The organism is Streptomyces sp. NPDC019937 (genome assembly GCF_040631655.1).
GTDB lineage: Bacteria > Actinomycetota > Actinomycetes > Streptomycetales > Streptomycetaceae > Streptomyces.
On record NZ_JBEYAL010000014.1, the window covers coordinates 114686 to 209337 of the forward strand.

General features: G+C 71.8%; 84 protein-coding genes and 2 pseudogenes (1 of these 86 cut by a window edge). 49 read left to right on the forward strand and 37 right to left on the reverse strand.

From position 1 onward, the window contains the following. Window positions 1-273, forward strand: the 3' portion of a protein-coding gene (gene mycP / locus ABZ562_RS16340; protein ID WP_361479133.1) for a type VII secretion-associated serine protease mycosin. 933 nt of this gene lie to the left of the window's left edge; 273 of the gene's 1206 nt are visible here — the last part of the coding sequence; its start codon lies beyond the left edge, outside the window; its stop codon occupies window positions 271-273. Window positions 274-292: 19 nt separating this feature from the next. On the opposite strand, the gene ABZ562_RS16345 is transcribed toward mycP, so the two are convergent. Then, the gene (locus ABZ562_RS16345) at window positions 293-1288 is read right to left on the reverse strand and encodes a serine hydrolase (protein WP_361479136.1); all 996 of its coding nucleotides are present in this window, start codon (window positions 1286-1288) and stop codon (window positions 293-295) included. A 96-nt stretch (window positions 1289-1384) separates the two neighbouring features. Here ABZ562_RS16345 and ABZ562_RS16350 point away from each other — a divergent pair, with 96 nt between their 5' ends. Both ABZ562_RS16350 and ABZ562_RS16355 read left to right on the forward strand, forming a co-directional pair. Continuing rightward, on the forward strand, window positions 1385-2167 hold the full coding sequence (locus ABZ562_RS16350; RefSeq protein ID WP_361479139.1) for an SseB family protein: 783 nt from the start codon (window positions 1385-1387) through the stop codon (window positions 2165-2167). Window positions 2168-2307: 140 nt separating this feature from the next. Continuing rightward, complete coding sequence (locus ABZ562_RS16355) at window positions 2308-3105, forward strand: aquaporin (protein ID WP_361479142.1); 798 nt, start codon at window positions 2308-2310, stop codon at window positions 3103-3105. Window positions 3106-3132: 27 nt separating this feature from the next. Here the strand turns inward: ABZ562_RS16355 and ABZ562_RS16360 are convergent, their stop codons facing one another. Further along, window positions 3133-3504 carry a DUF1844 domain-containing protein gene (locus ABZ562_RS16360; protein WP_361479145.1) on the reverse strand — a complete coding sequence of 124 codons (372 nt, stop codon included), beginning with the start codon at window positions 3502-3504 and terminating at the stop codon, window positions 3133-3135. 432 nt (window positions 3505-3936) lie between these two features. Here ABZ562_RS16360 and infC point away from each other — a divergent pair, with 432 nt between their 5' ends. The 10 genes from infC (at window position 3937) to ABZ562_RS16410 (ending at window position 14886) form a co-directional block, all read left to right on the forward strand. Next, on the forward strand, window positions 3937-4566 hold the full coding sequence (gene infC / locus ABZ562_RS16365) for a translation initiation factor IF-3 (RefSeq protein WP_361479362.1): 630 nt from the start codon (window positions 3937-3939) through the stop codon (window positions 4564-4566). A 153-nt stretch (window positions 4567-4719) separates the two neighbouring features. Then, on the forward strand, window positions 4720-4914 hold the full coding sequence (gene rpmI, locus ABZ562_RS16370) for a 50S ribosomal protein L35 (RefSeq protein ID WP_361479148.1): 195 nt from the start codon (window positions 4720-4722) through the stop codon (window positions 4912-4914). Between the two features lie 105 nt (window positions 4915-5019). Further along, entirely contained in the window at window positions 5020-5403 is a 384-nt protein-coding gene (rplT, locus tag ABZ562_RS16375) for a 50S ribosomal protein L20 (protein WP_009713826.1), read from the forward strand. Window positions 5404-5835: 432 nt separating this feature from the next. After that, window positions 5836-6669: an RNA methyltransferase gene (locus tag ABZ562_RS16380; RefSeq protein ID WP_361479151.1), complete on the forward strand. Its 834-nt coding sequence runs from the start codon at window positions 5836-5838 to the stop codon at window positions 6667-6669. Between the two features lie 41 nt (window positions 6670-6710). Next, the gene (locus ABZ562_RS16385) at window positions 6711-7919 is read left to right on the forward strand and encodes an ATP-binding protein (protein WP_361479154.1); all 1209 of its coding nucleotides are present in this window, start codon (window positions 6711-6713) and stop codon (window positions 7917-7919) included. A 185-nt stretch (window positions 7920-8104) separates the two neighbouring features. Next, the gene (gene pheS, locus ABZ562_RS16390; protein ID WP_361479157.1) at window positions 8105-9226 is read left to right on the forward strand and encodes a phenylalanine--tRNA ligase subunit alpha; all 1122 of its coding nucleotides are present in this window, start codon (window positions 8105-8107) and stop codon (window positions 9224-9226) included. Beyond that, complete coding sequence (gene pheT, locus ABZ562_RS16395) at window positions 9226-11751, forward strand: phenylalanine--tRNA ligase subunit beta (protein ID WP_361479160.1); 2526 nt, start codon at window positions 9226-9228, stop codon at window positions 11749-11751. Before pheS ends, pheT begins: the two co-directional genes overlap by 1 nt. A gap of 160 nt (window positions 11752-11911) precedes the next feature. Beyond that, on the forward strand, window positions 11912-12895 hold the full coding sequence (locus ABZ562_RS16400) for a PP2C family protein-serine/threonine phosphatase (protein ID WP_361479162.1): 984 nt from the start codon (window positions 11912-11914) through the stop codon (window positions 12893-12895). A 28-nt stretch (window positions 12896-12923) separates the two neighbouring features. Then, window positions 12924-14261, forward strand: coding sequence for a transcriptional regulator (locus ABZ562_RS16405; RefSeq protein ID WP_361479164.1), 1338 nt, complete (start codon window positions 12924-12926; stop codon window positions 14259-14261). Between the two features lie 94 nt (window positions 14262-14355). Continuing rightward, window positions 14356-14886: an NUDIX hydrolase gene (locus tag ABZ562_RS16410; protein WP_055557464.1), complete on the forward strand. Its 531-nt coding sequence runs from the start codon at window positions 14356-14358 to the stop codon at window positions 14884-14886. A 49-nt stretch (window positions 14887-14935) separates the two neighbouring features. Here the strand turns inward: ABZ562_RS16410 and ABZ562_RS16415 are convergent, their stop codons facing one another. The 3 genes from ABZ562_RS16415 to ABZ562_RS16425 all read right to left on the reverse strand — a co-directional run bounded on the left by ABZ562_RS16415 (window position 14936) and on the right by ABZ562_RS16425 (window position 18683). Then, window positions 14936-15193 carry a hypothetical protein gene (locus ABZ562_RS16415; RefSeq protein WP_361479167.1) on the reverse strand — a complete coding sequence of 86 codons (258 nt, stop codon included), beginning with the start codon at window positions 15191-15193 and terminating at the stop codon, window positions 14936-14938. A 166-nt stretch (window positions 15194-15359) separates the two neighbouring features. Beyond that, complete coding sequence (locus tag ABZ562_RS16420) at window positions 15360-16220, reverse strand: 3-hydroxybutyryl-CoA dehydrogenase (RefSeq protein ID WP_055557466.1); 861 nt, start codon at window positions 16218-16220, stop codon at window positions 15360-15362. 141 nt (window positions 16221-16361) lie between these two features. Beyond that, window positions 16362-18683, reverse strand: a complete 2322-nt coding sequence (locus ABZ562_RS16425; RefSeq protein WP_361479169.1) for a xyloglucanase — start codon at window positions 18681-18683, stop codon at window positions 16362-16364. 182 nt (window positions 18684-18865) lie between these two features. Between ABZ562_RS16425 and ABZ562_RS16430 the strand changes: the two genes are divergently transcribed. Further along, on the forward strand, window positions 18866-20101 hold the full coding sequence (locus ABZ562_RS16430; RefSeq protein ID WP_361479171.1) for a family 10 glycosylhydrolase: 1236 nt from the start codon (window positions 18866-18868) through the stop codon (window positions 20099-20101). 27 nt (window positions 20102-20128) lie between these two features. On the opposite strand, the gene ABZ562_RS16435 is transcribed toward ABZ562_RS16430, so the two are convergent. After that, window positions 20129-20329, reverse strand: a complete 201-nt coding sequence (locus tag ABZ562_RS16435) for a DUF1918 domain-containing protein (RefSeq protein WP_361479173.1) — start codon at window positions 20327-20329, stop codon at window positions 20129-20131. Between the two features lie 102 nt (window positions 20330-20431). Continuing rightward, window positions 20432-21361, reverse strand: a complete 930-nt coding sequence (locus tag ABZ562_RS16440) for a DMT family transporter (RefSeq protein WP_361479176.1) — start codon at window positions 21359-21361, stop codon at window positions 20432-20434. On the opposite strand from ABZ562_RS16440, the gene ABZ562_RS16445 reads away from it, so the two are divergent. The 3 genes from ABZ562_RS16445 (at window position 21360) to ABZ562_RS16455 (ending at window position 24109) form a co-directional block, all read left to right on the forward strand. After that, entirely contained in the window at window positions 21360-22805 is a 1446-nt protein-coding gene (locus ABZ562_RS16445; protein WP_361479179.1) for a PLP-dependent aminotransferase family protein, read from the forward strand. The genes ABZ562_RS16440 and ABZ562_RS16445 overlap by 2 nt on opposite strands. An 88-nt stretch (window positions 22806-22893) precedes the next feature. After that, window positions 22894-23475: a histidine phosphatase family protein gene (locus ABZ562_RS16450; protein ID WP_361479182.1), complete on the forward strand. Its 582-nt coding sequence runs from the start codon at window positions 22894-22896 to the stop codon at window positions 23473-23475. A 100-nt stretch (window positions 23476-23575) separates the two neighbouring features. Next, on the forward strand, window positions 23576-24109 hold the full coding sequence (locus ABZ562_RS16455) for a hypothetical protein (RefSeq protein ID WP_361479185.1): 534 nt from the start codon (window positions 23576-23578) through the stop codon (window positions 24107-24109). Window positions 24110-24125: 16 nt separating this feature from the next. On the opposite strand, the gene ABZ562_RS16460 is transcribed toward ABZ562_RS16455, so the two are convergent. The 4 genes from ABZ562_RS16460 to ABZ562_RS16475 all read right to left on the reverse strand — a co-directional run bounded on the left by ABZ562_RS16460 (window position 24126) and on the right by ABZ562_RS16475 (window position 26876). Continuing rightward, entirely contained in the window at window positions 24126-24614 is a 489-nt protein-coding gene (locus ABZ562_RS16460; protein ID WP_361479188.1) for a nucleoside deaminase, read from the reverse strand. 35 nt (window positions 24615-24649) lie between these two features. Then, a complete protein-coding gene (locus ABZ562_RS16465; RefSeq protein WP_361479191.1) occupies window positions 24650-25165 on the reverse strand; it encodes a GNAT family protein in 516 nt (171 codons plus the stop codon). Window positions 25166-25218: 53 nt separating this feature from the next. Then, a complete protein-coding gene (locus ABZ562_RS16470; RefSeq protein WP_361479194.1) occupies window positions 25219-26454 on the reverse strand; it encodes a DUF6596 domain-containing protein in 1236 nt (411 codons plus the stop codon). Between the two features lie 65 nt (window positions 26455-26519). After that, a complete protein-coding gene (locus tag ABZ562_RS16475; protein ID WP_055557472.1) occupies window positions 26520-26876 on the reverse strand; it encodes a YciI family protein in 357 nt (118 codons plus the stop codon). Between the two features lie 174 nt (window positions 26877-27050). On the opposite strand from ABZ562_RS16475, the gene ABZ562_RS16480 reads away from it, so the two are divergent. From ABZ562_RS16480 to ABZ562_RS16510, 7 genes are all read left to right on the forward strand, one after another. Next, window positions 27051-27488, forward strand: a complete 438-nt coding sequence (locus ABZ562_RS16480; RefSeq protein WP_361479197.1) for a hypothetical protein — start codon at window positions 27051-27053, stop codon at window positions 27486-27488. A gap of 98 nt (window positions 27489-27586) precedes the next feature. Next, on the forward strand, window positions 27587-28684 hold the full coding sequence (locus ABZ562_RS16485) for a hypothetical protein (RefSeq protein ID WP_361479200.1): 1098 nt from the start codon (window positions 27587-27589) through the stop codon (window positions 28682-28684). Window positions 28685-28787: 103 nt separating this feature from the next. Further along, a complete protein-coding gene (argC, locus tag ABZ562_RS16490) occupies window positions 28788-29816 on the forward strand; it encodes an N-acetyl-gamma-glutamyl-phosphate reductase (RefSeq protein WP_361479203.1) in 1029 nt (342 codons plus the stop codon). Then, window positions 29813-30970, forward strand: coding sequence for a bifunctional glutamate N-acetyltransferase/amino-acid acetyltransferase ArgJ (argJ, locus tag ABZ562_RS16495; RefSeq protein WP_361479206.1), 1158 nt, complete (start codon window positions 29813-29815; stop codon window positions 30968-30970). Before argC ends, argJ begins: the two co-directional genes overlap by 4 nt. After that, window positions 30967-31911 (forward strand): acetylglutamate kinase, encoded by a 945-nt coding sequence (gene argB, locus ABZ562_RS16500; protein ID WP_361479209.1) that lies wholly within the window; start codon window positions 30967-30969, stop codon window positions 31909-31911. Before argJ ends, argB begins: the two co-directional genes overlap by 4 nt. Further along, window positions 31908-33098, forward strand: a complete 1191-nt coding sequence (locus ABZ562_RS16505) for an acetylornithine transaminase (RefSeq protein ID WP_361479212.1) — start codon at window positions 31908-31910, stop codon at window positions 33096-33098. The genes argB and ABZ562_RS16505 overlap by 4 nt, the downstream gene beginning before the upstream one ends. Window positions 33099-33117: 19 nt before the next feature. Then, entirely contained in the window at window positions 33118-33678 is a 561-nt protein-coding gene (locus ABZ562_RS16510; RefSeq protein ID WP_361479214.1) for an arginine repressor, read from the forward strand. Window positions 33679-33929: 251 nt separating this feature from the next. Here the strand turns inward: ABZ562_RS16510 and ABZ562_RS16515 are convergent, their stop codons facing one another. After that, window positions 33930-34931: a bile acid:sodium symporter family protein gene (locus ABZ562_RS16515; RefSeq protein ID WP_361479217.1), complete on the reverse strand. Its 1002-nt coding sequence runs from the start codon at window positions 34929-34931 to the stop codon at window positions 33930-33932. 72 nt (window positions 34932-35003) lie between these two features. Further along, window positions 35004-35594, reverse strand: a complete 591-nt coding sequence (locus tag ABZ562_RS16520; RefSeq protein ID WP_361479220.1) for a pyridoxamine 5'-phosphate oxidase family protein — start codon at window positions 35592-35594, stop codon at window positions 35004-35006. 51 nt (window positions 35595-35645) lie between these two features. Between ABZ562_RS16520 and ABZ562_RS16525 the strand changes: the two genes are divergently transcribed. After that, window positions 35646-36029, forward strand: coding sequence for a DUF488 family protein (locus tag ABZ562_RS16525; protein ID WP_361479223.1), 384 nt, complete (start codon window positions 35646-35648; stop codon window positions 36027-36029). Window positions 36030-36050: 21 nt separating this feature from the next. Here ABZ562_RS16525 and ABZ562_RS16530 read toward each other — a convergent pair whose 3' ends face one another. The 4 genes from ABZ562_RS16530 to ABZ562_RS16545 form a co-directional block, all read right to left on the reverse strand. Next, complete coding sequence (locus ABZ562_RS16530; RefSeq protein WP_361479226.1) at window positions 36051-36839, reverse strand: FAD:protein FMN transferase; 789 nt, start codon at window positions 36837-36839, stop codon at window positions 36051-36053. Further along, window positions 36836-37291 carry an FMN-binding protein gene (locus tag ABZ562_RS16535; RefSeq protein ID WP_361479229.1) on the reverse strand — a complete coding sequence of 152 codons (456 nt, stop codon included), beginning with the start codon at window positions 37289-37291 and terminating at the stop codon, window positions 36836-36838. Before ABZ562_RS16535 ends, ABZ562_RS16530 begins: the two co-directional genes overlap by 4 nt. Before the next feature lie 14 nt (window positions 37292-37305). Then, window positions 37306-38676, reverse strand: a complete 1371-nt coding sequence (locus ABZ562_RS16540; protein ID WP_361479232.1) for a ferredoxin reductase family protein — start codon at window positions 38674-38676, stop codon at window positions 37306-37308. A 76-nt stretch (window positions 38677-38752) separates the two neighbouring features. Then, window positions 38753-39694, reverse strand: a complete 942-nt coding sequence (locus ABZ562_RS16545; RefSeq protein WP_361479235.1) for a MarR family transcriptional regulator — start codon at window positions 39692-39694, stop codon at window positions 38753-38755. Between the two features lie 194 nt (window positions 39695-39888). Here ABZ562_RS16545 and ABZ562_RS16550 point away from each other — a divergent pair, with 194 nt between their 5' ends. Both ABZ562_RS16550 and ABZ562_RS16555 read left to right on the forward strand, forming a co-directional pair. Beyond that, window positions 39889-40137, forward strand: coding sequence for a hypothetical protein (locus ABZ562_RS16550; protein ID WP_361479238.1), 249 nt, complete (start codon window positions 39889-39891; stop codon window positions 40135-40137). After that, complete coding sequence (locus ABZ562_RS16555; RefSeq protein WP_361479241.1) at window positions 40134-41513, forward strand: serine hydrolase domain-containing protein; 1380 nt, start codon at window positions 40134-40136, stop codon at window positions 41511-41513. Before ABZ562_RS16550 ends, ABZ562_RS16555 begins: the two co-directional genes overlap by 4 nt. Here the strand turns inward: ABZ562_RS16555 and ABZ562_RS16560 are convergent, their stop codons facing one another. Further along, window positions 41514-41819 carry a hypothetical protein gene (locus tag ABZ562_RS16560; protein WP_361479244.1) on the reverse strand — a complete coding sequence of 102 codons (306 nt, stop codon included), beginning with the start codon at window positions 41817-41819 and terminating at the stop codon, window positions 41514-41516. It abuts the gene before it with no gap. A gap of 291 nt (window positions 41820-42110) precedes the next feature. Between ABZ562_RS16560 and ABZ562_RS16565 the strand changes: the two genes are divergently transcribed. Then, a complete protein-coding gene (locus tag ABZ562_RS16565; RefSeq protein ID WP_361479247.1) occupies window positions 42111-43334 on the forward strand; it encodes an MFS transporter in 1224 nt (407 codons plus the stop codon). Window positions 43335-43349: 15 nt separating this feature from the next. Here the strand turns inward: ABZ562_RS16565 and ABZ562_RS16570 are convergent, their stop codons facing one another. From ABZ562_RS16570 to ABZ562_RS16580, 3 genes are all read right to left on the reverse strand, one after another. Next, window positions 43350-44468, reverse strand: a complete 1119-nt coding sequence (locus ABZ562_RS16570; RefSeq protein WP_361479250.1) for a hypothetical protein — start codon at window positions 44466-44468, stop codon at window positions 43350-43352. Window positions 44469-44470: 2 nt separating this feature from the next. Then, a complete protein-coding gene (locus tag ABZ562_RS16575; protein ID WP_361479253.1) occupies window positions 44471-45529 on the reverse strand; it encodes a hypothetical protein in 1059 nt (352 codons plus the stop codon). Window positions 45530-45650: 121 nt separating this feature from the next. Continuing rightward, the gene (locus ABZ562_RS16580; protein ID WP_361479256.1) at window positions 45651-46688 is read right to left on the reverse strand and encodes a hypothetical protein; all 1038 of its coding nucleotides are present in this window, start codon (window positions 46686-46688) and stop codon (window positions 45651-45653) included. Window positions 46689-46873: 185 nt separating this feature from the next. Between ABZ562_RS16580 and ABZ562_RS16585 the strand changes: the two genes are divergently transcribed. Beyond that, a complete protein-coding gene (locus ABZ562_RS16585; protein ID WP_361479259.1) occupies window positions 46874-47458 on the forward strand; it encodes a hypothetical protein in 585 nt (194 codons plus the stop codon). On the opposite strand, the gene ABZ562_RS16590 is transcribed toward ABZ562_RS16585, so the two are convergent. The 5 genes and pseudogenes from ABZ562_RS16590 to ABZ562_RS16610 form a co-directional block, all read right to left on the reverse strand. Continuing rightward, window positions 47439-48596 carry a Cmx/CmrA family chloramphenicol efflux MFS transporter gene (locus ABZ562_RS16590; protein ID WP_361479262.1) on the reverse strand — a complete coding sequence of 386 codons (1158 nt, stop codon included), beginning with the start codon at window positions 48594-48596 and terminating at the stop codon, window positions 47439-47441. The genes ABZ562_RS16585 and ABZ562_RS16590 overlap by 20 nt on opposite strands. Window positions 48597-48759: 163 nt before the next feature. After that, entirely contained in the window at window positions 48760-49677 is a 918-nt protein-coding gene (locus ABZ562_RS16595) for a hypothetical protein (protein WP_361479265.1), read from the reverse strand. Between the two features lie 226 nt (window positions 49678-49903). Further along, window positions 49904-50143, reverse strand: coding sequence for a hypothetical protein (locus tag ABZ562_RS16600; protein ID WP_361479268.1), 240 nt, complete (start codon window positions 50141-50143; stop codon window positions 49904-49906). 275 nt (window positions 50144-50418) lie between these two features. After that, window positions 50419-50613 (reverse strand): DUF397 domain-containing protein, encoded by a 195-nt coding sequence (locus tag ABZ562_RS16605; protein WP_361479271.1) that lies wholly within the window; start codon window positions 50611-50613, stop codon window positions 50419-50421. Beyond that, window positions 50610-51238, reverse strand: a pseudogene (locus ABZ562_RS16610) (helix-turn-helix transcriptional regulator). The gene ABZ562_RS16605 and the pseudogene ABZ562_RS16610 overlap by 4 nt, the downstream one beginning before the upstream one ends. A gap of 169 nt (window positions 51239-51407) precedes the next feature. On the opposite strand from ABZ562_RS16610, the gene ABZ562_RS16615 reads away from it, so the two are divergent. Then, complete coding sequence (locus ABZ562_RS16615) at window positions 51408-51863, forward strand: ATP-binding protein (protein ID WP_361479274.1); 456 nt, start codon at window positions 51408-51410, stop codon at window positions 51861-51863. Here the strand turns inward: ABZ562_RS16615 and ABZ562_RS16620 are convergent. Both ABZ562_RS16620 and ABZ562_RS16625 read right to left on the reverse strand, forming a co-directional pair. Beyond that, a complete protein-coding gene (locus tag ABZ562_RS16620) occupies window positions 51838-52131 on the reverse strand; it encodes a hypothetical protein (RefSeq protein WP_361479277.1) in 294 nt (97 codons plus the stop codon). The two genes, ABZ562_RS16615 and ABZ562_RS16620, sit on opposite strands and share 26 nt — an antisense overlap. 13 nt (window positions 52132-52144) lie before the next feature. Continuing rightward, entirely contained in the window at window positions 52145-54940 is a 2796-nt protein-coding gene (locus tag ABZ562_RS16625; protein WP_361479280.1) for an NPCBM/NEW2 domain-containing protein, read from the reverse strand. A 458-nt stretch (window positions 54941-55398) separates the two neighbouring features. Here ABZ562_RS16625 and ABZ562_RS16630 point away from each other — a divergent pair, with 458 nt between their 5' ends. The 3 genes from ABZ562_RS16630 to ABZ562_RS16640 all read left to right on the forward strand — a co-directional run bounded on the left by ABZ562_RS16630 (window position 55399) and on the right by ABZ562_RS16640 (window position 66462). Continuing rightward, complete coding sequence (locus ABZ562_RS16630) at window positions 55399-58974, forward strand: LamG domain-containing protein (RefSeq protein ID WP_361479364.1); 3576 nt, start codon at window positions 55399-55401, stop codon at window positions 58972-58974. 527 nt (window positions 58975-59501) lie between these two features. Then, window positions 59502-65999 carry a polymorphic toxin-type HINT domain-containing protein gene (locus ABZ562_RS16635; protein ID WP_361479367.1) on the forward strand — a complete coding sequence of 2166 codons (6498 nt, stop codon included), beginning with the start codon at window positions 59502-59504 and terminating at the stop codon, window positions 65997-65999. Between the two features lie 22 nt (window positions 66000-66021). Beyond that, a complete protein-coding gene (locus tag ABZ562_RS16640; RefSeq protein WP_361479283.1) occupies window positions 66022-66462 on the forward strand; it encodes a hypothetical protein in 441 nt (146 codons plus the stop codon). Window positions 66463-66541: 79 nt separating this feature from the next. Here the strand turns inward: ABZ562_RS16640 and ABZ562_RS16645 are convergent. After that, window positions 66542-67848, reverse strand: a pseudogene (locus ABZ562_RS16645) (tyrosine-type recombinase/integrase). Further along, window positions 67848-68072, reverse strand: coding sequence for a helix-turn-helix domain-containing protein (locus ABZ562_RS16650; RefSeq protein WP_361479286.1), 225 nt, complete (start codon window positions 68070-68072; stop codon window positions 67848-67850). The pseudogene ABZ562_RS16645 and the gene ABZ562_RS16650 overlap by 1 nt, the downstream one beginning before the upstream one ends. Before the next feature lie 203 nt (window positions 68073-68275). On the opposite strand from ABZ562_RS16650, the gene ABZ562_RS16655 reads away from it, so the two are divergent. The 3 genes from ABZ562_RS16655 (at window position 68276) to ABZ562_RS16665 (ending at window position 71981) form a co-directional block, all read left to right on the forward strand. Beyond that, entirely contained in the window at window positions 68276-69472 is a 1197-nt protein-coding gene (locus ABZ562_RS16655; protein WP_361479289.1) for an argininosuccinate synthase, read from the forward strand. A 104-nt stretch (window positions 69473-69576) separates the two neighbouring features. Continuing rightward, entirely contained in the window at window positions 69577-71007 is a 1431-nt protein-coding gene (gene argH, locus ABZ562_RS16660; protein WP_361479292.1) for an argininosuccinate lyase, read from the forward strand. Next, window positions 71007-71981: an aldo/keto reductase gene (locus ABZ562_RS16665; RefSeq protein ID WP_361479370.1), complete on the forward strand. Its 975-nt coding sequence runs from the start codon at window positions 71007-71009 to the stop codon at window positions 71979-71981. The genes argH and ABZ562_RS16665 overlap by 1 nt, the downstream gene beginning before the upstream one ends. 66 nt (window positions 71982-72047) lie before the next feature. On the opposite strand, the gene ABZ562_RS16670 is transcribed toward ABZ562_RS16665, so the two are convergent. From ABZ562_RS16670 to ABZ562_RS16680, 3 genes are all read right to left on the reverse strand, one after another. Then, window positions 72048-73232: a DUF6596 domain-containing protein gene (locus tag ABZ562_RS16670; protein ID WP_361479373.1), complete on the reverse strand. Its 1185-nt coding sequence runs from the start codon at window positions 73230-73232 to the stop codon at window positions 72048-72050. 8 nt (window positions 73233-73240) lie between these two features. After that, complete coding sequence (locus ABZ562_RS16675) at window positions 73241-73648, reverse strand: YciI family protein (RefSeq protein WP_361479295.1); 408 nt, start codon at window positions 73646-73648, stop codon at window positions 73241-73243. A 160-nt stretch (window positions 73649-73808) separates the two neighbouring features. After that, window positions 73809-74045, reverse strand: coding sequence for a hypothetical protein (locus tag ABZ562_RS16680; protein ID WP_361479298.1), 237 nt, complete (start codon window positions 74043-74045; stop codon window positions 73809-73811). 217 nt (window positions 74046-74262) lie between these two features. On the opposite strand from ABZ562_RS16680, the gene ABZ562_RS16685 reads away from it, so the two are divergent. Next, window positions 74263-75423: a histidine kinase gene (locus ABZ562_RS16685; protein ID WP_361479301.1), complete on the forward strand. Its 1161-nt coding sequence runs from the start codon at window positions 74263-74265 to the stop codon at window positions 75421-75423. Between the two features lie 66 nt (window positions 75424-75489). Here ABZ562_RS16685 and ABZ562_RS16690 read toward each other — a convergent pair whose 3' ends face one another. Both ABZ562_RS16690 and ABZ562_RS16695 read right to left on the reverse strand, forming a co-directional pair. Next, window positions 75490-76335 carry an alpha/beta hydrolase gene (locus ABZ562_RS16690; protein ID WP_361479376.1) on the reverse strand — a complete coding sequence of 282 codons (846 nt, stop codon included), beginning with the start codon at window positions 76333-76335 and terminating at the stop codon, window positions 75490-75492. A 181-nt stretch (window positions 76336-76516) separates the two neighbouring features. Continuing rightward, window positions 76517-77164 carry a lysophospholipid acyltransferase family protein gene (locus ABZ562_RS16695; protein WP_361479378.1) on the reverse strand — a complete coding sequence of 216 codons (648 nt, stop codon included), beginning with the start codon at window positions 77162-77164 and terminating at the stop codon, window positions 76517-76519. Window positions 77165-77466: 302 nt separating this feature from the next. Between ABZ562_RS16695 and ABZ562_RS16700 the strand changes: the two genes are divergently transcribed. The 3 genes from ABZ562_RS16700 (at window position 77467) to ABZ562_RS16710 (ending at window position 79883) form a co-directional block, all read left to right on the forward strand. Then, the gene (locus ABZ562_RS16700) at window positions 77467-78627 is read left to right on the forward strand and encodes a glycerophosphodiester phosphodiesterase (RefSeq protein ID WP_361479303.1); all 1161 of its coding nucleotides are present in this window, start codon (window positions 77467-77469) and stop codon (window positions 78625-78627) included. Between the two features lie 112 nt (window positions 78628-78739). After that, window positions 78740-79261 carry a sigma-70 family RNA polymerase sigma factor gene (locus ABZ562_RS16705; RefSeq protein WP_361479306.1) on the forward strand — a complete coding sequence of 174 codons (522 nt, stop codon included), beginning with the start codon at window positions 78740-78742 and terminating at the stop codon, window positions 79259-79261. A gap of 118 nt (window positions 79262-79379) precedes the next feature. After that, entirely contained in the window at window positions 79380-79883 is a 504-nt protein-coding gene (locus ABZ562_RS16710; RefSeq protein ID WP_055557875.1) for a GNAT family N-acetyltransferase, read from the forward strand. A gap of 176 nt (window positions 79884-80059) precedes the next feature. On the opposite strand, the gene ABZ562_RS16715 is transcribed toward ABZ562_RS16710, so the two are convergent. Next, window positions 80060-80407 (reverse strand): hypothetical protein, encoded by a 348-nt coding sequence (locus ABZ562_RS16715; protein WP_361479381.1) that lies wholly within the window; start codon window positions 80405-80407, stop codon window positions 80060-80062. A 46-nt stretch (window positions 80408-80453) separates the two neighbouring features. Further along, on the reverse strand, window positions 80454-80822 hold the full coding sequence (locus tag ABZ562_RS16720) for a hypothetical protein (protein ID WP_361479309.1): 369 nt from the start codon (window positions 80820-80822) through the stop codon (window positions 80454-80456). A 130-nt stretch (window positions 80823-80952) separates the two neighbouring features. Between ABZ562_RS16720 and ABZ562_RS16725 the strand changes: the two genes are divergently transcribed. From ABZ562_RS16725 to ABZ562_RS16765, 9 genes are all read left to right on the forward strand, one after another. Then, window positions 80953-81597, forward strand: coding sequence for an HAD-IA family hydrolase (locus ABZ562_RS16725; RefSeq protein WP_361479312.1), 645 nt, complete (start codon window positions 80953-80955; stop codon window positions 81595-81597). A 440-nt stretch (window positions 81598-82037) separates the two neighbouring features. Then, window positions 82038-83138, forward strand: coding sequence for an ATP-binding cassette domain-containing protein (locus tag ABZ562_RS16730; RefSeq protein WP_361479314.1), 1101 nt, complete (start codon window positions 82038-82040; stop codon window positions 83136-83138). Beyond that, window positions 83135-83926: a methionine ABC transporter permease gene (locus tag ABZ562_RS16735; RefSeq protein ID WP_361479317.1), complete on the forward strand. Its 792-nt coding sequence runs from the start codon at window positions 83135-83137 to the stop codon at window positions 83924-83926. Before ABZ562_RS16730 ends, ABZ562_RS16735 begins: the two co-directional genes overlap by 4 nt. Before the next feature lie 27 nt (window positions 83927-83953). Then, a complete protein-coding gene (locus tag ABZ562_RS16740) occupies window positions 83954-84781 on the forward strand; it encodes a MetQ/NlpA family ABC transporter substrate-binding protein (protein WP_361479320.1) in 828 nt (275 codons plus the stop codon). A 169-nt stretch (window positions 84782-84950) separates the two neighbouring features. Then, window positions 84951-85616: a GNAT family N-acetyltransferase gene (locus tag ABZ562_RS16745; protein ID WP_361479323.1), complete on the forward strand. Its 666-nt coding sequence runs from the start codon at window positions 84951-84953 to the stop codon at window positions 85614-85616. A 303-nt stretch (window positions 85617-85919) separates the two neighbouring features. Then, a complete protein-coding gene (gene cbiE / locus ABZ562_RS16750) occupies window positions 85920-87173 on the forward strand; it encodes a precorrin-6y C5,15-methyltransferase (decarboxylating) subunit CbiE (protein ID WP_361479325.1) in 1254 nt (417 codons plus the stop codon). A gap of 278 nt (window positions 87174-87451) precedes the next feature. Next, window positions 87452-91963: a nicotinate-nucleotide--dimethylbenzimidazole phosphoribosyltransferase gene (gene cobT, locus ABZ562_RS16755; RefSeq protein WP_361479328.1), complete on the forward strand. Its 4512-nt coding sequence runs from the start codon at window positions 87452-87454 to the stop codon at window positions 91961-91963. Between the two features lie 108 nt (window positions 91964-92071). Continuing rightward, entirely contained in the window at window positions 92072-93289 is a 1218-nt protein-coding gene (gene cobA / locus ABZ562_RS16760; protein WP_361479331.1) for a uroporphyrinogen-III C-methyltransferase, read from the forward strand. A gap of 64 nt (window positions 93290-93353) precedes the next feature. Further along, complete coding sequence (locus ABZ562_RS16765) at window positions 93354-94172, forward strand: RNA methyltransferase (RefSeq protein ID WP_361479334.1); 819 nt, start codon at window positions 93354-93356, stop codon at window positions 94170-94172. Window positions 94173-94652: the final 480 nt, after the last annotated feature.

Genomic DNA, 94652 nt, shown 5'->3' on the forward strand with positions numbered 1-94652 from the left:
GCGGGCGTGGTGGACGCGGCGGCCGCCCTCAAGGCGGCGGCGACGATGAAACCCGAGCCCCAGCAGCCCGCCGCCGCGGCGTCGCCGCGGCGCTACTTCGGCAGCGGACCCGGCCGGACCCGGGCCTCCGGCGGCGAGGGCGGGGTCAACGAGACGGCACTGATCGCCGCCGTCGCCGGGGCGGGCCTGGTGGCCGCCGCGATCGTCCTGTGGCGCGGCTCGGGACCGCTGCGCGCCCCGCGCGCCCTGCGGCGCCTGAGCCCTCCACGCTGAGCGCCGCGAAGAGCCGCGCTCACGCCCGCAGCGCGGTGGCCGCCCCCACGGCAGCCCGCGCGGCCTGCTCCACCAGGGCCACCCCGGTGTTCATGTTCTTGCTGCCGTCGGACAGCACCGCCACCAGATAGGTGCGCCCGCTCGCGGTGACCTGGCCGATGCTGTTGACGTCCCACAGCCCGGTGGTGCTGCGCGGCAGCCAGCCGTTCTTCAGCCGCGTGCCCGCGCCCGCGTCGGCGGCGGCCGAGACACCCCAGTCCTGGCCGGTGGTGATCCGCCCCATCAGGTTCCGGATGTACGCCCGGGAGTCCGCGTTCAGCGCCGAGCCGTCCCCGAACACCGCGCGCAGCAGCTTCAGCTGGTCGGCGGCGGTGGTCCTGGTCAGCCCCCACAGCCCGGCCCGGCCGCCCCGGGTACGCGTGAGACCCAGCCGGTGCTGCGCCGCGTCGAACCCGTCCGCGCCGCCGACCGCCTTCCACAGCGCGGTCGCCGCGTCGTTGTCGCTGTGCTCGATCATCACGGTGGCGGCGTCGCGCTCCTTCGCGGTCAGCCCGCGCCGCTCGTCCTGCGCCTTGAGCAGCAGCGCCGCCAGGATGCCGACCTTGACGATGCTCGCCGTGTCGTACAGCCGGTTGCCGTACGTCGCGCTCGCCCCCGACCGGGTGTCCAGGAGCGCCACCGCGAACTCCCCGTCGCACGCGCGCGTCACCGGGGCCAGCGCGTTCGTCAGCGCCGTGCGCAGCGTACGGGCCGATGTGGCGGGCGGTGCCGCCGATGCCGTCGAGGACGCCCCGACCCCGGTCACCCGTCCCACGCCGCCTCCCTGGATGTCGCCCGCCGCGCACCGCGGGCCGGCGCTCGGCCGCAGCCGGGCGTTCGTCGGTGCACTGGTGGCCGCCCCGCACCCCAGCAGGGTCAGCGCGAGCGCCGCCACGGTCGCGATCACGGCCGGGCGGCGCGTTCTGTGACCGGGGCCGCGGCCCCGGTCCATCCCCCCTGACGTGTCGGTGCTCATGGAGGGGGAGGCTAGACGGCCCCGCCGCGCGACGGGGCACAAGGTGATGAACAACCCATGAGAGAGACCTCACGGCGGCCCCGATACCCTCGTGGAGTGGCGCTCAAGAACATTCCCGACCCCGGCTTCTCCGACGACGACGGCACCGCCGACGCCCGCCTGACCGCGGCGCTCGCCGCCTGGTCCGACGACCGCACCGCCGAACCCGAGGTGCTGGCCGCGCTGACCGGGGCGCGCCTGCTCGTCCCGGTGGTGGCTCTGCTCGGCGAGGTGGAAGAGGGGCCGCCCCATGGGCTGCGCGAAGCGTCCGCTGAGGGTGGTGGTGGGCGGCGGGCGGGCCTGCGCCGCGAGAAGACGAGCGACATGGCCGTGCCCACGCTGGAGGCGCCCGGCGGTCGGCGCGCCCTGCCCGCCTTCACCTCGCTGGAGACCCTGGCCCGCTGGCGCCCGGACGCCCGGCCCGTCGCCGTACCGCTGCGGCAGGCGCTGGAGGCGGCCGCGCACGAGAAGGCGGACACCCTGGTGCTGGACCTCGCCGGGCCCGTGCCGTACCAGCTCACCGGGCCCGCCCTGCTCGCCCTCGCCGAGGGCCGGACGAGCGCCGATCCGCTGGCCGACCCCGCGGTCGCCGAGGCGGTACGTACCGTGCTGGCCGCCGAACCGGGGGTGGTGCGCGCCCATCTGGCCCCGGCCGCGGACGCCGACGGCATGCTGGCGCTCGCCCTGGACCCGCACGCCCCGGCGCGCGAGACGGCGCGGCGGGTGGCGGGCGCGCTGGCGGCCGATGAGACCCTGCGGGCCAGGCTGGTGCGCGGGCTGACGCTGGCGCTGCTGCCGCCGGACGCGACCGTGCCCGGGGAGCCCCTCTTCAGTCGCTGACCCCGGCCCGCGCCGCTGCCACCGACCCCTGGAAACCGCCGCTGACCTGCGGCGGAACGGCCACCGGCAGGCGGAATCCCCCGATACGTCCCACAATGCATAAGGACAACTGGCGGTCCGAGCTGTGCGAGGAGAACGCCATGGAGACGAGAACGGTCGTATCGGAGTTCACCGGAACCGCGCTGCTGGTCCTCTTCGGAGTCGGTTCCCTGGTCCTGGCGGGCGACTACATCAACGCCGTCGGCATCTCACTCGCCTTCGGCTTCCTCTTCATCGCGATCGCCTACGCGTTCGGCCGCATCTCGGGCTGCCACATCAACCCCGCGGTCACCCTGGGGATGCTGCTGGCCGGGCGGATCGACGTCCGCAGGGCCGTCGAGTACTGGATCGCGCAGCTGGTCGGCGGGATCGTCGGCGCCGCGGTGCTCTATCTGCTGGCCAAGCAGGTGCCGAGACTGCGCACGGACGACGCGTTCGGCAGCAACGGCTACGGCGGCCGGTCACCGGTGGGCATCGGCGCGGGCGGGGCCTTCCTCGCCGAGGTCCTGCTGACGTTCCTGCTGGTCTTCGTCTTCCTCACGGTGACGCGGAAACTGGTGATGGCCGGTGTCGAACCGGTGCCGGTGGGGCTCGCGCTCGCCGCCGTCAACCTGGTCGGCATCCCGCTGACCTGGACCTCCGTGAACCCGGCGCGCAGCCTCGGCCCGGCGCTGTTCGCGGGCGGCGGGGCGCTCTCCCAGCTGTGGCTGTTCCTGGTCGCGCCCATGGTCGGCGGGGTGCTCGCGGCCGTCGCCCACCGGTTCACCCACCTCCACCCGGCGGGTCAGGCCGAGGAGGAGCAGGCCACGCAGCCGCGGCCCGGCCCGTGGGGGCGGATGCGCGGCGGGCGCCGCCCCGAGACGGGCGGCCCCGAGACGCGGGGACCGGAGGCGGCGTGACCCGGTTCGCCGGTCGGAGGACCGGGGTCACGCCCCCGGTCGGAAGACCGGGCCGGTGAACTTCTCGCCGGGCCCCTGGCCCGGCTCGTCCGGGACGGCCGACGCCTCACGGAAGGCGAGCTGCAGCGACTTGAGGCCGTCCCGCAGCGGGGCCGCGTGGAAGGAGCTGATCTCGGTGGCGCTCGCCGTGATGAGACCGGCGAGCGCGTTGATCAGCTTCCGCGCCTCGTCCAGGTCCTTGTGCTGCGGGCCCTCCTCGGCCAGCCCCAGGTTCACCGCCGCGGCGCTCATCAGGTGCACCGCGACCGTCGTGATCACCTCGACCGCGGGAACGTCCGCGATGTCACGGGTCATACGGTCGAAGTCGGGGGCGGGCTGCCCGCTGTTGGCGTCGCTCATGGTGGTCGAAGGCTCGCTTCCTGGTGGATGATGGGCTCCACCCTAGGACGCCGCCCGGCGGCCGCTCGTACCGGCCGGGGGAACCGGCCGTGTGACATGGGCGACGGCCCCGGCGGCCCTCGTCCGGCCCACCCGCGCGACCGCCCGGTGAGCATCCCGCGCGGGTCCTGGTATCGTAGGTAAACGACCGGCCGGTCACTCGCGTGTCCGGCCCACAAGTGGAGGCTCCGCACTCCCACCTCTCGGCTCACGGCCGACAGGTCATCGGTCAGGCTGCGCCCCGCGGTGACATCGCGGCGGTGCTCCCGGTCAGTGAGGAGCCCCGCCTGTGTACCGTCCCGGGGCGTTTTGTGCTTCTCGGCTCGGTGGTCTCAAAACAGACGTTACGCGGCAGTCCGCCAGACGGTCGCGTGGTGCAACCGAGGAGGATCCATCAGCGCCGAGCCCCGCATCAACGACCGGATTCGCGTCCCCGAGGTGCGACTCGTCGGTCCCAGTGGCGAGCAGGTCGGCATTGTGCCGCTTGCCAAGGCCCTGGAGCTTGCGCAGGAGTACGACCTCGACCTCGTCGAGGTGGCGGCGAACGCTCGCCCGCCGGTCTGCAAGCTCATGGACTACGGAAAGTTCAAATACGAGTCGGCCATGAAGGCCCGTGAAGCGCGCAAGAACCAGGCGCACACGGTCATCAAGGAGATGAAGCTCCGGCCGAAGATCGACCCGCACGACTATGACACCAAGAAGGGTCACGTCGTCCGGTTCCTCAAGCAGGGCGACAAGGTCAAGATCACGATCATGTTCCGCGGCCGTGAGCAGTCCCGGCCGGAGCTCGGCTTCCGGCTGTTGCAGCGGCTCGCCGAGGACGTCCAGGACCTGGGCTTCGTGGAGTCCAACCCCAAGCAGGACGGCCGAAACATGATCATGGTTCTCGGTCCGCACAAGAAGAAGACCGAGGCGATGGCCGAAGCCCGTGAGGCGCAGGCCGCGCGCAAGGCCGAGCGCCAGGGCGGTGGCCACGCGGAGGAGCCCGCCGAGGTGCCCACCGAGGAACCCGCCGAGGCGTGACCGCGAGGCGCGAGCCTCGACCGCCCACCCCGCCCGGGACCTCCGCCGGTTCCGGACACCAACCGAAACACATGACGCTTCCGAACGCCGGATCGCGGTACCCGCCGCGCCCGGGCCGCCCGGACAGCGCCCCGACGAGGAGTGAACGGCGACATGCCGAAGAACAAGACGCACAGCGGTGCCAGCAAGCGTTTCAAGGTCACCGGCTCCGGCAAGGTCATGCGCCAGCGCGCCGGTCGCCGCCACCTTCTCGAGCACAAGCCGTCCACGCTGACGCGCCGCCTGGAGGGCAAGGTCGAGATGGCCCCGGCCGACGCCAAGAAGATCAAGAAGCTTCTCGGCAAGTGACGCACCCGCCCCGCCGAACCGGCGGGGCGCGCGTCAGGCCGACCGGGACCTATTCGTTTCCGGGCCGTGTGAGTCACCCGCGGCCCCGTACAAGGAGTTAAACAAGTGGCACGCGTCAAGCGGGCAGTCAACGCCCACAAGAAGCGCCGGGCGATCCTCGAGCAGGCCAGCGGCTACCGGGGCCAGCGCTCCCGCCTGTACCGCAAGGCCAAGGAGCAGGTCACCCACTCTCTGGTCTACAACTACAACGACCGCAAGAAGCGCAAGGGCGACTTCCGGCAGCTGTGGATCCAGCGCATCAACGCCGCTGCCCGCGCCAACGGCATGACGTACAACCGCTTCATCCAGGGTCTGAAGGCCGCCAACATCGAGGTGGACCGCAAGATCCTCGCCGACCTCGCGGTCAACGACGCCAACGCGTTCGCCGCGCTGGTCGAGGCGGCGCAGAAGGCGCTGCCGAGCGACGTCAACGCGCCGAAGGCCGCCTGACCCTCGCGCCACCGGGCCCGCAGGTGATTCCTCACCTGCGGGCCCGCCCACGTCGGCGCCCCGCCGCCGGTTCCGTAACCGGGCGGCCCGGTGGCCGGTTCGGCGTCCCGCCGGTGCCCCCTGGGGTCTCGTCGCCGGGCGCGGCCCGGTGGCCGGGTTGTGCCCACCCGTTCCTCCCCCAGCTACCGCTGGGAGGTGCCCCCTGGCGGAACGCCTGCCCACAACCAGGGCATCACGGCGCCCGCCGCCCGGGGGCGCCGCTCCGACCCGGCTGGCGCCGGTCCGGGCGGTGCTGCTGCCCGGCGGCGGCCGGTTGACTGTTGTTCCCGGGGCCCGGGAGACCGGGGGCTTGCCCCCGGGTTCGGGAAGGGGCGGGGTGGGGGACGACCCACGCCGCGCCACCACCACACCGCACGAGAAAGCGCGCAGCCCATGGCGACCCCCGAGCTGACGTCCCTGCGATCGCCGCGCGTGACCGCGGCCAGACGGCTCGCCAAGCGCAGCTTCCGCGGCAAGGAGCGCCGGTTCATCGTGGAGGGCCCGCAGGCCGTCCGCGAGGCGATCGCGCACCTGGTCGAGGTGTACGCGACGCCCGACGCCGCCGCCCGGCACACCGGCATCGTCGAGGCCGCCCGCGCCGCCCGCGTCCCGGTCCTCACCGCGTCCGACGACGTGATCGCGGAGATGTCCGACACGGTCACCCCCCAGGGCATCGTGGGCCTCTGCCGCTTCCTGGACTCGCCGTTCGAGGAGATCCTGCGGGCCCGCCCCCGGCTGGTCGCGGTCCTGGCGAACGTACGCGACCCCGGCAACGCCGGGACCGTGCTGCGGTGCGCGGACGCCGCAGGGGCGGACGCGGTCGTGTTCACGGACGCCTCCGTGGACCCGTACAACCCCAAGGCGGTGCGCGCCTCCGTGGGCTCGCTCTTCCACCTCCCGGTGGCCACCGGCGTACCCGTCGAGGAGGCCGTCGGCGGCCTGAAGGAGGCCGGGGCGCGGGTGCTGGCCGCGGACGGGGCGGGGGAGCGCGACCTGGACGCGGAGCTGGACGACGACAGCCTCGGCGCGCCCACCGCCTGGATCTTCGGCAACGAGGCCTGGGGGCTGCCGGAGGCTACCCGCGCACTCGCGGACGAGGTGGTGCGCGTTCCGATCCACGGCAGAGCCGAGAGCCTCAACCTCGCGACGGCCGCCGCCGTGTGCCTCTACGCCTCCGCTCGTGCGCAGCGCGCTCCCACAGGGTGCCGTTCCGTGACCGGGACCTAGTAGGGTTTGCCCCCACACGAGGCCCAGGAGGGGGTGTGGGGATGGACGTCAGGACCTCCGGCGCCAGGGCGGCTGCGGCCGATGCCCACGCGCCCGGACGGACGCTGCCGGGCCCCGGCGGACACGACCGCCGGGAGCCCGGGACGGGGCACGGCGCGCACGACCCGTACGAGGCGCTGGGCGCGCTCGGCCTGCACCCGGACGATCTGCCCGACGGCTTGGTGGTGGCCGACGAGACGGGCCGGGTCACCTGCTTCAACGCGGCGGCGGGCCGCATCACCGCCATCCGCCCCGCGGACGCGATCGGCCAGCGGCTGGAGCGCGCGCTCCCGTTAGAGGACCTGGACGGCCGGCGCTGGTGGGCGCTGACCGATCCGTACGGAGGGCTGGCCACCCGCGTCGGCCAGCCCGAGCGCAATCTGCTGTTGCCCGGCGGCCACGAGGTCCTGGTCTCGGCCCGCTACGTGCGCGAGCGGCCGACCGGACCCGTGCGCCGCCTCGTCGTTTCGCTGCGCGGCACCGAGGCCCGGCGGCGCACCGAGCGCAGCCACGCCGAGCTGATCGCGACCGTGGCGCACGAGCTGCGCTCCCCGCTGACCTCCGTCAAAGGCTTCACGGCGACCCTGCTGGCCAAGTGGGAGCGGTTCACCGACGACCAGAAGCGGCTGATGCTGGAGACGGTCGACTCCGACGCCAACCGGGTCACCCGCCTGATCGCCGAGCTGCTGGACATCTCCCGGATCGACTCCGGCCGGCTGGAGGTGCGCCGCCAGCCGGTGGACGTCGCGGCCGCCGTGCGCCGCCATGTGCAGGCGCTCACCACGGCCGGGCACACCGCCGAACGCTTCATGATCAAGGTGCGGGGCCCGCTGCCCGGTCTGTGGGCCGACCCGGACAAGATCGACCAGGTGCTGGGCAACCTGCTGGAAAACGCGGTGCGCCACGGCGAGGGAACCGTCACCATCGAGGTGGCCCCCGCACCGCACCGGCCCGCGGCGGACGGCCCCGTCGTCGAAAGGACCGCCATCACCGTGAGCGACGAAGGCTCGGGCATCCCGGAGGAGTCGATGAGCCGCGTCTTCACCCGCTTCTGGCGGGGCAGCAAGCGCGGCGGCACCGGCCTGGGGCTGTACATCGTCAAGGGCATCGTCGAGGCGCACGGTGGGACGATCACCGTAGGCCGGGCCGCCGGGGGCGGCGCCGAGTTCCGATTTACGCTGCCCGTGGGCACCCCGGCCTACCTGGCCTGAGCGTTCCCACGGGCTTCCCGGGGCACAGCGGACCCGCCGCGCCCCTTAGACTCGGGCCCTGGCACCTTTGGCGTCCCTCTGTGGTCGCTCATGTGGTCGCAAGCGTCGCAGCCGTCGAGCGGGGCCGCGCAGCCTCAGGGCCCCTCCCAGCGGTAGCTGGGGGACAATCGGAAGCACAGGAAGAGATGTCGGCACCGAATAAGTCGTACGACCCTGTCGAGGTCGAGGCACTGAAACCGGAAGAGATCGCCCGGATGCGGGACGAGGCGCTGGACGCCATCGCCGCCGCGGGGGATCTCGAAGCGCTGCGCGAGGTGAAGGTCGCCCACACCGGTGACCGCTCGCCGCTCGCCCTCGCCAACCGCGAGATCGGCGCCCTGCCGCCGCACGCCAAGGCGGACGCGGGCAAGCGCGTCGGCCAGGCCCGCGGCCAGGTCACCCAGGCCCTGAAGGCCCGGCAGGCGGAGCTGGAGGCGGAGCGCGACGCCCGGGTGCTGGTCGAGGAGGCGGTGGACGTCACCCTGCCGTACGACCGCACCCCGGCCGGCGCCCGCCACCCCATCACCACGCTCTCCGAGCGCATCGAGGACGTCTTCGTGGCCATGGGCTACGAGGTGGCCGAGGGCCCGGAGGTCGAGGCCGAGTGGTTCAACTTCGACGCCCTCAACTTCCCGCCGGACCACCCCGCCCGGGAGATGCAGGACACCTTCTTCGTGCGGGGCGCCGAGGAGGGGGAGCCCTCCGGGGTGGTGCTGCGCACCCACACCTCGCCGGTGCAGATCCGGTCGATGATCGAGCGCACGCCGCCGATCTACGTGATCTGCCCGGGGCGCACCTTCCGCACCGACGAGCTGGACGCCACCCACACCCCCGTCTTCAGCCAGGTCGAGCTGCTGGCCATCGACGAGGGCCTGACCATGGCCGACCTCAAGGGCACCCTCGACCACATGGTGCGGGCGCTGTTCGGCGAGGGCATGACCACCCGGCTGCGGCCGAACTTCTTCCCGTTCACCGAGCCGTCCGCCGAGATGGACATGCGGTGCTACGTGTGCCGCGGCGAGTCCGTCGGCAACCCGGACCGCCCGTGCCGCACCTGCTCCAGCGAGGGCTGGATCGAGCTGGGCGGCTGCGGCATGGTCAACCCGCGGGTGCTCATCGCCTGCGGCGTCGACCCGGAGAAGTACAGCGGGTTCGCCTTCGGCTTCGGCATCGAGCGGATGCTGATGTTCCGGCACAACGTGGAAGACATGCGAGACATGGTCGAGGGTGACGTGCGCTTCACCCGGCCCTTCGGGATGGAGATCTGATGCGGGTCCCGCTTTCGTGGCTGCGGGAATACGTCGACCTGCCGGCCGGTGAGACCGGCCGCGACGTGCAGGCCAAACTCGTCGCCGCCGGCCTGGAGGTCGAGACGGTCGAGCAGCTCGGCGCCGGTCTCAAGGGCCCCCTGGTGGTCGGCCAGGTGCTGGCCATCGAGGAACTGGAGGGGTTCAAGAAGCCCATCCGCTACTGCCAGGTCGACGTCGGCCAGGCCAACGGCACCGGCGAGCCGCAGAACATCGTCTGCGGCGCCCGGAACTTCGCGGTCGGCGACAAGGTCGTCGTCGTGCTGCCCGGCGCCGAACTGCCCGGCGGCTTCGCGATCTCCGCGCGCAAGACCTACGGCAAGACCTCCGAGGGCATGATCTGCTCCGCCGCCGAGCTGGGCATGTCCGACGACCATGACGGCATCATCGTGCTGCCGCCGGAGCACGAGGCCGGCACCGACGCGATCGAGCTGCTGCAGCTCGTCGACGAGGTCCTGGACATCGCGGTCACCCCCGACCGCAGCTACTGCCTGTCCATGCGCGGCATCGCCCGGGAGACCGGCATCGCCTACGAGCTGCCGCTGCGCGACCCGGCCCTGCTGGACGTGCCCGCGCCCAACAGCCACGGCTACCCGGTCAAGGTCGCCGACCCGGTCGGCTGCGACCGCTTCACCGCCCGTACGGTCACCGGGCTCGACCCCGAGGCGCACTCCCCGATCTGGCTGCGGCGCCGGCTCCAGAAGGCGGGCCTGCGGCCCGTCTCGCTGGCCGTCGACGTCACCAACTATGTGATGCTGGAGATCGGCCAGCCGCTGCACGCCTACGACCGCTCCCGGGTCACGGGCACGATCGGCGTACGCCGCGCCGAGCCGGGCGAGAAGCTCACCACCCTCGACGGCACCCAGCGCGTCCTGGACGCCGAGGACCTGGTCATCACCGACGACAGCGGGCCGATCGGCCTCGCCGGAGTCATGGGCGGCGCCAACACCGAGATCGCCGACGCCGTCGCCGATCCCGAGACCGGCCGGATCCAGGGCACCACCGACGTCGTCATCGAGGCCGCGCACTTCGCCCCGGTCCCGATCGCCCGCACCGCCCGCCGCCACAAGCTGTCCTCCGAGGCGTCCCGGCGGTTCGAGCGCGGCGTCGACCCCGAGGCCGCCTCCGCGGCCGCCCAGCGCACCGTCGACCTGCTGGTGCTGCTCGCGGGCGGCACCGCCGAGGCGGGCGTCACCGAGATCATCTCGCCCGGCGCCCCGCACACCATCACGCTGCGCGCCGACCACCCGGACCGGGTCGCGGGCGTGGCGTACGGCCGCGAGACCGTGGTGCGGCGCCTCCAGCAGATCGGCTGCGACGTCTACGGCGCGGACGACCTCACCGTCACCGTGCCCAGCTGGCGGCCCGACCTGCGCGACCCGAACGACCTCGCCGAGGAGGTCATCCGGCTGGAGGGCTACGAGAACCTGCCCTCCACCCTGCCGCACCCCCCCTCCGGCCGCGGGCTGACCGAGCGTCAGCGGCTGCACCGCCGGGTCGGCCGGGCGCTGGCCGGGGCCGGTTACGTCGAGGCGCTGAACTACCCGTTCATCGGCGAGGAGGTGCTGAACCAGCTCGGCCTCGCCGCCGACGACCCGCGGCGCGACCTGGTCCGCCTGGTCAACCCGCTCTCCGACGCCGAGCCCGCGCTGCGCACCACCCTGCTGCCCGGACTGCTCGCCGCGCTGCGCCGCAACGCCGGACGTGGTGAGCACGACCTCGCGCTCTTCGAGACCGGCCTGGTCTTCCGCGCCACCGGCGACGAGCCCCCGGCCGTCCGCCTCCCCGTCGACCACCGGCCGACGGACGAGGAGATCGCCCAGCTCGACGCCGCCCTCCCGAGCCAGCCGCGGCGCGCCGCCGTCGTCCTCGCGGGCGACCGGCAGCAGGCCGGCTGGTGGGGCAAGGGCATCCCGGTCAGCTGGGCCGACGCCGTCGAGGCAGGCCGTACCGTGGCGCGCGAGGCGGGCGTCGAGCTGATCGTCCGCCAGGACCAGCAGGACCCCTGGCACCCGGGCCGCTGCGCCGCGCTGCTCGCCGTCGTCGACGGCGAGGAGATCCTCGTCGGCAACGCAGGTGAGCTGCACCCGCGCGTCACCAAGGCGCTCGGCCTCCCGGAGCGCACCTGTGCGATGGAGATCGAGCTGGACCGCCTGCAGCGGGCGGGCACCGGCCCGGTGACGTCCCCGCACGTGTCCGCCTTCCCGGTGGCCACCCAGGACGTCGCCCTGGTGGTCGACGACTCGGCCGCCGCGGCCGACGTCGAGAAGGCGCTGCGCGAGGGCGCGGGCGAACTGCTCGAATCGCTGCGGCTGTTCGACGTCTTCACCGGCGAACAGCTGGGCGAGGGCAAGAAGTCCCTGGCGTACGCGCTGCGCTTCCGCGCCCCGGACCGGACCCTGACCGCCGACGAGGTCGCGGTGGCCCGCGACGCCGCGGTGGCCGTGGCGGCCGAGCGCACCGGCGCCACCCTGCGCGGCGCCTGACGCCGTACCCCGCGAAAGGGGCGCATCCCGCTACGGGGTGCGCCCCTTCGGCGTTTCGTTGCCGGGTTTCACACGATCGGGTGGGAATCGGAGGGGGGGTGGTCCTTTTGGCAGTCGCTGTCGCGAGAATCGTTCCGGTGGCTGCGAGTGGGGGCGACGCATGATCGGGACCAGGGCGGTGTGCGGTAGGAAGCTCGGGCTCGTGCTGACGGGGGTGTGGCTGCTCTGCTGTGTGCTCGTATCGCGGTGGCACGGGCTCTGCGGTCCGCTGCTGGCCGCCGTCCTCCCCCTCGCGTACGCGGTCCGGGCCCGCCGCTCCCGGCTGGTCCGCGAGCTGGAGCGGGCCCGCGAAGTGGCCGCCGCCGCGCAGGAGGTGGTGCTGCGGCCGCTGCCGTCCCGGCTGGAGGGGATCGAGGTGGCGGGCGGCTGTCTGTCGGCCAGCCGCGGCGCCGCGCTCGGCGGCGACCTGTACGAGGTGCTGGCCACCGCGCACGGCGTCCGCGCCGTCATCGGGGACGTACGCGGCCACGGCCTCGCCGCCATCGGCACCGTCGCCGCCGTGCTCGGCAGCTTCCGCGAGGCGGCGCACGAGGAGCCCGAACTCGCCGGTGTCCTCAGGAGGCTGGACCGGGCGCTGCGGCGCCACCTCGGCGACGACCGCGGCGAGGAGTTCGTGACCGTCCTGCTGCTGGAGATCGGCCCCGGCGGCGAGGTGACCGCGCTCAACTGCGGCCACCCCTGGCCGTACCGGCTCCACGAGCAGCCCGTGGGACCGGCGTTGGCCCGGCAGACCACGCCCGGTGAGGTCCTGCCCCCGCTCGGCCTCTTCCCGCTGCCCGCCGAACTGCCCCTGGCCCGCTGCACCGCGCTGCGCCCCGGGGACGCGCTGGTCCTGCACACCGACGGGGCCGAGGACGCGCGCGACGCGCACGGCACGTTCTTCCCGCTGCGCCACGCACTCGGCGAGGCCGCGGGCAGCGGCCCCATCATCCCCGCGGCCGTCGTCGCGGCGGTGCGGACGGCTGTGCTGCGCCACACCGGAGGCCGGCTCGCCGACGACATCGCCCTGGTGGCGCTGCGCAACGACCGCTGCCCGCTGCCCGCGAGCTTCACACCCCGTGTGAAACGGACTTCACTACGCTGAGAGGCGCAGAGTCCACCGGGAGGGCGACATGGAGCCCAACACACTGCTCGACTCCGTACTCGACGAGGCCGGAATCTCCCACGCCGGTCTGGCCGCGCACATCAACGAGGCGGGCCGGGCCCGCGGCATGAAGCTGCGGTACGAACACACCGCGGTCGCCCGCTGGCTGAAGGGGCAGCGGCCGCGCGGCCAAGTGCCGGACCTCATCTGCGAGGTGCTCGGCGAGCGGCTGCACCGCGCCCTCACCCTCGACGACATCGGACTCGGCACCCCCGGCACCCCGCGCGCCCCCGCCACCTCGCTGTCCGGCTTCGTCGAGCGCGCCACCGCGCTGTGGCGCTCCGACGAACAGCAGCGCCCGCACGTCATAGGAGCCCCCGCGGTCACCGGCACACCCGCCGTGATCCCGGTGTGGGAGTGGGAGAACCCGCCGGAGGACTCCGACGTCTCCCGTCACGGCCTCACGCGCGTGTCCATGACCGACATCGAGACGCTGCGCGCCGCCCGCGCCCACTACGAGCAGATGTACCGCAAGGCCGGCGGCGTCGCGACCAGAGCCCGCGTCGTCGGCTTCCTCAACTCCGAGACCGCGCCCCTGCTGCGCGGCGCCTACGCCGACGACATGGGCCGCCAGCTGCACCGGGCGACCGGCGGACTGGTCGCCATCGCCGGGATCTGCGCGTACGACTCCAACGCCCACGGCCTGGCCCAGCGCTACTTCCACCAGGCGCTGCGGCTCGCCAAGGCCAGCGGCGACCGGGGACTTGGCGCGTATGTGATAGCGCTGCTCGTCACCCAGTCCCTGTTCATGAAGGAGTACCGGCAGGCCGTCGCCTTCGCCGAATCGGCGCTGCGCGCCGCGGGGGCCCAGATCACCCCGGCGCTCGCCGCCGACCTGTACGCGATGCAGGCCAAGTCCTACGCGCGGCTCGGCGACGGGCACAGCGCGCTGGCCTGCATCCGGCGTGCCGAGACGGCCGCCGACCGGATCAGACCCGGCCAGGAGCCCGACGAGACCGGCTATGTGCAGCCGGGCCTGGTCAACATCCAGGTGGCGGAGGCGCTGCTCAGCCTCGGTGACCTCGGCGCCGCCCGGGAACACGCCACCGCGGCGGTCGGCACGCCCACCCACGACCGGGGCCGGGTGCACCGGCTCGCCATGCTCACCCACATCGAACTGCGACAGGGAGACGCGGACCGGGCGGGCGCCACCGCGGTCGAGATGACCGAAAGGGCCCGGGGCATGGAATCCCAGAGGTTACGCGACCGGCTCCGCGCGGTACGTGAACACCTGGCCGTCAGCGAGTGCGCCGCGACGCACGAGGCCGCCGAACTCATCGACGGGGCCCTGCGCGTTCCGCTCTGACCGTGGCCGCCGCCGCGGCCCCTTCCCGTGGCCGCGCTCTCGCCAGCGGTTGGCCGCGAGGATTGCCATCTCTCCGACGGAAGGTGGCCGACCAGTGCGATGGAAGAATCTCACGGAGCAGACCGTGTACGAGAACCGATGGTTCCGGGTCAACCTCGCCGACGTCAGACTCCCCGACGGCCGTCATCTGGATCACTATCTGATCCGGCTGCGGCCGGTGGCCGTGGCGACGGTCGTCAACGAGGCGAACGAAGTCCTGCTGCTGTGGCGGCACCGTTTCATCACCGACAACTGGGGCTGGGAACTGGCCGCGGGGGTCGTCGAGGACGGTGAGGACATCGAGATCGCGGCGGCGCGCGAGATGGAGGAGGAGACCGGCTGGCGCCCCGGTCCGCTGCGCCATCTGCTGTCCGTGGAGCCGTCCAACGGGCTCACCGATGCCCGGCACCACATCTACTGGGCCGAGGAGGCCGAGTACGTCGGCCCCCCGGAGGACGACTTCGAGTCGGACCGCCGCGAATGGGTTCCGCTGAAGCTGGTGCCCGATCTGGTCGCGCGCGGTGAGGTGCCCGCGGCGAACATGGCGGCTGCCCTGCTGCTGCTCCACCACATCCGCCTGGGCTGAGCCCCACCGCGCGGACCACGGCAGGCCGCGGGGTACTGGCCGGGAACGGCTAGTGTCCCGCTGCCTGCCACACCGCCAGCGCCAGCGCGGATACCCCCGTCAGAGCGGCGATGGAGGGCAACGGCCAGCGTCCGTGCTCCAGGACGCGCATGCGCCCGGCCAGTTGGTCCAGTTCCTCCTCCGTCTGCTCTCCGCGGTGGTCGTGCAGGATGAGCCGGCCGTCGACGCGGGCGAAGCCCACATCGACGCTCCGGCGGAGTTCCGCGAGCTCCACGGCTAACGCGGTCTGCTCGGGCTCGGTGGTCACGGGTTTGCTCCCCTTCCGGATGTACGTCCGTGCTGCACTGTTCACGCTCCGAGTCAACCGCGTGACCGGGCGGCGCGGGAGAGTGTGTGGGGATTGTGTGTGAGTCACCGGCGCACACCCCGTGCGAACGGCGTCGCCACCGGAGTGCCTACCCGTACGAGTACGCCTACGCGTACTCGTAGAAGCCCGAGCCCGTCTTGCGGCCCAGCCGGCCCGCGTCGACCATGCGCAGCAGCAGCGGGGGAGCGGCGTACAGCGGCTCCTTGTACTCGGAGTACATCGAGTCGGCGATGGCCGCGATGGTGTCCAGGCCGATCAGGTCGGACAGCTTGAGCGGGCCCATCGGATGGGCGCAGCCCATCTCCATGCCGTTGTCGATGTCCTCGCGGGTGGCGACACCGGAGGAGAACATCCGGATGGCGGACAGCAGATACGGGATCAGCAGCGCGTTGACGACGAAACCGGCCCGGTCCAGGGCGTGGATCGCGTGCTTGCCGAGCATGCCCTCGACCAGCGCCTCGGACCGCTTGATGGTCTCCTCACCGGTGGTGAGCGCCGGGATCAGCTCGACCAGCGACTGCACCGGGGCCGGGTTGAAGAAGTGGATGCCGATGACCTGGTCCGGGCGGGAGGTCGCGACGGCCAGCTTGACCAGCGGGATGGACGAGGTGTTCGAGGCGAGGATGGCGTCCGGGCGGGTCACCACCTGGTCCAGGACCTGGAAGATCTGCGTCTTGATCTGCTCGCTCTCGACGACGGCCTCGATGACCAGATCGCGGTCGGCGAACTCCCCGAGGTCCGTGGTGAAGCTCAGCCGCTCCAGCGTCGCGTCCCGCTCCTCCTCGGTGATCTTGCCGCGGGCGGCGGCCTTGTCGAGAGAGGTGGTCAGGCGGGTGCGGCCGATCTCCAGAGCCTCGCCGGTGGTCTCGGCGACCTTGACCTCCAGGCCGGATCGCGCACACACCTCCGCGATGCCCGCTCCCATCTGGCCGCAGCCCACTACTCCGACGCGTTCGATGTCGGTCACATCGTGCCTTTCGCTGAGCTGGTTGTCGTCTGTGCTCCCCCTGCCGACCAGACGTTACCTCCCGGTTAGGCGCGGCGGACGGGCCGGGGCCGCATTGGCACGCCCCGGCCCGCCCGTGTTCACGGTGTGCTGATGGGTCCGTTACGACACGTCCCCGCGCAGGATCCCGCGGCCGTTCGTGCCGACGTAGACCCGGCCGTAGACCCGTGGGTCGCCGGTGATGGTGGCGCCGGTCCAGCCCCACTGACGCGTGTCGTCGTTGATCCGGGTCCAGCTCTTCCCGGCGTCGGTGGAGCGGAAGATGCCGCGCACCCCGCCGATCTTCGCGCTGGTGTAGAGCGTCTGGTACGAGGCGCCGGGGGCGGCCTTGCCGAAGCCGATGGTGTCGGCCTGCTGGACGCCCGGCAGCTTGGTGAAGGTCGCGCCGGAGTCCGTGGAGTGCCACAGCCCGTACGCGCCGTTCGCGGTGCCGCCCGCGAGCCAGATGTCGCCCTCCGCGCCCGGTACCGCCTTGAAGCGCACGCTCTCGGCGGGCAGCCCGGAGGACGCCTTGGCGGTGAAGGTGGCGCCGCCGTCGGTGCTCACGTAGAAGGTGCCGGACTTGTAGCCGTAGAACTTCTTCGGGTTCTTGCGGTCGGACTCGACCACCGCCCCGGCCGGGATGCCGCTGGAGGCCGTCCAGGAGTTGCCGAAGCCGGTGGTGCGGTAGACGGCCGACGCACCGTCGGGGCTCCAGACGAAGCCGCTGCCGTCCGCCGCCGCGGCCACCGTGCCGCCGCCGGTGACGCCGGGCGGCTCGGTGCCCTGGAACCAGTTGGCGCCGTTGTCGGTGGAGAAGGCGACGCGCGGGGCGGTGTCGTTGTTGCCCACCCGCACCACGGTGTTCGGGCTGCTCTCGGCGTAGTCCAGGCTGGTGGTCGTGGTGAACGACGGCGAGGCGTACATCTTCGCGGGCACCGCGTCGAGATCGGTGTGGCGGAAGCCGCCGATGTCGCCGAGCGCGCTCAGCAGCGGGGCGCCGGACGGCGGGCTGGCCAGGTCGTTGACCGCGGTCTCCTCCAGGCCCTTCACCATCGGCGTGATCTTCGCCTGGCCGCCGGAGTCCCACGCGGTCAGGTTCTCGGTGCCGTAGACCGTCGCGCCGGTGCCGTACATCATCCGGTTGGAGTCGAACGGGTCGATCTCCAGCGCCTCGGTCATCCAGCCCAGTTTCGGGGTGACCTCGGGCGGCGTCGGGTTGGTGCCGAAGGACAGCCAGGGGACGGAGGAGATGTCCTGGGTGTAGCGGAAGGACCGGTTCGGGTAGGTGGTGTAGTCCCAGGCGCGGGTCCAGGTGGCGCCGGAGTCGGTGGAGCGGAAGATCTGGGTGTCCGGCCACCAGGAGCTGTAGCCGGTCACCATGAGGGTGCCGGGCTTCTGGCGGTCCACGGTGAGCCCGCTGTAGCCGAAGGAGGTGTCGGCCTCGGCCATGGGGCTGATGTTCTTCCACTCGCCGGTGGCGGTCGTATACCGCCACACCTGGCCCTTGTCGCCGTCGTACGGGCCGCCCTTGTCGCTCGTGGTGAGGTACAGGTAGCCGTTCTTCGCGTCCAGGACGCCCTTGTGGGAGAGGTAGCCGGTGGGCTGTCCGGCCAGCCGCGACCAGGTGGCGCCCGCGTCGGTCGAGCGGTAGACCGTGTTGTCCTTGTCGGCCACGCCCACGTAGATGGTCTTCGTGGCGTTGCCGGAGGAGCCGGTGCGCTCGTCGAACGTCACCCACACCACGCCCTGGTTGTCGCTCGCGTAGCCGCTGGTGTCGTTCGGGTCCTGGACGTAAGTGCCGGGGTTGGGGAAGGCGGTCACCTTCGACCAGCTGACCCCGGAGTCGGTGGAGCGCCACAGGCCGTTGCCGCTGGGCGCGCCGAGGTACAGCACGCTGTTGCGGTTCGGGTCGACCGCCAGCCGTTCGCCCATGCCACGGCCCGGCATGTTGCCGCCGAGCTTGAAGGGGAGCGTGGCCGCCTGCCACGTGGCGCCCCGGTCGGAGGAGCGCAGGACCGCGCCGTTGCCCGGGTCCCAGCTGTTGGTGTACGTACCGGCCGCCGCGTACACCTTGTTCGGCGCGACCGGGTCGCTGGCCAGGCTGACCACGCCGGTCCAGCCCCAGTGGTCCCAGCCCACCGAGTCCAGCAGCGGCACCCACCGCTTTCCGGACTGGTCCCAGCGGTACGCGCCGCCGATGTCGGTGCGGGCGTAGGCGAGGTTCTTCTCCTTGCGGTTGAAGACGATGCCGGGGACGAATCCGCCGCCGTCGATGCGGACGTTCTTCCAGCTGTAGCTGTCGGCCGCGCTTCCGGCCGGGGTGGTGGGGGAGTCGTCGGGGCGGGCCGCCGCGGGGGCGGCGGCCGCGGTGAGTAATCCGCCGACGAGTGCCAGCGCGGCCATGAGCGCGCCGAGCGGGGTTCTCCTGCCTCTGCTGCGCACGGGAACTTCCTCTCCGGGCGTGGGGGTGTGAGGTGTGATTTGGGAGCGCTCCCATGCGTGCGTGCTCTTGATGTTAACGGCCGGATGGCCGTGCGAGAAGAGTGAAGTCACGGGGTACCCATTGCCGCCCGCCCCCAAGCCGCCCATCATCGGCTGGAGTTGCGCCTCAGTGAGGAGTGGGCATGGGTCGGATCACGGGCATCACACGACGGAGCGTGACGGCCGCGGCCGCCGGGGCGCTGGCCACGGCCGCCTGGCCGGGCGAGGCGGCGGCGGAGGGGCGGGGGCACGGACGTGAGTTCCGGGGGATGTGGCTGGCCACGGTCGCGAACCGCGACTGGCCCGCGCGCCCCGGACTTCCCGCCGCCGAGCAGCGGGCCTCGCTGCTGGCCTTCCTCGACACCGCCGTCGAGCGGCGGCTCAACGCGGTCGTCTTCCAGGTCCGGCCCACCGCCGACGCGCTGTGGCCGTCCCCGTACGAGCCCTGGTCGGAGTGGCTGACCGGGACGCAGGGCCAGGACCCGGGCTGGGACCCGCTGGGCACCGCGGTGCGCGAGGCGCACCGGCGCGGCCTGGAGCTGCACGCCTGGTTCAACCCGTACCGCGTCGCGAACCACGCCGACCCGGGCAGACTGCTGCCCACCCATCCGGCCCGGGTGCACCCCGAGTGGGTCGTGGGTTACGGCGGCAAGCTCTACTACAACCCCGGGCTGCCCGAGGTCCGCCGCTTCGTCCAGGACGCGATGCTGCACGCGGTCGCGCGCTATGACATCGACGCCGTCCACTGGGACGACTACTTCTACCCCTATCCGGTGGCGGGCCAGGTCTTCGACGACGACGCGGCGTACGCGCGCCACGGCGCGGGCTTCCCCGACCGGGCCGCCTGGCGGCGGAACAACATCGACCTGCTGGTGCGGGAGACCGCCGCACGTATCAAGCGGCTGCGGCGGGGCGTGCGGTTCGGCATCAGCCCCTTCGGCGTGTGGCGCAACCGTGCCACCGATCCGCTCGGCTCCGACACCCGGGCCGGGGTGCAGACCTACGACGACCTGTACGCGGACACCCGGCGCTGGGTGCGGGAGGGCTGGATCGACTACGTCGTCCCGCAGGTGTACTGGAACATCGGCTTCGCCGCAGCCGACTACGCCACCCTCGTGCCCTGGTGGGCGGAGGTGGTGCGGGGCACCGGCGTCGGCCTCTTCATCGGCGAGGCGCTGTACAAGGCGGGCGATCCGGCCCAGCCCGCGCCCTGGCAGGACCCGGCGGAGCTGTCCCGCCACCTCACGCTCTGCGCGGGGTATCCGCAGGTGCGGGGGAACGTGTACTTCTCGGCGAAGGAAGTGGCCGCCGACCGCAACGGCGCCATGGCGCGCGTGGTCGCCGACCACTATCCGTCCCGGGTACGTCCGCCTCGCTGAGCCCGGCTCGCGGCCGGGCCGCCCTCGCTACCGCTGTCCGGCGGGCAGGTGACGTACGACCGAGTCGGGTCCGGGGGAGAACAGGCACTCATGACCGTCGTCCTCGTAACGGACGCGGTACGGCGGTTCACCGTGGTCCCCGAGCACTTCGATGATCTCTGCGGTCCGGTCGTGAACTCCGACAACCCTGCCGTGCACCAGCAGCTTGTCGCCTACGGTCGCCTCCATCTGCGTGACCTCCTGTAGTGCGGCTACCCGGAGGGCGATGCGATCCCTGTGGCCAGTCTATGGCCGGTCCACCCGGATCGCGCCCGCCGGGTCCGCCCGGGTTCACCCCCGTTGCGTCACCCCGATGCACACCAGGACCGCGACGGCGGCGATCGGCGCGGCGGGGCCGATGTGCTCGCCGAGCAGCAGCACCGACCACACCAGGGTCAGCAGCGGCTGGGCCAGCTGCAGCTGGCTGGCCCGGGCCACGCCGATGGCGGCCATGCCGCGGTACCAGACCACCAGCCCCACGAACTGCGAGCCCACCGCCAGCCACAGCAGCCCGGCGACGGCGTGGCCGCCGAGCCGCACGTCCTCGCTGAGCAGCGCGACCACCGCGCCCGGGAGCGCCACCGGAACGCAGGCCACCAGCGCCCAGCCGATCACCTGCCAGCCCGGCATGCTGCGGGCCAGCCGCCCGCCCTCCGCGTAGCCCGCGGCGCACACCAGCAGCGCGCCGAAGAGATACAGATCGCCGATGGTCGGCGCGCCGCCGCTCTGCTGCACCGCGAATCCGATCACCACCGCGGCCCCGGTGAGCGCCGCCGCCCAGAACCGGCGCGAGGGCCGCGCCCCGGTGCGTACGGCGGACACGGCGGCCGTGGTCAGCGGCAGCAGCCCCACGACCACGGCGGCGTGCGAGGTGGTGGAGGTCTGCAGCGCGAGCGTGGTCAGCAGCGGGAACCCGACCACCACCCCGGCCGCGACCACCAGCAGCCCGGGCCAGTGGCGCCGCTGCGGCGGCGCCACCCGCCGCGCCGCGAGCGCGCCCCCGGCCACCAGCGCGGCGAGCACCACCCGGCAGGTGGTCACCGACCAGGGGCCGAGCCCCTCCAGGGCCCAGGCGGTGCCGGGGAAGGTGAGGGAGAAGGCGACCACCCCGAGGGCGGCCAGCAGCGTCCCGCTTTGGGTGGGAGCGGTTGCCGCGACGGTGCCGGGGTCACCGCTCACCGCTATCGTGTCGTCGACAGTAGCGCTATCCTGTGTTCTCATGCACGAGCGTAGCAGTGTCGCTGAACTGGCAGAAGCTCTCCGGCGTGAGCTGAATCGCTACTCTCCCGGTGAGAAGCTGCCGTCCAGTCGTGCCCTGGTCGAACGCCACCGGGTGAGCCCCGTCACCGTCTCCCGCGCGCTGGCCGCGCTCGCCGCCGAGGGGCTGGTCGTCACCCGGCCCGGCGCCGGTGCCTTCCGTGCCGCGCCCCGGGTCGAGGCGCCGCGGGCCGGGGACACCTCCTGGCAGGAGGTCGCGCTGAGCGTCGAGACGCCCGGCGAATCGGTCCCGCGCTCGGTCGACGCCTCGGGCGTCCTGGCCACCCTCGCCGCCCCGCCGCCCGGAATCCTGGAGCTGAACAGCGGCTATCTGCACCCCTCGCTCCAGCCCGAGCGGGCGCTGGCCGCCGCCCTCACCCGGGCCGGGCGCCGGCCCGGCGCCTGGGGCCGCCCGCCCATGGAGGGACTGCCCGAGCTGCGCGCCTGGTTCGCCCACCAGATCGGCGGCCGCGGCGGCACGGTCACCGCCGCCGACGTCCTGGTCACCGCGGGCGGCCAGTCCGCGCTGACCTGCGCGCTGCGCGCCCTCGCCCCGCCCGGCGCGCCCGTCGTGGTCGAGTCGCCCACCTACCCCGGCATGCTCGCCGCCGCCCGCGCCTCCGGGCTGCGCCCGGTCCCCGTACCGGCCGACGCCGACGGCATCCGTACCGATCTGCTCGCCGAGGCGCTGCGGGCGGGCGGCGCCCGCGTCGTCGTCTGCCAGCCGCTGTTCCAGAACCCGACCGGCGCGGTGCTCTCCGCCGAACGGCGCCGCGAGGTGATCCGGATCGCGCGCGAGGCGGGCGCGTTCGTGATCGAGGACGACTTCGCGCGCTACCTCGTCCACGAGGACGCGCCCCCGCTGCCCGCGGCCCTCGCCGCGGACGACCCCGACGGGGTGGTGGTCCACGTCTGCTCCCTCACCAAGGCCACCTCGCCCAGCCTCCGGGTCGGCGCGCTCGCCGCCCGCGGCCCGGCGCTGGAGCGGCTGCGCGCGATCCAGGTCGTGGACAGCTTCTTCGTCCCGCGCCCGCTGCAGGAAGCCGCGCTGGAACTGGTCGGCGCGCCCTCCTGGACGCGCCATCTGCGGACCGTCGCCGCCGAACTGCGCACCCGTCGCGAGGCTCTGGTCACCGCGGTCCGCCGCGAGCTGCCCGGCCTGCCGTCCCCGCACGTCCCGCCCGGCGGCTACCACCTGTGGCTGCGCCTGCCGCACGGCACCGACGAGGGCGCGCTCGCCTCCGCCGCGCTGCGCGCCGGAGTCGCGGTGGCCTCCGGCCGCCCGTACTTCAGCGCCGAGCCGCCCGCCCCGCACGTCCGGCTGAGCTTCGCCTCGGTCGCGGGCACCGGCGAACTCGCCGAGGGCGCACGGCGGTTGCGCACCGCCTGCGACGAGGTGCTGGGATAGGAAACGACGCAACCACGCGGCGGACCCGGACCTCTCACTTCTCGCACAGGACCCCTCCCGCGCGGCCACCGAACCGTACGATGCGCGAATGACGTTTCGGCTGACGCTGGTCGCCGCCGCCTCGACCTCCTCGCGGCTCGGGGAACGCTTCGGCGACGACCGGCCGCTGGATCCGGAGGGCCGTCGCGCCGCCGAGCGCGCCGCGCCCGTCCTCCTGCCGCTGGCCGCGGCCGAGCTGCGCTACTGCTCGCCGTCGCCGCGCAGCCGGGAGACCGGCCTCGCGCTCGGGTTCACCCCGCTCGTCCAACTCGCCCTGCGCGACTGGGACATGGGCCGCTGGGGCGGCCGTACGTTCGCCGATGTGATGGCGCGCGAGCCGCGCGCGGTCGACGTGTGGCTCGCGGACCCCCGCTCCGCGCCGTACGGCGGCGAGTCGCTGCTGGCGTTCATCACCCGGGTCGGCGGCTGGCTGGACACCCGGCCGGTCGAGGAGCACGTCAAGGTGCTCGCGGTGGCCGACCCCGGGGTGATACGCGCCGCCCTGACGTACGCCATCAAGGCGCCGCCGCACTGCTACTGGAACGTCGACGTGACCCCGCTGTCCACCGTCACCCTCACCGGCCGCGCCGGGCAGTGGCGGCTGCGGGTGGAGGGTGGCGCGCCGGGCTGAGCCGGTGACGTTCACTCGGATGATCTTGTGGAGTCGCCGGGCCCCGCGCGACCCGCGACGCTGATGCCGGAGCCCCTACGACCCGATGGGAACTGTCATCATGCGCCACCTCCGCCGCCTTCGCCACCTCGGCCTGAGCGCCGCCACCGCCCTGACCGCCGCCCTCCTGTGTGCCGCCCCCGCCGCGGCCGCCGCCTCGGCGCCGACCGGGGGCGGCGGCGATCCGCTGTTCCCGGGCGGGCGCGAGCGGGTCTTCGATCTCGTCGCCCACCAGACGCAGTTCAGCTTCGTGGATGTGGGCACGCCCGGGCCCAGCCAGGGGGACGAGTTCGTCCTCAGCGGGGACCTTCTCCAGGGAAGCACCACGGTGGGGACGTTCGGCGAGGTGTGCACGCTGACCCGGGTCGGGCCCGTCGTCGACTCGTTCGACCAGCAGTGCGTGGGCACCCTCAGGCTTCCCGGCGGGGACATCACCATCCAGGGGATGATCTCCGTCACCGCGGCCGGTCCCGAGCCCGACATCAACCTCGCGATCACCGGCGGCACGGGCCGCTACCGCACCGCCCACGGCTTCGTCCACGCCGTCAGCGTCACCGGGCTGGACACCAACTTCACCGTGCACCTCATCTTCTGACGCCCCGCTGACCCGCTCAGGCCGCGCCGTGGAAGCGGCGGTGCAGCGTCCGGACCTCCTCGGCGAGCGCGGGATACGGGCCCGCCACCACCGCGCCGGGCACGACCTCCCGGATCGGCAGGGTCCGTACCGGCGGCGCCGGCACGCCGAGTTCGGCGAGCCAGCCCGCCAGCTGCTCCGAGGAACTGGCGTACACGATGCGGCCGAGCCCGACCCAGCCGTGCGCGGCGGCGCACATCGGGCAGTGCTCGCCCGAGGTGTAGACGGTGGCCGCGGCCCGCTCCGCGGGCGTCAGCCGCCCCGCCGCCCAGCGCGCCAGGGCGAACTCCGGGTGGCGGGTGTGATCACCGCCCGCCACCCGGTTGTGGTCCTCGGCCAGGACGGTCCCGTCGGCGGCGACGAGCACCGAGCCGAAGGGTTCGTCGCCCGCCTCCAGGGCCTCGGTCGCCAGCTCCACACAGCGGCGCAGATGCCGCAGGTCGTCGTCGGTCGTGTTGTCGGCCACGATGCCTCCCCCAGTGGTGATCCAAGGGCAGCATGTCAATCCGTCAGCTCCTCGGCCAGCAGGTCCATCAGCAGACCGTCGTGCCAGGTGCCGTCGGGCCCGCGCTCGTAGCGGCGCATCACGCCGACCGGACGGAACCCGGCCTTGCCGTAGGCGCGGATGGCGGCGGCGTTGTCCGCGGCCGGATCGATCACGATGCGGTGGTGGCCGTGGTCGCGGACGAGGTGCCGGGCCAGGGTGCGCACGGCGTCGGTGCCGAGCCCACGGCCGTGTACCGCCGGGTCCAGATAGATGTCGATGCTCGCGTGCCGGTAGTCGGGGTCCGTTTCGGCCGACCACTGGATCATGCCGACCACGGCCCCCTCGTGCACCACGGCCAGCGTCTCGGTGTCCGGCTCGGCCAGGTCCTCCGTCACCGCCGCCACCAGGTCCTCGCCGCCCCGCCAGCGTGCGTACACCTCGGGCTTCGCGCGGATGGCGGCGAGCGCGGGGATGTCGGCGGGGACGGTGGGCCGCAAGCCAACCCGGGCGCCGTGCAGAGTCGTCCGCATGGACGCCGACGATGTCAGGAAGCGGGGGTGAGCACCAGCGGGGCGAATGCGTTTCAGAGCCGCTCGGCCCTCTCCCGCAGCAGCCGGCGCTCGGCGGCGTTGCGGGTGAGGGAGGCGGCGCGCTCGAACTCGGCGCGGGCCTCCGCCCGCCGCCCCAGGCGCTCCAGCAGATCGCCGCGGACGCTCGGCAGCAGGTGGTAGTCGCGCAGCGCGGGGTCCGCGACCAGGGCGTCGACCAGTTCCAGCGCGGCCGCCGGGCCCTGTGCCATCGAGACGGCCACCGCCCGGTTCAGCTCCACCACCGGGGACGGGGTGAGCGCGGCCAGCCGGTCGTAGAGGGTGGTGATGGTTCCCCAGTCGGTGTCCTCGTAGCGGACCGCCCGCGCGTGGCACGCGGCGATCGCGGCCTGGAGGGCGTACGGGCCGTGGCCCGCCCGGTGCAGGGCCTCGACGCCACGGTGGATGAGCAACCGGTTCCACCTGGCCCGGTTCTGGTCGGCGAGCAGCACCGGCGCGCCGTCCGGGCCGGTGCGTGCCGGGATGCGGGAGGCCTGGAACTCCAGGAGCGCGGCCAGCCCGTGCACCTCGGGCTCCTTGGGCATGAGCCCCGCCAGCACCCGGGCCAGGCGCAGCGCGTCCTCGCACAGGGCGGGGCGCACCAGGTCGTCCCCGGCCGTCGCGGAGTAGCCCTCGTTGAAGATCAGGTAGATGACCTCCAGGACCGAGGAGAGCCGGGCGGTGCGGTCCTCGCCGTACGGCACCTCGAAGGGCACCCCGGCCTTGGCCAGCGACCGCTTCGCCCGGACGATCCGCTGGGCGACGGCCGCCTCCGAGGCCAGGAACGCGCGGGCGATCTCCTCCGTGGTCAGCCCGCCCAGCAGCCGCAGGGTCAGGGCGATCCGGGCCTCCGGAGACAGCACCGGATGGCAGGCGGTGAAGATCAGCCGCAGCAGATCGTCGTCGATGCCGTCGGGGTCGTCGAGGTCCGCCGGATCGGGTGGCGGCACGTCCTCCAGGGCCCGCCCGACCTCGGCCAGCTTCCGCGCGTACGTCTCCTTGCGGCGTACGAGGTCGATCGCGCGGTGCTTGGCGGTGGCCATGAGCCAGGCTCCCGGCTTGTCCGGGACGCCCGACTCCGGCCACTGTTCCAGCGCGGCGATCAGGGCATCCTGCGCGAGTTCCTCGGCGATGCCGACATCCCGCACGATGCGGGCGACACCGGCGATGATGCGCGCGGATTCGATCCTGAAGACCGCTTCGACCGTTTCGGTCGCGTTCGCTGCCGTCACGGCCACCCATCAGAGCAGCCGCCCGGTGGTGCGGCAAGCGGAACCGGATCGGTCCGGGAGCCTGATCAGCCCTCGTCGATCTGGCGGACCTCGGCGGTGACGGTCCAGTAGTCCTCGTGGGTCTCCAGGAACCGCTTGGTCCACTCCAGCGCCTCGGCCTTGTCCTTGGCCTGGATGAGGGAGTAGCCGCCGATGACCTCCTTGCTCTCGGTGAACGGCCCGTCGGTGTAGCTGATCTTGCCGCCGGACCAGGTGACCCGGGTGCCCTCGGAGGTGGGCTTGAGCCCGGCCGTGTCGAGCATGACGCCCGCCTTGGTGATCTCCTCCAGCAGGGCGCCCATGCGCTCCATCAGCTCGGGGCTGGGACCCTCGGCGGGGGCGTTCTTCTCGTCGATGCGGATCAGGGTCAGAAAGCGCGGCATGGTGACTCCTCGGTCGCCGGGCGGGGCCACTCCCCGCCTCTCACCCTTACGTCGAACGGGAGACACCCGGATCGACAGCTCCCCGGAAAAAACTTCCGGCGATTTCTCCGGGGGTGCCGTCGGTCCCTCGACGCGCGAGGGAACCGGCATTGTCCGGGCGGTGTCTGGGCGAGCATGGCGAGCTTTGTGTTGCTGACCCTGGTCTTCGCGCCGCTCCTGATGCCGCTCGTGTGCGCGGGCGCCGCCCTGGGGCTCGCGCTGCGGGCCTCCAGGCGGCTGCCGGGCAGCGGGTGGCATCTGCCGAGCGTCACGACGTGCGTGCTGGTGATGGTCATGGCGGGCGCGGCGGCGTTCGGCGCGTACACATGGGGGGTGGTGTCGGGGTTCTATGTCCTGGATCCGGATCAGATGTGCGCGGTGGAGGGGCTGCCGGGAGATCACATCGTGACGCGGGCGACGCTGCCGATCAGCGCGCAGTGCGTCACGGAGGGCGGTTTGGCGTCCGAGCTGGTGCCCGGCTGGGTGAATCCGGTGATCATCGGCGGACTGGCGCTTTTCGTGCTCGCCCTCATCTTGGGCATCCTCTCGGTGGCGCGTCGGCGAGCGGGGTGAGGCTGCCGCGTCCGGCCCCGCTGTCGGCGCCCTGTGTCATTATGCGGACGCGTCCCAGGGGAGTGGGCCGCGTTCTGCTGAGTGCCAGGGGGCTGGGGATGGGTGCGGGTACGGAGCCGGACGGCTCGTCCAGATCTGACGAGGAGTGGCAGCGGTTTCTGCGCGAGTCGGTGGCGGGTGCCGCCGACGCGCCCAAGGAGCCGTCGGCGCGGGCCCGCGACGTGGCGAACCGGCTGCGCGCGGAGCCCGGCCGGGAGATGGAGGGCCGGCGCGGCCACCCGCCCGCGCGGCCCGGGCGGCGCACGGGCTGGTACGTGGCCGGGCTGCTGGCCTCGCTGGTGCTGCTGGTGGTGGCGCTCGCGCCGGGGTGGGTAGTGGACCTGTTCGCCGGCGCCGACTCCCCGCCGTCGGCGGCCGAGACCGCCCGCCCGGCCGGGGCACCTCCGGCGGAGGCGGCCCTGCGCCCCACCACGAAGGAGCCGTTCCGCGGCTCGCCGGCGGCGGGCTGGGCGAGCGGAGCGGCGGGGATCACCGTGCCGGAGGCCGGGGCGGTCGGCTGGATGAGTGCGGCCGAGGTCGAGCGGGCCCTCGCCCGCAGCCGGGACTTCCTCGTCGCGTCCGGCCTGGACCGCGGGGTGCTGCGGGGTGAGCGCCCCGGCAAGGCGATCGCACTGATCAACCCGCACCAGAAGGACGTCCAGGACCTTCTGAAGACCGCGTTCCGCACTCCGAGCGAGAAGAACGACCCGCTCCTCCTCTTCAGCCGCTTCCAGCCCTCCCGCACCCGCCTGGTCGGCGACGTCGTGAAGACCCGGGGCCGGCTCACCTACCGGGAGGGCGAGCGCGGCGCGGTCCAGGTGACCGCCGATGTCACCTTCGTCTACCCGGTCACCCGCGCGGACGCGGGCGGCGGCGACGACGAGATCGTGCGCACGATCGTCCGGCGCGAGCTGATCCTGAGCTGGGACGACCCGGACAAGGTGATCACCGAGCCGGGCACGTTCTCGGTCGTCTCGTACAAGTACGCCATGACCAACGGCGGCTGCGGCGCCCCCACCGGCTACTTCGTCCCGCCCTTCGGCACGGACCGCCGGGCGGACGAGACCGGCGCGGAGGTCGACCCGTACGACCGCAGCACGCCGGTCGGGCGCGGCGAGTCCGCGGCGGACGAGTGCGGGAGGGCGACGCGGTCCTAGGGGGGCTCCCGGCGCGCACAGGGAGGTTAAGCCCTGCCTGAATATTCTTTGCATAAAGCTGCCGTCGAACGTATAGTCATGCCATCCATGAGGGAGGATGGCAATGGCGATACGCGCAGCGGTGGCGGGAGCGAGCGGATACGCGGGCGGTGAGGTGCTGCGGCTGCTGCTCGCGCACCCCGAGATCGAGATCGGCGCGCTGACCGGCAACACCAACGCCGGACAGCCGCTCGGCTCCCTCCAGCCCCATCTGGTCCCGCTGGCCGACCGGGTGCTGGCGCCGACCGGGGCCGAGGCGCTGGCCGGGCACGACGTGGTGTTCCTCGCGCTGCCGCACGGGCAGTCCGCCGCCGTCGCCGAGCAGCTCGGCGACGAGGTGCTGGTGATCGACTGCGGCGCGGACTTCCGGCTGGAGGACGCGGCCGACTGGGAGAAGTTCTACGGTTCGCCGCACGCCGGCACCTGGCCGTACGGCCTCCCCGAGCTGCCGGGGGCCCGCGCCGCGCTGGAGGGGTCCAAGCGCGTCGCGGTTCCCGGCTGCTACCCCACCGCCGTCTCGCTCGCGCTGTTCCCGGCGTACGCGGCCGGGCTGGCCGGGCCCGACGCCGTGATCGTCGCCGCCACCGGGACCTCGGGCGCGGGCAAGTCGCCCAAGCCGCATCTGCTGGGCAGCGAGGTCATGGGGTCCATGAGCCCGTACGGCGTGGGCGGCGGCCACCGGCACACCCCGGAGATGATCCAGAACCTGTCGGCCGCGGCGGGGGAGCGGGTCTCGGTCTCCTTCACCCCGACCCTCGCCCCCATGTCCCGCGGCATCCTGGCCACCTGCAGCGCCCCGGCGAAGCCCGGCGTGACGGCCGGGACGCTGCGGGCCGCGTACGAGAAGGCGCTGGGCGACGAACCGTTCGTCCACCTCCTGCCGGAGGGGCAGTGGCCCTCCACCGCCGCCGTGTACGGATCCAACGCCGCCCTGCTCCAGGTCGCCCTCGACGAGGCGGCGGGCCGGGTCATCGTGATCAGCGCGATCGACAACCTCACCAAGGGCACCGCGGGCGGCGCGGTCCAGAGCATGAACATCGCCCTCGGTCTCCCCGAGGAGCTGGGACTTTCCACGATCGGAGTCGCTCCATGAGTGTGACGGCAGCCAAGGGCTTCACCGCCTCCGGCGTCGCGGCCGGGATCAAGGAGAACGGGAACCCCGATCTCGCTCTCGTCGTCAACAACGGACCGCGGCTGGCCGCCGCGGGCGTCTTCACCTCCAACCGCGTCAAGGCCGCCCCGGTGCTCTGGTCCGAGCAGGTCCTGAAGGGCGGCCAGGTCTCCGCCGTCGTCCTCAACTCCGGCGGCGCCAACGCCTGCACCGGTCCGCTCGGCTTCCAGGACACCCACGCGACCGCCGAGAAGGCCGCCGACGTCCTCGGGCACAGCGCGGGTGAGATAGCCATCGCCTCCACCGGGCTCATCGGCATCCGGCTGCCCATGGAACCCCTGCTGTCCGGCATCGAGACGGCCGCCGCGGCCCTCGGCGAGCACGGCGGCGAGAAGGCCGCCATCGCCATCAAGACCACCGACAGCGTGCACAAGACGGCCGTCGCCACCGGCCCGGACGGGGCGTGGACCGTCGGCGGCATGGCCAAGGGCGCGGGCATGCTGGCCCCGGGCCTGGCCACCATGCTCGTCGTGCTCACCACCGACGCCGACGTGGAGGCCGCCGCGCTGGACACCGCGCTGCGCGACGCCACCCGCACCACCTTCGACCGGATCGACTCCGACGGCTGCATGTCGACCAACGACACCGTGCTGCTGCTGGCCTCCGGCGCCTCCGGGGTCGCCCCCGCCGCGGACGACTTCGCCGAGGCGGTCCGCGCCGTCTGCGCCGACCTCGCGCGGCAGCTGATCGGTGACGCCGAGGGCGCCTCCAAGGACATCCGCATCGAGGTCGTCGGCGCCGCCACCGAGGACGACGCGGTGGAGGTGGGCCGCTCCATCGCCCGTAACAACCTCCTCAAGTGCGCCATCCACGGCGAGGACCCCAACTGGGGCCGGGTGCTGTCCGCGATCGGCACCACCTCCGCCACCTTCGAGCCCGACCAGCTCAACGTCGCCATCAACGACGTATGGGTCTGCAAGAACGGTTCGGTCGGCGAGGACCGCGAGCTGGTCGACATGCGCTACCGGGAGGTACGGATCACCGCCGACCTGGCCGCGGGCGGCGCGTCCGCCGTCATCTGGGCCAACGACCTGACCGCCGACTACGTCCACGAGAACAGCGCGTACTCCTCATGAGCCGGCCGAACCCCTCTCCGAAGACGGACCAGCCGACCGCCCGCAAGCACACCGCCCAGCCCAAGGCCCGCATCCTCATCGAGGCGCTGCCCTGGCTGACCCGCCACCACGGCAAGACCGTCGTCATCAAGTTCGGCGGCAACGCCATGGTGGACGAGGAGCTGAAGGCCGCGTTCGCCCAGGACGTCGTCTTCCTCCGGCACGCCGGGCTGCGCCCGGTCGTCGTCCACGGCGGCGGCCCGCAGATCAGCGCCCAGCTCGACCGGCACGGCCTGGTCAGCGAGTTCAAGGCGGGCCTGAGGGTCACCACCGACGACGCGATGGACGTCGTACGGATGGTGCTGGCCGGGCAGGTGCAGCGCGAGCTGGTCGGGCTGCTCAACCAGCACGGCCCGCTCGCGGTCGGCATGACCGGCGAGGACGCCCATCTGATGTCCGCCACCAAGCACTTCGCCGAGATCGACGGCGAACAGGTGGACATCGGCCGGGTCGGCCAGATCACCGAGATCGACACCGGCGCCATCCAGGCGCTGCTGGACGACGGCCGCATCCCCGTCGTCTCCTCCATAGCGCGCAGCTCCGACGACGGCCACGTCTACAACGTCAACGCCGATACGGCGGCGGCCGCGCTCGCCGCCGCGCTGCGCGCCGAGACGCTGATGGTCCTCACCGATGTCGAGGGCCTGTACGCGGACTGGCCCGACAGCGACGAGGTGATCAGCCAGCTCGGCGCGAGCGAGCTGGAGAAGCTGCTGCCGGACCTGGCCAGCGGCATGGTGCCCAAGATGGAGGGCTGTCTGCACGCCGTACGCAACGGCGTCACCACCGCGCGCGTCATCGACGGGCGGGTGCAGCACTCGATCCTGCTGGAGATCTTCACGGACGAGGGCATCGGCACGATGGTCGTGCCGGACGCCGACGATGAGGGGGCGGACCAGTGAGCAACGCGGAGCTGACGCGGCGCTGGCAGGGCGCGATGATGGACAACTACGGGACGCCGCGCGTCCCGCTCACCCACGGCGAGGGCGCCACGGTGTGGGACGCGGACGGCAAGGAATACCTCGACTTCGTCAGCGGTATCGCCGTCAACTCCCTCGGCCACGCCCACCCCGCCGTCGTACGGGCCGTATCCGGCCAGGTCGCCACGCTCGGCCACGTCTCGAACCTCTTCGTCGCCGAGCCCCCGGTGGCGCTCGCCGAGCGGCTGCTCCAGCTCTTCGGCCGCAGCGGGCGGGTCTACTTCTCCAACTCCGGCGCGGAGGCCGTCGAGGCCGCCTTCAAGATCGGGCGGCGGACCGGCCGTACCCATATGGTCGCCACCGAGGGCGGCTTCCACGGCCGCACCGTGGGCGCGCTCGCCCTGACCGGCCAGCCCGCCAAGCAGGAACCGTTCCTTCCGCTGCCGGGCGACGTCACCCATGTGCCGTACGGCGACGCCGAGGCGCTGCGCGCGGCCGTCACCACCGACACCGCTCTGGTCATCGTCGAGCCCATCCAGGGCGAGAACGGCGTCATCGTCCCCCCGGCGGGCTACCTCGCCGCCGCCCGCGAGATCACCCGGGCCACCGGCACGCTGCTCGTGGTCGACGAGGTACAGACCGGAATCGGCCGTACCGGACACTGGTTCGAGCACCAGGCGCAGGGCGTCGAACCCGATGTCGTCACCCTCGCCAAGGGCCTCGGCGGCGGCCTGCCCATCGGCGCCACCGTCGCCTTCGGCCCCGCCGCCGACCTGCTGACCCCAGGTCAGCACGGGTCCACCTTCGGCGGGAACCCCGTCAGCTGTGCCGCCGCCGTCGCCGTCCTCGACACGATCGCGGCCGACGGAATCCTCGATCGCGTCAAGCGGGCGGGGGAGCGGCTGCGTGACGGAATCGAATCGCTCGACCACCCTCTGATCAGTCAGGTCCGTGGCGCGGGGCTGCTGCTCGGTATCGTGCTCACAGAGTCCCTCGCGCCACAGGTGCAGCAGGCGGCTCAGGACGCGGGACTCCTGGTGAACGCGACCGGGCCGGACGTGGTCCGGCTCGCGCCGCCGCTCGTCGTCGGCGACGACGCCGTGGACACCTTGCTCCGGGAGCTGCCCGCCGTCCTGAACGCCGCACACGAGGGCCAAGGGGAACGATGATCCGGAGACTGACGAGACGATGACCGAGGCCCAGCACACCGAGGCGGGGCACGACGCCGACGCGAACCACAACGGACCGTCCGTGCCGCAGACCCGCACCGCCCGCCACCGCCGGATCGTGGACATCCTGAACCGGCAGCCGGTCCGCTCCCAGAGCCAGCTCGCGAAGCTCCTCGCCGACGACGGACTCTCCGTCACCCAGGCGACGCTCTCCCGCGACCTGGACGAACTGGGCGCGGTGAAGATCCGCAACACCGGCGGCGAGCTGATCTACGCGGTGCCGAGCGAAGGCGGCGACCGCACGCCGCGCGCCCCGCTCGGCGAGTCGGCGAGCGAGGCGCGGATGGCGCGGCTGGCGGGCGAACTCCTCATCTCCGCGGAGGCGTCGGCCAACCTCGTCGTCCTGCGCACCCCGCCCGGCGCGGCCCAGTTCCTGGCCTCGGCCATCGACTCGGCGGAGCTGCACGTCATCCTCGGCACGATCGCGGGCGACGACACGGTGCTCCTCATCAGCCGCGACCCCAGCGGCGGCCAGGCCCTGGCCGACCACCTCCTCCGCCTGGCCCAAGGCGCCCGCTGACGGGGCGGCGCCCCCCTGGGTTTCGCGGTGGGGTGCGGCCCGGTGGCCGGTTGTGCCCACCCGTCCCGCCCTGCGGGACGCCTGCCCACAACCGGGAACGACCCACCCCCTCCGGGCAGTACCGCCCAGCCCCTCCGGCGTTTGAGGAGCGGGGTCCGGGGGCGGAGCCCCGGCGGGGGTGTGGGGGCGGAGCCCCCACCAAGGGGGGCCGGGGGGCTTGCCCCCGGATTCGGGAAGGGGCGGGGTGGGGGCTAGGCCTCGCCCACCCGCCGCGCCCGCCGCGCCATCCACGCCGCCACCACCGACCCCGACACGTTGTGCCACACCGAGAAGACGGCCGCCGGAAGCGCGGCAAGCGGGCTGAAGTGGGCCGCAGCAAGAGAGGCCGCGAGCCCGGAGTTCTGCATTCCGACCTCGAACGCCATCGCCCGGCTCGCCGGCGCACCCAACCGCGCGACTTTCCCCGCCGCGTACCCCAACGCCAGCCCCAGCCCGTTGTGCAGAACGACCGCCAGCAGCACCAGCCCCGCCGCCGACCGAATCGCCTCCGCGCTGCCCGCGACGACCACGGCCACGATCACGCCGATCGTCACGGCGGACAACCACGGCAGGGCCCCCATCACCCGCGCGATGTAACGCCCCGCCACCAGCCGCACGACCAGGCCGCCCACCACCGGCAACAGCACCGTCTTCACAATGTCGGTGACCATCGACTGCGCGTCCACCGGCAGGAATTCCCCGGCCAGCAGCAACGTCAGCGGCGGCGTGACGAGCGGTGCGAGCACCGTGGAGACGGTGGCGACCGAGACCGACAGCGCCACATCACCCCGCGCCAGATACGTCACCACATTGGACGCCGTCCCGCTCGGCGCGCAGCCGACCAGGATGACCCCGGCCGCCAACTGGGGCGACAGCCCGAGACCGTTGGCGATGAGCCACCCCAGACCGGGCATGATCACATAGTGGGCGACCAGCCCGAGCGCCACCGCCCAGGGCCGTTTCACCACACCCGTGAAGTCGGACGGGGTCATGGTGAGCCCCATGCAGAACATGATGACGCCGAGCAGGTAGGGAACGCTCGGCGCCCAGCCGGTGAAGGTGCCGGGCGTGCTCAGGCCCGCCACTCCGGCGGCGAGGACGAGCAGGGGGAAGACGGTGACGGCCCGCCGGGCCGCCCGGTCGGCGGACCCGGCAGCGGGCTCCGCTGATGAAGAGGGGGAGTCCGTCGCGGGGCTCTTGGATTCGGATCGCACGGCGTGATCGAACGCTGCGCGACCCCCGCCACGCAAGACCGTCTCGATATCTGGTCGCTACAACCAAAGCGACTACAGCGAAAGCGGCGGCAACGGCAGCGGCAACCCCGGCAGCCCGTCCAGACTGCTGGCGACATGGTCCTTCCGCTCGCAGTAAGCGGTCAGCTTCTCCTCGTCGTCCTCGCGCCGAAACCGCTGGGCATGCAGCGTGCGGTCCTCGCGGTAGTCCATGAAGGGCACCGCGTACCCACACGTGTCCCGGATCAGCTCGGCCGTCACCACGATGACCGCCCGCAGCCCGTGCGAGCGCACCTCGACCCCCGGAAAGTGCTTGACCAGCTCCGCGAAGCGCGGATCGTCGCGGAACACCGCCTCACCCCGCCCGTGCACCCGCACGATGTTCGGCGGCCCGTCAAAGGCGCACCACATCAACGTGATGCGGCCGTTCTCCCGCAGATGGGCGATGGTCTCCGCGTTGCTCCCGGAGAAGTCCAGGTAGGCCACGGTTCGCTCGTCGAGCACGGCGAACGAACCGGACACCCCTTTGGGGGACAGGTTCACGGTGCCGTCCCCGGCCAGCGGCGCGGTGGCGGTGAAGAAGATCTTCTGCTGTTCGATGAATGTGCGAAGTCTGCCATCGATACGTTCGTACACCTTTCCCATGTGGCGCATTATCCGCCGGGGTCGACGCCGCAGGGATGATTCGATGGAGACATGGCAGAAAACGGTCGGCGGCCCCGCCCCGGGATCCGGGTCCGCCGCGTGTACGACACCCCGGAGCCGGACGACGGCACCCGCGTCCTGGTGGACCGGATGTGGCCGCGCGGCCTGGCGAAGGAAGACGCCCATCTGGACGAATGGGCCAAGGCCGCCGCGCCCTCGACGGAGCTGCGCCGCTGGTACGGGCACGAACCGGAGCGGTTCGCGGAGTTCGCCCGGCGGTATCGCGCGGAGCTGGCGGAACCGGAGCACCGCGAGGCCGTGGACCGCCTCCGCGAGCTGGCCGGACAGGGCACCCTCACGCTCCTCACGGCCGTGAAGGACCTGAGCCACGGCCACGTGGGCCTCCTGGCCGACGCGGTACGCGGCCACCGCTGACCACCAGCAGGCGCACTCCGGTCACGAAGCGCACAGCTCAGCCGAAAAACGCGCGAAACCGCTCGTCTGCCACGTCGTCCCTTCTGCCGTCACCGCGAACGCCTCCGCGCCCGGCTGCCGCTGCAGCCACGGGCGGGCGCGCTCGGCGCCCATCGCGCAGGCCGCCGTCGCCCAGGCGTCCGCCTCCGTCAGGCTGGTGCCGACCACCGTCACCGAGGCGAGGCCGTCCGCCGGGGGGCGGCCGGTGTGGGGGTCCAGGATGTGGCAGCCCCGCTCGGCCGGGCCCGAGGTGGCCACGGCCAGCTCGCCGTGCGCCTCCACCACCGCCAGCAGCTCACCGCGCCGCATCGGGTCGGCGATGCCCACCCGCCACGGACCGCCGTGGACCTGCACGTCGCCACCGCCGTTGACGCACACCGAACCGGCGCCCGCCGAGGCCAGCATCCGGGCGGCGCGCTCGACGGCCCACCCCTTGACCAGGCCGGTCGGATCGGCCCGCCGCCCGGCGTAGCGCGCGGTGAACCAGCCGTCGCTGCGGTACGAGACCTCCTCGCACAGGTCCAGCACGTCCCGTACCTCCGGTTCGCAACTCGACAGCGTCAGCTCCCCGCGCCCCAGACGGCTGATCTGGCTGTCCTGGCGGTACGTGGAGAACAGCTCGTCCACCCGGTGCAGCCCCACCACGGCCCCGTCCAGCGCGGCCAGCACCCGGGGCCGGTCGGCGTCGTGGACCTCGCGCAGGTCGAAGGAGAAGACGGTGCCCATGACGTGTTCGACATGGCGCAGGGACTGGTCATCGCCGTACGTCATTGGGTACCCGCCTTGTCGAGAGCGCTCTGCAAGGACTTGGAGTAGCCCTCGCTGGTGTACGTCGCACCGGACACGGTGTCGACCTTCGCGGCGGACACCGCCTGCTGGTTGAGCTGCGGGATGGAGTCCTTGGCGATCTGCTCGCTGCGCGGTCCGGAGTTCGGCGTCTTGACGGCCTGCGCGGCGGTGATCTTCCCGCCGCTCATGGTCACGCTGACCTGTACCGGCCCGTACTGCGTGTCGACGACGTCACCGGTGACGGTCTGCCCGCCCCCCGCGCCCCCGCCCGCGCCCGGCGCGGTGGCCGCGACGGGCGGCGGGGCCTGCCCGGCCGGGGGCCCGGCGACGTTCTGGCCGCCGGCGGGCTGCTTCAGCGCGAGCAGCGCCACGACACCGGCGACGGTGGCGGCCGTGCCCAGGACGATGCGGCGCAGCGGATGCTTCCTCTTCATGGCTCCACCTCAGGTCACAGCTCGAAGGATTCATGATGGATGCGGCGGTCGGGGACCCCCGCGTCGTGCAGCGCCTCGTACGCGTGCTCGGTCAGGCCCGGGGGCCCGCACAGATAGACGTCGTGCTCGTCGATGTCCGGCAGCAGCGCCCGCAGCCGCTCCGCGCTGATCTCCGGCCGGGCCCCGTCCGGGCCGTTGACGGCGTACAGCAGCCGGGCGTCCCGCTCGGTCGCGATCTGCTTCAGCTCGCCCCACAGCGCCAGGTCCTCGACGGTCCGGGCGCGGTAGAGCAGGGTCAGGTCGCCGCCCTTGCCGGGCAGCGTCTCGAACAGGGCCCGGATCGGGGTGATGCCCGCCCCACCGGCGATCATCAGCACCTTGCCCTGGCTGCGGCGGGACGCGGTCATCGCCCCGTACGGCCCCTCGGCCCACACCCGGGTCCCCGGCTTCAGCTCGGCGAGCCCCGTGCTGTGCCCGCCCACCGCCTTCACCGTGATCCGCAGCAGGTTGGGCCGCGGCGGGGCGGACAGCGAGTACGGATGGGAGCCCCACCGCAGCCCCGGGGCCAGGAACCGCCACCGGAAGAACTGCCCGGCCTCCGCGCCGATCCGGTGCAGCTTGCGCCCCTTGATCAGCACCGAGACGATCCCGGGCGCCTCCTGGACGACCGCCTCCACCCGCATCCGGTGCCGAAGGTTCAGCCGCAGCGGCACCAGCAGCCGGTACCAGATCGCCAGCGCGCTGACCGCGCCGTACAGCACGTACCACGCGGTCTGCGCCGTCATGTCGCCCACGAACTCGGCGCCGTTGCTGAGCTGGTGCCAGAAGGTCAGGAAGACGGCCGCGTAGGTGAGCAGATGCAGGTAGTACCAGACCTCGTACGGGAGCCTCCGGCGCACCATCCCGGCGGAGACCAGCCCGATCACCACCAGGGTCACCGTGCCGACCGTCGCTTCGAGCATGTCGGGGAAGGTGAGCACCATGGTCTCGGTCTGCGCGACGAACGAGACGCCGCCCTGGGTGGCGTACCCCGCGATGATCAGGCCCACATGGGCGAGGATCAGGCACAGCGCGTACCGCCCGCTCATCGCGTGCCACCGCGCCACCCGGTCCGACCCCACCCGCCGCTCCAGCGCGGGCACCCGCGCCATCTGCAGCACCACCAGCGCCAGGACGTACCCGGCGAGCAGCCCGCTGAGCCGCCCGGCACCGTTCAGCCAGGCGGCGTTGCCGGTGACGTTCGGGGTGTTCATCCACCACAGCGACAGCACCGCGGCCGCCCCCGCCCAGCTCAGCAGCACCAGCGGCACGGCGGGGGAGCGCCGTGGCCGAATCTGGCGCAGGGCCAGCCGCCGACCGGCCCGGCTGTTCAATAGCGTCGTCACGGCCCGTCCCCTTCCTATGGCTCCGGTGCACAGGGGTACGGCTGGGAACGGACGATGACTCAAAGGCCGGAGGAATTCACAAGTTTGCGGTACGCGCCGTCGACAGCGCCGCGCGCTGCGCCGGGCTGAGGCGGTCGGGTCTCGTGGTGAGGGAGTACGTCTCGGGCCCGACGGCAAGCAGGGCGAGCGGATCGGCGAGGGCCGGTTGACACCGGACCGCCTCCAGGGCGGCGGTGGCCCGCTCCCGGGGCCAGCCGAGCGCGGTGGCCAGCGTGCCGAGGGTGAGCGGCCGACCGGCGTGCACGAGGGCGGCGAGCACGGTCAGCCCGTCGTACGCGACGGCCTGGCCGAGGGGGCTGCCACTCATCTGCTCGCTCAGCCGGGCGAAGAACCGGCCCATCGCGCCGAGCCGGGCGCCGACGGCCGTGTCGGCACCGAAGATCTCGATGCCCCGCTGTGCCGCGGTCGCGATCTCGCCGTGTGCGCCGGTATCCGCCTGCCAGGCCCGGAGCCACACGTCGTCGTCGATGAGGTACCGCTCGCGACGCCCACCGGTGTCCGGCCGGCGCACGACCAGCTCCATGGCTTCGAGGGAGCCGATGGACTTGGACACCGACGCCGGGCTGACCCGCAGCCGCCGCACCAGGTCGGCCGCCGTCAGGCCGCCGCCGTCGGCGGTGAGCAGACAGACGAACACCCGGGCGGTCATCCGGGGCAGGCCGGTCGCGGCCAGCAGGGTGGCGAAATCGTCCACGAAACCCCGGACCACCTCGGTCGGCTGCCCGTCGGTCACCGGCTCGGCCGTCCGGCCCGGCTTGCGCCGCCGGGCGCGGTGTCCGGCGGCCTGCTGCGCGGGGTCGGCCAGGTAGGTGCCGGTTGCGCCGTTGCGGGCCACCTCGCGGCTGATCGTGGACGTCGGCCGGCCGAGCCGTCGGCCGATCTCGGCGTAGCCGAGCCCGTCGGCGAGCCATGCCGCGATCTGCCGGCGGTCGTCGTGGGTCAGCCTGCCTCCTGGCACCGGCGCACCTCCTCGCTTTGCGTTCACCAACAGTACGTTGCAACGGACCGGCTGCGGAAGTTGCGTTCATTCACAAGTCTGTTGCAACGATAGGCTGTTGGGCTTCTGATTTGTGGTTGACCACGTTGACGCCCTCTAAAACGCAACGTAGCTTTTCCTCATCTTGAAAGAGGGGGGACACGATGATGCACGTGATGGCCGTCTCCACCGTCTCGGACGGCGGCAAGTTCTGGAGTGGCCTGAAGAAGGCATACGCCGCGCTCCCCAAGGGCGCCGAGTGGAAGGTGGCGGTCGCGAGCAAGGACGGGGCGAAGGCGGTGAACATCCTCACCCACGACTCCATCGAGGGCGTTCGGGACTTCTTCGAAGCACACGCCGGCGCCTACGCCACGACGGACTACTTCGAGGCGGACGCAGCGAACGCGGTCGGCCTCCCGCGATGAGCATCGAAGTGGCGGGGATCCGGGCCCGGGTCGCGGAACTCCTGGTGGAGTACGGCATTCCGAGCGCCGCGATCGGCGTGCTCCACGACGGGGAGATCGCCGAACTCGCGGTGGGCGTCAAGAACGTGGAAACGCGGGAACCCGCCACCACGGACACCGTGTACCAGTGCGGCTCGATGACCAAGACATGGACCGCCCTGGCCTTCATGCAACTCGTCGACGAGGGGAAAGCCGATCTGGACGAGCCGGTACGGACCTATCTGCCCGGCTTCAGGGTGGCCGACCCCGAGGCGAGCGCCACGGTCACCCCTCGCCACCTGCTGTGCCACACCAGCGGTATCGAGGAGGCCTACGGCGACCCCGGCGAGGACGACGACGTCTACGAGCGCATGGTCGAGAACATCGCCGACGCGCCCCAGCTCTTCCCGCCGGGCCACACCCACGGCTACAGCCCGGCGCTGGGGTACGCCCTTCTCGCGCGGATCCTGGAGGTGTGCGACGGCAAGCGCTGGGACGACGTCATGCGGGATCGCCTCTTCAACCCCATGGGGCTGACCAGCACGAGCAGCCGGTACGAGCAGGTGGACGCCGCCCGGGCCGCGACCGGGCACCTGATCCGGACCCCGGGGGAGGGCCCCACCGTCACACCGGTGGACCGCCTTCCGCGTGCCTTCGGCCCCGGCGGCAACGTCACCTCGACGACCCGGGAGGTGCTCGCCATGGCGCACGTGCTGCTCGACGAGGGCGTGGCGCCGAGCGGACAGCGCGTCGTCTCGGCGGAAGCCATCCGGGAGATGACGCGTTCGCGGGTGCCCGTACCGGATCCGTACATGTTCGGGCCCGCATGGGCGCTCGGTCTCGTCGTGTGCGACTGGCATGGCGAGACCGTCTACGCGACCGACGGCAGCACGATCGGCCACAACGCCCGGCTACGGCTCCTGCCGGACTCGCGCACCGCCATCACGATGCTGACGAACGGCGGACCACGGGAGAGCTTCTACCGTCAGGTGTTCAACGAGATCCTGACCGGCCTCGGCACCGTCACCATCCCGGACCTGCCCGCACCGGACGCGTCGCCGACCCTCGACCCGTCCAGGTACGAGGGCGTCTACGGGCGCCCCGGCACACGGTACGAGGTGTCGGCCGAAGGCGGAAAGCTGTACCTGACCTTGGTCCTCGACCCGGTGCGGGCGGCGTTCCTCCAGACACCGGACCGCATCAGACATGAACTGCTCCCGGTGAGCGAGACGCACTTCCTGGTGCCTCCGGCGGACCCGTCGGAGGACACCCAGACCGTCGCGATCTACGACTTCACACACGGCAACGCCCGATACCTCCACACCAACTGCCGGGTGCACCCACGACTGGACGGCTGATCAGTCGAACTTCACATACCGGGTGACGTTGCCGGACATGTTCGGGGTCAGCGATCCCATGTAACCGGAGCAGCCGGCCGAAGCGTAGTAGTGCACGGTCGAGTCGGTGACGTTGATCGCGTAGAAGGGGGGCTGACTGCCTCGCAAGGTGTAGCAATGGCCGGACTGCGGGTTCGCCAGCGAGGCGGACAGGGTTCCGCTGCCGTCCGGGCTCCAGTAGAAGCCGCCGGTGGCCGCCAGGGCGGTGGTGGGCAGCAGGGCGACGGCGCCCATCACGGCTGTGGCGACTGAAGCACTGAGTTTCACGTCGGACACCTTTCGGCAGGGAGAAGCCGCGCCAACGGGCGCCAGCTTCCCAAGTGTGCGAGCCTGGCCGCCCGTTGAGCGGGGAACCGACCGGAGATTCACCCGAATCGGTGGCCGCCGCGGCCCCTGACGCGGTCCCGTCGCGCCGGGTCGTTCGGGCTGCGAGTGCTCCTGGTCACACCTGTCTCCTGCTTCCGTAGCACTCCACGGAAGTGTACGTTCGTACATATTTTTTGTGCATGTACTGCTTCGGGCGCGCGCCTTGTCCCTTCGTCTGAAAGATCGGCCACGATGACGGACCACGCGGTGCGACGCCGCCGAACGGCCCTCTTCATCCTCTTTCTCATACCGGGCCTGGCCCTGTCCTCCTGGGTCACCCGCACCCCCGACGTCCGCGACGCGCTGCACGCCTCGACCAGCGAGATGGGCCTCGTCCTGTTCGGCCTCTCGGCGGGTGCCATGATCGGCGTGCTCGGCTCCGGACGGCTGGTGGCGCGCCTGGGGACCCGGCCGGTCATCGGCGCCGGAACCCTGCTCATGGTCCTGAGTCTCGGGGTGATGGGATGCGGGGCGTTGGCCACCTCAGCACCGTTCGTCACCGCGGGGCTGTTTCTCTTCGGCGTCGGCATGGGCGCCGGAGATGTCGCGGTCAACGTCGACGGCGCGGACATCGAGAAGATCAGCGGGCGCACGCTGCTGCCCACCATCCACGGCTTCTTCAGTCTCGGCACCGTCATCGGCGCGTGCCTGGGCATCCTGTGCACCGCCGTCCGATTCCCCGTGCACTGGCATCTGTTCGCCGTCGTCGTGGCCACGGCGGCGCTCGCCGTCTACGCCTGCCGCGCCATCCCCGCGGGAATCGGCAGGACCGCTGCTGCCGCCGACCGCGACGCCGCGTCCGCGAGCCCGGTGTGGAAGGACCGGCGCCTGCTGCTGATCGGCGGCGTCATCCTGGCCCTGGCCCTGGCCGAGGGCACCGCCAACGACTGGCTCCCGCTCCTGATGGTCGATGACCACGGCCTCGACGCGTCCCTCGGATCGGCGGTCTTCGCCGGGTTCGCCGCCGCGATGACCGTGGGCCGGATCGGTGGCGGACTCGTCGTCGACCGCATCGGACGCGCCCGCACCCTGCGCATCAGCGCCCTCAGCGCGGCCCTCGGACTGGCCGTGGTCATCTTCGTCGACTCTCCCGTGCTCGTCGTCCCTGCCGTGCTGCTGTGGGGTCTTGGCACCTCACTCGGCTTTCCCGTGGCCCTCTCCGCCGCGGGCGATTCCGGCCCCGACTCCGCCGCCCGCGTCGGCCTGGCGGCAACGATCGGCTACATCGCCTTCCTCGTCGGCCCACCCGGTCTGGGCTTCCTCGGCGACCACTACGGACTGAGCACCGCCATGATCGTCGTCCTCGGCATCATCGTGATCGCGGTTTTCCTCACCCCCGCGGCCGGAGCACAGCACACCCAACCCGTCCGGAGCCACGAGACCGCGCCCCCGACACCGCCCCGAACACCGCGCTGACTCGGACGGCGCGGGTCAGCCGAACCGCAGGACACGCGGGGCGAAGGTGCCCTCGGGGCCGTCGGCGCGGCCGACCGACCACACCGTCGCCGTGCCCGGCACCGGTGCCAGCCGCAGCACCCGGGAGTCGCCCTCCCCGGCCACCGCCGGTTCGCTGTGCTCGGTGAACGACTGCCCGTTCCACTTGAGGAAATCCGGCCCGGGGACGAGCGGCGGAGAGCCGCCCGGCGGGCCCCACTTCTGCGAGCGGTCCACCGAGACCCAGGCCAGCTCGCCCGACATGCCGGGCGCCAGTGAGTCGATGGAGCCGAAGTCGGTGGGCACCGTCACCCGGTTCCACGCCTGCCCGTCGAAGCGGACCAGCAGCGGCGGAATCGGGCGGCCCGGCGGGCCGCCGACGAACCCGGCCGTGCCACCCGCCCACACCTCCGTCGGCGAGACCGCCAGCACACTGCCCATGGCCGACCGCGGAAACCCGTCCACGATCGTCTGCTGCCACGCCTGACCGTCCCAGTGCGACACGGCCGCACCCGAATCGGCGGCGCCCGCGGCCCAGACGTCGTCGGCCGCCAGGATGTGCAGGCCGTAGACGGATCCCGGCGGCGCCGGTACGTCGCGCCAGCCGTGTCCGTCCCAGCGCAGCAACGCCTGCGCACCGTCCCGTGAACCGATCAGCCACGTCTCCCCGCCACCGGCGACGGCCTTGGTCGGCACGACACCGCCCGGCGGCCGGCTCCCGGACCAGGCGGTGCCGTCGAAGCGGAGCAGGCGGGCGCCGCCCGCCGCGTCGCGGCCGACCGCCCACGCCGCGGTCGGTGAGGTCGCGGCGATGGACAGCAGCTCTCCCTGCCAGTCGATCCCGGGCAGAGCCTGGCGCTGCCACGCGGTTCCGTCCCAGCGCAGCACCAGCGGGAAGCCCGGCGCCACGCGACCGACGGCGTCGGCACCCACCGCCCACGCCCGGTCCGGCCCGAGCGCCACGGCCTCGTTCAGCCCGGCCTGCGGGCGCACCCGCGCCGGGACCGGAACGTGCTGCCAGGACGGAGTGTCCGCCGAGGCCGAGCCCATGAGAGGCATGAGGGCTATGAGGGTCAGGGCGGCAGCGAGCGCCGCGACGAGGAATCGGCGTGCCATGGTCAGCCTCCCCGCCGCTCGCTCATCAGATTCGGTTTCGACCCGTAGATCTCGGCGGTCCCGAAGGACAGCAGTGCGGGCCCGGTCCTCGCCAGCGCACGCGGTTCGACGTCGATCGCGTCCGTGCGCCGCGGGCCGTAGGAGAAGGTGGTGCGGTGGCCGCCCACCCGCGCGTACTTCGACTGGAACGCGCGGTCGCTGCGCACCGGCAGCCACAGCGCGCCGTCCGGGCCGCGCACCATGGCCTCGGTGGAGGTGTCGCCCAGCGGTGGGTAGGTGGTGCGCCAGGCGTGCCCGGCGTGCCCGTTCCAGGTCATCAGGTAGGTGCGGGCCACGCCGTCGGTGTACTGGCTGCCGCCGATCGTGACCCGGCCGGAGGGTTCGGGCAGGATCGTGTGCACGTTGGCGTTCGGCGGCAGCGGCACCTTCGCGTCCCGCCACTCCGTGCCGTCCCAGCGCAGGACGGCGGGCCCGGTGGCGGTGTCCGCCCAGGCCCAGGCGTCGGTGGCGGTACGCGCGGCGATCCCCATCAGGAACAGCACACCGTCCGGGGTGGACTGGGTGGTCCAGCCGGAACCGTCGTAGTGCAGCACCTTCAGCCCGGTGTCGTCCTCACCGACCACCCACGCGGCACCCGGTACCGCGGTGAAGTCCTGGTAGGTCCACAGGGTCCGCGGCAGCGGGACGGCACTCCACCCGCCCGCCGACCGGCGCAGGATCTCCCCCGCCCCCGCCCGGTTGTGGAGGGTCCACACCTCCTCGCCGACGAACTGGACCTTGCCGAGCCAGCCTGGCTCACCGGCGCCGGGGAAGGTCGTGTCCCGGCTCCACGCCGTGCCGTCCCACCGGTACAGCATCGGCCGCATCCCATCGGCGGCCTGTTCGTAACCGGTCGCCCACGCCTCGCCCGGCCCGCGTGCGGCGAGGTCGGACACGGTCACCGGCGGGGCCGCCGCCGGTACCGGCAGCGCCGACCAGCTCGGCGTCGCGGCCGCGGCGGGCGACACCACCGCGGCACAGGCGAGCGCAAGGCAGATGATGACCGCACGGAGACCGTTCACGAGAGCCCCCCACAACGCGAAGGCCGCTCAGCTTATGGGCGTTCGCCCGCCCGTGAACAGGTGGGTGCACCGCCTACGGGCCGGATCCGGTCAGGTCGACCCGCGTCCGCAACACGACTCCTCAGCCGCCGGAACACGTACGGCAGGCGTCCCCCCGAGCGGGGTCGTAGGGGGCGCCGCACGCGCAACGGGGCCAGCCCAGGCAGGCGGGGCACTGGGTGTAGGGATCGGAGACGGGGCGGCCGCAGGTGCCGCCCCGGCCTTCGCATTCGCGGTGCGGCGGGCGGTAGGCGACCGCTTGGGCCGGGGTGCGGTTGGTGGCCGTGGGCGCGGCCTGCGCCTGGTCCTCGGCCCGGTCGTCATCCTCGTCGGGGTGGCGGTCGGGGCCGTGGCCGGGCAGGAGCCACCCGCCACGGCAGACGCCGCACGGCTGGTCGTCATCGGTCGGCCGGTCGGCCGGGGCCGGGTGCCAGCCGTCTTCGCACCAGCCCGCACACGAGGTGGCCGCCAGCAGCCACATCGCGACGTCGTCGGGCCGGTACCCGTCCTCTCCCGCGTCGGCTTCACGTTCGAGGGGCCGGCCGGCCCACGTGGTCCACCAGCGGCGCTCGATCCGCGCGATCAGCCGGGCGGCGGACTGCCGGAGCAACTCGTCGCGCACGGTCTGCACAACGGCCGGGGGCACACCGCCCCCGCAGGCGCGCAGCAGCTTGCCCGGCAGCGCGGAGAGAACGGCCCGGACGGGGTCGGTGGTGGTGGCCGTGCGCCGGCAGGCATCGCACTGGTCCCAGGCACGGGGGTAGTAGGTGCGCGTCCAGCGGCGGTGCTTGTCCTTGCGCTTGTCGGGCTCGACGCGAGTGGTGGCCTCGGCGGAGGCCGGGCGCTCGGACAGCGGCGCGGAGCAGGTGCGGCAGCGGCCCTGGCAACCGCGGCAGGGCCTGCCCTCCTGGTCGGTGACCGCCTGGCACACCGGGCACTCCCGGCGGCAGACCGTGCACAGATGGTCCTCCGGATGCGGCTGCGGCAGCCAGCGGTGCTCACCCTGACACCGCACGCACTTCCGGGTGTCGATGTCCTCGAGGTGGGTGGGGAGGATCGGCCGGCCAGGGCACTGGTCGCACTGGACGATGGCCCGGTCGGTGTTGCGGTGCAGGATCACGCGGCGCTCCCGGCGTGGTGGACGGAGGCGAGTCGACCAGCCTAGCGGGTGGGCGGGGAGCACCCGGTCGCGGTCGGACACCGCGTCCGCGGCCCGCCCGTGCGGCCCGGTCCTTCAGAGCCCGGAAGTGGGCGGATTTCGGGGCCGTATGATCGCTGACCACGTCGTTCGTTGTAAGGAATCCCATGTCCATGCCGCCCCCGCCGCAGGGGAACCCGTACGCTTCCGCGCCGCCGCAAGGGAACCCGTACGCCGCCGCCCCGCCCCAGGGGAACCCGTACGCCGCCGCGCCGCCCCAGGCCCCGTACGGGCACCCGCAACCGGCGCCCGGCTACCCCCAGCCACACCAGATGCCCGGTTACGGCCAGCCGATGGCCGGGGTTCCGCAGCCGCCCACCTGCCGGATGTGCGCGGCGTATCCGGCGGCGGAGGTCACCATCCGCGGCCACGTCGGCATGCTGCTGATGATGCGGTTCCTGAAGTGGCAGGGCCCGTTCTGCCGTACGTGCGGTACGGCGATGCGTCGGCAGGCGACGACCAACACGCTGTGGCAGGGCTGGTGGAGCCCGTTCTCGCTGTTCATCTTCAACCCGTACACGATCATCAACAACCTGGTGGTCCGGGGGAAGCTCAACAAGCTCCCGGAGCCGGGACCCGCCACCCATGTGGCGCGCCCCGACCCCGGAAAGTCCGTGCTTCACCGCCCGGCGGCCTACGTCGCGCTGGTGCCCATCCTCTGGTTCCTGTTCCTCATCGTCCGAGGCGGCTAGCCAACGCCGGCCGCGCCAGACCCGCCACGGCGAAGGCCAGCGCCACCAGCAGCGCGCTCACCCAGACCGGCGAACGGTAGCCCAGCCCCGCGCCCAGCGTGAGCCCGCCGAGCGCCGGACCGACCGCCGCGCCCACATTGAGCGCGGCGGTCGCGAACGCCCCGCCCAGCGCGGGCGCTTCGGCCGCCGCGTACAGCGCCCGCGTGATCAGCGTGGACCCCACACCGAACGACAGCGCGCCCTGTACGAGGACCAGCACGATCGCCACCCCGGGCCGGTCCGCGCCCACCGACAGCAACAGCCAGCCCATCAGCAGGGCCGCCCCGCCCGGCACCAGCACCACCAACGGCCGGGCGTCCGACCACCGCCCGGCGACCGTCACCCCGGCGAACGACCCGAGCCCGAACAGCGCCAGCACGACCGGCACCCAGGTCTCGTTCAGGTCGCTCACGTTCGTGATGAGCGGCGTCAGATAGGTGAAGGTGCAGAACGTCGCCGCGTTCACCAGCATCCCCAGCCCCAGCGTCACCAGCAGCCGGGGATCGCGCAGCGCCCCCAGCTCACCGCGTGCGCTCGGCGCCTTCGTGGCCTGCGGCCGGTGCGGTACGGACCGTACGATCGCGAAGAGGGCCGGTACGGAGACGAGCGCCACCGCCCAGAACGCCGAACGCCACCCCCAGACCTGCCCCAGCACGGCCCCGGCCGGAACCCCGGCCACACACGCGAGCGTGACCCCGCCCAACAACGCGGACGTGGCCCGCCCCTTGGCACTCGGCTCGACCATCCCGGTCGCCGTAGCGAGCCCCACGGCCAGGAACCCGGCATTGGCCAGCGCCCCCAGCACCCGGGTGGCCAGCAACACGGCAAAGCTGGTGGTGAGGGCACCGACGACATGGACGGCCACGAAGGCCGTCAGGAACACCAGCAGCGCGCGGCGCTGTGGCCACCGCATGCTGAGGAGCGCCATCAGGGGCGCCCCCACGATCATCCCCACAGCAAACGCTGACGTCAGCGCGCCCGCGGCGGGGAGGGACACCTGCAGATCGCTTGCGATGTCCGGCCCCAGACCGGACAGCATGAATTCGGATGTCCCTTGGGCGAAGACCGCCAGTCCCAGGACATAGATGGCATAAGGCATGAAGGCTCCATGCATCGGCTCGAAGAAAGAGAAGAGGGCCGATGACCGGATGGTTCGGTGAAGGCGCCACCGAACGAACCGGTGGCTAGAGCCTGGATGCCTCGGGACTGGACATGCGGGCCACCCTAACAGCCAGGGCCATCGCAGGTCGTGCGGAACAGGCTCAGATCCTGGCCATGTGCATGCGTTGGCAGCCGCGAAGCCGGTGCTGTCGACCGGAGTCGCAGACTTCGAACCACACGTTCTTCATGCCGTAGTGGACGCTGTCCTTGCCTGCGTCCGGTTCGCCGTCGGGGTTGTCCGTGAGAACGGTGGTGTGGGTTCCAAGGCGGTCCTCGTAGTGCATGCGCAGGGTTCCGCCCCAGCCGTCCCGCTCGGTTTCGTGTTGGTCCCGGGAGTACGGCATGACGTACTCGATGCCGTACCAACCGTCCCGGGTCTCCCAGTTCCGGTAGCCGATGCTGGCTGCCGTCGAGCCGTTGGCACTACTCCCTTCGAAGAGGGTGAATCCGCCCTCGGCCTCTTGAGCCGTTCCGGGGGGCAAGGGAGTCGTCGCGCTGGTGGGGGGCTTGAGCGTGCCGTGGCGATAGAGGATCGCCATCCCCCAGGCACCCAGACCCAGCGCTGCCACCAGCGCCGCACTGAGCGTCAGAAGAGCTCTGCCCCGCGGAAGAACCGAAGGGGCGGTGTGCTCGCGCATCGCCTCGACTTCCTGAGAGCCGTCTGTCCGGCCTTCGCGGGAGACCGCGGGGGTGGCGTCGTCGTCTCCCGGCGGTGCCGATTGCTCGCGCACGGCGATTCTGTCCCGCGCCTCCAGCCACACCTCCATCAGCTCCCCGTCTCCGCAGGCCTTCACGAAGGCGGCCAGTTGGCCGCGGCTCGGCACGGCGTCCCGGCTCAGCAGCACGGAGGCGGTGCTGCGCGGCAGCGCGTCGCCAGACGCTGCCGCGTGCTTTTCCAACTGCCGGTAGGACAACCGGGAATCGCTCTTCAACTGGCGCAGTGCCTTCATGAAGGCGGACAGGTCGGCGATGTCTTCAAGAGCCTGCCGTCGAGAGGGACTCATGAAGCCGATGGTCACGTTCTCGTGTGCGAGAGAGCAACGTAGATATCCGCCAATCACGACACGAATAGGGATTGCCGTGAATCCACCGCTTTACCCATCCTTCACAGGCGGAACCCGGCACCGCCGCTGAACGCGGTCCCGGGACAGCGGCCTGACCAGCATGGACACCCGCGCGGCGTCCTGGACACGTCCCGGACGTCCAGGACGTCGGATCTCTATTCCTTCCCGACCGCTCCTGCCCTCAGGATCGGACCGGCAACAGCGCTTCGCCTGAAGGGGAAACAGGCGAATTCGATTCCTGTTCGCCGGTGCCGCGACGGCAGCCGTCCTGCCGACCGGCAGCGGCGTCACTTCCCATCGAGCGTCCTCCTGCCGGGAACGGCCTCGGCAGGCAAAAAGAAGAGGGAGAAACCATGCGCACCACTGTGAAACGGTCCTTCGCCGCATTCGCCACCAGTGCGGCCGTCGTCATGATGGCCACGGTGGGAGCCTCGGCGGCCACGACTTCGGCTACCCCCGGTGCCGCGCCTGCGACCCCGGCACCCGCGGGGGCCACAAGCTGGGAGTACATCGGTGAGTTCAGCCGAGCGGAGTGCATAGACCTGCGCGACTCATATGCCGGTGACGCCAAGTGCGTCCGGAACGCTGGGGGCCTGTACGACCTCTACGTCTGGGTGGTGTGATCCACCGCTCTCCCGGGCCCGGCCCCCGCGATCTCGTCGCGAGGGCCGGGCCCGCCGTCGCCTCGCTGCGGTTTTACGACACGCCCTGATCTGCAACCCTGTTCACAATGAACGCCGTCCACGCGGCGGGGGAGAAGGCGAGCTGGGGCCCCTGCCGGTCCTTGGAGTCCCGTACGTGGATGGTGTCCGAGCAGGTGGCGACCTCGACGCACTCGCCGCCGTCGCCTCCGCTGTAGCTGCTTTTGAACCAGGCCAGTTCGCTGCTCATAGCGCTCCTCGGATCTGCTTCAGCAGGCTCACGGAGTGTTCAGGAGTGAGAGCCTGTGAACGCAGTTTCGCATACCGCATCTGGAGCACGCTGACCTCTTTGCGCTCAGAGATCAGCTGACCGCTGCGCTGGCCTTCCGAGTAGCCGTACCAGTCGTTGTCCGGGGTTTCCAGCAGTTGAATGGAACCGTCCAGTCCCGCATGTTCTTGGCAGACCTGCGGCATGATCTGGATCTCGACGTTGCGAAGTGCCGCGTGCTCCAGCAGGTGATCGATGAGCCCGCGCGTGACGTCCGCGCCTCCGGTAAGGCGCCGGATCAATGCTTCCTCAATGATGAAGCTGAACGCCGTGTTCGGCCGCTCCCGAAGCAGGCGCTGCCGTTCCTGGCGAGCGGCGAGCTGAGCTTCGATCTGCGCGTCGGCCCCGCCCGGTCCACGTAATCCCGTTGCGGGAACCGCCTACCCTGTTCGATCGAGGCTTGCGTCTGGACGGAGTACTGGAGCAGCGGGGCCAGTTGCTCCTGGGTGTAGCCCGCGCGTTCCCGGAAGACCTTGACGATCGCCCCGAACGTCTTGAGGCTGTCCGAGGTCTCCGGTTCGTTGTTGCTGCTCAAGTTGTCGGCCATCGTCGGCCACCTCCGGTGGTGCCATACGTATCTGAACCTGACTATCGGCCCAACTCGGCCATGGTCACGGTCCGTTATCCGTACAGTCCACCATCGGTACTCGTACACTGACGCACAGTACGAGAAGGCGATCTGGCCTGGTCATTCGCCGAACCGCAACGGTGACGCCATGTCAATCCCAGCGCATCCCGGAACGACTTCCGATCAGATCGCCCAACGCTTCAGCTCCACCCGACGCGGCGCCCGCCTCGCCCGGCTGCTCGTGCTCCAGCAACTCGACGCATGGGGCTTCCCCTACCGCAGCCGGCCCTCCGACCTCATCGCCGCCATCGTGGCCGAACTCGCCGCCAACGCCGTCCTCCACGGGCGCGTCCCCGGCCGGGACTTCGAGGTGCGGCTCGCTCGCACCGCCACCACGCTCCGCGTCGAGGTCGCGGACACCCGTACCGAGGGGCGGCCGCCCGTCGAGGACGCGCCCACCGCGCCCCCGCCGGACTCCGAGACCGGGCGCGGGCTGCTGCTGGTCGCGGGGCTCGCCGCGCGCTGGGGCGTGGCCGGGCGGCAGGGGCCGGGGAAAACGGTGTGGGCCGAGATCGACCTCACTTGCCGTGGTGGTCGAACTTGATCGGATAGGAGACGGTCGAACGCGGCACCGGCTTCTTGGTGCCCTTCTTCTTGTCGTCCTTCTTCGCTTCGTCCTTCTGGAAGTGGACGGGATACCGCCCCGTCTGGTGCGGCTGGGGCGACTTGCCGCCGCCCTTGTCGTCGCCGTCGCCCTGGCCGTTGATCCACAGGACCCCCACCACGACCACGCCGAATATCAGCATCTGGTTCTTCTTGTCCGCCACCGACTCCCCCTCGGTCCGCAGATCGCCCGTCCCCGCACCGACCATGCTCCCACCGACGTCATGTCTCCGAACAGATCAGCCGGGCGTCGGCCCAGTCGCCGTGGTCGTTGGCGTTGGTGTCGCCGCCGTCGCCGATGCGCAGGTCGAGTCGGCTCACGCCGCTGACGTCCACGGACAGCGGGTACGGCTCGGCGTCGTTCCGCAGCAGCGGCGTCGTCGCCAGCTCCTTGCCGTCGCCGACGACGGTGAAGACGGCCGATCCGTTCGGCGCGACCTCGTCGTCGACGCCGACGACCGCCGTGAAGCGGGTGCAGTTGCCGCCCAGGGAGAGGCCGACCTCGCCGTTCGCGTGGACGCCGAGCCCCTTCGCGTGGACCGTGCCGCCGAGGGTGAGCGGATGGCCGTCCCCGGCCTGGCGTTCGCCGTTGGACTGGTCCCGTTCGACCGGTCCCCAGCCGTTGGTCTGCGCGACGAAGGCCAGATCGCTGACGGCGACGGTGCCGGTCGGCGGCGGGATCGGGACGGTGACCGTGGCGCTGCCGTACGACCAGTGGGGTACCCCGGAGCGTTCGTAGGCCGCCGTCGCCGTCAGCACGTTGTCCACCGGGGTGTCCCGCGCGTCGGGGGCGGTCGCGCGCCACTTCACGCTGACCGTCTGGCCGGGGCGTACGCGGGGGAAGCGGACCGCGCCGGGCGCGAACGTCCAGCCGGGCGCGGCGGCGGACGGGGTGAGCGTCACGTCCCGCGCGCCGGACCCGGCGGCGGTGGGGACCGTGAACGCCGCCCGTACGAGCCCGGTCTCGCCGCGTTCGATCCGGGTCGGCGCGGTGACGTGCACGGCGGCCGGGGCGGGAGCCTTCGCGGCGGGGGTGACGCGGAGGTTGTCGAACTGGTCCGTCTGATAGCCGGCCACGCCGAGACCGGCGATCCCACGGGAGTACGCCGTGTCGTCGACGGCACCGAGCGGTTCGCCGTCCAGGGCGGCGGTCAGCGTCGTACCGGACATCGTCAGGGCGAGGTGGTGCCAGCGCCCGGTGCCGAGGGCCTTGGCCGTGCCCGAGGCGAGCGGGGTGAGCCGGGCCTCGGTGTCGGAGCGGGACAGGGACCAGGCGCCCTTGTCGTCGACGCGGAGGAAGTAGCCCTCCTGGCGGTTCTGCGGCCGGGCTTGGCGGCCCGCGCGGCCGATGAGTTCCACCGGCCCCGGCCGGTCCAGCAGCACATCGGCCGAGACGGTGTAATCGGCCCACGAGCCGTCGCCGATGAGCGCGTACGCGTCGGAGTCGTCCTGCCACTCGATCGGCTTGACCGGTGCCATCTGGCGCAGGCAGGTGCCCCGGCGGCCCTGGCAGCGGACGGTCTCGTAGGAGCCCTGCATATCGGCGAGGTAGCGCGCCTCGCGGCCCACCGGATAGCGGTCGAAGTCATCCGCGTACGGGAGGGTGAGCGCGCGGGCCGCCGGGCTGGTGGCGCGGCCCTTTCCACCGCCGTCGAGGGTGGTGAGGGTGTAGACCCGGCCGGGCCGTACGTCGAGGGAGTACCGCCCGTCCCGGTCCGGCACCAGGGTCGTGGTGTGCGCCAGGCTCTCTTTCGCGTCCGGCGCCGAGACGTCCGTCTCCCACACCTGGACCGGCGTGCGCGGAAGCCCCTCGCCGACCGACAGGTCGAGCCGCTGCGCGCGGGTGGCGGTCGTGGTCTCGACGATCGTGCTGTACGCCGTGTTGCCGGGGGAGCGCAGCGATACGTACGAGCCGCCTCCGCGCTCCCCGCCCAGATAGCCCGAGGCGTGGTCCATGAACGCCCAGCCGGGCCGGGTGAACTGGGTGACCTGCGCGGTCGTCCACAGGCTCTTGCCGAGCCGGTACGCCCCGGACCACGGCTGGGCGGCGACGGCCAGCCCGACCGTGTCGTAGGGCAGGCCGGGGTAGACCGACGCGATCAGCGGCCAGTTGAGATACGCGGTCATCTCGGCGTCGAGGTAGCCGCGGGTGATCGAACGGATCAGCTCGGGCGCGCCCGCGTCGGTGTCCAGCGAGCCGTTCTCGCTCGCCCACAGCGGCTTTTTGGTGTCGCGGGCGGCCTGGGTGGTGGAGCAGGACAGCGCCGTTCCGCCGTCGCCGCCCTCGCAGGGGTAGTGGGCGCCGATGATGTCGACGGAACCGGCGAAGGCGTCGTCCTTCAGGATGTCGTCGGCGACCTCCCAGCCGGAGTCGGCGCCGACCAGCCGGGTGGCGTAGCCGTGCTCACGGAGAGCGGTGTGCGTCCGCTCGTACCAGGTCTTGTCGTAGCCGCGCTCGTTCCAGCCGCCGAGGTAGTCGATCGAGAGGTGGTGGCGGGAGGCGCAGCCGAGCCACTTCAGCAGGTAGTCCGTCATGTCCTCGGACCAGAACTCCCCGCCCCCGATCCACCCGGGGGCGCCCCAGGCGAGGCCGTACAGCTTGATGGCCGGGTTGCGCTTCTTGGCCTCGGCCATGAGCCACCATTCGTAGCCCCGGTCGCAGTTCAGGTCGTCCGCGGTGTGCATGTGGCTCGGCTCGGCGCCGTCGGTGGAGTTGGTGTCGCCGCCGATCTCGGCCTTGAGGATCTGGAGATTCGCCCCGTAGCCGGGCTTGAAGAGATAGTCCAGGATCGCCGTGCGCTGCGGCTCGGGATAGTCGATCAGCAGCCGGCTGTTCCCGCCGCCCCCGCTGATGGCCCCGATGCCGTCGAAGGTCCGGCCGGTGTCCTCGCCGTCCAGGGCGATGGCGGTGGCCGACGGCGCCGGGCCTTCGTCGGCACGGGCCCCGGGGGAGGCGGCCATCGGCAGCAGGGCGCACAGCAGGCCGAGGACGATGAACAGGCGGGTGAGGCCGCGCATGACCGGCTCCTCCGGACGGGACGGCTGAAGTCTTCTGCGCGCCGTTCCTCGCCGAGCCGTGTGTGGATGCGGACGTGGAGGAGTCTGGAAGTCGGGCGTCCGATTGTCAAGACAGTCATCCGATGAATCACGGTCACCTGCTGCGATGAGCGGCGTCTCTGCCGTCTGTGCCAGCCAGGCATCCCATCTATCAGGCCGGAAATCGCCCATGAGCACCCTGGGTCACTCAGGTCACTCTTGACGCTGTGTCTTTATGTTCGATTTACTCGCCGCATATTCGAAGATTCTGTGACTCCGGGGTGGGGACTGTGGAGTTGGGGTGGAGTCGCCGCATGCGCGGCGACGGGACACGTGCGTCGCGTCGCGCCATGGCGGGGACGTCGGTCGGGGCGATCATCGCCGCATCGCTGGTCCTGTTACCGGCCGCACGTGCGGACGCGTCGCCGGTGCCGAAGGCGATGAGCGCATCGGAGCGGGCCGCCGCATCGGGTGAACCGGTGGAGGTGACTGACCAGCGGTCCGAGTACTCGCAGACGTTCGCGAACCCGGATGGGACGTTCACGCTGGAGCAGTCGTCGGTTCCGCAGCGGGCAAGGGCGGATGACGGGTCATGGCGCGCCGTGGACGCCACGTTGGAGCGCCGTCCCGATGGGAGCGTCGAGCCCAGGAGCGCGGTGGTCGATCTGGCGTTCTCCGGCGGCGGAGACGGCAAGGACCTGTTGCGTCTGGGGACAGCGGACAAGACGATTCGCCTTTCATGGCCCGGGCAGCTTCCCGTGCCCAGGCTGGACGGGCCCACCGCCACCTATCCGGATGTGCTGGACGGCGTGGACCTTCAACTGACGGCGACGGCAGAGGGATACCGTCAGGTCCTCGTCGTGCGGACGGCCCAGGCGGCCGCCAACCCCGATCTTGAGCAGATCAAGCTGTCGGTCTCCGGTGCGGGGCTCGACGTCGCTCCCGGCGCGGGTGGCGGGCTGCGCGCGATCGATGATGACGGCAACGCGGTGTTCAAGGGCCCGGCCGGTCAGATGTGGGACTCGGCCGGGGGCACCGAGGACGTCGCCGCGAAAGCTCCGAAGGCTCCGAAAACTCGGATGGCGACGGCACCGGAAGAGACAGGCACGCAGACACGGCCCGGTACCGGTGACGCGAGCGCTCTGCTGCCCGTCACGGTGCAGGACGGCGCGGTGATCGTGAAGCCCGACCTCGGGCTGTTACGCGGGGGCAAGACCGTCTACCCCGTTTACATCGACCCGCCGGTCGGCCTCGGTGCCTCGGAGCGCACGAAGCTCTCGTCCGACGGGGACAGGTTCTGGCAGTTCGACGGCAGCCTCGGGGTCGGCAAGTGCGGCAGCGCCAACGGGTACTACTGCGGCTCCGGCTATGTGGACCGCATGTACTTCGAGTTCGCACCGTCGAAGCTGGTCGGCAAGTATGTGCTGGACGCGACCTTCCGGGCCCACGAGACATGGTCGTTCGACTGCGATCCGCACTGGGTGGACCTGGAGCGCACCGACAACATCTCCGAGGGCACACGCTGGCCCGGACCCCGGCAGCTCGATCAGATGGGCGACCGCTACGTGTCCGCCGGACGCGGCAAGAACTGCAGTCCGGAGCAGCCCGACGCGTGGATCGAGTTCAACGACAACCCTGACGAGTCGGACGAGAACCTTGCGGGCACGGTCCGGTCCTTCGCCGACGGCAAGATCTCGCGGCTCACGCTGATGCTGCGCGCCAAGGACGAAGGTGACGCCACCGCGTGGAAGCGGTTCGAGGACAACGCGACCCTGAAGGTCACCTACGTTCCCCGGCCCGGGGTGCCCACATCGGTGGGCGTGATACCAGGCGACGGGACCTCCGGATACTGCCGGACCTCCTCCTCGAATCCCCTGGTCGTCACCCGCAGGGACCCGATGGTCCAGGCACGCGTCCAGACGAAAACACAACCGAGGAGCGGGGAGGACAAGGGCTCGCTGCAGGCCGAGTTCTGGATGGAGCGCAAGCAGGACGACGGGTCATGGGACAAGGTGTGGAGCGGCTACCGGCCGGACAGCGGCTGGGACCCCGACGGCACCTTGGAGAAAATGCGTACGACGGACCGTGCCGACGGTGGCCTGTACCGCTACAAGGCACGGACACAATCGCACTGGGCCTACAGCGGCAGGTCGGGCGATCTGTTCTCCTCCTACACCTCCTGGTGCTATCTGAAGATCGACTCCACCGCTCCGAAGGCACCGCAGATCACGGCGGGCAAGCCCTACACCGAGTGCCTGCCGAACCAGTGCGTGGGTAAGGGCGGTCCCGGGGTGGCCGGCACCTTCTCCGTCAAGCCGAACGCCGCCGATACGGACATCACCGGCTACCGGTGGCGGCTGCTGACCACGACGGCCGCGAACACCAAGCAGAGCACTGGTGCGCGCGGCACCTTGAATGTGACGCCGCCGCTCTCCGGAACCCAGGTGCTGTCCGTGGAAGCCAAGGACGTACGCAACCGTTGGGGCACCCCGGCGGAGTTCACCTTCGCCGTGGCACCAGCCGCGGGTCCGGTCGGCCGATGGCACTTCGCGGACGGGGCGCCGGGCTCAGGCGTGACCAAGGCCGTGGACAGCGCCACGGAGGGGACCCGGCATGACGCCACCCTCTACGACGAGGCGGGCACGGGCTGGTCGACCTTCGGGCGCCGGGGCGACGCCGACTATTCGTTGTGGCTGAACGACACGTCGGCCACCAACGGGTATGCGGCCACCGCTTCGGCGGCAGTGAACACACAGGACTCCTTCACCGTCTCAACCTGGGTGTATCTCAGTGACACCGCTGACAACAGGGTGGTGCTGACCGAGCCGGGGGAGGAGGGGTCGGGCTTCACCCTGTACTACTCGTCCGCGTACAAGAAGTGGATCTTCAACCGTACGGACAAGGACAAGGCCGATCCCACGTACATCCGCTCCCTCGCCAATGCACAGAACCCTCCGCTGAAGGTCTGGACACATCTGGCCGGTGTGTTCGACACCCAGGGCGATACGGACAAGTCGAACGACACCATCCAGTTGTTCGTCGACGGGCGGCCACAGGGCGCCCCGGTGGTGCTGTCGAAGGCGGCCTCCGGCTATGAGCCGTGGACCGCGAACCGTGGGTTGCAGTTCGGCCGTTCCAAGGTGGGCGGTACGTACGGTGAGTACTTTCGCGGCCGTATCGATGAAACGGCGGTCTGGCAGCGCGCGCTGACACCCGACGAGATACGCACCGAGGCACGCTTCCTGGGCGGCGAGACGCCTCCCGCCGAACTGGTCGCCAGGTGGGACGCCTCGGCCGCGAAGGGGGCCGAGATCGCTGAAGGTACTCCATACCCGCCCGCCGCGATGAAGCTGTCCTCCTCCGGGGCCACCCTCGACGAGGACGACAACGCGCTCCTGCTCGACGGAGCCTCCGGCTACGCCGCCACGACGGGGCCGGTGCTCGACGAGAACGGTTCCTTCACGGCCTCGGCTCGCGTGCGCCTCGACAGCGCCAAGCTCGCGGGCAAGCCCGTCGGCTACGAAGCGCAGGTGGCCGGGCAGCGGACCGGAGCCGAGTCGTCCTGGGCGCTGTGGGTGACCAAGTCCGCCGAGGGCGCCTATCGCTGGCGCTTCACCCGCACCGGCGTCGACGGCACCGGGAAGGTCACCCAGAGTGCCTCCGTCCCCGGTGAGGAAACCGCCGAGCTGGACACCTGGGTGCAGGTGACCGGCGTCTTCGACGCGCAGGAGGCGTGGGAGTGGATCGACCCGGACGACCCTGAGAAGACCGAGACCCGGTACGGAAAGGTTCGTCTGTACGTCGGCGATTCCGATCAGGCGGCCGTGGACCGGTCCGGGTTCACGGCGGAACAGCAGGGCACCGGCGAGCTTGCCCTGGGCCGTGGAGCCGAGGGCGGCAGCACTGCCCACTATCTGCCCGGGGCCGTGGAAGAACTCCGGGTCTGGGTGGGTGCCATGAGCGCCGAACAAATTCGCTCCCAGGTCCTGGACGCCGGACCACTGGAGAACGCATGATGCCCGGCCGCCGTACGGAACGGCCGATGACGTGGGACAACGAACGCGGTGCGGACCGCACACGGCGTAGATGGGGTGTGAAACGGATCGTGTCAGCCCGTGGTGTCTTAGGCAGCGGATCAGGCAGAGGTCCGGCCCGGCGCAGCCGCTGGTGGGGGCGCGTCGCAGTGGCGGCCGGTCTGTCGTTGCTGCCGGGACTGCTGTCACCGATCACCTTCGAGTCGGAAGCCGAAGCACTCGGCAGGCCCAAGCTGGAGGCACCGCGAGCCGACAAGGTCGTACCGCTGTCACCGAAGGCGGACCGCAAGGCCGCCGCCCTGGTCAAGAAGGGCGAGGCGGCGGACCGTTCGGCTGCCGAAGAGGCCCGTCGTGATCAGGCCAGGAAGGTGGCCTGGCCGAAGGCGGGCGCCGCTCGCCTCACGGCACCCGCCCATGGCTCGGCCACGGCCAGACCGGGAGGACTGCCCGTCGCCCTCGGTGCGGTGGGTGGGAAGACCCCCGCGGCCCCCGGCCTGAGCGTCCAGGTCATGGACCAGGACCGAGCGCGCGACGCCGGGGTCAGGGGCGTACTGCTCAAGACCGTCGGCTCACCCGAGGGCGGGAAGGCCCGGCTCGACATCGGCTACGCGGACTTCGCCTCCGCGTATGGCGGCGACTGGGCGGGGCGTCTGAACCTCGTACAGATGCCGGCATGCGTGCTGACGACACCGCAGAAGGCCGGCTGCCGTACGCAGACCCCGCTCCGGGCCGTGAACAAGCGGCACCAGGAGCAGCTCACCACACCGCTGACCTTCGCCGCGGAGCCGGGCGGTGAGGTGAAGGTCCTCGCGGTGGCGGCCGCCGCCAAGTCCGGTGGCGGAGACTACAAGGCCACGCCGCTCTCCGCGTCGTCCACATGGGAAGCGGGAGGCTCCTCGGGTTCCTTCACCTGGACATACCCGTTCACCTTGCCTCCGGCGGCAGCCGGACCCGCGCCCGACCTGTCCCTCGCGTACGACTCCGGCAGTGTCGACGGCCGAACGGCGAACACCAACAACCAGGGCTCGTTAATCGGCGAGGGATTCGATCTCACCTCGTCGTACATCGAGCGCAAGTACGGCAGCTGCGACGACGACGGGCAGGACGACAAGTTCGACCTGTGCTGGAAGTACGAGAACGCCTCCCTCGTGCTGAACGGCAAGGCGACGGAGCTGGTGAAGGACGACACCACTGGTACGTGGCGGCTGAAGAACGACGACGCCTCGACGGTCCAGCACTCCACCGGGGCCGACAACGGCGATGACAACGGCGAATACTGGACCGTCACCACGGGCGAGGGCACCAAGTACGTCTTCGGGCAGAACAAGCTGGACGGCGCGGGCGCGGACGACCGCACGGAGTCGGTGTGGACCGCGCCCGTCTTCGGCGACGACGAAGGAGAGCCCGGCTACTCCTCGGGCTCGTCCTTCGGCGAGCGGGACAAGAAGCAGGCATGGCGCTGGAACCTCGACTACGTCGAGGACACCCACAACAACGCCATGACGTACTGGTACAACGCTGAGCACAACAACTACGCCAAGAACGGCAAGGACGACCCCGGCACCGACTACATCCGAGGCGGCTATCTCAAGGAGATCCGGTACGGGCAGCGCGCTGACGCCGTCTTCTCCGCGACCCCCGCGGCGTCGAACAAGGTCACCTTCACGGTCGCCGAACGGTGCATGGCCTCCGGTAGCGGCTGCGACACGCTGAACGAGGATCACCGCGACAACTGGCCGGACGTGCCCTTCGACGCGGTGTGCAAGGACGGCGACAAGTGCACCGGCAACGTCGGCCCCTCTTTCTTCACGCGCAAGCGCCTGACGGGCATCACCACCCACTTCTGGAACGCGGCCGCGTCCACACCCGGCTACGAACCCGTCGACTCCTGGGCGCTCAAGCAGACCTATCTCGATCCGGGTGACACCGGTGACTCGTCCGACCAGTCCCTGTGGCTGGACGAGATCAAGCGCACCGGAAAGCGCGGCAGCGACATCTCGCTGGACCCGGTGAAATTCACCCACACCTGGCTCACGAACCGGGTGGACGGCGCGACGGACGACATCCTGTCGCTGGACAAGCCACGGGTGAAGACCATCACCTCCGAGGCGGGCGCCCAGACCATCGTCGACTACGCCGAAGCCGACTGTGTCGCGGGCCGGACCATGCCGAAGGCGGACGAGAACACCAAGCGCTGCTTCCCCGTCTACTGGTCGCCCAATGGCGGAGCCGACCCCCAGCTCGACTGGTTCCAGAAGTACCCGGTGACCGGTGTGCGCACCACCGACCCCAAGGGCGGCTCCGAGGCCGTCGCGCACTCGTACTCGTACGAGGGAGGCGCGGCCTGGCACTACAACGAGGATCCGATCACCCCGGCGAAGCAGCGCACCTGGTCGGAGTGGCGAGGCTTCGGCAAGGTCGTGCATCGCACCGGTGCCGGTGACCACACGCAGTCCAGGACGGTCACGGTCTATCTGCGCGGCATGGACGGCGACCGCGTGCTCAAGTCCGACGGCAAGAGCGTCGACCCGGACAAGCGGAAAACGGCCACCGTGACCGGAGTCAAGGCCGCCGAGATCACCGACTCCGACGTGTACGCCGGCTTCACCCGTGAGTCGGTGACGTACAACGGCGACGCCGAGGTGTCCGGGACCATCAACGACCCCTGGTCGAAGCGCACCGCCACGCAGCACAAGTCCTACGCGGACACCGAGGCGTACTACGTCCGAACCAAGGCCACCCACGACCGCGCCAGGATCACCAGCGGCATCACCCCGGTGGACCGGGTCCGCACCCAGACCACGACCTACGACGACTTCGGCATGCCCGAAACCGCCGAGGACAGCGGCGACACCGCCGTCAGCGGCGACGAGACATGCACGCGCAAGTGGTACGCGCGCAACGACAAGGCGGGCATCAGCTCCCTGATCTCCCGCACTCGGACCGTTGCGCGGAAATGCTCCGTCACCGCCGCCGACCTCGATCTCCCCACCGACAGCTCGCGCCAGGGCGATGTCGTCTCCGACGTCGCCACCGCATACGACACCACCACCTGGTCGGAGAGCCAGACCCCCACCAAGGGCGACATCCGCTGGACCGGCCGCGCCAAGGGCTACACCGACGCAGGCGACCCCAGCTGGCAGAAGGTCGAAACCACCACCTACGACACGCTGGGCCGACCGAAGACGGTCAAGGACGCGCTCGACCGCACCACCGCCACTACGACCTACGCCCCTGAAACGACCGGTCCGCTCACCTCCAGCATGACCGCCGACGCCAAGGGCTTCACGACCACCACCACGGTTGATCCGGCGCGGGGCTCACCGCTCAAGGTCACCGACCCCAACAAGAAGATCACCCAGACCGAGTACGACGGCATCGGCCGGGCGACCAAGGTGTGGCTCCCCAACCGCTCCAGCGCCCTCGATGACAAGCCCAACTACGTATACGCCTACAAGGTAGGAAACTCCTCGCTTCCCTGGATCTCCACGGGCACACTCAAGGGCGACGGCTCCGGGTACAACACCACCTACGAGATCTTCGACAGCCTGCTGCGCCCCCGCCAGGTGCAGAAGCCCTCACCGGTCGGCGGCCGCGTCATCTCGCAGACCTTGTACGACGACCGCGGTCTGGCCGTCTCCTCCCAGGACGACATCTGGGACGAGAAGAACGGACCGTCCGGCGAGGCGGTACAGACCGACGGCGGTCAGGCGCCCATTCAGACGGACACGAAGTACGACGGCGCGGGTCGCCCGGTCCAGGCCGTCACCAAGGTCCGCGGCGCCGACCGATGGACCACGACGACCACCTACACCGGCGACACCACCGCCACCACGGCCCCCGCGGGCGGATCGGCCACCGCCGAAGTCACCGATGTCCTGGGGCGGGTCACCGAGCGCCGAGAGTACCCGGGTACCAGCCCGACCGGCACGAAGTACACGGCCACAAAGTTCACTTACACACCGGACGGTGATCAGAAGAGCATCGTCGGTGCGGACAACGCCACGTGGACGTACACCTATGACCTCTTCGGGCGTCTGAGCATCGCTGACGATCCCGACAAGGGCAAGACGTCGACGCGGTACGACGAGCTCGACCACATCAGCTCCACGGAGGACGCGAACAAGAACACCCTGCTGTACGAGTACGACGAGCTGGGCCGCAAGACCGGCATGTGGCAGTCGTCCAAGACGGCCGCCACCAAGCTGGCGTCATGGTCCTTCGACACCCTTGCCAAGGGGCAGCAGGACTCGTCCACACGCTATGAAGGCGGCTCCGACGGCAAGGCGTACACCCGTAAGGTCACGCGCTACAACAGCCTGTACGAGCCGACCGAGTCCCAGCTCCTCCTGCCGGGCAACGAGGCGCTGGTGCAGGCAGGCGTCCCCGCCACGCTGACCTTCTCCACCGACTACGGTTTCGACGGCACGGTCAAGAAGACCGGGGAACCGGCCGTGGGCGGGCTGCCGGGTGAGTCGGTCTCGTACACGTACAACGCGACCGGCCAGCAGCTCACCGCCTCGGGTGCGGCCAACTACCTCCTGAGCGCGGTCTACGCTCCCGTTGGCGACCTGCGTCAGTTGGAGTTGGGTACGTCTCCCGCCTCGGACAGCAAAAAGCTCTACACGAGCTATGAGTACGAGGACGGCACCCGGCGCCTGACTCGCGGCTTCACCCGCGACGAGACCTATGGGTACCTGCTGCAGGACCTGAGGTACACACAGGACGACGCCGGGAACGTGACGTCGATCTTCGACAGCACGAACCTGGGCGGCACCGGCAAGGCCGACTACCAATGCTTCGGCTACGACGGCCATCGCCGCCTCACCGAGGCATGGACGCCGAGGACGGCGGACTGCACGGCCTCCGGCCGCACCACCACGAACCTCGACGGCGCCGCCCCGTACTGGACGTCCTACTCCTACAACGCCTCGGACCAGCGCGATTCCGAAACACAGCACGCGGTGGCGGGCGACACGACGACTCGCTACACATACGGCACGGACAAGGGCCAGCCACACCCCTTGGCCGAGACCCGCACGACCAAGCCGGGCAGCACATCATCCGTCACCGCCACGTACAACTACGACCCGGTGGGCAACACCACCACGCGACCGGGCGCCCAGGCCGAACAGACGCTGGCCTGGAACACCGAAGGCAGACTCGCGGCCTCCTCGGAACCGGCGAAGGACGGAAAGGCGGCGAAGGGGACCGGCTACCTCTACGACGCCGACGGCGAACTCCTCATCCGCCGGGCCACGACAGCGGACGGAGACACGGTCCTCTATCTGGGTGCCACCGAGGTCCGTCTCACGGTCCAGGGATCGGTAAAGACCCTGACCGGCACTCGCTACTACACCGGCGCCGGTCAGACCATCGCGGAGCGCACCGGGACCAAGGGCCAGTCGACCACCAAGCTGACCTTCCTGGCCGCCGACAACCACGGCACCGGCACCCTGGCTGTCGACGCGGGCTCCCGCGCGGTCACCAAGCGCTACACCACCCCCTTCGGCGCGCCACGCGGAACCAAGCCCACCATGTGGCCGGACGACAAGGCGTTCCTCGGCAAGCCGGCGGACACCGTCACGGGCCTCACTCACCTCGGCGCCCGCGAATACGACCCCGCCATCGGACAGTTCATCAGCGTCGACCCCCTCCTCGTGCCCGATGAGCCCGGGTCCCTCAACGGGTACGCCTACTCGGCCAACAACCCTGTCACCTTCAGTGACCCGACCGGCCTGATGTTCTGCAGCGGCGGAATCTTCGACACCTGCGGTAGTGGTGGCGGCGGCGGGCCTTCCTGCGGAGTGCCGCCGCTCAAGCCGTGCGGCGGCGGTGGCGGCGGTGGTGGCGGTGGTGGAGGAGGCGGCGGTCGCCATGGCGGCTGGGGCGGTGGCGGTGGCTGGGGCACGGCCTCCACCTCCTCGTCGTACCCGACACCCGCGCCGAGCCCCGGCCCCGCGCCGGTGCCGGGCCCGTACGACGAGAAAGCGGGCACGGGTTTCTTCAGCGTCCTCAAACTGGCCGTGGAGATCTTTGGGCCCGACACATCGCAGTGGACGAAGTGCGGAGACTTCAAACTCTCCGGGTGTGCCATGTCGGCCTTGGATCTACCGCTGCCGGGTCCAGGGAAGCTTTTCAAGGGCGGTTACAAGATCTGGAAAAAGGCCAGAAAGGCGGAGAAGAAGGCTGACGACGCGGCCGACGCGGCCGACGCAGCCAAGAAGGTCGAGAAGTGCCACAGTTTCACCGAGGAAACTCAGGTAGAACTGGCGGACGGCGATCACCGCGACATCGAAGACGTCAAGGTCGGCGACAAGGTACTCGCAACCGATCCCGCAACCGGAAAGACCGAGGCCCGCCCGGTCGTCGCGACGATCGTCACCAAGGACGACAAGGACTTCACCGACCTCACGGTGAAGACCGGTGACGGCTCGGCGTCCATCATCGCCACCGACACCCACCCGTTCTGGGTGACCAGCGAGGCCCGCTGGGCGGACGCCGGCGACGTCATCACCGGCATGAAGCTCCGCACGGACAAGGGCACGGCCGTCACGGTCACTGCCGTGCGCCACTTCACCAAGCTGCAGCGCACTTATGACCTGACGGTCAGCAGAACCCATACGTACTATGTACTCGCTGGTCAGACACCGGTACTGGTTCATAACAGTGGCGGATGCCTTCCCGCTCTCCGGGACTGGAGTAGCCAGCGGTTCCAGTTCGGGAATCAGTCCCTCTTGCTGGATAAGAAGGGAATGGAGCACATCCTCACTCGTCATCACCCGAAGTATTGGGATGGCTCGGTGAAGAAAACGCAATCCTTCTTTGATTCGAGCATGAGTGTTGATGACGTCCAAGGTGCTATCGGTCAAGTCATGCGACAGAACCGCGATACGCTGGTTCAGCGAGGCAGCCAAGGCATGTATCAGATTCGTGGGAACGTCAACGGCGTCGATTACGTACTCGGCATGAATAGAGGTCGAGTGGGCCAGTTCTATCCGGAATAACCATCATCGAAGGACCTGAGACGTGGTTGAGATTGAGACGTTCCTGAAGGGTGCGGACGGTGGGTTCGTGCAGGTGGAAGCCTGCCGTACCCCGCCGCCCGACCTTGACTACATTGAAGGTGCCATTCGGCTGTCCGTTGATGGATTGGAAATCATCGGCACTGAAGAGTGGGACTACGTTGACCAGCTCTGGTGTTATATCGCCGAGATGGTGACGAAAATGCAGTCGTCAGGTTATGCGGAGACGTATTTCCCGGATCAGCCGATCAAGCTCTCTTTTCGGGTCGCAGGGTCTCGCGTCTTGGTGACCGCCAAAATTGGCGAAGAAACGAAGACAGCAAATGCCTCATCCGTGGATTTCCTGGAGGCTGTCAAAGCGGCTGGGATGATCTTCTTCAGGAAGATGTCCGAGCTTGTCCCGGCTAATTCATACGCCGAGGCGCAGCAGGAGCTGTCAGTTTGAACAAGCCAGAGGCCCCGTCGGAGATTTTTGAATCCGGCGGGGCCTCTGTGGCTCTTGACGGCAGTAGTTGACGGCAACGTCAGCGGACGGGTGCGGTACGGAGGGGCGATTCGTCGCCTTCATCGGGCCGGTTGACGGCTTCGGCGGGGCTATGGAGGGAGCGGCCGAGGAGATCGATGGCATCCCGCTGGAGGCGGAGTCGGACGTGGGCGTAGACGGTGGCGGTGACGCCGATGTGGGCGTGGCCGAGGAGTTCCTTGATGACGACGAGGTCGACTCCCTGTTCCAGGAGGAGGGTCGCGGTCGAGTGCCGGAGATCGTGGAACCGGATGCGGCGGAGCCTGGCACGACGGAGCAGGGCGGTGAAGTGCCGGGTGAGCGTAGTTCCTTCGATCGGGGCACCGTTGGGCCGGGTGAAGACGTAGCCGCTGTTCTGCCAGCTTTCGCCTGCCGCTTCACGTTCCTGGAGTTGTCGGCTGCGGTGCTGTTCGAGAGAGCGCAGGCACGGTGTGGGCAGTGCGATCCGCCGCTCCGAGCTTCGCGTCTTCGTCGGTAGGGCAGTCAGGCCGCTGCTGTTGGTGCGCTGGAGGGTGCGGCGGATGCTGGCGGTTCCGCCGGCGAGGTCGAGGTCTTCCCAGCGCAGGCCGAGGAGTTCGCCCTTGCGGAGCCCGGTACGCAGGGCGAGTTCGAACAGTGCGCTCAGCGGATGGTTGCTGGTCGCGGCGGGGAACGCGCGGGCCTCTTCGGCGGTGAGTGGTTCGAAGCGGCGCGGTCGTGGTGCGCCGGTGCGGACGTTGCGGGCGATGTTGCGCGGGATCTCCTCCTCGCGCACCGCGTGCTCCAAGGCGGACTTGAGCACGGAGTGCACGTAGGCCAGGGTGAGCGGCGAGAGCCGCTTGGAGCAGCACTTGCTGGCGGCGCAGCAGCGGGGCTCATCGCGGGCCGCGTCGAGGCCGCGCGTGCAGCACTGGCAGGTGGTGCGCAGCTGGTTGAGCCAGGTGCGCACCCCTTGGCGGTGAGCTTGGCGAGCTTCTTCCGCCCGAGACCAGGGATGAGATAGATCCTGGCGACGGCGGTGTAGCGGGTGGGGGTGTTCTCGCGGAGCTGATGGACGGCGACGTTCTCCAGCCAGTACGTCAGGTATGCCGCCAGGCTGCCCTGCGCGGACGGAGCGGGGACACCACGGTTGCTGGCGGCGATCTTCTCGGTGAGCTTGGCCAGGGCTTCCTTGCGGGTGGTGCCGTAGACGCGAATGCGCTTGCGGGTGTTGCCCGGGGCGAGGACGTATCCGGCGGCTTCCCAGCGGCTGTCCTTGCGCTGGTAGACGGTTCCGTCGCCGTTGGCGCGGACGCGGCGGGAGGCGGGGGTGTCGCGGGGTGCGGTCATCAGGCGGCTTCCTGTTCCAGGCGGGTGCGGATGAAGTCGGTGAGGGCGTGGGTGGGGATGCGGCGGGCGCGGCCGAGGGTGATCGAGGCGAGCTGCCCGGAGCGGAGCAGGTCGTAGACGGCGGAGCGGCCGAGCTGGAGACGAGCCATCACCTGGGGCACCGTGAGCAGATCCAGCAGCGGTGCCGCCTCCGTGTGGAGGACGGCGAGCGGGGGCGAGGTCATCAACAACTCCCTTCGGCCGTGAACTGCCGTTCCAGTTCGCTGCAATGCCAGACGTTGGCGGCGAGGAGTGCGGCGCCGGGGCTGTAGCCCGAGCCGAGGTAACTGAAGCAAGCAGGTCGGGAGGCCTCACCCGCCGCGTTGACGAAACATACGGGCCAGTGCATACTTATGCCAGTCAGTGCATGAACCGTAAGGAGAAACCCGTGACCGAGCGCGTCGTACTCGCCTATTCGGGCGGCCTGGACACCTCCGTCGCCATCGGCTGGATCGCCGAGGAGACGGGCGCCGAGGTCATCGCCGTTGCCGTGGACGTCGGCCAGGGCGGCGAGGACCTGGACGTCATCCGCAAGCGCGCGCTCGCCTGTGGGGCGGTCGAGGCGGAGGTCGCGGACGCCAAGGACGAGTTCGCCGACGAGTACTGCCTCCCGGCGATCAAGGCGAACGCGCTGTACATGGACCGCTACCCGCTGGTCTCGGCGCTTTCCCGGCCCACCATCGTCAAGCACCTCGTGGCCGCCGCCCGCAAGCACGGCGCCACCACCGTCGCCCACGGCTGCACCGGCAAGGGCAACGACCAGGTGCGGTTCGAGGCGGGTATCTCCTCCCTCGCGCCCGACCTCAAGTGCATCGCACCGGTCCGGGACTACGCGATGACGCGGGACAAGGCCATCGCCTTCTGCGAGGCGAAGAGCCTGCCGATCGCGACCACCAAGAAGTCCCCGTACTCGATCGACCAGAACGTCTTCGGGCGGGCCGTCGAGACCGGCTTCCTGGAGGACATCTGGAACGCGCCGATCGAGGACGTCTACGAGTACACCTCGAACCCGGCCACCCCGCGGGACGCCGATGAGGTCATCATCTCCTTCAAGGACGGCGTCCCGGTGGCCATCGACGGCCAGCCCGTGACCGTCCTGCAGGCCATCCAGCAGCTCAACGAGCGGGCCGGGGCGCAGGGCATCGGGCGGATCGACATGGTCGAGGACCGGCTGGTCGGCATCAAGTCCCGGGAGATCTACGAGGCCCCCGGCGCCATCGCGCTGATCACCGCCCACCAGGAGCTGGAGAACGTCACCGTCGAGCGCGAGCTGGCCCGCTACAAGCGGCAGGTCGAGCAGCGGTGGAGCGAGCTGGTCTACGACGGTCTGTGGTTCTCGCCGCTCAAGCGGGCCCTGGACGGCTTCATCACCGAGGCGAACCAGCACGTCACCGGCGAGATCCGGATGACCCTGCACGGCGGCCGGGCCGTCGTCACCGGCCGGAAGTCGGAGCAGTCGCTGTACGACTTCAACCTGGCGACCTACGACACGGGCGACACCTTCGACCAGTCGCTGTCCAAGGGCTTCATCGAGCTGTTCGGCATGTCCAGCAAGATCGCCGCGAAGCGCGACCTGGAGCAGTAGGCCGCAGTAGCCTGCGTAAGCGACGTAACGACACCGCCTTCCCGCCCGCGCGGCGGGAAGGCGGTGTCACACCACCCACCACCACAGCCTTGAGGAGCAACAGCGTGAGCAACGGCAACAGCGGCGACGTCCGGCTCTGGGGCGGCCGCTTCGCCGACGGGCCGGCCGAGGCACTGGAGAAGCTCAGCGCGTCGGTGCACTTCGACTGGCGCCTGGCGCCGTACGACATCGCCGGCTCCCGTGCCCACGCCCGGGTGCTCCACGCCGCCGATCTGCTGACCGCCGACGAGCTGGAGCGGATGCTGGCCGGGCTCGACCGGCTGGAGGCCGACGTCGCCTCCGGCGACTTCACCGGCACCATCGCCGACGAGGACGTGCACTCCGCGCTGGAGCGCGGGCTGCTGGAGCGGCTGGGGCCCGACCTCGGCGGCAAGCTGCGCGCCGGGCGGTCCCGGAACGACCAGATCGCCACCCTCTTCCGGATGTACCTGCGCGACCACGCCCGGATCATCGGCGGCCTGATCGCCGACCTCCAGGAGGCCCTGGTCGGGCTCGCCGAGGCGCACCCGGACGTCGCGATGCCCGGCCGCACCCACCTCCAGCACGCCCAGCCGGTGCTCTTCGCCCACCACGTCCTCGCCCACGTCCAGGCGCTGTCGCGGAACGCGGAGCGGCTGCGGCAGTGGGACGAGCGGACGGCCGTCTCGCCGTACGGATCGGGCGCGCTGGCCGGGTCCTCGCTCGGCCTCGACCCGCAGGCCGTCGCCGCCGACCTGGGCTTCGAGCGCGGCTCGGTCGCCAACTCGCTCGACGGCACGGCGTCCCGTGACTTCGTCGCCGAGTTCGCCTTCATCACCGCGATGATCGGCGTCGATCTGTCGCGGATCGCGGAGGAGATCATCATCTGGAACACGAAGGAGTTCTCCTTCGTGACCCTCCACGACGCCTTCTCCACCGGCTCGTCGATCATGCCGCAGAAGAAGAACCCGGACATCGCCGAGCTGGCGCGCGGCAAGTCCGGCCGTCTCATCGGCAACCTCACCGGGCTGATGGCCACGCTGAAGGCCCTGCCGCTCGCGTACAACCGCGACCTGCAGGAGGACAAGGAGCCGGTCTTCGACTCCTGCGACCAGCTGGAGGTCCTGCTGCCCGCCTTCACCGGCATGATGGCGACGCTGACCGTCCACCGGGAGCGGATGGAGGAGCTGGCCCCCGCCGGGTTCTCGCTGGCCACCGACATCGCCGAGTGGCTGGTCCGGCAGGGCGTGCCGTTCCGGGTGGCGCACGAGGTCGCGGGCGCGTGCGTCAAGGAGTGCGAGCGGACCGGGATCGAGCTGGACCAGCTGACCGACGAGCAGTTCGCGAAGATCTCCCCGCATCTGACGCCCGAGGTGCGCGGCGTGCTGAACGTGCCGGGCGCGCTGGCCTCGCGCAGCGGGCGCGGCGGTACGGCCCCGTCGGCCGTGGCCGCGCAGCTGGCCGAGGTCAAGGACGATCTCGCCGCGCAGCGCGCGTGGGCGGACGCGAAGCGCTGATGTCCTCCGGCCTTCCTCGTCTTGCCGAGGCCGCCGCCACGCCGGTGTCCCGCATCGGGCTCGGCCTGGCGGCGGTCGGCCGCCCCGGCTACATCAACCTCGGCCGGGACCGGGACCTCCCCGCCGAGCGCACCGTCGAGGCGATGCGGCGCCGTTCGCACGAGCTGCTGGACGCCGCGTACGCGGCAGGCGTGCGCTACCTGGACGCGGCCCGCTCCTACGGGCGGGCCGAGGAATTCCTCGCCGACTGGCTGCGTGCCCGGCCGGACGCGGCGCGGGAGGTGGTGGTCGGCAGCAAGTGGGGCTACACGTACGTGGCCGACTGGCGCACGGACGCCGAGACCCATGAGGTCAAGGACCACTCCGTCGCCACGTACGAGCGTCAGCGCGAGGAGAGCCGTGCGCTGCTGGGCGACCACCTGGACCTCTACCAGATCCACTCCGTGACCCCCGACAGCCCCGCCCTCACCGACCCCGCCCTCCACACCCGGCTGGCCCGGCTCGCGGCGGAGGGCGTCACGGTCGGCATCTCCACCAGCGGCCCCGCGCAGGGCGACGCGATCCGCGCCGCGCTGGAGGTCGAGGCCGACGGGGTTCCCCTGTTCCGTACGGTCCAGAGCACGTACAACGTGCTGGAGCCGTCGGCCGGGCCCGCGCTGGAGGAGGCCCACGCGGCGGGCCGGACCGTGATCGTCAAGGAGGCCCTGGCCAACGGCCGCCTGGCCGCCCCCGACCGGGTCCCGCCCGCGCTCCGCCGTGCCGCCGAGGCGTTGGGCGCGACGCCGGACGCCCTCGCGCTGGCCGCGGTCCTGCGGCGCCCGTGGGTGACGGTGGCCCTGTCGGGCGCGGCGACGGAGGCCCAACTGCGCTCGAACCTGACCGCGGCGGCGCTCCGTCTCCCGGAACCGCTGGAGGACGTGGCGGAGCGCCCGGAAGCGTACTGGCGCCGGCGCTCGTCCCTCCCCTGGACCTGACGAGGCCGTCTTCCCCCACCCCCGCTCCGCAAAGGCCGGGTGGGGGCTGGAAGGTGCGGCTCCCGCCTATGCGGTCCGGCGGGTGTTGAGGCGGGCGGCCTGGAGAGTGAGGTAGTCGCGTTCGGCGGCGTTGGGGGCCTTCCGGGCGGCCTCGGCGTAGAGGCGGGCCGCCGTCGGCAGGTCGCCGTCGCGTTCGTGGAGGTACGCGGACGCGGCGGTGTGGCGGGGCAGGGAGGCGTCCAGGGGGGCCAGCGCCGCCAGTCCGGCGCGCGGGCCGTCGGCCTCGCCCACGGCCACCGCGCGGTTGAGCCGGACGACCGGGCTGTCGGTCAGGCGCGCCAGCTCGTCGTACCACTCGACGATCTGCACCCAGTCGGTCTCCTCGGCGGTCGGCGCGTCGGCGTGGAGCGCCGCGATGGCGGCCTGGGCCTGGAACTCGCCCAGCCGGTCGCGGGCGAGGGCCCGCTGGAGGACGGCGACGCCCTCGGCGATCGACTCGGTGTCCCAGCGGGCGCGGTCCTGCTCGGCCAGGGGGATCAGGCCGCCGTCGGGCGCGGTCCGGGAGGCGCGGCGGGCGTGGTGGAGCAGCATGAGGGCGAGCAGCCCCGCCACCTCGGGGTGGTCGTACGCGGCCGCGAGCTGCCGGGTGAGGCGGATGGCCTCGGCGGCGAGGTCGACGTCCCCGGAGTAGCCCTCGTTGAAGACCAGGTAGAGGACGCGCAGCACGGTGGCGACGTCGCCGGGCTGGTCGAACCTTCCCCGAGCTCTCGGCTTCGCTCGAGCAGGGGAGACCCCATTGCCGGAGACGGTGCGCTTGGCGCGGCTGATGCGCTGCGCCATGGTCGCCTCGGGCACCAGGTAGGCCTGGGCGATCTGGCGGGTGGTGAGCCCGCCGACGGCGCGCAGGGTGAGCGCGACCGCCGACGACGGCGTCAGCGACGGATGGGCGCACAGGAAGTAGAGCTGGAGGGTGTCGTCGGCGGTGGGGGCGGGGCCGGGGGCCGGTTCCTCGTCGAGCAGGTCCTCGCGCCGGCGGCGGGCGGCGTCCGCCCGGGTCGCGTCGAGGAACCGGCGCCAGGCCACGGTGACCAGCCAGCCCTTCGGGTCGCGCGGGGGCTCGGTGGGCCAGACGCGGACCGCCTCGACCAGTGCGTCCTGGACGGCGTCCTCGGCCGCCGCGAAGTCGGCTCCGCGGCGGACGAGGATTCCGAGCACGCTCGGCGTGAGGCTCCTCAGCAGGGCCTCGTCCATCGAGGAGGTCACTCCGTGATGGTGGGCGGCGCGGTCAGGAACGGGCGCAGTTCGAGCCATTCGTGGATCGGCTCCCCGCCCGCCCCGGGGGCGGCCGACAGCTCCCCGGCCAGCTCGACGGCGCGCTCGTAGCTGTCGACGTCGATCACCATCCAGCCCGCGATGAGGTCCTTGGTCTCGGCGAACGGGCCGTCGGTGACCGGCGGGCGCCCCTCACCGTCGTACCGGACCCACGTCCCCTCGGGCGCGAGCGCCTGACCGTCGACGAACTCGCCGGTCCCTTCCAGCCGGGCCGCGAAGTCCTGCATGTACGTCACGTGCGCGGAGATCTCCTCCGGCTTCCACTGGTCCATGGGCACGTCGTTGGCCGGGGCCGGAGCGCCACGGTAGTGCTTGAGCAGCAGGTACTTGGCCATGGTGTGTCTCCTCGGTGCTGATGCGACCCATTGTGGTCGCGTTCACCCCGGGGACGGAGCCGATCCCGTGTTCTCGACATCCCCGCCGAAGTTTTTTTCGGGAAGGGGCGGGGTGGGGGAAAAGCCCAGCACACGCGCGCTACGCGTCCGGTGACTCCGCTCAAGCACCGCAACCACGCACGGGGTGGACGAGTACGGCCGCGGCGGGGCCCGCCAGGGTGAGCACGTGCTGGAGGGAGGAGGCGGCTGCGTATCCGGCGGATGCCTCCGCGGTCGCCCAGACGCAGGCCGCCGTGACGCTGTACGGCGCGATGTGGTGGTAGGGCAGATGGGCAGCGCCCGCACAGTGGGGGGCAAGGGTGCGGAAGTCACCGGCCACGACGGCGCCGGCCGCCACGGCGATCTGCTTCGATCAGAAACTTCCAGCCGTCGGCTTCGCGCTGCGCCAGGACACGTCGGTGGGAGGTGGTCCAGTCATCCATGCATATGACGCCAGGAATCGCCGCCCGGTGGCGTATCCGCCGTTCTTCGACGGCTTTCCCCGACGAAAGTAGGGGGTGGGCGTCGCCGGTCGTCGAGGGGCGGCAGGCGGCTGTCTGCCTAGGATCGTGACGGTGAACAGCAGCAAGATTCAGGCGTGGGTGGTGGCCGTCGGGCGCGGCGCGGTCGTGACGTTCTTCGCCACCGTCGCGGCGGTGAGCGCCGCGCAGCGGGTCAGCGACGGCCGGTATGTGGTTGCCATCAGTGCCTCGGCCGTGGCGTGCGCGGTGGTGCTGCTGGTGCCGCGGCTGCGGTGGCCCGTCGCGCCCGTCGTGGTCGCCGCCGTCACCGCGTGGTGGGGGTGGGTCGGCACGTTCCTGCTGACTGTTGTCCTGTACGACCTGGCGGCGGCCCGCCGGACGCGGGCGGCGGTCCTCTGCGCCGCCGCGCTGGGCGCCAACATCGTTGGCTATCCACCGACCCGGCTGTGGGACGGGCAGGCGTACGTCACCGCGCTGTTCATATGGGCCTTCGCGTATGTCGTCGGCATGTGGATCGGCAGCCGCCGGCGTCTGGTGCGGGCGCTGGCCGCCGATGTGGAGCACCTGCGCGTCGAGGCGCAGCTGCGCGAGGAGGCCGCGCGGGTCACGGAGCGCTCCCGGATCGCGGCGGAGATGCACGACGTCCTCGCCCACCGGCTCAGCTTGATCGCCCTGCACACGGGCGTGCTGGCCACTCGCGGCGACACCCTGCCCGGACCGGTCGCCGAACGACTGGCCCTACTGCGGGGCGCCTCCACGGAAGCGCTCGCCGACCTGCGGGACGTGCTCGGTGTGCTGCGTACTCCCGGCGCCGCACCGAACGGTGCCGGCGTGGTGCCCGCGCCGGTTCCCGGAGACGTCCAGCAGCTGGTGGACGACGCCCGCGCCGCCTCCCAGCCCACTGCCCTGACGATCCACGGCCGGCCGGAGGACGCGCCCACCACCCACCGCCTGGCCGTGTACCGCATCGCGCAGGAAGCCCTGACCAACGCCCGCAAGCACGCCGACGGCGCCCCGGTGACCATGACGATCGACTACCGGCCGCCGACCACCCTGGTGGAGGTCGCCAACCCCGCCGGTTCCCCCGGGCCGACGGCCGCCGTCAGCTCCGGCTACGGGCTCGTCGGCCTGCGCGAACGCGTCAGCGCCCTCGGCGGCCATCTGAACGCGGGACCGGCCGGCGCGGGCTCCTGGCGCCTGGCCGCCCGCATCCCCCACCCGGCCGGCACGGAAGAGAACGGCCCTCCCGCATGACCCGCGCAATGATCGTCGACGACGACGCCCTGGACCGCTGCCCCCGGACCGTGATCGTTCTCAGCGTCAACCGCTGTACCGATGTTCCCCGAGGCCGGCGTCCGCGCCGACCGACCCCAGAAACCGCCCCACCGCCCACGCGTACTCCTTCGGCGCGTCGTCGTGGATCCAGTGCCCGCACCCCGCGAACTCCCGCAGCGTGGTGCGCGGCCGCCGCCGCGCCATCTCGCGGGCGTGGCCGGGCGGCAGCAGGGGGCTGTGCTCGCCGTGCATCAGCAGGGCCGGGCAGGCCGAGCCGAGCCACTCGGACCAGAAGTCGCCCCGCATCGCCTCCTGGGAGGCCATCATGTGGGCCGGTTCGAACAGCAGCCGCCAGCCACCCGTCGCCCGGTCCCGCTCGGCGCTGTCGAGGAAGTACGAGGCGTCCGGGATGCCGCGGGACTCGATCTGGTCGCGCAGGGTCTCCCGGTCGGCGGCCCAGGTGGGCCAGCCGGTGACGTCGAGCACGGGGTGGGCGACCACCGGACGGTCCGTCACGGCGCCGATGTCCTCGACGACGAGGGCGCTCACCAGTTCGGGGTGGCGCGCGGCGAGGGCGTACGCGGCGACCGCGCCCGTGGAGTGGGCGACGACCGGCACCGGGCCGGGGCGCAGCTCGTCCAGCAGGGCGGCGGCGTCGGCGACGTACTCGTCCAGGGTGAACGGCCCGCCGCCCCCGGTCAGCCCGTGTCCCCGCTGGTCCAGGGCGATCACCCGGTACGCGGGGGCCAGGGCGGCGGCCAGCGGCGCGTACATCCGGCCGCGGCCGAAGTGCCCGTGCAGGGCGAGGACCGGGGTTCCCGGGCCGCCGAAGTCGGTGAGGGCGAACCGACGACCCCGGAGGGATACGAAGTCGGGGGAAGGCACGGTCAATGTCGTCACCCGCGGCACGGTAGTGGCCGTCCCGGGCGCGAGACCAGTACGACGGGGCGTCCTACCGACGGTGACAGGACAGTGACCGGAACGGTACGAAGAAGGGCGGATGCTGACACTTCGGTGTCGGCATCCACCCGTATCGGCCCGGTCGCGGGCCCGCCAGCGGCGGCGGGAAGCATCAGGCCGCGGTCTTCGTCTCCGCGGCCTTCGCCTTCGTGGCGTAGATGTCCACGTACTCCTGGCCGGACAGCCGCATGACCTCGCTCATGACCTCGTCGGTCACCGCCCGCAGCACATACCGGTCGCGGTCCATGCCCTCGTAGCGGGTGAACTCCAGCGGCTCACCGAACCGCACCGCCACCCGCCCGGGCCGCGGCAGGCCCTTGCCGCCCGGCTGGAGCCGGTCGGTGCCGATCATCGCGAACGGCACCACCCGCGCGCCGGTCATCAGGGCGAGCCGGGCGATGCCGGTGCGGCCGCGGTAGAGGCGGCCGTCGGGGGAGCGGGTGCCCTCGGGGTAGATGCCGAAGACCTTGCCCTCCTCCAGCACCCGGCGGCCGGTCATCAGCGCGGCGACGCCGCCGTGCCCGCCGTCCCGGTCGACCGGGATCATGCCGACGCCGGTGAAGAACCAGGCCATCAGCCGGCCCTTGAGGCCCTTGCCGGTCACGTACTCGTCCTTGCCGATGAAGAAGACCTGGCGGTCGCAGACGAGCGGCAGGATCACCGAGTCGATGAAGGTGAGGTGGTTCCCGGCGAGGATCACCGGACCGGAGCCGGGAATGCGCTCCGCGCCCTCGACCCGTGGACGGAACATCAGGCGCATCAGCGGACCGAGTACTGCCTTCAGGAACACGAAACGGGACAACGGGCCCTCCGGTCGGCGTCAAGGTCGGGGGCGCCTCGCCCACGGTCCGTCAGCCCGGTACCGCACAGAAGCGCCGATGAGGACGATACTCGCCGGTCATGTCACGGCGCACACCGGGTTCACCCACCTGATACGCAGTGTTGACACCCGTTTCCCACGCGTTTCGCCGCAGGTCTCCCGCCGATAAGGCACACCCCCCTACCATCAGCCCGTTCGCTGACAGGAATTGACGGTGCTGGACACCAGAGCGAGGAGTGCTCATGGAGCGCGAACAGCGCGAGCAACAGCCCGGGCGGCGCGCCCTTCTGGGGGCCGCCGCCCTCGGCGCGGGAGCGGTGGCCCTGGGCGGCGCGGGCACGGCCACCGCCGCGGAAGCGGGCACCGCGACGGCGAGCGGGCCCGTGCGCGGGCTGCCGGTGCCGACGGTCATCGGCCACCGCGGCGCCTCCGGCTACCGCCCCGAGCACACGCTCGGCTCGTACCAGCTCGCGCTGGACATGGGCGCGGACATCGTCGAGCAGGACCTCGTCCCCACCAAGGACGGGCATCTGGTGTGCCGTCACGAGAACGACATCACGGCCACCACCGACGTCTCCGCCCACCCGGAGTTCGCCGACCGCAAGACCACCAAGACGGTCGACGGCACCAAGCTGACCGGCTGGTTCACCGAGGACTTCACCCTCGCCGAGCTGAAGACGCTGCGCGCCAAGGAGCGCATCCCGGGCAACCGCCAGCGCAACACCCTCTACGACGGTCGCTGGGAGGTACCCACCTTCGAGGAGGTGCTGCAGTGGGCCGAGCGTGAGGGCCGCAAGCGGGGCCGCCGGGTCTGGCTGTACGTCGAGACCAAGCACCCCACCTACTTCCGGGGGATCGGCCTCGGCCTGGAGGAGCGGGTCGCGAAGCTGCTCCGTAAGTACGGACGCCACAAGAAGGACGCGGCGCTCTTCCTCCAGTCCTTCGAGCCGAGCAGCATCCAGCGGCTGCGCAAGCTGGTCGCCACCCCGGCGGTCGTGCTGCTGTCCACCATCAACAGCCGCCCGTGGGACTTCGTCGAGGCGAACGACCCGCGGACGGTCGCGGACCTCGTCAAGCCCGAGGGCCTGAAGTGGATCGCGAGCTACGCCCAGGGCATCGGTCCCGACCTGTCGGTGATCATCCCGCGCACGGCCGACGGCAAGCTCGGCACCCCGACCAGCGTGGTCAAGGACGCGCACGCGGCCGGGCTCGTCCTGCACCCGTACACCATGCGCAACGAGAACACCTTCCTGCCCGCCGACTTCCGCCGGGGCAGCGACCCCAACGCGTACGGGGACGCCTTCGGCGCCTTCAAGGCGTACTTCGGCACCGGCATCGACGGGATCTTCTCCGACAACCCGGACACCGCCCTCCTCGCCGCGGCGGACTTCCGCAAGCAGTAGGGACGTGGCGGGCCGCGCCACGGGCGTCAAGGCGCGGCCCGCCGTCTCCCCGGACGGGTGAGAGACCCGCGGCCCGGCAACCACCCGCCGAGCGCGTCTCGTCCCGCCCGGCATGGAGCTTGTGGAGCAACTGCGTCCGCTGCTCGCCGCCGAGGCGGCGGCCGAGGCGTACGGAGCGGGCGTCGAGCCCGCCGAGCTGGAGCAGGCCGTCTGGCTGCGGCTGCTGGAGCGCACCCGGGACGGCGGCCCGCCGCCCCAGCCCGCGCGCTGGCTGCGCCACGCGGTCCGGGCCGAGGTGCGCGGCGCCCGGCGCCGGGCGCGCCGCGAGGTCCCGTACGACCCGGTCGGCGACGGCCCGCCGAGCGGCCCCGAGCCCCGCCCCGCCGAGCACGCCGTGCTCACCGCCGAGACCGGGCGGGTGCTGCGCGCCGCGGTGCGCCGGCTGCCCGGCCGCTGCCCGAGGCTGCTCGGGGCGATGCTGTCGCGGTCGGACCTGACATATCGCGAGATCGCGGTCGAGTTGGGTATCTCACAGGGCAGTCTCGGCCCGGTACGTTCCCGATGTCTGGGTTGCCTGCGCAGAATGCTCGCGGCGGAGGTTGCGGCTCCTGAACCGTGGGGAAAGGAGCGTTAGACAATCGGCGCCCGGGAGGCGGCCACAACCATGTGGCGTCTCCTTTCCAGGCAATGAACCCCGGTCGCTCCTACCCTCAGGCGGCCGGCGGACCGAAGAAAAGGGGAGGCATGCGCACATGGGCATGAGCGTGACCATCTCCGCGGCGACCGCGGACGACGCCGAGCAGATCCTCAAGCTGCAGTACCTGTGTTATCAGGGTGAGGCCGAGCTCTACGGGGACTACTCCATCGAGCCGCTGACGCAGACGCTCGACGACCTGCGCGCCGAACTGGGCGAGGGCTGTGTGCTGGTGGCCCGGCTCGGCGAGGAGGTCGTCGGTTCGGTCCGGGGCGCCGTCGACGACAAGGGCACGGCCGCCATCGGCAAGCTCATCGTCCACCCGCGGATGCAGCGGCACGGGCTCGGCGGGCGCCTGCTCGCGGCGATCGAGGCCCGGCTGACGGAGGAGCGCGCCGCCAAGCGGTACCGGCTGCTCACCGGGCACCGCAGCGACGGCAACCTCCGCCTGTACCGGAAGTACGGCTACGCGCAGGTCGGCACGGAAGAGGTCAACCGCCGCCTGAGCCTGGTCACCCTGGAGAAGGACGCCTCCATGTCGGCCTTCGCGGCCAGCGCGTAACGCCTGCGACGCGGCGGGGCCCCACCCTGTGCGGGGCGGGGCCCCGCCGCCGGGTTTCGCTGCCGGGTGCGGGCGAGAACCCAACCTCTCCGGGCAGTACCACCCAGCCCCTCCGGCGTTTGAGGAGCCGGGTCCGGGGCGGAGCCCCGGTTCCGGGAAGGGGCGGGGGTGGGGGCTCAACCACCCCGCCGCCGCAGCCACAGCAGACCCGTCACCGGCAGGAAGATCGGGATGAACAGGTACCCCATCCCGTAGTCCGACCACACCGTCTGGTCGGGAAAGGCCGAGGGGTCGGCCAGGGTCCAGGTGCCCACGGTCAGCACACCGACCAGCTCCGCCCCGCAACACACCAGCGCCGCCTTCCGCGCCCCCTCCCCACCCCGCACCAGCGAGACCGTGATGAAGGCGTACACCACGGCGGAGACCGCCGAGAGGACGTACGCGAGCGGTGCCTCGTCGAACTGGGCGATCAGCTGGTAGAGCGAGCGCGACGCCGCGGCCACCGTGAACACCCCGTAGAGCATCACCAGCAGCCGCCCGGGCCCCTGCCCAATCCCCGTACGCGCCGACTCAGCCACCCACGCCTCCCCAGATGTCGTACAGCCGTACCTCCAGCACCGCCAGCACCACGGCCGCCGCGGCGACCGTGGCCGAACCCCAGCGGGTCCGCTCCGCCAGCGACATGAACGCCGCGATCGGCACGGCGAGCGCCGAACCGACCAGATACGCGATGAAGATCGCCACACCCTGCTCGGGGTCTTGGCCCTGCGCCAGCCGCACGATCCCGATGATCAGCTGGACGATCGCCAGCAGGGACACCACGGCCATGCCGATGAAGTGCCAGTCCTTGGTGGGCTGGTCGCGGTAGGCGGCGAAACCGCACCACGCGGCGAGCGCGAGGGCGGTCGCACCGAGCACGGCGGTCAGCGGGTCGATCAACGGAACCTCCGCCGACGGAGGGGACGGAACCTCCGCGCGGTGCGGTCCCGCACACAGGGGGTGACAAGCATGGGACGACTGTAATCGGCCCGAATGACCGCGTTGCGATCGGCCCCGTACGCTGCGCCCCATGAAGATCACCGCTGACGCGCTGCTGTTCGACAACGACGGAACCCTCGTCTCCTCCATGGAGTCGGTGGTCCGCTGCTGGACCCGCTGGGCCGCGGAGTACGGCGTGACGGAGGAGTTCGCCCGGGTCGAGCTGCACGGCCGCCCGGCGGCCGACATCATCGGCGATCTGCTCCCCGCCGACCGCGTCGCGGAGGCCCGCCGCCGCATCGACGAGCTGGAGGTCGAGGACGTCCCCGGCGGGGTGCGGCTGCTGCCGGGCACCCTCGACCTGCTGGCCGGGCTGCCCGCGGAGCGCTGGGCGGTGGTGACCTCCGCGGGCCGCGCGCTGGCCGAGGCCCGCCTCGCCGAGGCCGGGATACGCCCGGGGCTGCTGATCACCGCGGACGACATCACCCGCGGCAAGCCGGACCCCGAACCGTTCCTGCTGGCCGCCGGGAAGCTGGGCGCCGACCCGGCCCGCTGTGTGGTCTTCGAGGACGCCCCGGCCGGGCTCGCCGCCGCCCGGGCCGCCGGGATGCGGACCGTGGCGTTGACCACAACGACCAGCCGGGCGGAGCTGGAGGCCGACATCGTGGTGGAGGACCTGTCGGCCGTGTCGGCGCGGGTCGTCGACGGGGGAGTGGAGATCGTCGCGGGGGAGTAGGGGAGTAGGGGAGTAGAGGGGCGTAACGGGAAGCGGCCGGACCGTGGATGACACCGCTGTCCACCCATTGGTCATCGACGTCCGCCATGCGGACACGCTTGATGGGTCCGTCAGGGTCTCTGGTTTACTGGCGGCCATGACCACGACGAGCTGCCGCACCCCTGCGACCGAGGCGATGACGACGCCCGGTGCTCGTTGTCGGTGTCGAATGTGTGACCGCTGAGGGCCCCCGTCCTGAGCCTCGCGCCCCGAAGCGAGACCCGCTGAGCCATGCCCGCGCCGCCGCGCGCGGATCCGGCCCGCCCCGCGTCACCGGCCCCGAGCCGCGCCCGCGCCCACACCCGCGCGCGCACGCCCTCGGCCCGCCCACGCCGCTTCCGTAAGGAATGGAACCGTGCCCGGCGGCACAACCGCCTGCACTCAACAGTGACGGAAACCCTGTGATCACCACTACGGACCTGACGAAGGTCTACCGCTCACGAGGCCGCGAGGTCACCGCCCTCGACGGCGTCGATCTGCACGTCCGCGAGGGCGAGGTGTACGGCGTCGTCGGCCAGAGCGGCGCCGGGAAGTCCACCCTCATCCGCTGCGTCAACCTCCTGGAGCGCCCCACCTCCGGCACGGTCACCGTGGCCGGTCAGGACCTCACCGCGCTCGCCGGACGGGGACAGCGCGCGGGCTCCGCGCTGCGCCAGGCGCGCAGCCGGATCGGCATGGTCTTCCAGCACTTCAACCTGCTCTCCTCGCGCACCGTGCGCGACAACGTCGAGCTGCCGCTGGAGATCCTCGGCGTCTCCGGCAAGGAGCGCACCCGCAAGGCCCTGGAGCTGCTGGACCTGGTCGGCCTCGCCGACAAGGCCAAGGCGTACCCCGCGCAGCTCTCCGGCGGCCAGAAGCAGCGCGTCGGCATCGCCCGCGCGCTCGCGGGCGACCCGAAGGTGCTGCTGTCCGACGAGGCGACCTCCGCGCTGGACCCCGAGACCACCCGCTCGATCCTCCAGCTGCTGCGCGACCTCAACCGGCAGCTGGGCCTGACGGTGCTGCTGATCACGCACGAGATGGACGTCGTCAAGACGATCTGCGACTCGGCCGCGCTGATGAGCGGCGGGCGGATCGTGGAGTCCGGCAGCGTGGGCGAGCTGCTGGCCACCCCCGGCTCGCAGCTGGCCCAGGAGCTGTTCCCGGTCGGCGGGGTGCCCTCGGGCGCCGACCGCACGGTCGTGGACGTGACGTTCCAGGGCGAGGCCGCGGCCAAGCCGGTGATCTCCCAGCTGTCCCGTACGTACAACATCGACATCTCGATCCTCGGCGCCGCGATGGACACCGTCGGCGGCAACCAGGTCGGCCGGATGCGCATCGAGCTGCCCGGCCCCTTCGAGGAGAACGTCGTGCCGATCGGCTTCCTGCGGGAGCAGGGCCTCCAGGTCGACGTGGCGGACGTGGCGTACGAGGCGGGGACGCAGCCCGCCGCCACCGCCGCCGGCGCCACGGACGCCACGGACACCGAGAAGACCGCCGTGCTCAAGGAGGGCGCCAAGTGACCTGGTCCGAGATGCAGCCCCTGTTGCAGCAGGCATGTCTGGAGACGCTCTGGATGGTCGGCTGGTCGGCGGCCATCGCGATCGTCGGCGGGCTGCCGCTCGGCGTGCTGCTGGTCCTCACCGACCGGGGCGGCGTGCTGCCGAACGTGGTCGTGAACAAGGTCGTCGGCCAGGTGGTCAACATCGCGCGCTCGATGCCGTTCATCATCCTCATGGTCGCGCTGATCTCCTTCACCCGCGCGATCGTGGGCACCACCATCGGCCCCGCCGCCGCGATCGTGCCGCTGGCGATCGGCGCCATCCCCTTCTACGCCCGGCTCGTGGAGACCTCGGTGCGCGAGGTCGACGGCGGGCTGGTGGAGGCCGTGCAGGCGATGGGCGGCTCCACCTGGACCGTCGTGCGCAAGGTCCTGCTGCCCGAGTCGCTTCCGTCGCTGATCTCCAGCGCCACCACCACGATCGTCGCGCTCATCGGCTACTCGGCGATGGCCGGCACCGTCGGCGCGGGCGGCCTGGGCGACCTCGCCGTCCGCTACGGCTACCAGCGGTTCGAGACCCAGCTGATGTGGGTCACCGTGGCCATCCTCGCGGTGGTGATCTCCGTGATCCAGTTCGCGGGTGACATCGCGGCCCGCGCCCTCTCGCACCGCAGCCCCGGCTCGGCCGCGCCCCGGCTGATGCTGTTGCGCTCCCGTACTGGGAGCGCCTTTACCGCCGGCACCCAGGCCGCCGGCACGGCCGAGCCCGCCGAGCCCGGCGAGCCCGCCCAGCTGACCAAGACTTCCTGACACCTCGACACCGGAAAGGCACTTTTCGTGCGTAACGTCCTCAAGACCGCCACCACCCTGCTCGCCGCCGCCGCGCTCGCCGCCGGTGCGTCCGCCTGCGCCCCGCCCAGCTCGGGGAAGGCAGACAAGGACGGCCCGCTGCTCGTCGGCGCGAACCCCGTCCCGCACGCCGAGATACTGAACTACGTCAAGGACCACCTGGCCAAGAAGGCGGGCCTCAAGCTGGAGATCAAGGAGTTCACCGACTACAACTCGCTGAACCCCGCCACCCAGGACGGCTCGGTGGACGCCAACTACTTCCAGAACAAGCCGTTCCTCGACGACTACAACAAGAAGCGCGGCACCGACATCGTGCCCGTCGTCACCGTGCACCTGGAGCCGCTCGGCCTCTACTCGCACAAGGTGAAGAAGGCCGACGACCTCAAGAAGGGCGCCACCGTCGCCGTCCCCAACGACGCGGTGAACGAGGCCCGGGCGCTCCAGCTGCTGGACGCCCACGGCGTCATCAAGCTCAAGAAGGGCGCCGGTACCGAGGCCACCCCGAAGGACATCGCCGACAATCCCAAGGACCTGAAGTTCAAGGAGCTGGAGGCGCCGCAGCTGCCGAGGTCCCTGGACGATGTGGACGCCGCCGTCATCAACGGCAATTACGCCATCCAGGCCCACCTCAAGCCCGCCAAGGAAGCGCTGATCCTGGAGTCCCCGGACAACAGCCCCTACGGCAACTTCCTCGCCGTGAAGAAGGGCAACGAGGACGACCCGCGGGTCGAGAAGCTCGCCAAGCTCCTCACCTCTCCGCAGGTGAAGAAGTTCATCAAGGACAAGTACGACGGATCCGTACTCGCGTCGTTCTGATACACACCATTCCGAGAAACGACCGACCGAACACGCAAGGCTCCGCATCCGGGCGACAATCGGATGCGGAGCCTTCCGTTTCCGCACCCCGTGCTGCATTTCGCCCGAGCGATGCTGCATGCTGGGCTCTTCGCCACGACTTTGAAACGACCCGGTTACGGAGCGGCGCATGACATCCACTTTCCCGGACATCTCCATCAGCACGGAACGGCTGGTGCTGCGCCCGTTCGAGGAAGCGGACCTGCCCGCGCTCACGGACATGATGAACGACGAACTCGTCATCACCTGGAGCCGGGCTCCCCACCCGTACACCCACCGCGACGCACGCGACCAGGCGATGCGGCTCGCCCCCGCCGAACGCACCACGGGGCGTGGAATCGTCTTCGCGGTCGCCGAATTCCTCACCCAGCGGCTCGTCGGAATCATCCATCTGCGCAACACCGACTGGAAGGTCCTGGGCACCGAGATCAGCTATATCACCGCCCCCTGGGCGCGCGGCGAGGGCTACGCCGTGGAGTCGGTGCTGGCCGTCGCCCGCTGGCTGTTCCACGACCAGCGGTTCGAGCGGCTGGAGCTGCGGACCGCCGCGGGCAACACCGCCGGTCAGCAGGTCGCCCAGAAGGTCGGCTGCATCAGCGAGGGAGTGCTCCGCAACGCCTGCATAGCCCGCACCCAGATGGAGGACGGCGGCTGGACCGATCTGCGCACCGACCTCATCGTCTGGAGCCTGCTCCCCGAGGATCTGGAGGGCGCGCCCGACCGTACGGCCGGGAACGATGCCTTCAACATCTTCCCCACCTACTCCGAGTACACCGCCGGCGTCGACCGACGCTGACCGGCGCTCATGTGTGCCGAACCCCGGCGCGCCACGCCTCCCGAGCGCCCCCGGCGCGCCACCTCCGCCCCTGCCCCCGGTCCGGCGGTCCGGACCAGGCGGGGTAATCTCTCCGGGCCGAGCACCTGCGGGCCGGCCCGCCCACAGCCGCGACACGCGTCCACGGCACGCGCACCGCGGCGCACCCGCCACGGCACGCCCCCCGGGGCAGGCCATCCGTGGCACCGCCCGCGTGCACCACGCACCGCGACCGCGCGCATCAACCCGCGACCGAACTGCGACACATTGGGGAGACAGACGACGATGGCCGACCGCGTCACGGTGATCGGTTGGGACGGCTCCCCGCTCATGGACGTGGCCCGGTCCGCCCTCGGCGCGGCCACCCTCGTGGCCGGGGCCGCCCACCACCTGGCGCTGCCCGAAGTCCCGCCCGGCGCCGAACGCATCCGGCTCGGCAGCGTGGACCTCGCCGCCCGCCGCATCGCCCAGCACCGCGGCTCGGCCGTGGTCCTGGCCGACGGCGACCCCGGCTTCTTCGGCGTCGTCCGCGCCCTGCGCGCCCCCGAGCACGGCCTGGAGGTCGAGGTCGTGCCCGCCGTCTCCTCCGTCGCCGCCGCCTTCGCCCGGGCCGGGATGCCCTGGGACGACGCCCAGGTCGTCGTCGCCCACAGCCGCGACCTGCGGCGCGCCGTCAACGTCTGCCGCGCCCACACCAAGGTCGCCGTCCTCACCTCACCGGGCGCCGGTCCCGCCGAACTCGCCCTGCTCCTCGGCCCGGTGCACCGCACCTTCGTCATCTGCGAGGCCCTGGGCACCGAACGCGAGCAGGTCACCGTGCTGACCTCCGACAAGGCCGCCGACCACACCTGGCGCGACCCCAACGTCGTCATCGTCATCGGCGGCTCCGGCGCCGCCTCCGTCCGCAGCGGCGCAGCCACCGGCGCCGCCCGCGGCGCACTGCAGAGCGGCGGCTGGATCGCCGGCCGCGACCCGGGCTACCCCGGCTCCGTACGCGGCTGGGCGCTGCCCGCCCCCGCGTACGCGACCGTGCTCGGCGAGAGCGAGTCGCAGCAGCTGCGCTCCTTCCAACTCGCCCGCCTCGGTCCCCGCGTCGGCGACCTGGTCTGGGACATCGGCGCGGGCAGCGGCGCCGCCGCCGTCGAGACCGCCGGGTTCGGCGCCGCCGTCATCGCCGTCGACCGCGACCCGGACGCCTGCGAGCGCGTCGACACCCTCGCCCGCCGCTTCGGCGTCCAGCTCCAGGTCGTCCACGGCACCGCGCCCGATGTCCTGGAGGACCTGCCCGAGCCGGACGTCGTCCGCATCGGCGCCGGGGGCGCGCCCGTCGTCGCCGCGTGCGCCGCGCGCCGCCCCGAGCGCATCGTCACCCACGCCGCCACCCGTGACGAGGCGGAGGCCATCGGCGCCGCCCTGGAGGACGGCGGCTACGGGGTCGAGTGCCTGCTGCTGCAATCAGTCGAGTTGGACACCCGGGTGTGGGCCGAACGCGAACGCGCGGTGGCCTTCCTCCTCTGCGGACACCGCCCGCACCAGTGATTTTGCCCCTGTGACGTTCGCCCCGAGCTTCGCCCCGGTGACCTTCTGGAAGCGTCGCGCGGGGTAGGCTGGCGGATCGTTGTACTGCCTGTACCGCTGCCCGGTGTTAGGCGCTTTATCGGCCAAAGGCCGGAATGTGACCCTTTCTTACCGGGCCGCGGTGGGCAAGCCTCGGGCGTGCTACGTGCCGCGCACGGCGCACGCTCGTTCTTGCTCACGGGGCTTGCTCCCGGCGGTAGGCGGTTGGAAGGAGCACTAGCGATGGGCGAGGGGTACGCATGACCGACACCGGCCAGGTCCCGGGAGAGGGACTGCCGGAGAACGCAGGCGGACGACTCGGACAACCGCACCCGGCGGATGTCCACGCCCCGCCTGCCGACGCCGGTTACACCTTCCTCGACGGCCCCGAAACCGGCGGCGAGGAGGACGACCTGCTGCTGATGCCGGGCGCCCAGGGCGCGTGGAGCGAGCAGCAGGCGCAGTACGACCAGCAGGCCCAGTACCAGCAGCAACTGCAGTACGACCAACAGGTCCAGTACGACCAGCAGCTGCAGTACGAGCAGCAGATGCAGGCCGCGATGCAGCCGCCGTATCCGCAGCAGCAGGGCCAAGGGCTGTACGAGGGCGGAGTGCTGGACCCCGGCATGGCCGCCTACGCCGACGCCCAGATGCCCGAGCCGCAGCCGGTGGCCGAACCCCCGGCCGGTCCGGTCGCCCACCCGGCGCCGGAACAGCCCGCACCGCAGCCGCCCCAAGCCCCCGCCGCGCACCCGGCCCCCGCCACGCCTCCCCGCCGCCCCCTGCACATGGGCCCGCCCGTGCCCGACACCTCCGGCGGCGTGGTCCGCTCCCTCGCCGACCGCGGCCCGGCCGCCGGCCGGAACACCGCCCCGCCCGTCCAGCAGCCCCAGGCGGCGCCCTCGCCCGAGCCCGAGTACACCGGTGGCGTCGACTACGCCAGCGCCCCCGAGTACGCCGCCGGGCCGCAGTACTTCACCACCCAGCCCCAGCCCGAGGGCCCCGGCCCGCTCCCGGGCCCGCAGCTCGCCGACATCCCGCAGATCGGCGACGCCCCGCCGCCCGGCGACGCCTGGGATTCCCAGCCGCCCCAGCCCATGCCCGCACCAGCAGAAACGGTCGGTCTGGGCGACCAGCCGGAGGCGCCGATGCCGCCCGAGGGTGGTGCGCAGCCGACGGCGATGGACCTGGGGTACGCGGACCCCGGGTACGCCGACGCCGGTTACGCCGACCCGGCCGTGGCCATCCCGCCCCAGGGCGGGGCGCCCGCCATGGAGCCGGGGCACCCGGCCGTCGACATCCCGGCCCAGGTCCAGCCGGGCATCGCCCCGGACCAGCTCCACGCGGGTCCCCAGGCCGTCATCCCGGCCCAGATCCCCCACGAGGACGCCGAACCGGTCGCGGTGGACCCGGGCCACGCGATAGTCGCCGACACGGAGGACACCGCTCCGGCCGCCGCCGACCCGGCTGCAGCCGAGGCCCAGGTCCCGGCCGACCCGGCTGCCCCGGGCGAGGCTCCGGTGCCGGAAGCCGACGCCCAGGCGGCACCCGAGCAGGCCCCCGCCGAATCGGCCTCAGCCGCGCCGTCCGCGCCGGAAGCCCCGGCCGCCGATCCGGCTGCCCCGGGTGAGGTCCCGGTGCCGGAGGCCGACGCGCAGGCCGCGCCCACGCAGGCCCCCGCCGAGGCGCCCGTGGCGGAAGCCCCGGCTGACCAAGCAGTCCCCGGTAATGCGCCAGTTCCGGAGGGCGACGCACCGGTGCCCGCCGAGCCGTCTGCGGCCGAAGCCGCTGCTCCGGGCGAGGCTCCGGCGCCGGAGGCCGACGCTGATGCGCAGGCCCCGGCCGATCCGGCTGCCGCCGGTGAGGCTGCGGCGCCGGAGGCTGACGCCCAGGCGGCGCCCGCCGACCCACAGGCTCCGGCCGACCCGGTGGCCCCGGAGGCCGATGCGCAGTCGCCCGCCGAGCCGGCCCCCGTCGAGCCGTCGGTGGCGGAAGCCGCTGTCCCCGGCGAGGCTCCGGCACCGGAGGCTGATGCCCAGGCCGTGCCCACAGCCGAGGCGCAGGCGCCCGCCGAAGCTGCCCCTGCCGAGGCTTCGGCCGATCCGTCTGCCCCGGACGAGGTTCCGGCGGCGGAGGCCGATGCGCAGGCGCCCGTCGAGGCCGCCCCCGTGGAGCCGTCCGTGGCGGAGGCTCCGGACGCCGCCGAGGACCAGACCCCGGCGCCGGAGGCCGACGCACAGGCCCCGGCCGACGCGGCGGCCCCGGACGAGGCTCCGGTGGCGGATGCGGATGCGCAGTCGCCCGCTGAAGCTGCTCCCGTCGAGGCATCCGTGGCAGAGAGCCCGGCCGAGGCCGATGTTCTCGGCGAGGCTTCGGCCGATCCGTCTGCCCCGGACGAGGTTCCGGCGCCGGATGCGGATGCGCAGGCGCCCGTCGAGCCCGCTCCCGTGGAGCCGTCCGTGGCGGAGGCTCCGGACGCCGCCGACCCGGCCGCCGCCGAGGACCAGACCCCGGACGAGGCTCCGGCGCCGGATGCGGCGGCGCAGGCGCCCGCCGAACCCACCCCCGCCGAGCCATCCGCGGGGGAGCAGCCCCCGGCCGAGGCGGCTGCCCCCGGCGAGGCTTCGGAGCCGGAGGCCGACGCCGAGGCGCAGGCCCCGGCCGACCCGGCTGCCGCCGGTGAGGCTTCGGCGGCGGAGGCCGACGCGCAGGCCGCGCCTGCCGAGTCCGACCCCGCCGAGGCTCCCGCGGCAGAAGCCCCCGCCGAAGAGGGCACCCCCGAGGCGGAGGCCGAGGCTACGGCGGCCCCCGAGCACGAGGCTGCCGCCGATGAGGCGCAGGCGCCCGAGGCGGATGACGCGGACGAACCGTCCGACGACACGGCGGAGGCTCAGGACGAAGCCACCGAATCCGCTCAGCCGGAGGCCGACGAAGAGACCGAACAGGCTGAACAGGCCGAAGAGGCCGACGCCGCCGGCCAGAACCCCGACGACCCGGAATCCGAGGACGCCGAGCCCGCCGTCATCCCCTTCGGCCCCCGTGCCGACGCGGGATACGACGACGCCGAGCGCGCCGCCGTCCACCGCGTGATGCGCGAGCGCCGGGACATCCGTAACGGCTTCCGGCCCGACCCCATCCCGCACGAGGTGCTGCTGCGCGTGCTGGAGGCCGCGCACACCGCGCCCAGCGTGGGGCAGTCCCAGCCGTGGGACTTCGTCGTCATCCGCTCCGAGGAGACCCGGCGCACCATGCACGAGCTGGCGGTGCGCCAGCGCGACGCGTACGCCAAGTCCCTCCCCAAGGGCCGGGCCAAGCAGTTCAAGGAACTGAAGATCGAGGCGATCCTCGAAACGCCGATCAACATCGTCGTCACCGCCGACCCCACCCGCGGCGGCCGCCACACCCTCGGGCGGCACACCCAGCCGCAGATGGCGCCGTACTCCTCGGCGCTCGCCGTGGAGAACCTGTGGCTCGCCGCCCGCGCCGAAGGGCTCGGCGTCGGCTGGGTCAGCTTCTTCGACGAGCGCGAGATGGTCCGTACGCTCGGACTGCCGGATCACCTGGAGGCCGTGGCGTACCTGTGCGTCGGGTACGTGGACGAGTTCCCGGAGGAGCCGGAGCTGCTGCGGTCCGGGTGGTCCAAGCGCCGCCCGCTGTCGTGGGTGGTCCACGAGGAGTCGTACGGGCGGCGCGCGCTGCCCGGCGAGGACCCGCACAGCCTGCTGACCGAAACCCTCCAGGGCATCCGCCCGCTGGACGCCAAGGCGCTCGGCGAGGCGTGGGAGCGGCAGAAGCGGATGACCAAGCCGTCCGGGGCGCTCGGCATGCTGGAGATCATCTCCGCGCAGCTCAGCGGACTGTCCCGGCAGTGCCCGCCGCCGATTCCGGAGCCCGCCGCGGTCGCGATCTTCGCGGGCGACCACGGGGTGCACGCCCAGGGCGTCACCGCGTGGCCGCAGGAGGTCACCGCGCAGATGGTCGCCAACTTCCTGGGCGGCGGCGCGGTCTGCAACGCCTTCGCGAGCCAGGTCGGCGCCGAGGTGTGCGTCGTGGACGTCGGCGTGACGAGCGAACTGCCCTCCACCCCCGGGCTGCTGCCGCGCAAGGTCCGCGCCGGGACCGGCGACTTCACCACCGGGCCCGCCCTCACCCGCGAAGAGGTGCTGCGCGCCCTCGAAGTGGGCATCGAGACCGCCCGCGACCTGGTCGCCGCCGGGAACAAGGCGCTGCTCACCGGCGAGATGGGCATCGCCAACACCACCACCTCCGCCGCCCTGGTCTCCGTCTACACCGGCGCCGACCCGGCCGAGGTGACCGGCCGCGGCACTGGCATCAACGACGAGATGCACGCGCGCAAGATCGACGTCGTACGGCGCGGTCTGGAACTGCACCAGCCCGATCCCGCCGATCCCATCGGCGTCCTGTGCGCCTTCGGCGGCCTGGAGCACGCCGCCATGGCCGGGCTGCTGCTGGGCGGCGCCTCCCTGCGTACTCCCGTCATCCTGGACGGGGTCAGCGCGGGCGCCGCCGCCCTGGTCGCCCGCGCCATCGCCCCCGAGGTGCTGGCGGCGTGCATCGCGGGCCACCGCAGCGCCGAGCCGGGCCATGTGGCGGCCCTCAACAAGCTGGGCCTGCGCCCCCTGGTCGACCTTGACCTGCGCCTCGGCGAGGGTACGGGCGCCCTGCTCGCCCTCCCCGTGGTGCAGAGCGCCGCGCGGGCGATGCACGAGGTGGCCACGTTCGACTCCGCGGGAGTCACGGAGAAGAACTGACGTGCGCCCCTGCCACGTAAGGTGTCGGCGGGGGCCACGCCCCACCTGTTGATCAGCCGCTCCAGCGCCGCAGCGGCAGGCATTCTGCATGAGGAGAGCCGCACCGCCATGTCCGAGAACTTCGCATACCCCGTCGGACTGCGCCTCACGGGGCGGCGCGTCGTCGTCCTCGGGGCGGGCCAGGTCGCCCAGCGACGGCTGCCCGCGCTGATCGCCGCGGGCGCGGACATCCTGCTGATCTCGCCCTCCGCGACGCCCTCCGTCGAGGCCATGGCCGAGGCGGGGGAGGTGCGCTGGGAGCGCCGCCGCTACAGGGAAGGCGACTTCGAGGGCGCCTGGTACGCGCTGATCACCACCGACGACCCGGACGCCAACGCCGCCGCCTCCGCCGAGGCCGAAGCGCGCCGGGTCTGGTGCGTCCGCAGCGATGACGCCGAGGCCGCCTCCGCCTGGACCCCGGCCACCGGGCGCAGCGAGGGCGTCACCGTCGCCGTGCTCACCGGGCAGGACCCGCGCCGCTCCGCCGCCGTACGCGACGCCGTGGTCGAGGGCCTGCGCGACGGCACCCTCGCCGCCCCCCGCCACCGCACCCGCGGCCCGCACGTCGCCCTGGTCGGCGGCGGCCCCGGCGACCCGGACCTGATCACCGTCCGCGGCCGCCGTCTCCTCGCCGAGGCCGACGTCGTGGTGGCCGACCGGCTCGGCCCCCGCGACCTCCTCGACGAACTCCCGCCGCACGTCGAGGTCATCGACGCCGCGAAGATCCCGTACGGCCGCTTCATGGCCCAGGAAGCGATCAACAACGCGCTGATCGAACACGCCAAGGCGGGCAAGTCCGTCGTCCGGCTCAAGGGCGGCGACCCCTTCGTCTTCGGCCGCGGCATGGAGGAGGCCGAGGCGCTCGCCGAAGCCGGGATCCCCTGCACCGTCGTCCCCGGCATCTCCAGCTCCATCAGCGTCCCCGCCGCCGCCGGAATCCCGGTCACCCACCGCGGGGTCGCCCATGAGTTCACCGTGGTCAGCGGCCACGTCGCCCCCGACGACCCCAGCTCCCTCGTCGACTGGTCCGCGCTCGCCAGCCTGCGCGGCACGCTCGTCCTCCTCATGGCCGTCGAGAAGATCGGCGCCATCGCCGCCGCCCTCATCCGCCACGGCCGGAGCGCGGACACCCCCGTCGCCGTCATCCAGGAGGGCACCACCGCCGCCCAGCGCCGCGTGGACGCCACCCTGACCACCGTGGCGGACACGGTCGCCGCCGAGGGCATACGGCCTCCGGCCGTCGTGGTCATCGGCGACGTCGTCTCCGTCGGCTCGCGCCGGGCGTAACCACCGGTAACTTCCTCACGTCGCCGCATTGGCACGGCATCCAGGACAAGGCAGTATCACTCAAGTGGCTGATCTCATCACCGTCGATGATCCCGACGACCCGCGGCTGCGCGACTACACGGGTCTGACCGATGTGGAGCTACGGCGCAAGCGCGAGCCCGCCGAAGGTTTGTTCATCGCCGAGGGCGAGAAGGTGATCCGGCGGGCCCGCCTCGCCGGTTACGAGATGCGCTCGATGCTGCTGTCGTCCAAGTGGGTCGACGTCATGCGCGACGTCATCGAGGACGTCCCCGCCCCCGTCTACGCCGTCACCCCCGAACTGGCCGAACGCGTAACGGGCTACCACGTCCACCGCGGCGCCCTCGCCTCCATGCAGCGCAAACCGCTGCCCGAGGCCGACGAACTCCTCGCCGGCGCCCGACGCGTCGTGATCATGGAATCCGTCAACGACCACACCAACATCGGCGCCATCTTCCGCAGTGCCGCCGCCCTCGGCATGGACGCCGTCCTCCTCTCCCCGGACTGCGCCGACCCCCTCTACCGTCGCTCCGTGAAGGTCTCCATGGGCGCCGTCTTCTCCGTCCCGTACGCCCGCCTGGACACCTGGCCGCGCGGCCTCGAGGCGGTGCGGCACGCGGGCTTCAAGATCCTCGCCCTCACCCCCGACGCGAAGGCGACCTCCCTGGACGACGCCGCCCCCCACCGCCTCGACCGCGTCGCCCTCATGCTGGGCGCCGAGGGCGACGGCCTCTCCACCCAGGCCCTCATGGCCGCCGACGAATGGGTCCGCATCCCCATGGCCCACGGCGTCGACTCCCTCAACGTGGGCGCGGCGGCGGCCGTGGCCTTCTACGCCGTGACGACGGGCCGCCCCAGCCTCTAGGACAGGCCACACCCGCGTCCGGCTCCGGGCGTCCCGGAGCCGGACGCGGGCCCCGGTCACCGGGCCGGTGGTTGCGACGAGGCGGGAGGGGACCGGTCGCCCCCGCACCCGCCGCGGGGCGCACCGAAGCCGGACGCGGGCCCGGGGCCGCCGGGCTGGGGGCTGTCGCTCACGCGAGGGGCGGGGTCGCTCCCACCCCGCCCGCGCCCGCCCCCGGGCGTCCCGGAGCCGGGCGTGGGCCCGGGGCCACCGGGTCGGCGGTCGCCGATGACGCGGGAGGGGGCGGGGTCGTTCCCACCCTCGGCCTGCGCTCGCCGCCGGGCGGTACCGGAACCGGGCCGGGGCCCGGGGCCGCCGGTGGGTGGCCGCCGACGCGGCGGGAGGTGGCGGGGTCGCAGGGGTGGGGTCCTGGACGCTGACGTGTATGTGTGGCGCCGATCGCTCGACGTTCACGACACGCTCTGCGTCAGCGGCGCCGTA

What these genes read in the sequence shown, in the direction of transcription:
- ABZ562_RS16345 (WP_361479136.1), bottom strand. Translation starts at nt 1,288, where the DNA reads ATGAGCACCGACACGTCAGGGGGGATGGACCGGGGCCGCGGCCCCGGT.
- ABZ562_RS16355 (WP_361479142.1), top strand. Translation starts at nt 2,308, where the DNA reads ATGGAGACGAGAACGGTCGTATCGGAGTTCACCGGAACCGCGCTGCTG.
- ABZ562_RS16360 (WP_361479145.1), bottom strand. Translation starts at nt 3,504, where the DNA reads ATGAGCGACGCCAACAGCGGGCAGCCCGCCCCCGACTTCGACCGTATG.
- rpmI (WP_361479148.1), top strand. Translation starts at nt 4,720, where the DNA reads ATGCCGAAGAACAAGACGCACAGCGGTGCCAGCAAGCGTTTCAAGGTC.
- ABZ562_RS16380 (WP_361479151.1), top strand. Translation starts at nt 5,836, where the DNA reads ATGGCGACCCCCGAGCTGACGTCCCTGCGATCGCCGCGCGTGACCGCG.
- ABZ562_RS16385 (WP_361479154.1), top strand. Translation starts at nt 6,711, where the DNA reads ATGGACGTCAGGACCTCCGGCGCCAGGGCGGCTGCGGCCGATGCCCAC.
- pheS (WP_361479157.1), top strand. Translation starts at nt 8,105, where the DNA reads ATGTCGGCACCGAATAAGTCGTACGACCCTGTCGAGGTCGAGGCACTG.
- pheT (WP_361479160.1), top strand. Translation starts at nt 9,226, where the DNA reads ATGCGGGTCCCGCTTTCGTGGCTGCGGGAATACGTCGACCTGCCGGCC.
- ABZ562_RS16400 (WP_361479162.1), top strand. Translation starts at nt 11,912, where the DNA reads ATGATCGGGACCAGGGCGGTGTGCGGTAGGAAGCTCGGGCTCGTGCTG.
- ABZ562_RS16405 (WP_361479164.1), top strand. Translation starts at nt 12,924, where the DNA reads ATGGAGCCCAACACACTGCTCGACTCCGTACTCGACGAGGCCGGAATC.
- ABZ562_RS16430 (WP_361479171.1), top strand. Translation starts at nt 18,866, where the DNA reads ATGGGTCGGATCACGGGCATCACACGACGGAGCGTGACGGCCGCGGCC.
- ABZ562_RS16435 (WP_361479173.1), bottom strand. Translation starts at nt 20,329, where the DNA reads ATGGAGGCGACCGTAGGCGACAAGCTGCTGGTGCACGGCAGGGTTGTC.
- ABZ562_RS16445 (WP_361479179.1), top strand. Translation starts at nt 21,360, where the DNA reads ATGCACGAGCGTAGCAGTGTCGCTGAACTGGCAGAAGCTCTCCGGCGT.
- ABZ562_RS16440 (WP_361479176.1), bottom strand. Translation starts at nt 21,361, where the DNA reads ATGAGAACACAGGATAGCGCTACTGTCGACGACACGATAGCGGTGAGC.
- ABZ562_RS16450 (WP_361479182.1), top strand. Translation starts at nt 22,894, where the DNA reads ATGACGTTTCGGCTGACGCTGGTCGCCGCCGCCTCGACCTCCTCGCGG.
- ABZ562_RS16455 (WP_361479185.1), top strand. Translation starts at nt 23,576, where the DNA reads ATGCGCCACCTCCGCCGCCTTCGCCACCTCGGCCTGAGCGCCGCCACC.
- ABZ562_RS16465 (WP_361479191.1), bottom strand. Translation starts at nt 25,165, where the DNA reads ATGCGGACGACTCTGCACGGCGCCCGGGTTGGCTTGCGGCCCACCGTC.
- ABZ562_RS16475 (WP_055557472.1), bottom strand. Translation starts at nt 26,876, where the DNA reads ATGCCGCGCTTTCTGACCCTGATCCGCATCGACGAGAAGAACGCCCCC.
- ABZ562_RS16480 (WP_361479197.1), top strand. Translation starts at nt 27,051, where the DNA reads ATGGCGAGCTTTGTGTTGCTGACCCTGGTCTTCGCGCCGCTCCTGATG.
- ABZ562_RS16485 (WP_361479200.1), top strand. Translation starts at nt 27,587, where the DNA reads ATGGGTGCGGGTACGGAGCCGGACGGCTCGTCCAGATCTGACGAGGAG.
- argC (WP_361479203.1), top strand. Translation starts at nt 28,788, where the DNA reads ATGGCGATACGCGCAGCGGTGGCGGGAGCGAGCGGATACGCGGGCGGT.
- argJ (WP_361479206.1), top strand. Translation starts at nt 29,813, where the DNA reads ATGAGTGTGACGGCAGCCAAGGGCTTCACCGCCTCCGGCGTCGCGGCC.
- argB (WP_361479209.1), top strand. Translation starts at nt 30,967, where the DNA reads ATGAGCCGGCCGAACCCCTCTCCGAAGACGGACCAGCCGACCGCCCGC.
- ABZ562_RS16510 (WP_361479214.1), top strand. Translation starts at nt 33,118, where the DNA reads ATGACCGAGGCCCAGCACACCGAGGCGGGGCACGACGCCGACGCGAAC.
- ABZ562_RS16520 (WP_361479220.1), bottom strand. Translation starts at nt 35,594, where the DNA reads ATGGGAAAGGTGTACGAACGTATCGATGGCAGACTTCGCACATTCATC.
- ABZ562_RS16525 (WP_361479223.1), top strand. Translation starts at nt 35,646, where the DNA reads ATGGCAGAAAACGGTCGGCGGCCCCGCCCCGGGATCCGGGTCCGCCGC.
- ABZ562_RS16530 (WP_361479226.1), bottom strand. Translation starts at nt 36,839, where the DNA reads ATGACGTACGGCGATGACCAGTCCCTGCGCCATGTCGAACACGTCATG.
- ABZ562_RS16535 (WP_361479229.1), bottom strand. Translation starts at nt 37,291, where the DNA reads ATGAAGAGGAAGCATCCGCTGCGCCGCATCGTCCTGGGCACGGCCGCC.
- ABZ562_RS16550 (WP_361479238.1), top strand. Translation starts at nt 39,889, where the DNA reads ATGGCCGTCTCCACCGTCTCGGACGGCGGCAAGTTCTGGAGTGGCCTG.
- ABZ562_RS16555 (WP_361479241.1), top strand. Translation starts at nt 40,134, where the DNA reads ATGAGCATCGAAGTGGCGGGGATCCGGGCCCGGGTCGCGGAACTCCTG.
- ABZ562_RS16565 (WP_361479247.1), top strand. Translation starts at nt 42,111, where the DNA reads ATGACGGACCACGCGGTGCGACGCCGCCGAACGGCCCTCTTCATCCTC.
- ABZ562_RS16570 (WP_361479250.1), bottom strand. Translation starts at nt 44,468, where the DNA reads ATGGCACGCCGATTCCTCGTCGCGGCGCTCGCTGCCGCCCTGACCCTC.
- ABZ562_RS16585 (WP_361479259.1), top strand. Translation starts at nt 46,874, where the DNA reads ATGTCCATGCCGCCCCCGCCGCAGGGGAACCCGTACGCTTCCGCGCCG.
- ABZ562_RS16590 (WP_361479262.1), bottom strand. Translation starts at nt 48,596, where the DNA reads ATGCCTTATGCCATCTATGTCCTGGGACTGGCGGTCTTCGCCCAAGGG.
- ABZ562_RS16605 (WP_361479271.1), bottom strand. Translation starts at nt 50,613, where the DNA reads ATGAGCAGCGAACTGGCCTGGTTCAAAAGCAGCTACAGCGGAGGCGAC.
- ABZ562_RS16615 (WP_361479274.1), top strand. Translation starts at nt 51,408, where the DNA reads ATGTCAATCCCAGCGCATCCCGGAACGACTTCCGATCAGATCGCCCAA.
- ABZ562_RS16620 (WP_361479277.1), bottom strand. Translation starts at nt 52,131, where the DNA reads ATGGTCGGTGCGGGGACGGGCGATCTGCGGACCGAGGGGGAGTCGGTG.
- ABZ562_RS16625 (WP_361479280.1), bottom strand. Translation starts at nt 54,940, where the DNA reads ATGCGCGGCCTCACCCGCCTGTTCATCGTCCTCGGCCTGCTGTGCGCC.
- ABZ562_RS16630 (WP_361479364.1), top strand. Translation starts at nt 55,399, where the DNA reads ATGAGCGCATCGGAGCGGGCCGCCGCATCGGGTGAACCGGTGGAGGTG.
- ABZ562_RS16635 (WP_361479367.1), top strand. Translation starts at nt 59,502, where the DNA reads ATGGACCAGGACCGAGCGCGCGACGCCGGGGTCAGGGGCGTACTGCTC.
- ABZ562_RS16650 (WP_361479286.1), bottom strand. Translation starts at nt 68,072, where the DNA reads ATGACCTCGCCCCCGCTCGCCGTCCTCCACACGGAGGCGGCACCGCTG.
- ABZ562_RS16665 (WP_361479370.1), top strand. Translation starts at nt 71,007, where the DNA reads ATGTCCTCCGGCCTTCCTCGTCTTGCCGAGGCCGCCGCCACGCCGGTG.
- ABZ562_RS16670 (WP_361479373.1), bottom strand. Translation starts at nt 73,232, where the DNA reads ATGGACGAGGCCCTGCTGAGGAGCCTCACGCCGAGCGTGCTCGGAATC.
- ABZ562_RS16675 (WP_361479295.1), bottom strand. Translation starts at nt 73,648, where the DNA reads ATGGCCAAGTACCTGCTGCTCAAGCACTACCGTGGCGCTCCGGCCCCG.
- ABZ562_RS16695 (WP_361479378.1), bottom strand. Translation starts at nt 77,164, where the DNA reads ATGCGCCTGATGTTCCGTCCACGGGTCGAGGGCGCGGAGCGCATTCCC.
- ABZ562_RS16700 (WP_361479303.1), top strand. Translation starts at nt 77,467, where the DNA reads ATGGAGCGCGAACAGCGCGAGCAACAGCCCGGGCGGCGCGCCCTTCTG.
- ABZ562_RS16705 (WP_361479306.1), top strand. Translation starts at nt 78,740, where the DNA reads ATGGAGCTTGTGGAGCAACTGCGTCCGCTGCTCGCCGCCGAGGCGGCG.
- ABZ562_RS16710 (WP_055557875.1), top strand. Translation starts at nt 79,380, where the DNA reads ATGGGCATGAGCGTGACCATCTCCGCGGCGACCGCGGACGACGCCGAG.
- ABZ562_RS16715 (WP_361479381.1), bottom strand. Translation starts at nt 80,407, where the DNA reads ATGCTCTACGGGGTGTTCACGGTGGCCGCGGCGTCGCGCTCGCTCTAC.
- ABZ562_RS16725 (WP_361479312.1), top strand. Translation starts at nt 80,953, where the DNA reads ATGAAGATCACCGCTGACGCGCTGCTGTTCGACAACGACGGAACCCTC.
- ABZ562_RS16745 (WP_361479323.1), top strand. Translation starts at nt 84,951, where the DNA reads ATGACATCCACTTTCCCGGACATCTCCATCAGCACGGAACGGCTGGTG.
- cbiE (WP_361479325.1), top strand. Translation starts at nt 85,920, where the DNA reads ATGGCCGACCGCGTCACGGTGATCGGTTGGGACGGCTCCCCGCTCATG.
- cobT (WP_361479328.1), top strand. Translation starts at nt 87,452, where the DNA reads ATGACCGACACCGGCCAGGTCCCGGGAGAGGGACTGCCGGAGAACGCA.
- cobA (WP_361479331.1), top strand. Translation starts at nt 92,072, where the DNA reads ATGTCCGAGAACTTCGCATACCCCGTCGGACTGCGCCTCACGGGGCGG.